General features: G+C 63.8%; 105 protein-coding genes, 3 pseudogenes and 1 riboswitch (1 of these 109 running past the window's edge). Of the genes and pseudogenes, 47 read left to right on the top strand and 61 right to left on the bottom strand.

Annotation, left to right across the window (positions count from 1 at the left end):
- Together fdhD and N5J71_RS06365 are read right to left on the bottom strand one after the other, a co-directional pair.
- A protein-coding gene (fdhD, locus tag N5J71_RS06370) for a formate dehydrogenase accessory sulfurtransferase FdhD (RefSeq protein ID WP_279916545.1) crosses the window boundary here: on the bottom strand, positions 1-580 show its 5' portion. It extends 236 nt beyond the left edge of the window; only the first 580 of its 816 coding nucleotides appear in the window; its start codon is at positions 578-580; its stop codon lies off the left edge, out of view.
- A gap of 97 nt (positions 581-677) precedes the next feature.
- Positions 678-1,565: a LysR family transcriptional regulator gene (locus N5J71_RS06365; protein WP_074855182.1), complete on the bottom strand. Its 888-nt coding sequence runs from the start codon at positions 1,563-1,565 to the stop codon at positions 678-680.
- Positions 1,566-1,684: 119 nt separating this feature from the next.
- Here N5J71_RS06365 and lysM point away from each other — a divergent pair, with 119 nt between their 5' ends.
- On the top strand, positions 1,685-2,122 hold the full coding sequence (lysM, locus tag N5J71_RS06360; protein ID WP_003458766.1) for a peptidoglycan-binding protein LysM: 438 nt from the start codon (positions 1,685-1,687) through the stop codon (positions 2,120-2,122).
- 75 nt (positions 2,123-2,197) lie between these two features.
- Here lysM and yrfG read toward each other — a convergent pair whose 3' ends face one another.
- Positions 2,198-2,878: a GMP/IMP nucleotidase gene (gene yrfG, locus N5J71_RS06355; protein WP_279916544.1), complete on the bottom strand. Its 681-nt coding sequence runs from the start codon at positions 2,876-2,878 to the stop codon at positions 2,198-2,200.
- 109 nt (positions 2,879-2,987) lie between these two features.
- Here yrfG and nudE point away from each other — a divergent pair, with 109 nt between their 5' ends.
- Positions 2,988-3,554 (top strand): ADP compounds hydrolase NudE, encoded by a 567-nt coding sequence (nudE, locus tag N5J71_RS06350; RefSeq protein ID WP_279916543.1) that lies wholly within the window; start codon positions 2,988-2,990, stop codon positions 3,552-3,554.
- Complete coding sequence (gene cysQ, locus N5J71_RS06345) at positions 3,551-4,369, top strand: 3'(2'),5'-bisphosphate nucleotidase CysQ (RefSeq protein WP_279916542.1); 819 nt, start codon at positions 3,551-3,553, stop codon at positions 4,367-4,369. Before nudE ends, cysQ begins: the two co-directional genes overlap by 4 nt.
- 52 nt (positions 4,370-4,421) lie before the next feature.
- On the opposite strand, the gene N5J71_RS06340 is transcribed toward cysQ, so the two are convergent.
- The 8 genes from N5J71_RS06340 to gshB all read right to left on the bottom strand — a co-directional run bounded on the left by N5J71_RS06340 (position 4,422) and on the right by gshB (position 12,564).
- Positions 4,422-6,329 (bottom strand): beta-ketoacyl synthase, encoded by a 1,908-nt coding sequence (locus N5J71_RS06340; protein WP_279916541.1) that lies wholly within the window; start codon positions 6,327-6,329, stop codon positions 4,422-4,424.
- Between the two features lie 255 nt (positions 6,330-6,584).
- Positions 6,585-7,856 (bottom strand): dihydroorotase, encoded by a 1,272-nt coding sequence (locus tag N5J71_RS06335; protein WP_003458775.1) that lies wholly within the window; start codon positions 7,854-7,856, stop codon positions 6,585-6,587.
- On the bottom strand, positions 7,856-8,863 hold the full coding sequence (locus N5J71_RS06330) for an aspartate carbamoyltransferase catalytic subunit (protein WP_003458776.1): 1,008 nt from the start codon (positions 8,861-8,863) through the stop codon (positions 7,856-7,858). The genes N5J71_RS06335 and N5J71_RS06330 overlap by 1 nt, the downstream gene beginning before the upstream one ends.
- Positions 8,864-8,874: 11 nt before the next feature.
- A complete protein-coding gene (gene pyrR, locus N5J71_RS06325; protein ID WP_011920652.1) occupies positions 8,875-9,378 on the bottom strand; it encodes a bifunctional pyr operon transcriptional regulator/uracil phosphoribosyltransferase PyrR in 504 nt (167 codons plus the stop codon).
- Positions 9,379-9,524: 146 nt separating this feature from the next.
- On the bottom strand, positions 9,525-9,962 hold the full coding sequence (gene ruvX / locus N5J71_RS06320) for a Holliday junction resolvase RuvX (RefSeq protein ID WP_279533206.1): 438 nt from the start codon (positions 9,960-9,962) through the stop codon (positions 9,525-9,527).
- The gene (locus N5J71_RS06315) at positions 9,959-10,528 is read right to left on the bottom strand and encodes a YqgE/AlgH family protein (RefSeq protein ID WP_279916540.1); all 570 of its coding nucleotides are present in this window, start codon (positions 10,526-10,528) and stop codon (positions 9,959-9,961) included. Before N5J71_RS06315 ends, ruvX begins: the two co-directional genes overlap by 4 nt.
- A 94-nt stretch (positions 10,529-10,622) precedes the next feature.
- Positions 10,623-11,519, bottom strand: coding sequence for an energy transducer TonB (locus tag N5J71_RS06310; RefSeq protein ID WP_084340973.1), 897 nt, complete (start codon positions 11,517-11,519; stop codon positions 10,623-10,625).
- An 88-nt stretch (positions 11,520-11,607) separates the two neighbouring features.
- The gene (gene gshB / locus N5J71_RS06305) at positions 11,608-12,564 is read right to left on the bottom strand and encodes a glutathione synthase (protein WP_206408120.1); all 957 of its coding nucleotides are present in this window, start codon (positions 12,562-12,564) and stop codon (positions 11,608-11,610) included.
- 242 nt (positions 12,565-12,806) lie between these two features.
- Here gshB and pilG point away from each other — a divergent pair, with 242 nt between their 5' ends.
- The 8 genes from pilG to N5J71_RS06265 all read left to right on the top strand — a co-directional run bounded on the left by pilG (position 12,807) and on the right by N5J71_RS06265 (position 26,023).
- On the top strand, positions 12,807-13,214 hold the full coding sequence (gene pilG, locus N5J71_RS06300; protein WP_003458788.1) for a twitching motility response regulator PilG: 408 nt from the start codon (positions 12,807-12,809) through the stop codon (positions 13,212-13,214).
- Between the two features lie 46 nt (positions 13,215-13,260).
- Positions 13,261-13,626 (top strand): twitching motility response regulator PilH, encoded by a 366-nt coding sequence (gene pilH, locus N5J71_RS06295; protein ID WP_003458790.1) that lies wholly within the window; start codon positions 13,261-13,263, stop codon positions 13,624-13,626.
- A gap of 45 nt (positions 13,627-13,671) precedes the next feature.
- Positions 13,672-14,205 (top strand): chemotaxis protein CheW, encoded by a 534-nt coding sequence (locus N5J71_RS06290; protein WP_011920657.1) that lies wholly within the window; start codon positions 13,672-13,674, stop codon positions 14,203-14,205.
- 84 nt (positions 14,206-14,289) lie between these two features.
- Positions 14,290-16,326, top strand: a complete 2,037-nt coding sequence (locus N5J71_RS06285; protein ID WP_003458793.1) for a methyl-accepting chemotaxis protein — start codon at positions 14,290-14,292, stop codon at positions 16,324-16,326.
- 60 nt (positions 16,327-16,386) lie between these two features.
- Positions 16,387-17,247: a protein-glutamate O-methyltransferase gene (locus N5J71_RS06280; RefSeq protein WP_206408124.1), complete on the top strand. Its 861-nt coding sequence runs from the start codon at positions 16,387-16,389 to the stop codon at positions 17,245-17,247.
- 25 nt (positions 17,248-17,272) lie between these two features.
- Complete coding sequence (locus N5J71_RS06275; protein WP_279916539.1) at positions 17,273-24,526, top strand: Hpt domain-containing protein; 7,254 nt, start codon at positions 17,273-17,275, stop codon at positions 24,524-24,526.
- On the top strand, positions 24,523-25,542 hold the full coding sequence (locus N5J71_RS06270) for a chemotaxis protein CheB (RefSeq protein ID WP_024306533.1): 1,020 nt from the start codon (positions 24,523-24,525) through the stop codon (positions 25,540-25,542). Before N5J71_RS06275 ends, N5J71_RS06270 begins: the two co-directional genes overlap by 4 nt.
- Before the next feature lie 10 nt (positions 25,543-25,552).
- Positions 25,553-26,023 carry a chemotaxis protein CheW gene (locus N5J71_RS06265; protein ID WP_024306534.1) on the top strand — a complete coding sequence of 157 codons (471 nt, stop codon included), beginning with the start codon at positions 25,553-25,555 and terminating at the stop codon, positions 26,021-26,023.
- A gap of 78 nt (positions 26,024-26,101) precedes the next feature.
- Here the strand turns inward: N5J71_RS06265 and N5J71_RS06260 are convergent, their stop codons facing one another.
- From N5J71_RS06260 to N5J71_RS06250, 3 genes are all read right to left on the bottom strand, one after another.
- Positions 26,102-27,583 (bottom strand): alanine/glycine:cation symporter family protein, encoded by a 1,482-nt coding sequence (locus N5J71_RS06260; RefSeq protein ID WP_024306535.1) that lies wholly within the window; start codon positions 27,581-27,583, stop codon positions 26,102-26,104.
- A 211-nt stretch (positions 27,584-27,794) separates the two neighbouring features.
- Positions 27,795-28,514, bottom strand: a complete 720-nt coding sequence (locus N5J71_RS06255; protein ID WP_279916538.1) for a 16S rRNA (uracil(1498)-N(3))-methyltransferase — start codon at positions 28,512-28,514, stop codon at positions 27,795-27,797.
- 79 nt (positions 28,515-28,593) lie between these two features.
- On the bottom strand, positions 28,594-30,000 hold the full coding sequence (locus N5J71_RS06250; RefSeq protein ID WP_279916537.1) for an adenosylmethionine--8-amino-7-oxononanoate transaminase: 1,407 nt from the start codon (positions 29,998-30,000) through the stop codon (positions 28,594-28,596).
- Positions 30,001-30,257: 257 nt separating this feature from the next.
- On the opposite strand from N5J71_RS06250, the gene N5J71_RS06245 reads away from it, so the two are divergent.
- Together N5J71_RS06245 and N5J71_RS06240 are read left to right on the top strand one after the other, a co-directional pair.
- The gene (locus tag N5J71_RS06245; protein ID WP_279916536.1) at positions 30,258-30,803 is read left to right on the top strand and encodes a cytochrome b; all 546 of its coding nucleotides are present in this window, start codon (positions 30,258-30,260) and stop codon (positions 30,801-30,803) included.
- Positions 30,804-30,862: 59 nt separating this feature from the next.
- Positions 30,863-31,438: a YceI family protein gene (locus N5J71_RS06240; protein WP_279916535.1), complete on the top strand. Its 576-nt coding sequence runs from the start codon at positions 30,863-30,865 to the stop codon at positions 31,436-31,438.
- Positions 31,439-31,540: 102 nt separating this feature from the next.
- Here N5J71_RS06240 and rhlE2 read toward each other — a convergent pair whose 3' ends face one another.
- The 5 genes from rhlE2 to ahcY all read right to left on the bottom strand — a co-directional run bounded on the left by rhlE2 (position 31,541) and on the right by ahcY (position 38,249).
- Positions 31,541-33,460, bottom strand: a complete 1,920-nt coding sequence (gene rhlE2 / locus N5J71_RS06235) for an RNA helicase RhlE2 (protein ID WP_279916534.1) — start codon at positions 33,458-33,460, stop codon at positions 31,541-31,543.
- A gap of 187 nt (positions 33,461-33,647) precedes the next feature.
- A complete protein-coding gene (locus N5J71_RS06230; protein WP_279916533.1) occupies positions 33,648-34,406 on the bottom strand; it encodes a substrate-binding periplasmic protein in 759 nt (252 codons plus the stop codon).
- Positions 34,407-34,458: 52 nt separating this feature from the next.
- Complete coding sequence (gene ppnN / locus N5J71_RS06225; protein WP_279916532.1) at positions 34,459-35,832, bottom strand: nucleotide 5'-monophosphate nucleosidase PpnN; 1,374 nt, start codon at positions 35,830-35,832, stop codon at positions 34,459-34,461.
- 83 nt (positions 35,833-35,915) lie between these two features.
- The gene (gene metF / locus N5J71_RS06220; protein ID WP_039964265.1) at positions 35,916-36,761 is read right to left on the bottom strand and encodes a methylenetetrahydrofolate reductase [NAD(P)H]; all 846 of its coding nucleotides are present in this window, start codon (positions 36,759-36,761) and stop codon (positions 35,916-35,918) included.
- A 99-nt stretch (positions 36,762-36,860) separates the two neighbouring features.
- Entirely contained in the window at positions 36,861-38,249 is a 1,389-nt protein-coding gene (ahcY, locus tag N5J71_RS06215) for an adenosylhomocysteinase (RefSeq protein ID WP_084340981.1), read from the bottom strand.
- A 23-nt stretch (positions 38,250-38,272) separates the two neighbouring features.
- Positions 38,273-38,354, bottom strand: a riboswitch (S-adenosyl-L-homocysteine riboswitch).
- A gap of 183 nt (positions 38,355-38,537) precedes the next feature.
- On the opposite strand from ahcY, the gene N5J71_RS06210 reads away from it, so the two are divergent.
- From N5J71_RS06210 to N5J71_RS06200, 3 genes are all read left to right on the top strand, one after another.
- Entirely contained in the window at positions 38,538-38,927 is a 390-nt protein-coding gene (locus tag N5J71_RS06210) for an acyl-CoA thioesterase (protein WP_099522878.1), read from the top strand.
- Positions 38,928-39,052: 125 nt separating this feature from the next.
- Positions 39,053-39,442, top strand: coding sequence for an MAPEG family protein (locus N5J71_RS06205; protein ID WP_279916531.1), 390 nt, complete (start codon positions 39,053-39,055; stop codon positions 39,440-39,442).
- A 111-nt stretch (positions 39,443-39,553) separates the two neighbouring features.
- A complete protein-coding gene (locus N5J71_RS06200) occupies positions 39,554-40,003 on the top strand; it encodes a c-type cytochrome (RefSeq protein WP_003458838.1) in 450 nt (149 codons plus the stop codon).
- On the opposite strand, the gene N5J71_RS06195 is transcribed toward N5J71_RS06200, so the two are convergent.
- The 6 genes and pseudogenes from N5J71_RS06195 to N5J71_RS06170 form a co-directional block, all read right to left on the bottom strand.
- Entirely contained in the window at positions 39,997-40,392 is a 396-nt protein-coding gene (locus N5J71_RS06195; protein WP_003458839.1) for a DUF1090 domain-containing protein, read from the bottom strand. The genes N5J71_RS06200 and N5J71_RS06195 overlap by 7 nt on opposite strands.
- Positions 40,393-40,476: 84 nt before the next feature.
- Positions 40,477-42,168, bottom strand: coding sequence for an NAD-dependent DNA ligase LigB (ligB, locus tag N5J71_RS06190; RefSeq protein WP_279916530.1), 1,692 nt, complete (start codon positions 42,166-42,168; stop codon positions 40,477-40,479).
- Positions 42,169-42,372: 204 nt separating this feature from the next.
- A pseudogene (locus tag N5J71_RS06185) lies at positions 42,373-43,794 on the bottom strand (IS1182 family transposase).
- Between the two features lie 111 nt (positions 43,795-43,905).
- Positions 43,906-45,096 (bottom strand): methionine adenosyltransferase, encoded by a 1,191-nt coding sequence (gene metK, locus N5J71_RS06180; RefSeq protein WP_279916529.1) that lies wholly within the window; start codon positions 45,094-45,096, stop codon positions 43,906-43,908.
- Positions 45,097-46,098, bottom strand: a complete 1,002-nt coding sequence (locus N5J71_RS06175; RefSeq protein WP_074855204.1) for an ArsR/SmtB family transcription factor — start codon at positions 46,096-46,098, stop codon at positions 45,097-45,099. It abuts the gene before it with no gap.
- A 73-nt stretch (positions 46,099-46,171) separates the two neighbouring features.
- The gene (locus N5J71_RS06170) at positions 46,172-47,053 is read right to left on the bottom strand and encodes a LysR family transcriptional regulator (RefSeq protein ID WP_084341281.1); all 882 of its coding nucleotides are present in this window, start codon (positions 47,051-47,053) and stop codon (positions 46,172-46,174) included.
- 110 nt (positions 47,054-47,163) lie between these two features.
- On the opposite strand from N5J71_RS06170, the gene N5J71_RS06165 reads away from it, so the two are divergent.
- From N5J71_RS06165 to N5J71_RS06120, 10 genes are all read left to right on the top strand, one after another.
- Positions 47,164-48,318 carry a TDT family transporter gene (locus N5J71_RS06165; protein ID WP_279916528.1) on the top strand — a complete coding sequence of 385 codons (1,155 nt, stop codon included), beginning with the start codon at positions 47,164-47,166 and terminating at the stop codon, positions 48,316-48,318.
- Between the two features lie 108 nt (positions 48,319-48,426).
- Positions 48,427-50,427 (top strand): transketolase, encoded by a 2,001-nt coding sequence (tkt, locus tag N5J71_RS06160; protein WP_279916527.1) that lies wholly within the window; start codon positions 48,427-48,429, stop codon positions 50,425-50,427.
- 102 nt (positions 50,428-50,529) lie between these two features.
- Entirely contained in the window at positions 50,530-51,648 is a 1,119-nt protein-coding gene (epd, locus tag N5J71_RS06155; RefSeq protein WP_278618874.1) for an erythrose-4-phosphate dehydrogenase, read from the top strand.
- Between the two features lie 86 nt (positions 51,649-51,734).
- Positions 51,735-52,895, top strand: coding sequence for a phosphoglycerate kinase (locus tag N5J71_RS06150; protein ID WP_084341277.1), 1,161 nt, complete (start codon positions 51,735-51,737; stop codon positions 52,893-52,895).
- A 104-nt stretch (positions 52,896-52,999) separates the two neighbouring features.
- On the top strand, positions 53,000-53,185 hold the full coding sequence (locus tag N5J71_RS06145; protein ID WP_084341276.1) for a hypothetical protein: 186 nt from the start codon (positions 53,000-53,002) through the stop codon (positions 53,183-53,185).
- Positions 53,186-53,197: 12 nt separating this feature from the next.
- Entirely contained in the window at positions 53,198-53,524 is a 327-nt protein-coding gene (locus N5J71_RS06140) for an MliC family protein (protein ID WP_074855211.1), read from the top strand.
- Positions 53,525-53,647: 123 nt separating this feature from the next.
- Positions 53,648-54,712: a class II fructose-bisphosphate aldolase gene (fba, locus tag N5J71_RS06135; RefSeq protein ID WP_084341275.1), complete on the top strand. Its 1,065-nt coding sequence runs from the start codon at positions 53,648-53,650 to the stop codon at positions 54,710-54,712.
- A gap of 169 nt (positions 54,713-54,881) precedes the next feature.
- On the top strand, positions 54,882-55,358 hold the full coding sequence (locus N5J71_RS06130) for a hypothetical protein (protein WP_074855213.1): 477 nt from the start codon (positions 54,882-54,884) through the stop codon (positions 55,356-55,358).
- Between the two features lie 13 nt (positions 55,359-55,371).
- A complete protein-coding gene (locus N5J71_RS06125; protein WP_279916526.1) occupies positions 55,372-56,472 on the top strand; it encodes a PQQ-dependent sugar dehydrogenase in 1,101 nt (366 codons plus the stop codon).
- 48 nt (positions 56,473-56,520) lie between these two features.
- Complete coding sequence (locus N5J71_RS06120) at positions 56,521-57,012, top strand: YgjP-like metallopeptidase domain-containing protein (RefSeq protein WP_424960560.1); 492 nt, start codon at positions 56,521-56,523, stop codon at positions 57,010-57,012.
- Between the two features lie 25 nt (positions 57,013-57,037).
- Here N5J71_RS06120 and N5J71_RS06115 read toward each other — a convergent pair whose 3' ends face one another.
- From N5J71_RS06115 to yccS, 4 genes are all read right to left on the bottom strand, one after another.
- Entirely contained in the window at positions 57,038-57,271 is a 234-nt protein-coding gene (locus N5J71_RS06115) for a DUF2789 domain-containing protein (RefSeq protein WP_003458871.1), read from the bottom strand.
- 65 nt (positions 57,272-57,336) lie between these two features.
- On the bottom strand, positions 57,337-57,819 hold the full coding sequence (locus N5J71_RS06110) for a GreA/GreB family elongation factor (protein ID WP_279916524.1): 483 nt from the start codon (positions 57,817-57,819) through the stop codon (positions 57,337-57,339).
- A gap of 200 nt (positions 57,820-58,019) precedes the next feature.
- Positions 58,020-59,825, bottom strand: coding sequence for a diguanylate cyclase (locus N5J71_RS06105; RefSeq protein WP_279916523.1), 1,806 nt, complete (start codon positions 59,823-59,825; stop codon positions 58,020-58,022).
- Positions 59,826-59,882: 57 nt separating this feature from the next.
- The gene (gene yccS / locus N5J71_RS06100; RefSeq protein WP_279916522.1) at positions 59,883-62,054 is read right to left on the bottom strand and encodes a YccS family putative transporter; all 2,172 of its coding nucleotides are present in this window, start codon (positions 62,052-62,054) and stop codon (positions 59,883-59,885) included.
- A gap of 261 nt (positions 62,055-62,315) precedes the next feature.
- Here yccS and N5J71_RS06095 point away from each other — a divergent pair, with 261 nt between their 5' ends.
- The 6 genes and pseudogenes from N5J71_RS06095 (at position 62,316) to N5J71_RS06070 (ending at position 66,801) form a co-directional block, all read left to right on the top strand.
- Positions 62,316-63,551 (top strand): NfeD family protein, encoded by a 1,236-nt coding sequence (locus N5J71_RS06095; RefSeq protein WP_257597345.1) that lies wholly within the window; start codon positions 62,316-62,318, stop codon positions 63,549-63,551.
- Between the two features lie 85 nt (positions 63,552-63,636).
- The gene (locus N5J71_RS06090; protein ID WP_003458880.1) at positions 63,637-63,918 is read left to right on the top strand and encodes a glutathione S-transferase N-terminal domain-containing protein; all 282 of its coding nucleotides are present in this window, start codon (positions 63,637-63,639) and stop codon (positions 63,916-63,918) included.
- Entirely contained in the window at positions 63,833-64,225 is a 393-nt protein-coding gene (locus tag N5J71_RS06085) for a glutathione S-transferase family protein (protein WP_003458882.1), read from the top strand. Before N5J71_RS06090 ends, N5J71_RS06085 begins: the two co-directional genes overlap by 86 nt.
- Positions 64,222-64,905 carry a glutathione S-transferase N-terminal domain-containing protein gene (locus tag N5J71_RS06080; protein WP_003458883.1) on the top strand — a complete coding sequence of 228 codons (684 nt, stop codon included), beginning with the start codon at positions 64,222-64,224 and terminating at the stop codon, positions 64,903-64,905. Before N5J71_RS06085 ends, N5J71_RS06080 begins: the two co-directional genes overlap by 4 nt.
- A gap of 92 nt (positions 64,906-64,997) precedes the next feature.
- Positions 64,998-66,121 (top strand): annotated as a pseudogene (gene ald, locus N5J71_RS06075) (alanine dehydrogenase).
- Between the two features lie 44 nt (positions 66,122-66,165).
- Positions 66,166-66,801, top strand: a complete 636-nt coding sequence (locus N5J71_RS06070; RefSeq protein ID WP_003458886.1) for a dioxygenase family protein — start codon at positions 66,166-66,168, stop codon at positions 66,799-66,801.
- Between the two features lie 8 nt (positions 66,802-66,809).
- Here N5J71_RS06070 and N5J71_RS22495 read toward each other — a convergent pair whose 3' ends face one another.
- From N5J71_RS22495 to N5J71_RS06060, 3 genes are all read right to left on the bottom strand, one after another.
- Positions 66,810-66,989 (bottom strand): anion permease, encoded by a 180-nt coding sequence (locus N5J71_RS22495; RefSeq protein WP_039964269.1) that lies wholly within the window; start codon positions 66,987-66,989, stop codon positions 66,810-66,812.
- A gap of 41 nt (positions 66,990-67,030) precedes the next feature.
- Positions 67,031-67,189, bottom strand: a complete 159-nt coding sequence (locus N5J71_RS22490; protein WP_371254501.1) for a hypothetical protein — start codon at positions 67,187-67,189, stop codon at positions 67,031-67,033.
- A 137-nt stretch (positions 67,190-67,326) separates the two neighbouring features.
- On the bottom strand, positions 67,327-68,511 hold the full coding sequence (locus tag N5J71_RS06060; RefSeq protein ID WP_003458894.1) for a BaiN/RdsA family NAD(P)/FAD-dependent oxidoreductase: 1,185 nt from the start codon (positions 68,509-68,511) through the stop codon (positions 67,327-67,329).
- 204 nt (positions 68,512-68,715) lie between these two features.
- On the opposite strand from N5J71_RS06060, the gene N5J71_RS06055 reads away from it, so the two are divergent.
- Positions 68,716-69,447: a substrate-binding periplasmic protein gene (locus N5J71_RS06055; RefSeq protein ID WP_279916521.1), complete on the top strand. Its 732-nt coding sequence runs from the start codon at positions 68,716-68,718 to the stop codon at positions 69,445-69,447.
- Here the strand turns inward: N5J71_RS06055 and N5J71_RS06050 are convergent, their stop codons facing one another.
- The 11 genes from N5J71_RS06050 to N5J71_RS06000 form a co-directional block, all read right to left on the bottom strand.
- On the bottom strand, positions 69,448-70,683 hold the full coding sequence (locus tag N5J71_RS06050; protein ID WP_084341272.1) for a GGDEF domain-containing response regulator: 1,236 nt from the start codon (positions 70,681-70,683) through the stop codon (positions 69,448-69,450).
- Positions 70,684-70,782: 99 nt separating this feature from the next.
- The gene (gene dbpA, locus N5J71_RS06045) at positions 70,783-72,159 is read right to left on the bottom strand and encodes an ATP-dependent RNA helicase DbpA (RefSeq protein ID WP_279916520.1); all 1,377 of its coding nucleotides are present in this window, start codon (positions 72,157-72,159) and stop codon (positions 70,783-70,785) included.
- Positions 72,160-72,207: 48 nt separating this feature from the next.
- Entirely contained in the window at positions 72,208-73,632 is a 1,425-nt protein-coding gene (mdtD, locus tag N5J71_RS06040; protein WP_279916519.1) for a multidrug transporter subunit MdtD, read from the bottom strand.
- Positions 73,633-73,818: 186 nt separating this feature from the next.
- Positions 73,819-75,516 carry a choline dehydrogenase gene (betA, locus tag N5J71_RS06035; protein WP_084341269.1) on the bottom strand — a complete coding sequence of 566 codons (1,698 nt, stop codon included), beginning with the start codon at positions 75,514-75,516 and terminating at the stop codon, positions 73,819-73,821.
- A gap of 160 nt (positions 75,517-75,676) precedes the next feature.
- Positions 75,677-77,149: a betaine-aldehyde dehydrogenase gene (betB, locus tag N5J71_RS06030; protein WP_279916518.1), complete on the bottom strand. Its 1,473-nt coding sequence runs from the start codon at positions 77,147-77,149 to the stop codon at positions 75,677-75,679.
- A 191-nt stretch (positions 77,150-77,340) separates the two neighbouring features.
- Positions 77,341-77,931 (bottom strand): transcriptional regulator BetI, encoded by a 591-nt coding sequence (gene betI, locus N5J71_RS06025; RefSeq protein ID WP_003458901.1) that lies wholly within the window; start codon positions 77,929-77,931, stop codon positions 77,341-77,343.
- 319 nt (positions 77,932-78,250) lie between these two features.
- A complete protein-coding gene (locus N5J71_RS06020) occupies positions 78,251-79,102 on the bottom strand; it encodes a glycine betaine ABC transporter substrate-binding protein (protein ID WP_084341266.1) in 852 nt (283 codons plus the stop codon).
- A 208-nt stretch (positions 79,103-79,310) separates the two neighbouring features.
- Entirely contained in the window at positions 79,311-80,255 is a 945-nt protein-coding gene (locus N5J71_RS06015) for a choline ABC transporter substrate-binding protein (protein ID WP_257597313.1), read from the bottom strand.
- A gap of 29 nt (positions 80,256-80,284) precedes the next feature.
- Positions 80,285-81,163, bottom strand: coding sequence for an ABC transporter permease (locus N5J71_RS06010; protein ID WP_003458908.1), 879 nt, complete (start codon positions 81,161-81,163; stop codon positions 80,285-80,287).
- Positions 81,156-82,361 (bottom strand): quaternary amine ABC transporter ATP-binding protein, encoded by a 1,206-nt coding sequence (locus N5J71_RS06005; protein ID WP_279916517.1) that lies wholly within the window; start codon positions 82,359-82,361, stop codon positions 81,156-81,158. Before N5J71_RS06005 ends, N5J71_RS06010 begins: the two co-directional genes overlap by 8 nt.
- Positions 82,362-83,335: 974 nt before the next feature.
- Positions 83,336-83,662: a glycine betaine ABC transporter substrate-binding protein gene (locus tag N5J71_RS06000; RefSeq protein ID WP_255311597.1), complete on the bottom strand. Its 327-nt coding sequence runs from the start codon at positions 83,660-83,662 to the stop codon at positions 83,336-83,338.
- Positions 83,663-84,225: 563 nt separating this feature from the next.
- Between N5J71_RS06000 and gbdR the strand changes: the two genes are divergently transcribed.
- A complete protein-coding gene (gbdR, locus tag N5J71_RS05995; protein WP_003458915.1) occupies positions 84,226-85,320 on the top strand; it encodes a choline metabolism transcriptional regulator GbdR in 1,095 nt (364 codons plus the stop codon).
- Positions 85,321-85,584: 264 nt separating this feature from the next.
- Here gbdR and N5J71_RS05990 read toward each other — a convergent pair whose 3' ends face one another.
- The 8 genes from N5J71_RS05990 to N5J71_RS05955 all read right to left on the bottom strand — a co-directional run bounded on the left by N5J71_RS05990 (position 85,585) and on the right by N5J71_RS05955 (position 94,637).
- Positions 85,585-85,836: a hypothetical protein gene (locus tag N5J71_RS05990; protein WP_003458918.1), complete on the bottom strand. Its 252-nt coding sequence runs from the start codon at positions 85,834-85,836 to the stop codon at positions 85,585-85,587.
- Positions 85,837-85,891: 55 nt separating this feature from the next.
- Entirely contained in the window at positions 85,892-86,665 is a 774-nt protein-coding gene (gene etfB, locus N5J71_RS05985; protein ID WP_279916516.1) for an electron transfer flavoprotein subunit beta, read from the bottom strand.
- Positions 86,666-86,727: 62 nt separating this feature from the next.
- Entirely contained in the window at positions 86,728-87,957 is a 1,230-nt protein-coding gene (etfA, locus tag N5J71_RS05980) for an electron transfer flavoprotein subunit alpha (protein WP_279916515.1), read from the bottom strand.
- 160 nt (positions 87,958-88,117) lie between these two features.
- Entirely contained in the window at positions 88,118-90,079 is a 1,962-nt protein-coding gene (gene dgcB / locus N5J71_RS05975) for a dimethylglycine demethylation protein DgcB (RefSeq protein ID WP_279916514.1), read from the bottom strand.
- Positions 90,080-90,244: 165 nt separating this feature from the next.
- The gene (dgcA, locus tag N5J71_RS05970; protein WP_279916513.1) at positions 90,245-92,305 is read right to left on the bottom strand and encodes a dimethylglycine demethylation protein DgcA; all 2,061 of its coding nucleotides are present in this window, start codon (positions 92,303-92,305) and stop codon (positions 90,245-90,247) included.
- Positions 92,306-92,410: 105 nt separating this feature from the next.
- Entirely contained in the window at positions 92,411-92,941 is a 531-nt protein-coding gene (locus N5J71_RS05965; protein ID WP_128578937.1) for a DUF5943 domain-containing protein, read from the bottom strand.
- 168 nt (positions 92,942-93,109) lie between these two features.
- Complete coding sequence (locus tag N5J71_RS05960; protein ID WP_003458935.1) at positions 93,110-94,087, bottom strand: dipeptidase; 978 nt, start codon at positions 94,085-94,087, stop codon at positions 93,110-93,112.
- A gap of 154 nt (positions 94,088-94,241) precedes the next feature.
- On the bottom strand, positions 94,242-94,637 hold the full coding sequence (locus N5J71_RS05955) for a YkgJ family cysteine cluster protein (protein ID WP_021487773.1): 396 nt from the start codon (positions 94,635-94,637) through the stop codon (positions 94,242-94,244).
- Between the two features lie 261 nt (positions 94,638-94,898).
- Between N5J71_RS05955 and N5J71_RS05950 the strand changes: the two genes are divergently transcribed.
- The 8 genes and pseudogenes from N5J71_RS05950 to N5J71_RS05915 all read left to right on the top strand — a co-directional run bounded on the left by N5J71_RS05950 (position 94,899) and on the right by N5J71_RS05915 (position 103,385).
- On the top strand, positions 94,899-98,498 hold the full coding sequence (locus N5J71_RS05950; RefSeq protein ID WP_279916512.1) for a DUF2339 domain-containing protein: 3,600 nt from the start codon (positions 94,899-94,901) through the stop codon (positions 98,496-98,498).
- The gene (locus N5J71_RS05945) at positions 98,495-99,838 is read left to right on the top strand and encodes a DUF3999 domain-containing protein (protein ID WP_279916510.1); all 1,344 of its coding nucleotides are present in this window, start codon (positions 98,495-98,497) and stop codon (positions 99,836-99,838) included. The genes N5J71_RS05950 and N5J71_RS05945 overlap by 4 nt, the downstream gene beginning before the upstream one ends.
- Positions 99,839-100,118: 280 nt before the next feature.
- The gene (locus N5J71_RS05940; RefSeq protein WP_170962164.1) at positions 100,119-100,265 is read left to right on the top strand and encodes a hypothetical protein; all 147 of its coding nucleotides are present in this window, start codon (positions 100,119-100,121) and stop codon (positions 100,263-100,265) included.
- Positions 100,211-100,867: pseudogene (locus N5J71_RS05935) on the top strand (GGDEF domain-containing protein); the annotation flags it as partial. The gene N5J71_RS05940 and the pseudogene N5J71_RS05935, both read left to right, overlap by 55 nt.
- A gap of 35 nt (positions 100,868-100,902) precedes the next feature.
- The gene (locus N5J71_RS05930; RefSeq protein ID WP_074855237.1) at positions 100,903-101,910 is read left to right on the top strand and encodes a class 1 fructose-bisphosphatase; all 1,008 of its coding nucleotides are present in this window, start codon (positions 100,903-100,905) and stop codon (positions 101,908-101,910) included.
- A complete protein-coding gene (locus tag N5J71_RS05925; protein ID WP_279916509.1) occupies positions 101,910-102,509 on the top strand; it encodes a DUF924 family protein in 600 nt (199 codons plus the stop codon). The genes N5J71_RS05930 and N5J71_RS05925 overlap by 1 nt, the downstream gene beginning before the upstream one ends.
- 69 nt (positions 102,510-102,578) lie before the next feature.
- Positions 102,579-102,830 (top strand): outer membrane protein assembly factor BamE domain-containing protein, encoded by a 252-nt coding sequence (bamE, locus tag N5J71_RS05920; RefSeq protein ID WP_024306606.1) that lies wholly within the window; start codon positions 102,579-102,581, stop codon positions 102,828-102,830.
- A 12-nt stretch (positions 102,831-102,842) separates the two neighbouring features.
- The gene (locus tag N5J71_RS05915; RefSeq protein WP_279916507.1) at positions 102,843-103,385 is read left to right on the top strand and encodes a lipocalin family protein; all 543 of its coding nucleotides are present in this window, start codon (positions 102,843-102,845) and stop codon (positions 103,383-103,385) included.
- Positions 103,386-103,538: 153 nt separating this feature from the next.
- On the opposite strand, the gene N5J71_RS05910 is transcribed toward N5J71_RS05915, so the two are convergent.
- Positions 103,539-103,976, bottom strand: coding sequence for a hypothetical protein (locus N5J71_RS05910; RefSeq protein WP_003458963.1), 438 nt, complete (start codon positions 103,974-103,976; stop codon positions 103,539-103,541).
- A 79-nt stretch (positions 103,977-104,055) separates the two neighbouring features.
- Between N5J71_RS05910 and pip the strand changes: the two genes are divergently transcribed.
- Both pip and dtd read left to right on the top strand, forming a co-directional pair.
- Entirely contained in the window at positions 104,056-105,027 is a 972-nt protein-coding gene (gene pip, locus N5J71_RS05905) for a prolyl aminopeptidase (protein WP_074855239.1), read from the top strand.
- Positions 105,024-105,461, top strand: coding sequence for a D-aminoacyl-tRNA deacylase (gene dtd, locus N5J71_RS05900; RefSeq protein ID WP_074855240.1), 438 nt, complete (start codon positions 105,024-105,026; stop codon positions 105,459-105,461). The genes pip and dtd overlap by 4 nt, the downstream gene beginning before the upstream one ends.
- Before the next feature lie 92 nt (positions 105,462-105,553).
- On the opposite strand, the gene N5J71_RS05895 is transcribed toward dtd, so the two are convergent.
- The 9 genes from N5J71_RS05895 to ubiE form a co-directional block, all read right to left on the bottom strand.
- Entirely contained in the window at positions 105,554-106,264 is a 711-nt protein-coding gene (locus N5J71_RS05895) for a 16S rRNA (uracil(1498)-N(3))-methyltransferase (protein WP_084342175.1), read from the bottom strand.
- Positions 106,261-107,055 carry a twin-arginine translocase subunit TatC gene (gene tatC, locus N5J71_RS05890; RefSeq protein WP_279916506.1) on the bottom strand — a complete coding sequence of 265 codons (795 nt, stop codon included), beginning with the start codon at positions 107,053-107,055 and terminating at the stop codon, positions 106,261-106,263. Before tatC ends, N5J71_RS05895 begins: the two co-directional genes overlap by 4 nt.
- A complete protein-coding gene (gene tatB / locus N5J71_RS05885; RefSeq protein ID WP_003458969.1) occupies positions 107,052-107,396 on the bottom strand; it encodes a Sec-independent protein translocase protein TatB in 345 nt (114 codons plus the stop codon). The genes tatC and tatB overlap by 4 nt, the downstream gene beginning before the upstream one ends.
- Before the next feature lie 3 nt (positions 107,397-107,399).
- Positions 107,400-107,633 carry a twin-arginine translocase TatA/TatE family subunit gene (tatA, locus tag N5J71_RS05880; protein ID WP_003458970.1) on the bottom strand — a complete coding sequence of 78 codons (234 nt, stop codon included), beginning with the start codon at positions 107,631-107,633 and terminating at the stop codon, positions 107,400-107,402.
- 23 nt (positions 107,634-107,656) lie between these two features.
- Positions 107,657-107,992, bottom strand: a complete 336-nt coding sequence (locus tag N5J71_RS05875; RefSeq protein WP_074855244.1) for a phosphoribosyl-ATP diphosphatase — start codon at positions 107,990-107,992, stop codon at positions 107,657-107,659.
- Complete coding sequence (gene hisI, locus N5J71_RS05870; RefSeq protein ID WP_084342171.1) at positions 107,985-108,383, bottom strand: phosphoribosyl-AMP cyclohydrolase; 399 nt, start codon at positions 108,381-108,383, stop codon at positions 107,985-107,987. The genes N5J71_RS05875 and hisI overlap by 8 nt, the downstream gene beginning before the upstream one ends.
- Before the next feature lie 73 nt (positions 108,384-108,456).
- The gene (gene ubiB / locus N5J71_RS05865) at positions 108,457-110,043 is read right to left on the bottom strand and encodes a ubiquinone biosynthesis regulatory protein kinase UbiB (protein ID WP_279916505.1); all 1,587 of its coding nucleotides are present in this window, start codon (positions 110,041-110,043) and stop codon (positions 108,457-108,459) included.
- Complete coding sequence (locus N5J71_RS05860; protein WP_084342167.1) at positions 110,040-110,657, bottom strand: ubiquinone biosynthesis accessory factor UbiJ; 618 nt, start codon at positions 110,655-110,657, stop codon at positions 110,040-110,042. Before N5J71_RS05860 ends, ubiB begins: the two co-directional genes overlap by 4 nt.
- The gene (ubiE, locus tag N5J71_RS05855; RefSeq protein WP_279916504.1) at positions 110,657-111,427 is read right to left on the bottom strand and encodes a bifunctional demethylmenaquinone methyltransferase/2-methoxy-6-polyprenyl-1,4-benzoquinol methylase UbiE; all 771 of its coding nucleotides are present in this window, start codon (positions 111,425-111,427) and stop codon (positions 110,657-110,659) included. The genes N5J71_RS05860 and ubiE overlap by 1 nt, the downstream gene beginning before the upstream one ends.
- 147 nt (positions 111,428-111,574) lie before the next feature.
- Between ubiE and N5J71_RS05850 the strand changes: the two genes are divergently transcribed.
- The 3 genes from N5J71_RS05850 (at position 111,575) to N5J71_RS05840 (ending at position 113,261) form a co-directional block, all read left to right on the top strand.
- A complete protein-coding gene (locus N5J71_RS05850; protein WP_017678522.1) occupies positions 111,575-111,850 on the top strand; it encodes a polyhydroxyalkanoic acid system family protein in 276 nt (91 codons plus the stop codon).
- Between the two features lie 171 nt (positions 111,851-112,021).
- Positions 112,022-112,468: a phasin family protein gene (locus N5J71_RS05845; protein WP_084342165.1), complete on the top strand. Its 447-nt coding sequence runs from the start codon at positions 112,022-112,024 to the stop codon at positions 112,466-112,468.
- 10 nt (positions 112,469-112,478) lie between these two features.
- Positions 112,479-113,261: a phasin family protein gene (locus N5J71_RS05840; protein WP_084342163.1), complete on the top strand. Its 783-nt coding sequence runs from the start codon at positions 112,479-112,481 to the stop codon at positions 113,259-113,261.
- Positions 113,262-113,300: the final 39 nt, after the last annotated feature.

Here is a 113,300-nt window from a genome sequence, read left to right as displayed (position 1 = left end):
TGGCGCCGATCAGCTTGTCCAGGGCGTTATGGCGACCGATGTCTTCACGGCACAGACGAATCTCACCGCTGGCATCGATGAACAGGGCGGCATGCAGCGCGCCGCTGTGGCGTGCCAGTTGTTGTTGCTCACCGATGCGCTCGCGCAGTCCGGTGAGATGTTCAAGTGGCGGTAATGCTGCGCCGGGTAGGGCGGTCAGGGTCGGTAGCGCCTGTTCCAGTGCATCCACACCGCACAGGCCACAACCACTGGTGCCAGCCATTTGCCGGCGTTGCTGCTTGAGCGCCCAGAAGGCACGGCTGCTGACCTGCAAGCGGGCTTCGCGGCTGTCACCGAGGCCGCGCAACTGGATGTCATAGATGTCGTCGATTGACTTGATCAGGTCGTTGCCAAAACTGAAGCCGACGGCAAAATCTTCCAGGTGATGGGGCGAAACCATCATCACCGCCTGGTTCAGGTCGTTGTAGCTGATCGCCAGGGCACATTCTTCGGCCAGTGCAGCGTGCTGCGCGCGACCGTCACCGAGTTCGGCGTAGGTATAGGCACTGGCAATGTGCGGCTGGGCGGCTGGCTTGGCCATCGAGGCGCGCTCTGTGACAGATTGACACAGCTAAGCCTAGGCCCATGGGCGGGGAGCGTCTAATCGTTGGCTTTGATGTGTTGATCGAGCAAATCTATCAAGCGTTCGCCAGCCACTCTCGTGCCTCTTCGAAACAGGCTTGCGCGAGCGGTGAGGCAGGGGCGCCGCGGCGCATGATCAGGCCCTGAGGTGCCAGGGTATGAGCGTCCTCGATGGGTAGCAGGCGCAGATGACCGTCGGTCGGTGCACCGTCGGCCGGTAATGGCATGACGCTGCAGCACAGCCCGGCGCTGACCGCTTGAGTCAGGTGGTGCACGGCATCGGCCTCCAGGCGTACCTGCGGGCTCAGGCCGCGAGCACGGAAGCTGTGATCGATGGACAGGCGAAAGTGCATGCCGGTGGAGAGCAGGCCCAGGGGCAGGTTGGCCAACTGTTCCCAGCGCAGGCTGCTGCTGACGAAGTGGAAATGCCGCTGATCATAGAGCAGGCCCATGCGTGCTTCGGCCAGCTCCAGGCTGGCGAAATGCTCGCGGTCGAGTCGGTCGAGATAGGACAGACCAAGGTCGAGCTGATTACGTACCAGCCCCTCCAGAATCTGATCGCTGCTCAGCGCATGCAGCTGAAAGCGCAGCCCCGGGTGACGCTCGGCGAACAGGCTGATCAGGCGCATCGGGTCGAAACTGGCCAGCGGCACCACGCCCAGGCGCAGGGTGCCCACCAGGTGCCCACGACAGGCTGCAGCTTCGGCGAGCAGGCCATCCTGTGCGGCCAGCACACTGCGTGCCCAGGCCAGGATACGCTCACCTTCGGCGCTGAAGCCCTCGAAACGCTGGCCGCGACGGACCAGCTCCAGACCCAGCTCGTCTTCCAGTTGGCGCAAGCGCATGGACAGCGTCGGCTGGGTCACGTGGCAGCGCGCAGCGGCCTGACCGAAGTGGCGGGTCTCGTCGAGGGCGACGAGGAATTTCAGCTGCTTTATATCCATGGGGGCTCCTGGTTTGCCCGGATTCTAATGCGCGAACGCTAATCAGGGGTGTTTCCTGAACTAGACTTTGGTCTCCGGGCGCTTTGCCCGGTCATTCGCAAGGAACGAGAGGAATTGCCATGAGTCTGTTTGCCTTTGTCAAAGACGCCGGGGTCAAACTCTGGGAGTCACTGGTGGGTCAGGAGGCGCAGGCCGCCGAATCGCTCAAGGAGCATGTTGCCAAGGTTGGCCTGGGCAACCCCAACATCGAGGTCAGCGTCGAGGGCGACAAGGTCATCGCTCGCGGCGAAGTGGCCAGCCAGGAAGAGAAGGAAAAGATTCTCCTGGCGCTGGGCAACGTGGCCGGTGTCGGTGAGGTCGATGATCAGATCAGCGTGACCATGCCCGCGCCCGAAGCGCGCTTCGTCACGGTCAAGAAGGGCGACACGCTGAGTGCGATTGCCAAGGCCGAGTACGGCAATGCCAACGCCTACATGAAGATATTCGAGGCCAACAAGCCGATGCTCAGTCACCCGGACAAGATTTATCCGGGGCAGGTATTGCGGATTCCTGACTAAACCCGCGCTCAGGTGCGGCGGGGGCTTGGCCTTGGCGGCGATCGGCATCATTCACGATCGCCGGCAAGCCGGCTCCTACAGTGAGGGCGTCGCAGGCAGTCCGTGCACCAACTCCCGGTAGTCCCCCACTGCGGCGAACTCCTCGGTATCTTTAGGCCCGGCCTGGCTGTCTGGTTGGCGCACGGCGAGCAGATGGGCGACGCCAAAGCGTCCGGCGCTACGCAGGATCGGCAGGCTGTCGTCGATGAACAGGGCCCTCGCAGGGTCGAAGTCGACATCCTGGCGCAGGGCGAACCAGAACTGCTGATCCTCCTTGGGGAAACCGTAGTCGTGGGAGCTGATCAGGCGTTCGAACCAGGGTGCCAGCTCGACGCGTTCCAGTTTCAGTGACAGTGAGTCGCGGTGCGCGTTGGTGATCAGCACCACGCGCTTGCCAGCTTCGCGCAGGGCGCGCAGAAACAGTTCTGCATCGGTGCGCAGGGCGATCAGGTGCGCGACCTCGCGCTTGAGCTCACGGATCGACAGCCGCAGCTCGCGGCTCCAGAAGTCGGTGCAGTACCAGTTCAGCGTACCGGCATGCTGGCGAAACAGCGGCAGCAGCTCGGCCTCGGCCAGCGCCAGGCTGACGCCATGGTGCTCGGCGTAGCGCTGCGGCAGGTGGGTGAGCCAGAAGTGGTTGTCGAAGTGCAGGTCGAGCAACGTGCCGTCCATGTCCAGCAGGACGGTGTCGATCTGGTGCCAGGGCAGTGCGGGCATGCGTGGGTCTCGGTTGTGGCGATGGTTTCGCCTTGATGCAATCTCGCTCAGGGATAATGCGAAAAGCCGCTGTATGATAACCCGCTCGGTCCCGCCAAGGAGTTGCCTCATGCGCCAAAAACCCACGGTCCTCGCCCGCGAAATCGTCGCCAGCAGCCGCCTGTTTCGTGTCGAGCAAGTGCAGTTGCGCTTCTCCAATGGCGCTGAGCGCACCTATGAGCGTCTGGTGGGCAAGGGCGTCGGCTACGGCGCGGTGATGGTGGTGGCGATGCTCGATGCCGAGCACGCGGTGTTGATCGAGGAATACTGCGGCGGCACCGATGACTACCAGCTGTCGCTGCCCAAGGGCCTGATCGAGCCGGGTGAGGATGTGCTGGTTGCCGCCAACCGCGAGCTCAAGGAAGAGTCCGGTTTCGGCGCGCACGAGTTGGAGTACATCACCGAGCTGAGCCTGTCGCCCGGTTACATGAGCCAGAAGATTCAGGTGGTGCTGGCGCGCAACCTGTACGAGGAGCGCCTGCCAGGTGATGAGCCCGAGCCGATGCGGGTCGACCGCATCAGCCTGCGCGAGCTATCCAGCCTGGCCCAGCACGAACAGTTCAGCGAAGGCCGCGCACTGGCGGCGCTGTACCTGGTGCGCGACCTGCTGACTCAGCGCGGGGAGTACCGTCCATGAGCCATCCCTACATCCCCAAGGTAATCGACCTGGTTCGTGCCGCCGGCGCGGCGACCCTGCCGTACTGGCGCAGCGATGTGGCGGTGACGGAGAAGGCCGATGCCTCGCCGGTGACCGCCGCCGACCTGGCCGCGCACCATATCCTGCTCGATGGCCTGCAGGCGCTGGCGCCGGAGGTGCCGGTGCTGTCGGAGGAGGCCGCCGACATTCCGCTGGCTGAGCGCGCCGCCTGGACGCGTTGGTGGCTGGTCGATCCGCTCGATGGCACCAAGGAATTCATCGCCGGCTCCGAAGAGTTCACGGTCAATGTCGCGTTGATCGAACAGGGACGAGTGGTCTTCGGTGTGGTGGGTATTCCCGCCAATGGCCGCTGCTATTACGGCGGCGCTGGTCTGGGCGCCTGGTGTAGCGACGTGCCGGGCAAGGAGTATTCGATCAGCGTGCGCCTGGCGCCTGCGCAGGGTTTCACCCTGGTAGCCAGCAAACGTCACTCCAGCGCCGCGCAGGAAACTCTGCTGGTGGGGCTTTCCGCGCGTTTCGGCGAGCCGGCGCTGGCCAATATCGGCAGTTCGCTGAAGTTCTGTCTGCTGGCCGAAGGCAATGCCGACTGCTACCCGCGTCTGGCGCCTACCTCGCAGTGGGACACCGCCGCGGCACAGGGCGTGCTGGAAGGGGCGGGTGGCGAAGTGCTGAATCTGGCCGGCGAAGTGCTGACCTACGAGGCGCGCGAATCCTTTCTCAACCCCTCGTTTCTGGCCTTGCCGGCCGCCGCCGAGTGGCGTGGCGAGCTGATCGAGCTGGCGCGGACGTTGTAGGGCGGGTGCAACCCGCCACATCGGCCATGGCGGGTTGCACCCGCCCTACGGCTCAATCGAGCATATCGCTGTAACGAGCGTCCTTCCTGAACACCAGCGGCTGGTCGAAGCCCGGCACCTTCACTTCTTCGGTGGTGATGGAGATCGCCTGGTCGTCGATCATGTCGTTGCCGAAGTTGTAGATGATGTCCAGCTTGCCCTGCAGGGCAAGCTGGTCGTACGCGGCAGCGGCGGCACGGGTGCTCTCGCGGCGCGCCAGGTAGGCGTCGAAGGCGGCCTGGCCATGACGCTTGCGCAGCATGCGCTCGGCTACGTGTGGGGCCAGCACCAGGGCGCTGGCGTTGTTGCCGCCGAAGCCCTTGGAGTTGATGAAGGCCACGTCCAGCGCCTGCTCACCCACCTTACGGTCTTCGATGGACAGGCTCAGGTGATCCTGATGCACGTCGCCGGCGACTGCGTCGATGGTCTTCAGGCCCGGCACGATGCCGTACTTGAAGGCACCGAGGGCAGCGATCACCTGGTCGCCGCTGGCAGTGGCCAGGGAGTGGCCGACGAAGGCCTTCACTGCGGTGATCGGCCATTGTTCGATACCGAAGGCAGCCGCGACGCGGTCGAGAATCTCCGACTCGGTAACGCGGTTGGCCGGGGTGCTGGAGCCATGGGCGTGAACGAAGCTGCGGCTACGCACGGCGTCCAGGCCGAGCAGTTGCACAGCGCTGGCCACGGCCTTGGCCACGGTCAGGTAGTTGCCCGGGCCGGGGGCGGAAATGGATTTCTTGAAACCATCGGCGTTGATGAACACGTCCGGCACCGCGCCATGGATGTCGGCACCCAGCTCCAGGGCCAGTTCGTCGTCCATCAGCACCAAGAATTGGCAGGCTTCGGCCAGGGTGAAGCCGCAGTTGTCGCCGAACGGGCGGCTGGCGCGGCGGAAATCCACGTCGCTCTTGCCCTCGATCTGGCGCAGGCCTTCTTCGGTGGCCAGCGCGCCCATGGCGCCGTAACCCTCGATGCACTCCTGGTTGATCGGCGCCTCGCTGCTGCCGACGATCACCACACGCGCCTTGCCGCTGGCGATCTGCTCGATGCCCTTCTGCAGGTTGTAGAGGAAGGTGGCGCAGGCACCGGTGATGCTGCCGGTGGTGCCGACGCTGCCGAGCACGTAGGCGTTGATGAAGTCCGCCGGCATGGTATTGAGGCCCAGGGCCAGCTGCTTGGCGGTGACGCGGCCGCCTTTCAGGCGCGACTGCATCATGCCGCCGAAGCCGTTCTCGTCGAGCTGGCTCATGATGCAGCTGGCAAACACGGCGATCTCGTCCGGGGCGACATGCTGGACGATGCGCTGCCAGTCGATGCCCACCGAGCGCAGCGCGTCAGTGACGCCGACCACGGTCATGGCCAGGCCGCGCGGATGGAAACGCGCGTTGTACAGCTCGCTCGGCTCGAACCCGGTGGGCAACTGGCCGGCGGACTTCACCGCCAGTGGGCGGTAGCTGTCGACCTTGAATTCGCAGCTGTCGTGCAGGGTGACGCGCACTTCATTGCCGTCGAGCTCTTCTACGGACCAGTTGGCCGGCAGTGGCTCGGGCAGTTGCTTGCGCTGGGTGATGAAGCTCAGGTTGGCACCATTGGCGGGAGCGACGTCGATGCTCTTCTGCCAGTGGGCGGCGTCCGGGTCGAGATGCTGTTTCTCGATGCGGCGCACCAGGGTGCCGGCCAGAATCTGCTTGCCGTAGCGGCTTTCGATCTCGGCGAGGCTCAGTGCTTGGCCGTCCTGATCCTGATACTTGCCATCGACCACGCGTACCAGCTTCATCATCTGCGCCAGCCCGGCCAGGGTTTCCTGGCGCGCCTGGGGTTCCAGCGACTCCTGCACGGTACGGCGAAAACCATGGTGGAAGGAGCTGCGCCCGGCTGCGTTGTAACCCCCAAAACCCACGATCACAGGTAAGCGCGACATAACTCAAAAGCTCCTGAACAAGGCCAGCGCGACGCCAGGCCGGCGCCTTGGGCGCGGGCGGGGTCATAGGGCGGTGGCATTTGGAAAATTTCGGCTGCCTAACCTGACGTGGATCATGACCGTCGAGTCACTCATTCGTCCAATGTCGTGGCAAGTGCGGCGCGTGTCGCGGATGGGATGGGACTTTGCAAGGGCCGAGGGTGCGCCTGGCGCACCCTCGAACAGCGAGCCCGCCAGGCGGTGGGCTCGAAGGGCTCAGCTCTGGTAGCTGATATGTCCATCCACCAGCGTGTAGCGCACCGCGCCGGGCAGGCAATGGCCGATGAACGGGCAGTTGCTGCCCTTGGAGTACCACTGCTCGCCAGCGACGGTGGAGGCCTGCGCATCGAACAGCACGATATCGGCAGCGCCACCAACGCTCAGCGTGCCGGCCGGCAGGCGCAATGCGGCGGCTGGGCCACTGGTCAAACGTGCCAGCAGCGTCGGCAGATCCAGCAGGCCGTCCTGCACCAGGCTCATGGCCAGCGGCAGCTGCAGTTGCACGCTGCTGATGCCCGGCTCGGTGGCGGCGAAGGGCGCCAGCTTGGCGTCGCGTTCGTGCGGTTGGTGGTGGCTGGCGATGGCCGAGATCACTCCGGCCTTTACCGCTTCGCGCAGACCGTCGCGGTCGGCCCGCGAGCGCAGTGGTGGCTGTACGTGATAGAGACTGGAAAAATCGATCAGCGCCTCATCGGTGAGGATCAGTTGGTACAGCGCCACGTCGGCGGTCACCGGCAGACCACGTGCCTGGGCGGAGGCGATCAGCTCGGCGCCGCGGGCGCTGGTGATCTGGCTGAAGTGCGCGCGCACGCCGCTCTGTTCCACCAGCAGCAGGTCGCGGGCCAGGGCCACGGTCTCGGCGGTTTCCGGGATGCCGGCCAGGCCGAGGAAGCTGGCGGTCGGGCCCTCATGCGCCAGCCCGCCTTCGGCCAGGTCGGCATCCTGCGAATGGAAGATCACCTGCAAGTCGAAGGTGGCCGCATATTCCAGCGCGCGGCGCAGGGTGCGGCTGCTGCGGAAGTTGTCCAGGCCGTTACCGAAGGCGACGCAACCGGCATCGCGCAGGGCAACCAGCTCGGCCAGTTGTTCGCCAGCCAGCCCCTTGCTCAGCGCGCCAATGGGGAAGACCTTGGTGTGTCCGGCTTCGCGGGCGCGGTCGAGAATCAGCTCGGCCACCGCCGAGGTATCCAGCACCGGCTTGGTGATCGGAGGGCAGCACAGGCTGGTGACGCCGCCGGCCGCAGCCGCCAGGGTTTCCGTGGCGATGCTGCCCTTGCGGCTATAGCCTGGCTCGCGCAGGGCCACGGACAGGTCGACAAGGCCGGGGGCAGCGATCAGTCCTTGGGCGTCGAGCGTCTTGTCGGCGACGAAGCCAGCAGGCGCCTGGCCGATGGCGGCCAGCTTGGTGCCGTCGATATAGAGGTCAGTGACCTGATCCAGGCCGCTGGCCGGGTCGATCACGCGAGCGCCGAGGATTGCGGTACGCATCAGTTGGCCTCCTCGGCGTTGAGTTGACGTTGGGCGTTCTGCCCGCTCATGGCCATCGACAGCACGGCCATGCGGATGGCGATGCCGTAGGTGACCTGGTTGAGGATCACCGACTGCGGGCCGTCAGCCACTGCCGACTCGATCTCCACGCCGCGGTTGATCGGGCCTGGGTGCATCACCAGGGCATCCGGCTTGGCCAGTTTCAGGCGCTGCTCGGTGAGGCCGAACAGGCGATAGAACTCGCCCTCGCTGGGCAGCAGGCCGCCCTGCATGCGCTCGCGCTGCAGGCGCAGCATGATCACCACGTCGACGTCCTTGAGGCCTTCATTGGCATCACTGAATACGCGCACACCGTAGCTTTCCTCCAGGCCGACGGGCAGCAGGGTCTTCGGCGCAATGACGCGGATATCCGGGCAGCCCAGGGTCTTCAGCGCCAACATGTTCGAGCGTGCCACCCGCGAGTGCAGGATGTCGCCGACGATGGCCACCGACAGGTTCTCGAAGTCGCCCTTGTGGCGGCGGATGGTGAGCATGTCGAGCATGCCCTGGGTCGGGTGCGCGTGACGACCGTCGCCGCCGTTGATGATCGCCAGGTTCGGGCACACGTGCTCGGCGATGAAGTGCGCGGCGCCGGAGTCGGCATGTCGCACGACGAAGATGTCGGCGGCCATGGCTTCGAGGTTGCGCAGGGTGTCGAACAGTGTCTCGCCCTTGCTGGTGGAGCTGGTGGAGACGTTGAGGCTGATGACGTCGGCCGACAGGCGCTGGGCGGCCAGCTCGAAGGTGGTGCGGGTGCGCGTGGAGTTCTCGAAGAACACGTTGCACACGGTCTTGCCGCGCAGCAGCGGGACTTTCTTCACGGCCCGCGCGCCGACTTCGAGGAAGGAGTCGGCGGTGTCGAGGATTTCGGTCAACAGCTCGCGGGGCAGGCCGTCGAGTGAGAGGAAGTGGCGCAACTGACCTTGGTCATTCAGTTGCAGCGGGCGCTTGGCGGCGAGTGGCGTCATCGCAGGGAGTCTCAGTTGGCGAGCGTCTGGAGTTCGAGGGTCAGCGGCGTGGGGCCGGACAATTTTACCCGCTCGCTGGCGGCCAGCGACAGGGTGGCGCCGACCACGTCGGGGCGGATCGGCAACTCGCGGGCGTTCAAGTCGAGCAGGCTGACCAGGGTCACGCTGGCTGGGCGGCCGTAATCGAACAGTTCGTTCAGCGCGGCGCGGATGGTGCGCCCGCTCATCAGTACGTCGTCGATCAGTACCAGGTGCTGGCCTTCGATTTCGAATGGCAGCTCGGATGGTTGCACCTGTGGATGCAGGCCGTTCTGGGTGAAATCGTCACGGTAGAACGACACATCAAGGATGCCCAGTGCGTCGTTACGCCCTAGTGCTTGCAGCAAGGCCTGGGCGACCCAGACGCCGCCGGTGCGGATGCCGATGAAGCGCGGCTCGCTGATCTGGCGCTGGTTGAGGTGCTGGGTCAGGGCGCTGGCCATGGCTGGCAGCAGGTCGTTGGGGTTGGGTAGCATGGCGAAACTCCAAATATGAACAGCTTCTGAGAGCGTAAGCGAGGCCGCCGAGGCAAGGCAAAAACAGGCGAGGAAGCGCAGTTTACGAGTTGTAAATGAGCATTCCGAGCCTGTTTTTAACGCAGCATCGGCAACGCAGGTAGCTCTCAGACCGTGCAGTTTTCCTCTAGCCAGCCTTGTAGCAACAAGGCTGCGGCAATGGCATCGACCGGGCGCTCGCGATAGCCGCCACTCTGGCCTTCGCGCAGGCGCTGGCCCTTGGCCTCGAAGGTGGTCAGGCGTTCGTCGTGGGTGTAGGCCGGCAGGTTGAAGCGGCCGTTGAGGCGGCGGGCGAATTTCTCGGCGCGGGCGCTCATCTCGCTGGGCGTGCCGTCCATGTTCAGCGGCAGGCCGACCACCACGGCGTCCGGCTGCCATTCCTTGATCAGCGCTTCGACGCGGTTCCAGTCCGGCACGCCGTTCTGCGCCTTGAGCACGCACAGTTCACGGGCCTGGCCGGTGATCACCTGGCCGACGGCGACGCCGATCTGCTTGGTGCCGTAGTCGAAGCCCAGTAACAGGCGCAGTGGCTTGTCGCTCATCAGGCGTGCCCGACCTGTGAGGTCAGCAGGCTGAGGTCGACGCCCAGGCGCGCGGCTGCGGCGTTAAGACGCTGGTCGAACGGCAGGTCGAAGAGAATGCTGCTGTCGGCGGGGCAGGTCAGCCAGGCGTTGTCGGCCAGTTCCGCTTCCAGTTGCCCGGCATCCCAGCCGGCGTAACCGAGCGTGATCAGGTACTTGTCCGGGCCCCTACCATCGGCGATGGCGAACAGCACGTCCTGTGAGGTGGACAAGCCCAGTTCACCAAGATCCAAAGTGGCCTGGAACTGCTGGCCGGCCGGGTGCAGGACGAAGCCGCGGTCGGTCTGCACCGGGCCGCCGGCGAAGATAGGCAGGCTGTGGCACAACGCTGCGGGCTCTGCCTCGGGGCGCAATTGCTCGAGTACGTCGGCCAGGCTGAGGCCATTGGGCTTGTTGATCACCAGACCCATTGCGCCTTGTGCGTTGTGCTCGACCAGGTAGGTGACGGTCTGTGCGAAGTTCGGATCGTCCATGTGCGGCATGGCGATCAGAAAGTGATGCTTGAGCGAGGTGGGGGCTGAGTTCTTCATGACGGCTAGTTTCGGCTTTAAGGCGCCGGGCTTCAAGCTGTAGGGCAATGCAGGACGCCCGCGGCTTCGTATGCAGACCGTTTCGATCGACGCTCTAGTTGCTCGACAGTCGATCGCCGCGCTCGAAGCGCCAGGTGCGGATGATCTCCAGGCGGTCGATATCAGCCAGGTCGCCGGTGAAGGGCGCATAGGGCGCGGCCAGGCGCACGATGCGCTGCGCGGCCTGGTCGAGCATGGCCTGGCCGGACGATTCCAGCACCTGGACCTCGTACAGCGAGCCGTCACGGTTGATCGACACCAGCAGGCGCAGGCTGCCATAGATGCGCTGACGACGAGCATCGTCGGGATAATTCAGGTTGCCGATGCGCTCGACCTTCTTGCGCCATTCGTCCTTGTACCAGGCGCCCTTGTCGCGCATGGTCGAGGCAGCATTGAGGCGGTGGATCTTCGGGCGTTTGGCATAGGCCTGCACCTCCTGCGCCAGTTCCGCTTCCAGGCTGGCGATCTCGGCGGACAACTGAGCAGAGTCGAACACTGGCGCAGGCTGGGTTTGAGGCACCTGCTTGGTTTCTTCGCGTTTGACCGGGGTTTTCTGCTGCTGCGGTGCGCGTGTGGCGACTGCAGCCTTGGGGACTTCCTGTCTGGTGGCAGGCTGCTGCGGGGTGGCGGGCGGGGTGACCTTGCGCACCTCGCTGTCCTGGAAGGGCGCCTGCTCGGTGGTTTTGGGGGCTGCGGCATGTTCCAGCGTACCGCTGCCTTGCTGGTTGTCCTGTGCCAGGAAGTCCGCCTCCTTGGGCTTCTCTTCGCTCTTGAAGGTGGACAGGGTGATTTCCAGCGTCTTGCTTATCTCTGGCGGCGACTCCAGGGTGAAGCCGACGCCAAGAATCAGCGCCACATGCAGCGCTGCGGCGAGAAAGAGGGTGAACCCCAGGCGATCCGCCGGACGGACGGTGGCGGAGGGCACAGTGGTTGGGGTGGCTGCTGCGTTCATCGCGTATCGGGTCTGCTTTCGAATGTCGCGCAGTCTGCCGGGTAGCAGTAGGCGCCTGCAAGTTGCAGGCGCCAGGCTGCCACCTGCGTCAAGCTTTTAGCCCGCGCTTGTTGGCAATGCAGTCCATCAGGCGTTCGCCGATACGGGTATCGAAGGCGGCGTCGATCTCGCGGATGCAGGTCGGACTGGTGACGTTGATTTCCGTCAGATGGTCGCCGATTACGTCGAGCCCGACGAAGATCAGGCCTTTTTCGCGCAGGGTGGGGCCAACTGCCGCAGCGATCTCGCGGTCGCGTTCGGTCAGTGGGCGGGCCTCGCCGCGTCCGCCGGCAGCCAGGTTGCCGCGAGTCTCGCCGGCGGCCGGGATGCGCGCCAGGCAGTAGGGTGCCGGTTCGCCGTCTATCATCAGGATGCGCTTGTCACCGTCCTTGATCGCCGGCAGGTAGGCCTGAACCATGATCTGTTGGCGACCATGCAGGGTCAGTGCTTCCAGAATCACGGAAAGATTCGGGTCGCCTTCACGGTGACGAAAGATTTGCGAACCACCCATGCCATCAAGGGGTTTGAGAATGATGTCACGGTGCTCATCGGCAAACTGGCGCACAATGTCGGGGCGCCGAGTGACCAGAGTAGGTGGTGTGTACCGAGGGAACTGGGTGGCGAAGAATTTTTCGTTGCAGTCACGCAGGCTCTGCGGCCGGTTCACGACCAGGACACCATCGCGCTCCGCCTGCTCGAGCAGGTAGGTGGAGTAGACGAATTCGTTATCGAAAGGTGGATCCTTGCGCATCAGGATCACGTCCAGTTCGGCCAGCGGCGTGTCCTGTTCGGCATCCAGGGCAAACCAGCGTTGCGGGTCGTTGAATACCTCCAGCGGGCGCATGCGGGCACGGGCCTGACCACGAACCTGGTAGAGATCCTGCTGCTCCATATAGAACAGCGACCAGCCGCGTGCTTGAGCGGCCAGTAACATGGCCAGCGAGCTGTCCTTCTTGAAGGAAATGTTGGCAATCGGATCCATGACGATCCCGAGACGAAGGCTCATGGGGGGAAATCTCCGCGAGATAAGAGGGTTGAGGCCTGGTTGGCTATGCCTTGTGAGGCTGTCAGGGTGGCGTTGGCGATGGCCTTGGTCAAGGGCTGGCGCAGCCCCGGCAGGCTTATAGATTGCATCTGGAGAGTGTGCTACAAAGGCCCGGCGACTGGGCCAAAGCCCATCGGCAACAGGGCCTCAGGCATACTGATAACGTGAATATAACGACTCACCGAGGCGATGGTAGGGCGAAAATGGAACAGCATTCCGAGGGTTTGAAAGTGATGGTGATCGACGATTCGAAAACGATTCGTCGCACCGCTGAAACTCTGCTGAAAAAAGTGGGCTGTGATGTCATCACTGCGGTCGATGGCTTCGATGCCCTGGCCAAGATTGCCGACACTCACCCCAGCATCATCTTTGTCGACATCATGATGCCGCGTCTCGATGGGTATCAGACCTGTGCCCTGATCAAGAACAACAGTGCCTTCAAATCCACCCCGGTGATCATGCTGTCCTCCAAGGACGGCCTGTTCGACAAGGCCAAGGGACGTATCGTCGGCTCCGATCAATACCTGACCAAGCCCTTCAGCAAGGAAGAGCTGCTCGGTGCGATCAAGGCCCATGTGCCGGACTTCACCCCGGTGGAACAAGCCTCCTGACGTTTCGGCCTGATCGCCGTACGCCACTTCTGTATTGGGAAACACCATGGCTCGAATTCTGATTGTTGATGACTCCCCGACCGAGATGTACAAGCTGACCGCCATGCTGGAAAAACATGGGCATCAGGTACTCAAGGCGGAAAACGGCGCTGACGGCGTGGCTCTGGCCCGCCAGGAAAAGCCCGACGCGGTGCTGATGGACATCGTCATGCCCGGCCTCAACGGCTTTCAGGCGACGCGTCAGCTGACCAAGGACGCCGAGACCAGCCACATTCCGGTGATCATCGTCACCACCAAGGATCAGGAAACCGACAAGGTCTGGGGTAAGCGCCAAGGCGCCAAGGACTACCTGACCAAGCCGATCGACGAAGATACCTTGCTGAAGACCCTCAATGCGGTACTGGCCGGCTGATGCCGTGCTGTCCGTGTACTAAATAAAAAGAAGGCCAAGGCTGGCATGTCTGCGCAGACTCCTTTCCAGATTCTCCTTGAGATTGACCAGCGTTGCCGTGCCCTGGCGGCTGGCCTGCCGTCGCAGCAGGCGGCGGTGCAGACCTGGAGCGGCATCGGCTTTCGTATGGGGGAGCGCCTGTTCGTTGCACCCATGGGGGAGGTGGGTGAGGTTTTGCACGAGCCGCGCTATACCTTGTTGCCAGGCGTGAAGAGTTGGGTCAAAGGGGTGGCCAACGTGCGTGGCCGCCTGTTGCCGATCATGGATCTGTGCGGCTTCTTCGGTAATGAACTGTCGCCGCTGCGCAAGCTGCGGCGGGTGCTGGTGGTCGACCACCAGGAAATCTTCGCCGGCCTGACGGTCGACGAAGTCTTCGGTATGCAGCATTTCCCCGTGGATGCCTACTCAGAACAACTGCCGCCTCTCGAGGCGAGCATTGCGCCGTTCATCCACGGTGTCTTCCAGCGAGAACAGCCCTGGTTGGTATTCAGCCCCTACGCGCTGGCTGCCGATCCGGGTTTTCTCGATGTGGCTTATTAAAAATTTATCGGTTGGGTCGGTTCTGCCGGCCTTTTGGCGTTACATGGGAACCGTAGTGCGGTCGGTCCAGGCGGGGGCCAGATAATGAAAAAACTAAATACAGGCAATTTGTTGGCGGGGGCACGCAGCAGTACGCTGATCGCAGCGCTGTTCGTCGTGCTTATCGTTTCCATCGTGCTGTTGTTCGCGAACTTCGCCTACATCAACACCCAGTCCAACTACGATACCGAGTACATCAGCCACTCCGGTGAGCTGCGCGTACTGTCCCAGCGGATCGCCAACAACGCCACTGAGGCTGCGGCGGGCAAGGCAGAGGCATTCGGCCTGCTGCGTGCTGCGCGTAACGACTTCCAGCGGCGCTGGAGTTACCTGACCGACGGTGATGCCAATACCGGCCTGCCTCCGGCACCTTCTTCGGTGCAAGCGCAGATGGCTGCGGTGCAGCAGGACTGGGACAGCCTGCGGCAGAACACCGACGCCATTATTGCCAGTGAGCAGACCGTACTGTCGCTGCACCAGGTAGCCGCCACCCTGGCGGAAACCATTCCGCAATTGCAGGTCGAGTACGAGGAAGTGGTCGACATCCTGCTGGAAAGCGGTGCGCCGGCTGCCCAGGTCTCTGTGGCCCAGCGTCAGTCGCTGCTGGCCGAGCGTATTCTCGGCTCGGTGAACAAGGTGCTGGCCGGTGACGAAGATTCGGTACAGGCCGCCGACATGTTCGGTCGTGATGCCAGCCTGTTCGGTCGCGTACTGGCCGCCATGCTCGAAGGCAACGCGGCGATGGAAATCAGCCAGGTGACCGACGAGGAGGCCCTCGAGCGTCTGGCCGAGATTTCCGAGCTGTTCGAATTCGTATCCGGTTCGGTGGACGAGATTCTCGAGACCTCGCCGGAACTGTTCCAGGTTCGTGAGTCGGCCAACTCCATCTTCACCGTGTCGCAGACCTTGCTGGATAAAGCCTCCGAGCTGGCTGCCGGCTTCGAAGACCTGGCTGACGGCCGTGCCATCAACACCCTGTTCGGCTACGTGCTGGGTGGTCTGGCGCTGGGTTCGATCATCCTCATCGGTCTGGTGATGGTGCGTGAGACCAACCGTCGTCTGGCCGAGACCGCCGAGAAGAACGAACGTAACCAGGCGGCGATTCTGCGTCTGCTCGATGAAATCGCCGACCTCGCCGACGGTGACCTGACCGTGGCCGCGACGGTAACCGAAGACTTCACCGGTGCCATCGCCGACTCCATCAACTACTCCATCGACCAGCTGCGCGACCTGGTAGCCACCATCAACCTGACCGCCGTTCAGGTAGCCGGTGCGGCCCAGGAAACCCAGGCCACGGCGATGCACCTGGCGGAAGCGTCCGAGCACCAGGCGCAGGAAATTGCCGGTGCCTCCGCGGCGATCAACGAAATGGCCGTGTCGATTGACCAGGTATCGGCGAACGCCTCGGAATCCTCCGCGGTAGCGGAACGTTCCGTAGCCATCGCCAACAAGGGCAACGAAGTCGTACACAACACCATCACCGGCATGGATAACATCCGTGAGCAGATCCAGGACACCTCGAAGCGAATCAAGCGCCTCGGTGAATCGTCCCAGGAGATCGGTGACATCGTTAGCCTGATTAACGACATTGCCGACCAGACCAACATCCTTGCACTGAACGCCGCGATCCAGGCGTCGATGGCCGGTGATGCCGGTCGCGGCTTCGCCGTGGTAGCGGACGAGGTACAACGCCTCGCAGAACGTTCCTCGGCGGCGACCAAGCAGATCGAGGCGCTGGTAAAAACCATTCAGACCGACACCAACGAAGCCGTTATCTCCATGGAGCAGACGACTTCCGAAGTGGTGCGCGGTGCCCGCCTGGCGCAGGACGCCGGGGTGGCCCTGGAAGAGATCGAGAAGGTATCGAAAACCCTCGCGGCCCTCATCCAGAACATTTCCAACGCCGCCCGCCAGCAGGCTTCGTCTGCGGGCCACATTTCCAACACCATGAACGTGATCCAGGAGATCACCTCGCAGACGTCCTCGGGTACCACCGCCACCGCCAAGAGCATTGGTAACCTGGCCAAGATGGCCAGTGAGATGCGCAAGTCGGTATCCGGTTTCACCCTGCCAGACGCCTGATAAAGGAGTGCGGAGGCTGGCTGCAGCCTCCGCTACACAGCCATGACCCAGGGCGAAGGTATGCAGTCAGCGGGCGTGTGGGCATTGCGCCCGGTGGCCGATATGTCGCAAGCCGATTTTCACGACTGGCAGACGCTGCTCGAGGCGCGTATCGGTGTGGTGATCAGCGAGCAGCGGCGCGCCTTTCTGCAGACCAACCTGAGTGCGCGCATGCGCGAACTGGGCGTCACGGATTACGCCAGCTACTACCGTCAGGTCACCGACGGGCCGCGTGGCGCGGTGGAGTGGTCGACCCTGCTGGATCGTCTGACCGTGCAGGAAACCCGCTTTTTCCGCCATTCACCGTCGTTCGAGGTGCTCTCGCAGTACCTGCAGGAGCGTCTGGCGGCAGGCCTGGGCAAGCCCTGGGAGTTCTGGAGCGTCGGTTGCTCCAGTGGTGAAGAGCCCTATTCGCTGGCGATTATGGCGGCTGAGGCGCTACAGGGCAGCGAGTTGCCCGAGCATTTTGCGGTAACCGGCACCGATATCAGCCAGGGCGCACTGAGCAAGGCACGCGAGGCCTGTTACTCGGCGCGGCGCCTGGAGCAAGTGAGTGACGAGCTGCGCGAGCGCTACTTTCTCGCGCAGGCCGATGGGCGTTTCAAGGTAGTACCGAGCCTGGCTGCACGTGTGTGCTGTGCCCGGCTCAATGTGCTGGAACTGGCCAATGCGCCGATGTCCGGCATGGATGTGATTTTCTGTCAGAACTTGCTGATCTATTTCCGCCGCTGGCGTCGCCGCGACATCCTCAATCGCCTGGCCGAGAGCCTGGCGCCGGGTGGCCTGCTGGTCGTGGGTGTGGGCGAAGTAGCCGGTTGGCAGCACCCGCAACTGGTGCCGGTGGCCGACGAGCGAGTTCTGGCGTTTACCCGCAAGGGATAAGGCCAAGTTTATGAGTGGAGTGGCTATGGGTGATCGGCATGATTATGTCGCCCTGGAGTGGGTCAAAGGCGAGATCGGGGAAACCCTGAAGCAGGCGCGTCAGGCTCTGGAGGCGTTCGTCGAGAACCCGCAGGACCCCACGCGCATGCGCTTCTGCCTGACCTATGTGCACCAGGTTCACGGCACCTTGCAGATGGTCGAGTTCTACGGCGCGGCGTTGCTCGCCGAGGAAATGGAACAGCTGTCGAAGGCGCTGATGGAAGGTCGCGTGGCCAATCAGGGCGAAGCCCTGGAAGTGCTGATGCAGGCCATCCTGCAGTTGCCGGTGTACCTCGACCGCATCCAGACCGCCCGCCGCGACCTGCCCATGGTCGTGCTGCCGCTGCTCAACGACCTGCGCGCCGCCCGTGGCGAAAAGCTACTGTCGGAAACCAGCCTGTTCTCGCCAGACATGTCCGCGCGCCTGCCCGCGCTGCCGGAAGGCAGCATGGCGCGCCTGCGTACTGCCGAATTGCCGGTGCTGCTGCGCAGGCTGCGGCAGATGCTGCAGATGGCCCTGGTCGGCGTGATCCGCAATCAGGACCTGCCCACTAACCTGGGCTACATGGCGCGGGTCTTCGCGCGCCTGGAAACCCTGTGCCAGGACGCTCCGCTGGGCGGTCTGTGGCAGATCGCATCCGGTATGGCCGAAGGCCTGGCCAATGGCAGCGTGGTCAACGGTACCTCGGTGCGCACCCTGCTGCGCCAGGTCGATAAGGAACTCAAGCGCCTGGTCGAACAGGGCGCCGATGGCATCAACCAGCCCGCCCCGGATGAACTGACCAAGAATCTGCTGTTTTACGTGGCCAAGGCACCGGCGCAGTCGCCGCGCATCCGTGCGCTGAAAGAGCAGTATCGCCTCGACGAGGCGCTGCCTGACAACGAGGTGGTGGATGAAGAACGTGCTCGCCTGGCTGGGCCAGACCGTGACGCCATGCGTTCGGTGGTCGCCGCGCTGTGCGAGGAACTGGTGCGGGTCAAGGACAGCCTCGATCTGTTCGTGCGCAGTGATCGCAGCCAGGTCAGCGAACTGGATGCCCTGCTGGCGCCGCTCAAGCAGATCGCCGATACCCTCGCAGTGCTTGGTTTCGGCCAGCCGCGCAAGGTCATTCTCGACCAGATTGACGTGATTCACGGCCTGTCCCTCGGCCAGCGCGAGCCTAACGATGCCGTGCTGATGGACGTCGCCGGTGCGTTGCTCTACGTCGAGGCGACCCTGGCCGGCATGGTCGGGCCGAGCGACGACAGCAGGAACGAACAGAGTCACCTGCCCACCACCGATGTGGCGCAGATCCATCAGTTGGTGATCAAAGAGGCGCGCAACGGTCTGGAACAGGCCAAGGACGCGATCATCGAGTTCATCGCCTCGCAGTGGAACCACGAGCACCTGGCCCGTGTGCCCGAACTGCTGACCCAGGTCCGTGGTGGCCTGGCGATGATCCCGCTGCAACGCGCTGCCGACCTGCTCAATGCCTGCAATCGCTACATTCAGGAACAGCTGCTGGCGCGCAAGGCCGTGCCCAACTGGCAGAGCCTGGACACCCTGGCCGATGCCATCACCAGCGTCGAGTACTACCTCGAGCGGCTGTCCGAGGACCATGGCACGCAGGGCGATCTGATTCTCGACGTTGCCGAGGAAAGCCTGGAAACCCTGGGTTACCCGCTCAAGGAAAAACCGTCGATCCTCGACCGTGTCGAGCCGCAGGAAGAAACCCTGGCACCGCTGGCTGACCCGCTGCAGGAAATCGAGCTGCTGGGCGCCGAAGACGAACAACTCGAAGAGCCCCTGGCCGAGACCGAGGCGCTGACCTTCGATGTAGTCGAGCCGTCCAGCGATGAGGTTGCGGATCTGCAACTGCTGGACGCTGAGCCTGAGCAGTCGGACGCCCGTGAGACTGCCGACAGCTTTACCTTCGAGCTGGACGAGCTTGAAGAGCTACCCGCCCTGCAGGACGAAGAAACCGTTGCCGCACCGCTGCTTGACGCCGAGCCGGAGCTTGAGCTCGAAGAGCTGAACCTGGATCAACTGGCCGAGCCGGCGCAGTGGGATGAGCTGGAACTGGCCGATCTGGAACTACCGGAAGTCGAGCTACCCAGCGCACCGCAGGTGCAGGAACTGCCGGATGAACCGGCGGCGGAGAAGCCGCTGTCGATGGCCGATGTCATGGCCGCTCCGGTACAGGCGATCAACCCACCTGCTGCCGACGTGCCGCCGAGCCTGCTGCCGCCGCCTGCCGACGAAGAGCCGGTGGACGAAGAGCTGCTGGAAGTCTTTATCGAAGAAGTCGGCGAAGTGCTGGAAACCATCGGCGAATACCTGCCGCAGTGGCAGGCCGATACCGATAACAAGGACGCGCTGATCGAAGTGCGTCGGGCCTTCCACACGCTCAAGGGCAGCGGCCGCATGGTTCGCGCGCTGATCATCGGCGAGCTGGGCTGGTCCATCGAAAACCTGCTCAACCGCGTGCTGGACCGCAGCATCGAACCGAGTGCAGCGGTGCAGCAGGTGGTACTCGATGTCGTGGCCCTGATGCCGGCGCTGGTCGACGAGTTTGCCGCCAAGGCTCAGCGTCAGCGTGACGATGTCGATCTGCTGGCGGCCACCGCGCATGCTTTGGCCAAGGGGCTGACGCCCCCAAAATCTGACGCCCCGGCCACCCAGCAGGTAGCCGAGCCCGTGGGCGTTGACGACGCTACCGAGGTCGTCGAGCAGGTCGAGTCGGTCACCGACCAACCGCTCGATAGCGAATCTCTCAATGGTGAGCCCCTTGACCCACAGTTGCTGGAAATCTTCCGCAACGAGGCGGAAACCCATCTGGATACCCTGGTGGGCTTTCTCGCCGATTGCGCCCAGGAGCTGCCGCAGCCGGTCACCGACGACCTGCAGCGTGCCCTGCACACCCTCAAGGGCAGTGCCTATATGGCCGGCATCCTGCCGGTGGCAGAAATCGCGGCGCCGCTGGAGAAGCTGGTCAAGGAGTTCAAGACCAACCTGATTCAGGTGGATCTGGCGGCCGCCGAGCTGTTGAGCAGCGCCGAGGGCGTGTTCCGTATCGGGCTCGACAATCTCGAGACTCAGCCTCTGGCACCTATTCCCGGCGCCGAGGCATTCCTTGCCCGTGTCCAGGCGCTGCATCAGGAGCGTCTGGCCAACGCCGAAGACGAGCGCATGGCACAGAGCGGTGAAAGCCGCGATCCGCAGATGATCAGCATCTTCCTCGCCGAGGGCATGGACATCCTGCTCGATGCCGAGGACCTGCTGCGAAAATGGCGCGAGCATCCGTCCGAGCGCCAGGAGCTGTCTGCGCTGCTGGAAGAGCTGACCACGCTCGGTCGTGGCGCGGAAATGGCCGAGCTGCCGCAGATCGACGAGCTCTGCGAGGCCCTGCTGGATCTATATGGTGCCGTCGAGGAAGGCAGCCTGGCCGTCAGCGAACGCTTCTTCGACGAAGCGGAAAAGGCTCACGAAGCGCTGATCGGCATGATGGATCAGGTCGCTGCGGCCTTGCAGGTCAGCCCGCAACCCGAGCGCGTACAGGCGCTGCGTGAGCTTCTCAGCGAGGCCATCGATCCGCATACCCTGGCCTTGCTGGCGCCTGGCGTCGAGGGGCTGGAAATCATCGAGCTGGAGCAGGCTACTGCCGAACTGGCGCAAGCTGAGGCCGAGCCGGTCCAGTGGCAAGAGACGCCCGCCGAACCGGCAATCGTCGAGGACGCTGGCCTGGAACTGCAGGCCGAGGCCGAACTGGGCTTCAGCCCTGTCGACGCCGACCTCGATGAGGAAATGATCGAGATCTTCCTCGAAGAGGCTGTGGATATTCTCGATAGCGCCGGTCAGGCGCTGGAGCGCTGGCTCAGTGAGCCGGACAACACCATGCCGTTGTCCTCGCTGCAGCGCGACCTGCACACCCTCAAGGGTGGTGCGCGGATGGCCGCGATTCGCCCGATTGGCGATCTTGGCCACGAACTGGAGTCGCTCTACGAGGGTTTGGTCGACCGCCGTTACAACTATTCACCAGCGCTGGGCAGCCTGTTGCAGCAAAGCCATGATCGCCTGGCGCAGATGCTTGATCAGTTGCAGGCCCGCCAGCCGCTGGTCTCTGGTGACGACCTGATTCAGGCAATTCGTCAGTTCCGCCGGGGTGACATGCCGCAGAGTCTGTCGGCCGCCGTGGCTCAGGTTGAACCGGCGCTGGACGACGAGCTCGTCGAGTCGATCAAAACGCTGGAGCCCGATAGCTTCGAGCTGCCGCCTCTGGCACTGGTCGAAGACGAAATCGTGCTCGACGAGGCGCCACAGGCAGAGCCTGAGGCAGGGGTGCCGCTGATCGACGAAGTCGAGCTGGTGTTGCCCGAAGACGAACTGCCGCCGCTGGCCGAGGCTATCGTCGAGTCAGAGCCAGAGCCACAAGGCACGCTGGCTAACTGGCATGAAGAGCGCGATCCCGAACTGGTGGAAATCTTCCTCGAGGAAGGTTTCGACATCATCGACAGTGCCGGTGCTGCTCTGCAGCGCTGGATGGACGACGTCGACAACAGTCTGGAGCTGGAAGCCCTGCAGCGTGATCTGCACACCCTCAAGGGCGGTGCGCGCATGGCCGAGATTCGTGAAATCGGCGACCTGGCCCATGAGCTGGAATTCCTTTACGAGGGGCTCGGTGGCGGTCGCCTGCGAGCCAGTCAGGAGTTGTTTACCCTGCTGCAGGCCTGCCACGACCGTTTGGCCGAGATGCTCGAAGCCGTGCGTGGTCAGCGCGCGGTGCCGCAGGGCCATGCCCTGATCGAGACGATCAAGCGCTTTCGTGCCAACCCTGACGAGCAGTTGAGCATGCCGTCGGCAGTCCACCTCAGGGCGGTGGTCGAGAGCGATGAAGCCGAAGAGGCTGACAGCGACATCCTTGATATCTTCCTGGAAGAAGGCGATGACCTGCTCGAAACGATGGAGGCGGCGATCGGGCGTTGGGAAGAACAACGTGATGATGTCAGCGCCATCGACGAGATGCTGCGCACGCTGCACACCCTCAAGGGCTGCGCACGCCTGGCCGGACAGAAGCGCCTTGGCGATCTCAGCCACGACCTGGAGCAGCATCTCAGCGAGGCGCTGCAGCAGGGGGCACCCTGGCCGGAAAGTCTGCTGCTCAATGTGCAGTCCGGTTTCGAAGGGCTGCAGAATGAGCTCGACGTGCTGCGCCAGCGCCTTAGCGCCAGCCTCGGCGATGAGCCAGTGGTTACCGAACCAGCGGCGGCGCCTGCGAGCAATTTGCTCAATCCGATCATTGCTGCCAGTGACGTGCCGAGCCAGTTGCAGGCACCGAAGGTACTGCCGTTCGTGCAGCGTGCGCAGGAGGCCGCTCAGGAGGCTGCCGCCCGCCGTGCGCCGCAGGAGTTGGTCAAGGTACCGGCAGAGTTGCTCGAAGGTCTGGTCAACCTGGCGGGTGAAACCTCGATCTTCCGTGGCCGTGTCGAACAGCAGGTCAGCGATGTCAGCTTCACCCTGAGCGAGATGGAAGCGACCATTGACCGCGTTCGCGATCAGTTGCGCCGTCTCGATACCGAAACCCAGGCGCAGATTCTCAGCCGCTATCAGGCCGAGGCCGAGCGCGCCGGTTACGAAGACTTCGATCCGCTGGAAATGGACCGCCATTCGCAACTGCAGCAGCTGTCGCGCGCGCTGTTCGAATCGGCTTCCGACTTGCTCGATCTGAAGGAAACCCTGGCGGCGAAGAACCGCGACGCCGAGACCCTGCTGTTGCAACAGGCTCGGGTCAACACCGAGCTGCAGGAAGGTCTGATGCGCACCCGCATGGTGCCATTCGATCGCCTGGTGCCACGTCTGCGCCGTATCGTGCGTCAGGTGGCCGGTGAGCTGGGCAAGCAGGTCGAATTCATCGTCGGCAACGCCGAAGGGGAAATGGACCGCACCGTACTCGAACGCATCGTCGCGCCGCTGGAGCACATGCTGCGCAACGCCGTCGACCATGGCATCGAGATGACAGAGGCGCGCCGCGCTGCCGGCAAGTCGGACACCGGCACCATTCGCCTCAATCTGGGCCGTGAGGGTGGCGACATCGTTCTCACCCTGGAAGATGACGGTGGTGGTATCCGTCTGGAGGCCGTGCGCCGCAAGGCCATCGAACGTGGTCTGATGGATGCCGACAGCGACCTGAGCGATCACGAGGTGTTGCAGTTCATCCTCGAGGCCGGTTTCTCCACCGCCGAGAAAGTCACGCAGATTTCCGGGCGCGGCGTCGGCATGGACGTGGTGCATTCGGAGGTCAAGCAGCTCGGTGGCTCGATGAGCATCGACTCGACGGTCGGCCAGGGCACCCGCTTCACCATTCGCCTGCCGTTCACCGTGTCGGTCAACCGCGCACTGATGGTGTACTCCGGCGAAGACCTCTACGCCATCCCATTGAACACGATCGAAGGTATCGTGCGCGTCTCGCCCTATGAGCTGGAGGCCTACTATGCCCCCGATGCGCCGCGCTTCGAATATGCCGGGCAGGCTTACGAGCTGAAGTACCTGGGCGACCTGCTGAACAATGGCCAGCAACCCAAGCTGGTGGGGCAGAGTCTGCCGCTGCCGGTGATTCTGGTGCGCTCCAGCGAGCACGCCGTGGCGGTGCAGGTGGACAGCCTGGCCGGCTCGCGCGAGATCGTGGTGAAGAGCCTTGGTCCGCAGTTCGCCGGGGTGCACGGTATTTCCGGGGCGACCATCCTTGGTGACGGTCGCGTGGTGGTGATTCTCGACCTGCTGGCAACCATTCGTGTGCTGCATGCGCACCTGCAGAGCCAGCTGATGCCGCGTCTGGCTTCGCGTCAGGCTGCCGTCAACGAGGACGTGGAGATCGACCGTCCGACCCTGGTCATGGTGGTGGACGATTCGGTCACCGTGCGTAAGGTCACCAGCCGTCTGCTCGAACGTAACGGCATGAACGTGGTTACCGCCAAGGACGGGGTGGACGCCATCGCCCAGCTGCAGGAACACAAGCCCGATATCATGCTGCTGGACATCGAGATGCCGCGCATGGACGGCTTCGAGGTAGCCACGCTGGTGCGTCACGACGAGCGCCTGAAGGACCTGCCGATCATCATGATCACCTCGCGTACCGGCGAGAAGCACCGCGATCGAGCCATGGCCATCGGCGTCAACCAGTACCTCGGCAAGCCCTATCAGGAGTCCTTGCTGCTCGACACCATTGCACAGTTGGTGGATAGCCACCGGGTCAAACGGACATGACAGACAAATCCTCCGCGCGTATCGCTGTAATCGCCGACACCTCGCTGCAGCGCCATGTGCTGCAGCAGGCATTGGCCGGTGGCGGCTATCAGGTGGTGCTCAACAGCGATCCGGCGCGACTCGACGAGGAAGCGCTGGCGGCCTGCGACACCGACCTGTGGCTGGTGGACCTGGCGCAGTCGGAAGATTCGCCGTTGGTCGACAGCCTGCTGGAGCGCGCCAGCGCCCCGGTGCTGTTCGGCGAGGGCCATGCACCCGAACGTCACTCGGAAAACTACCCGCGTTGGGAGCGCAGTCTGTTCGGCAAACTCAAGCGCCTGGTCGGCGACCCGACCCAGGCGGTCGGGCCGAGCCTGCAGGCATTGCTCGACGAGGCGCAGCGTCCAGCGCGTCTGGAACTGCCGCAAGCACTGGCCAATACCCCGCTGAAAGCGGGCGAACCGGCACGCCAGGTCTGGCTGCTGGCGGCCTCGCTGGGTGGCCCGGCGGCGGTCAAGGCCTTCCTCGATGCGCTGCCGGGTGGTCTGCCCATCGGCTTCATCTATGCGCAACACATCGATGCCAGTTTCGAGGCGGCACTGCCGCAGGCGGTCGGTCGCCACAGCCAGTGGCATGTCAACACGGCGCGCCATGGCGACCCGGTGCGTTGCGGCGAGGTGGTGGTGGTACCGATCAGCAATGAACTGGGTTTTGCCGAAGACGGCGCGATGCAGATCGCCGAGCGCGCCTGGCCGGAGCCCTACAGCCCTTCCATCGATCAGATGATGCTCAACCTGGCGCAGCAGTTCGGTGCCCAGTGTGGCGTCATCGTGTTCAGCGGCATGGGTAGCGACGGCAGTGCCGCCGCTGCTTACGTCAAACGCCAGGGCGGGGTGATCTGGACCCAGCGCGCCGAAAGCTGCGCCAGCCCGAGCATGCCGGACAGCCTGCGCGAGGGCGGCTACAGCAGCTTCAGCGCCGACCCGCGCGAGCTGGCCGTGGCCCTAGTCAATCACCTCGCCGAACATTGCAGTTGAGGACGTTTCAATGAGCCAAGCCGTCGCCACCCAGAACAGCGCTGCCGGTCTCACCGGCCTGCTGGTACCCCTGGCCGACCGCACCTTGCTGCTGCCCAACGTGGCGGTGGCCGAGCTGATTCCCTATCGCGCCCCGCAGGTCAGCGAAGGCATGCCCGAGTGGTTTCTCGGCCAGATCGCCTGGCGTGATCTGCGCTTGCCGCTGCTGTCCTTCGAGGCTGCCAGCGGTGGTCAGGCGCAGGTCGCCAGCGGCGCACGCGTGGCGGTGATCAACGCCCTCGGTGGCCGGCCCAAGGTCAAGTTCATCGCCCTGCTGGTGCAGGGTATTCCACGCTCGCTGAAGGTTGGCAGCGACCTGCCGGCGGCCGATGTCGAACTGGCGCCGCTGGAGCTGGGCGCAGCGCGCGTTGGTGAAGATGTGGTGCGTATTCCGGATCTGGCGGCGCTGGAGCAACTGCTCGCCGATGCCGGCCTGATCTGACGTAATCCTGCGCTCAGGCGAGCGCCCATGAAAAAGCCCCGGCATTGCCGGGGCTTTTTCGTTACTGCGGTGAGCTGATCAGCGCTGCGGTTGCTGCGCTTCGGCCTTCTCGGCAGACAGGTTGTCTTCGGAGGTATGGCCGCTCCAGTAGTCGGCATTGGTGATGCCGAGCTTCTCTGGATGGAAGACCGGATCCTTGCCTTCGTCCTGCTGCTGCTCGTAGTCCTTCAGGCACTTGTAGGCGACCTTGTGCATGAGCAGGATGGCGATGATGTTCAGCCAGGCCATCAGGCCCACGCCGAGGTCACCCAGATCCCAGGCGAAGGTAGCGGTGTGCACGGTGCCGTAGACGGTAGCCGCGATGATGCCGAACTTCAGCAGCAGGGTGAGGATGGGGCGCTTCACCTTGCGGTTGATGTAGGCAATGTTGGTCTCGGCGATGTAGTAGTACGCCAGGATGGTGGTGAAGGCGAAGAAGAACAGGGCGATGGCGACGAAGGCATTGCCGAAGCCGGGCATCATGTTCTCCATCGCGGTCTGCACGTAGCCCGGACCGGCGGCGACGCCAGCGATACCGGTGAACATCGCGCTGCCATCAGGTGCCTGCACGTTGTACTGGCCGGTGATCAGCAGCATGAAGGCAGTGGCGGAGCAGACGAACAGGGTGTCGATGTAAACCGAGAAGCCCTGGACCAGGCCCTGCTTGGCCGGGTGGCTGACGGCAGCGGCGGACGACGCGTGCGGACCAGTACCCTGGCCGGCTTCGTTGGAGTACACGCCACGCTTGACGCCCCACTGGATGGCCATGCCGACGATGGCGCCGAAACCGGCCTCGAGGCCGAAGGCGCTCTTGACGATCAGCATCACCACTTCCGGCAGCTTGCCGATGTTCAGCAGGATGATCACCAGCGCCACCAGGATGTAGCCCAGCGCCATGAAGGGTACGACCACCTGGGTGAAGTGGGCGATACGCTTGACGCCACCGAAGATGATCAGACCGATCAGCACGGCCAGTACCGCGGCGGTGACGTTCGGGTCGATGCCGAAGGCGGTGTTGACGCTGGAGGCGATGGAGTTGGCCTGTACGCCCGGCAGCAGCAAGCCGCAGGCGAACACGGTGACCACGGCGAACAGCCAGGCGTACCACTTCAGACCCAGGCCCTTCTCGATGTAGAAGGCCGGGCCGCCGCGGTATTCACCGTTGAGCTTTTCCTTGTACACCTGACCGAGGGTGGATTCGACGAATGCCGAGCTGGCGCCGAGGAAGGCCACCATCCACATCCAGAACACGGCACCCGGACCACCAAAGGTGATCGCGGTGGCCACACCGGCGATGTTGCCGGTACCGACGCGACCGGCGAGGGTCATGGTCAGGGCCTGGAAGGAGGTGATGCCATGTTCATCGGTCTTGCCGGTGAACATCAGGCGAATCATTTCTTTGAAGTGGCGAACCTGGAGGAAGCGGCCGCGCAGGGAGAAGTAGAGACCAACGCCGAGACATAGATAGATCAGCGCCGGGCTCCAGACCAGACCGTTTAGGGTCGAGACCAGTTCGTTCATGCAATGCTCCTGGGCATGCGGCCGCCTTTTGGGCGGTGCCGAGGCCCGTTGTTTGTTATTGGAAGAGAACGACGCTGCGGGGCGCCGGCCTCGGCCGCGCGCAGGTTGCTGGTGAGCGGGTCGCGCGTGCGGCGCGCAGAGCATGACAAAGACTGCCGGTCTTGCAATCTCTTGAGGTCACAATTTGTTACGTCAAGGCGACATTTTGCGCTTACAGATCGCCCCACAACTGCTGGGCGACACTCAGGGCGACCACCGGGGCGGTTTCCGTGCGCAAAACGCGTGGTCCGAGGCGGGCGGCGTGGAAGCCGGCGCCCTTGGCCTGGTCGACTTCGGCGTCGCTCAGGCCGCCTTCCGGGCCGATCAAAAAAGCCAGGGTACGTGGTGGAGTATGGCCAACCCAGGGCTCGGCGATCGGGTGCAGCACCAGCTTCAGATCGGCGTCGATCTGTTGCAGCCAGGCGTCCAGCTCCAGCGGCGCATGGATCACCGGCAGCACCGAACGGCCGCACTGCTCGCAGGCGCTGATCGCCACCTGGCGCCAGTGGGCCATGCGCTTGTCGGCACGCTCGTCCTTCAGCCGCACCTCGCAGCGCGCGGAGACGATCGGGGTGATTTCGCTGGCGCCGAGCTCGGTGGCCTTCTGAATCGCCCAGTCCATGCGCTCGCCGCGCGACAGACCTTGGCCCAGATGGATGCGCAGCGGTGATTCGCTCAGCCCGGCGAAGGATTCGCGCAGCTCGACGCGCACGCTCTTCTTGCCGACCTCGATCAGTTCGCCGAGGTACTCCTGGCCGCTGCCGTCGAACAGCTGCACGGCGTCGCCCGCCGCATGGCGCAGCACGCGGCCGATGTAGTGGGCCTGGGCCTCGGGCAGTTCATGCTGGCCGAGAGAGAGCGGGGCGTCGATAAAGAAACGGGATAGGCGCATAGGTCTTCAGGCTACAGGCGGCAGGCTTTAGGCGCGCAGTCTACCGCCTGCAGCGTGCGGCCTGAAGCCTGTGGCCGCTTCAGCCCGGATCGCGATGGTCCGGGTAGTGGCTGTTATCTACCGCCACGCTGACCGACTCTCGGGTGGCGATATTGATGCCTTCGCTGGCCACCTCGGCGAGGAAATCGATCTCCTCTGGAGTGATCACGTAAGGCGGCAGGAAGTACACCACGCTGCCCAGCGGTCGCAGCAGCGCACCGCGTTCCAGTGCGTGCTGGTACACACGCAGGCCGCGCCGCTCCTGCCAGGGGTAGGCGGTCTTGCTCGCCTTGTCGGCGACCATCTCGATGGCCAGGGCCATGCCGGTCTGGCGCACTTCGGCGACATGCGGGTGATCGGCCAAGTGCGCAGTGGCGCTGGCCATACGTGCCGCCAGGGCCTTGTTGCGTTCGATCACATCGTCATCGCGGAAGATGTCCAGCGTCGCCAGGGCGGCGGCGCAGGCCAGCGGATTGCCGGTGTAGGTGTGCGAGTGGAGGAAGGCGCGCAGGGTGGCGTAGTCATCGTAGAACGCGCCATAAACGTCATCGGTGGTCAGCACCGCCGCCATCGGCAGGTAGCCACCGGTCAGTGCCTTGGACAGCACGAGGAAGTCCGGGGTGATACCGGCCTGCTCGCAGGCGAACATCGTGCCGGTGCGGCCGAAGCCAACGGCGATCTCGTCGTGGATCAGGTGCACGCCGTAGCGGTCGCAGGCCTCGCGCAGCAGCTTGAGGTAGATCGGGTGGTACATGCGCATGCCGCCCGCACCCTGGATCAGCGGCTCGACGATCACCGCGGCCACTTCATGGTGATGCTCGGCCAGGGTGCGCTCCATATGAGCGAACATGACGCGCGAGTGTTCTTCCCAGCTCACCCCCTCGGGACGCAGGTAGCAGTCCGGGCTGGGCACCTTGATGGTGTCGAGTAGCAGCGCCTTGTAGGTATCGGTGAACAGCGCCACGTCGCCCACCGACATCGCCGCTACGGTTTCGCCGTGATAACTGTTGGTGAGGGTGACGAAGCGCTTCTTGCCGGCCTGACCGTTGTTGAGCCAGTAGTGGAAGCTCATCTTCAGTGCCACCTCGATGCCCGAGGAGCCGTTGTCGGCGTAGAACACCTTGTTCAGTCCGGGCGGAGTGATCTGCACCAGGCGCTCGGACAGTTCGATGACCGGCTGATGGGTGAAGCCGGCGAGCATGACGTGCTCGAGGCTCTCCAGTTGTTCGCGGATGCGCGCGTTGATGCGCGGGTTGGCGTGGCCGAAGACGTTCACCCACCAGGAGCTGACCGCGTCCAGGTAGCGCTTGCCGTCGAAGTCTTCCAGCCACACGCCGGAGGCTTTGCGGATCGCCACCAGGGGCAGGCGCTCATGATCCTTCATCTGGGTGCAGGGGTGCCACAACACGTCGAGATCGCGTTGCATCCAGTGGTCGTTCAGGCTCATGCGAAATCTCCCAGGGTTCGGCGGCACAGCCTACCAGAAGCCACCAGTGAGGCGTGCTCGCTGCCGCTGGTCTGGTGCCATGCACCGTCCGTTCTGCTGCCGATGAACTCTGCAACGAGCGCGTTGAACTAAACTGGTCAGCGCAAGGAAGTCGAAATGAAACATCGCATTTCTCGATATTTCATAGCGAAATTTTCCGCTTTAAATCGATATATTTGCCGTTAGTCTTGCTCGGAATCTGGATTAGGAAAGCCCCCATGCAATGGCGCAACACCTCTGCTCGTTATGGTCTGGTCAGCGTGCTGCTGCACTGGCTGGTCGCACTGGCCGTATTCGGCCTGTTTGGCCTTGGCTTCTGGATGGTGGGGCTCAGCTATTACGATCCGTGGCGGCAGAGCGCACCGGATCTGCACAAGAGCATTGGCATCCTGCTGTTTGCCGTCATGCTGCTGCGGGTGCTGTGGCGTTTGCTCAATCCGGCGCCGGCTGCGCTGGCCAGCCACGGCCAGTTCACCCGCCTGGCGTCCAGGTTGGGGCATGGCGTGCTCTATCTCGGCCTGTTCGGCGTGATGATCTCCGGCTATCTGATCTCGACCGCCGATGGCCGTGGCATCGACGTATTCGGGCTGTTCAGTGTGCCGGCAACCCTGACCGGTATCCCGCAGCAGGAAGACATCGCCGGCGCCATCCACGAATACCTGGCCTGGGGACTGGTGATCTTCGCCGTCTTGCATGGCCTGGCCGCACTCAAACACCATTTCATCGACCGCGATAGCACCCTGCTGCGGATGTTCGGGCGCTGACGCATTTCATAACCGGGCCAAGGCCCATCTAGATCGACAACCTCGCAAGGAGAACACCCATGTTGAAGAATGCCCTCGCTGCACTGGTTCTGGGTTCCGCGCTGATCGGCGGCCAGGCCATGGCGGCCGACTACGCCATCGACAAGCAAGGCCAGCATGCCTTCGTCAACTTCAAGATCAGCCACCTGGGTTACAGCTGGCTGTACGGCACCTTCAAGGACTTCGACGGCACGTTCAGCTTCGATGCCGCCAACCCCGAGGCGAGCAAGGTCAACGTGACCCTGAAGACCGCCAGCGTCGACACCAACCACGCCGAGCGTGACAAGCACATCCGCAGTGCCGACTTCCTCAACGTCAGCAAGCACGACACCGCGACCTTCGAGTCCACTTCGGTCAAATCCACTGGCGAAGGCACCGCTGACGTCACCGGTAACCTGACTCTCAATGGCGTGACCAAGCCGGTGGTGATCGCGGCCAAGTTCATCGGCGAAGGCAAGGACCCATGGGGCGGCTACCGTGCCGGCTTCGAAGGCACTACCACCCTGAAGCTGAAAGACTTCGACATTTCCATGGATCTCGGCCCGGCTTCGGAAAGTGTCGAGCTGATCATCTCGATCGAAGGCATCCGCAAGTAAGGAGAGCGGCCGCTAGCGGCCACCGGATGTGCCCGCATGTTCAGCCTGCGGCAATAACGAAAACGCCACCCCATGGGGTGGCGTTTTCGTTGGCGCGGCAGCTTACTCTTCGCGGTTACGCGTCAGCAGTGCCGGCTTCTCGCCACGCGGGCGGGTGCTGTTGCTCAGCTCGTCAAGTTGCTCGGCGCTGGGGAAGCGATCCAGGCGCGAGCCCTTGTGCATGATGATCGGCTGCTTTTCGCGCGGGTTGCGCACGGCTGCTTCGGTGCGGGGCAGCTCGTCGCGGTCCAGCGAGGTAATGCGACCATCATGCGCCGGTCGGCCACGGCCACCGCCAGTGCGGCCCTGGCCACCCTGGCGACGATTCTTGCCTGGCGTGGCCGGGGTGCCGGCGGCATTGCTGCGCGGCTGCCGGTTGCTGCTCTTGGCTTTCTGGCTCTGACCCTGAGCGGCGCCATTGTCCGCAGCGGCAGCGCCTGGGCGGCGACCACGGCCTTGCGGCTTGTTCTGTACCGGCACATAGTCGGCACGGTTGCCGAAATTGTCGATCTCGTCGTCGAGGAACTCTTCCGGATCACGATCCGGAGGCAAGGGTGGAATGGCCGGGGCGGCGCCACGGCTCTGGTTGCGCGGTTGCTGACCACGGCGATTCTGACCCTGACCCTGACCCTGACCCTGACCCTGACCCTGACCCTGACCCTGCTGCTGCGGCTTGGCTTTCTGCTCCTTGCCGCTGTCCTTGCCCTTGTCTCGACGACCACCGTTGTTGCGCTCGCGCTGGGGCTTGTCGGCGCCTTCGGCTTTGGCCTTTTTCGGCCCGGCATTGCGCGGCTGACGTGGTTCGCGCACTTCCGGACGTTCCGCTTCCACGGTGCTGGCATCGAATCCCAGCAGATCGCCATCGGGGATCTTCTGCTTGGTCATGCGCTCGATGCTCTTGAGCAGCTTCTCTTCGTCCGGCGCCACCAGCGAGATGGCTTCGCCGCTACGGCCGGCACGACCGGTGCGGCCGATACGGTGAACGTAGTCTTCCTCGACGTTGGGTAGCTCGAAGTTGACCACGTGCGGCAGTTGGTCGATATCCAGGCCGCGGGCGGCGATATCGGTGGCCACCAGGATGCGCACCTTGTTCGCCTTGAAGTCGGCCAGCGCCTTGGTGCGGGCGTTCTGGCTTTTGTTACCGTGAATCGCGGCAGCCGGCAGGCCGTGTTTCTCGAGGTATTCGGCGAGGCGGTTGGCGCCGTGCTTGGTGCGGGTGAATACCAGCACCTGTTCCCAGGCGCCCTGGGTGATCAGGTGAGCGAGCAGGGCGCGCTTGTGGCTGGCGGCCAGGCGGAAGACGCGTTGTTCGATACGCTCGACCGTAGTGTTCGGCGGCGTCACCTCGATGCGCTCGGGGTTGTGCAGCAACTTGCCGGCGAGGTCGGTGATGTCCTTGGAGAAGGTGGCCGAGAACAGCAGGTTCTGGCGTTTGGCTGGCAGCTTGGCCAGCACCTTCTTGACGTCGTGGATGAAGCCCATGTCGAGCATGCGGTCGGCTTCATCGAGCACGAGAATTTCCACATGCGACAGGTCGATGGCTTTCTGGTTGGCCAGGTCGAGAAGGCGTCCGGGGCAGGCGACGAGCACATCGACGCCCTTGGCCAGCGCCTGAACCTGCGGGTTCATGCCAACGCCGCCGAAGATGCAGGCGCTGACGAATTTCAGGTCACGGGCATACAGCTTGAAGCTGTCATGCACCTGGGCGGCCAGCTCGCGGGTCGGTGTCAGCACCAGTACGCGCGGTTGTTTCGGGCCGTGGCGCTGTTCGCGATCCGGGTGACCGTCCGGGAACAGGCGCTCGAGAATGGGCAGGGCGAAACCGCCCGTCTTACCAGTACCCGTCTGAGCCGCCACCATCAGATCGCGACCTTGCAACACGGCGGGAATGGCCCGCTGTTGCACCGGAGTGGGCTGGGTGTAGCCGGCGGACTCGACCGCACGGACTAGAGCCTCGGAGAGACCGAGGGAGGCAAAGGACATGAGCAATCCTGTACTAAGTGAGGGCGTGGCCCTGGGGGTGTAGAGCCTGGCTTGAATCACACGTGGGGGGCGTGATCCCGTCCGGTACTGCTGGCTTTAGAGCACCAGCATCCGGGCGCAAGCCTGGCGGGAAGCCTCGAGTATAACAGAGCTGAGGCCTTGCGCAGCTACCAGCCTGTCGGTTGGTTCACGGCCTGAGTCGATCGGGGTTGGCGTAGCGCCGCTGCAGCTGGGCATAGGCTGGTTCGCGCTTGAAGCGGCGCAGTTCGTCAGCGAAGTCCCTGGCCAGGCTAGCCAGGGCAGGGTCGTGACGCAGCGCGAGGTATAGACGGTCGTGGCCGACCGCCTTGCGGTTGTAGTCGACCTGCTGTTGCAAGCCCATCTGGGTGGTCAGGTAGAGGCCGGCGCGACGGTCATTGATGACCAGGTCGACGCGGTGGCGGATCAGCTTGCCCAGATTGGCCTCGTGAGTCGGAGCCACTTCGCGACTGAACAAGGGCGAATTGCGGAAGGTTTCGTCGTTGTACCAGTAGCCTGGCGAGATGCCGATCACCAGGTCGCGCAGGTCTTCCAGGCTGTCATAGGGGTAGGGGCGGTTACGTGCGTAGAACAGTACCAGTTCGACGTCGCTCAGCGGCTCTTCGACGAAGAGCATGCTCGCTTCGCGCTCGGGCAGGTGGAAAATATCCAGTATGCCGTCTGCATTGCCTTGTTCCAGCTCCAGCAGGCAGCGCTTCCACGGCAGGAACTGCAGGTCCAGCTTTACCCCAAGGCGCTGCAGTACCTCGCGGGTGAGCTCGTAGTCGAGACCAGCGGCCTGGCCGTCTTCCTCGTAGACGTAGGGTGCCCAGGCATCTGTGACCAGGCGCAGCGTTTCGCCGCGGGCGGCGAAGGCGCAACAGCACAGTAAAAGCGTGGCGATAATCTGGCGCTGGAATAATGGCATGGTGCCAGGTTAGCGATTTTGCGGGTGCCGTGAAAGTGCGTCTTGCGCAGCTTCAGTCGACTATCCGATAGCAGGGCTCATAGGCACTGCCGCCCGGCAGCTTCATGCGGTGCTGCTCGACGAAGGCCTGCAGCAGGCGATCCAGCGGGCGCATGATGGTGGTTTCACCGCGAATCTCGTAGGGGCCGTGCTCCTCGATCAGGCGGATGCCGTTCTCCTTGACGTTGCCGGCGACGATGCCGGAAAAGGCCCGACGCAGGTTGGCGGCCAACTGATGCAATGGCTGCTCGCGGGTGAGGTTGAGGCCGGCCATGGCTTCATGGGTCGGCTCGAACGGGTGCTGGAAGCTCTCGTCGATCTTCAGCAGCCAGTTGAAGTGGAAGGCGTCGTTGCGCTCGCGGCGGAACTGGCGCACGGCCTTGATGCCGGCGGCCATCTCGCGGGCAACTTTGGCCGGGGCGTTGACGATCATGCGGTAGCGCTGCTGGGCGGCCTCACCGAGGGTCGCTCCGATGAAATCATGCAACTGCTGCAGATACGGTTCGGCGCTCTTCGGGCCGGTAAGGATGACCGGGAAGGGCAGGTCCTGGTTGTCCGGGTGGATGAGGATACCCAGCAGGTAGAGGAACTCCTCGGCAGTGCCGGCGCCGCCGGGGAAGATGATGATGCCGTGGCCGACGCGGACGAAGGCTTCCAGGCGCTTCTCGATGTCCGGCAGGATCACCAGCTCGTTGACGATCGGATTCGGCGCTTCGGCAGCGATGATGCCGGGTTCGGTCAGGCCCAGGTAGCGGCCCTTGAGGTTGCGCTGCTTGGCGTGGCTGATGGTGGCACCCTTCATCGGCCCCTTCATCACGCCCGGGCCGCAGCCGGTGCAGATGTCCAGGCCGCGCAGGCCGAGCTCGTGGCCGACCTTCTTGGTGTACTTGTATTCCTCGGTGCTGATCGAGTGGCCGCCCCAGCACACCACTATCTTCGGCTCCACGCCACTGCGCAGGGTCTGGGCGTTGCGCAGCAGGTGGAAAACGTAATCGGTGATGCCTTCGGAGCTGTCCAGGTCAATGCGCTTGTTCTCCAGCTCGCTCTGCGTGTAGACGATGTCGCGCAGGGCGCTGAACAGCATCTCGTGGGTGCTGGTGATCATCTCGCCATCGACGAAGGCGTCGGCCGGCGCGTTGATCAGCTCCAGGCGGATGCCGCGATCCTGCTGGTGAATCTTCACTTCGAAGTCCGGGTAGGCCTCGAGGATGGTCTTGGCGTTGTCGCTGTGCGAGCCGGTGTTGAGGATCGCCAATGCGCACTGGCGGAACAGGTGATAAACGCTACCGGAGCCGGTTTCGCGCAGTTGCTGCACTTCGCGCTGCGAGAGGGTTTCCAGGCTGCCCTTGGGGCTGACTGAGGCGTTGATCTTGGTGCGTTTGAGCATGAGGGGCGATCCTTCTGCGGCAAGGCGGGAGGGCGAAGCGAGCAGGCTGCCCCAGGGTGGGCAGCCTGTGAGTAAGCGGTCTGCTAACGCGACAGCTTGAGATTGTTCCAGATGGCCAGGCTGGGACCGGCCAGGTTCATGCTGTAGAAGTGCAGGCCGGGCGCGCCGTCTTGCAGCAGGCGCTCGCACATCTCGGTGATGACCTGTTCGCCGAAGGCGCGAATGCTGTCGGCGTCGTCGCCGTAGGCTTCCAGTTGCTTGCGTACCCAGCGTGGGATTTCCGCACCGCAGGCGTCGGAGAAGCGCGCCAGCTTGCTGTAGTTGGTGATCGGCATGATGCCCGGCACCACCGGAATGTCCACGCCCAGTTTCTGCACGCGCTCGACGAAGTAGAAGTAGCTGTCGGCGTTGAAGAAGTATTGGGTGATGGCGCTGTCTGCGCCGGCCTTGGCCTTGCGCACGAAGTTGGCGATGTCGTCCTCGAAGTTGCGCGCTTGCGGATGCATCTCCGGGTAGGCGGCGATTTCGATATGGAAGTGGTCACCGGTTTCAGTGCGAATGAACTCGACCAGTTCATTGGCGTAGCGCAGCTCGCCGCTGGCCATGCCCATGCCGGATGGCAGGTCACCACGCAGGGCAACGATGCGCTTGATGCCGGCATTCTTGTACAGGTTCAGCAGCTCGCGCAGTTCGGCCTTGCTGTCACCGACGCAGGACAGGTGCGGGGCGGTGGGCACCTTGATCTCGCCATCGAGCTGCAGCACGGTGTTGAGGGTGCGGTCGCGGGTCGAACCGCCGGCGCCGTAAGTGCAGGAGAAGAAATCGGGGTTGTAGGTCGCCAGCTGGCGCGCCACATCCATCAGTTTTTCATGCCCGGCTTCGGTCTTGGTGGGGAAGAACTCGAAGCTGTAGCGGCGTTCTTGGCTCATAGGGTTTCTAGCCTTGGAGACGTAGGGTGGATGGCGTTTTTCCATCCACCTTGCGGGAAGTCGGCGGTGGATAAGCCAGGGGCTTACCCACCCTACGCATTAGTAGCGGTAAGCGTCCGGCTTGAACGGGCCTTCCACGGTCACGCCGATGTACTCGGCCTGCTGCTTGGTCAACTGGGTGACCACGCCGCCGAAGCCCTTGACCATTTCCAGCGCCACTTCTTCGTCGAGCTTCTTCGGCAGCACTTCGACGGTCAGGCGCTCGGCCTTCTTCTCGGCGGAGAGGTCGGCGAACTTCTGCTCGAACAGGAAGATCTGCGCCAGCACCTGGTTGGCGAACGAGCCGTCCATGATCCGGCTCGGGTGGCCAGTGGCGTTGCCCAGGTTCACCAGACGGCCTTCGGCCAGCAGGATCAGGTAGTCGTCGTTAGTCGGATCGAAGCTGCCGGCACCGGTGCGGTGGATCTTGTGCACCTGCGGCTTGACCTCTTCCCACGCCCAGTTCTTGCGCATAAAGGCGGTGTCGATCTCGTTGTCGAAGTGGCCGATGTTGCACACCACGGCGCGCTTCTTCAGGGCCTTGAGCATACCGGCGTCGCAGACGTTGACGTTGCCGGTGGTGGTGACGATCAGGTCGATCTTGCCCAGCAGAGCAGCGTCGACGCTGGCCTCGGTGCCGTCGTTGATGCCGTTCTTGTACGGCGAAACCAGCTCGAAGCCGTCCATGCAGGCCTGCATGGCGCAGATCGGGTCGATCTCGGAAACCTTGACGATCATGCCTTCCTGACGCAGCGACTGCGCCGAGCCCTTGCCCACGTCACCGTAGCCGATGACCAGCGCCTGCTTGCCCGATAGCAGGTGGTCGGTGCCGCGCTTGATCGCGTCGTTGAGGCTGTGGCGGCAGCCGTACTTGTTGTCGTTCTTGCTCTTGGTGACCGCGTCGTTGACGTTGATCGCCGGGACTTTCAGGGTGCCGGCCTTGAGCATGTCGAGCAGACGGTGCACGCCGGTGGTGGTCTCTTCGGTGATGCCGTGGATGCGCTCGAGCATCTGCGGGTATTTCTTGTGCAGGATCTCGGTCAGGTCACCGCCGTCGTCGAGCACCATGTTGGCATCCCACGGCTTGCCGTCCTTGAGGATGGTTTGCTCGATGCACCACTCGTACTCTTCTTCGGTCTCGCCCTTCCAGGCGAACACCGGGATACCGGCAGCGGCGATGGCGGCAGCGGCCTGATCCTGGGTGGAGAAGATGTTGCAGGAGGACCAGCGTACTTCGGCGCCCAGGGCGGTGAGCGTCTCGATCAGTACGCCGGTCTGGATGGTCATGTGGATGCAGCCGAGGATTTTCGCGCCTTTCAGCGGTTGGCTGGCGGCGTACTTGCGGCGCAGGCCCATCAGTGCCGGCATCTCGGACTCGGCGATGATCAGCTCTTTGCGGCCCCAATCGGCCAGGGAAATGTCGGCGACTTTGAAATCATTGAAAGACATGCAATAGCACTCCATTCGTTGTCTGCGAATGGGCGCCGTTGATGCGTATGGTTAACGCCCCATCCGAGCCTGACAGGTTGCCCTGCTGCAGCGCCCCTCGGACAGGTGGCGGGCACAACCGGAGCGGTGCCGGTTGCGTGAAACCGGCAAATTATAGCCGTGTGCGCGGCGCAGCCCAAGGCTTTCCGTCGCATTTGCCTGGCTATGATCGTCATAGCCAGCGATGCAACGACAAGCGCAGCGCTGCGGGTGCATTATGGGCGCCCAATCTGGTACGGAGGACACTGCATGAATTTCCATACTCGCAAGTGGATCAAGCCCGAGGATCTCAACCCCAACGGCACTCTGTTCGGCGGCAGCCTGCTGAAATGGATCGATGAAGAAGCAGCGATCTACGCCATTGTCCAGCTCGACAATCAGCGCGTGGTGACCAAATTCATTTCCGAGATCAACTTCGTCAGTTCGGCGCGGCAGAGCGACATCATCGAGCTGGGCATCACTGCTACCGAGTTTGGCCGCACCTCCATCACCCTGCGCTGCGAAGTGCGCAACAAGGTGACCCGCAAGAGCATCCTGACCATCGACAAGCTGGTGTTCGTCAATCTGGGCGAGGACGGTCAGCCGCAGCCGCATGGCAAGAGCGCGATCACCTACGCCAGAGATCGCTTCACGGACTGAGCGCCGCTGGCGCGGATGGCTGCGGGCTTGGCCAAAGTACCGGCATCATTGGCGGGTGCGGCCATGGACGATAACTGGGCGCTCGCTCAGGCTTGGCTTCCCGACCTTTCGAGTGAAGCCACACCATGACCCTCGCCTACTGGTGCGTACTGATCGCCATCTTTCTGCCCTACCTGGGCACCGCCACCGCCAAGTTCCTTGGCCCCGGCTACGGACCGCGCGCCAATCAGGATCCGCGCGCGTTCCTGAGTACCCTGGAGGGCTGGCGCAAGCGCGCCAACAACGCCCAGCTCAATGGCTTCGAGGTGACTCCGGCGTTCGCCGCCGCAGTGATCATCGCGCACCAGGCCGGTGGCGCCGAGCAAGCGCTGCTCGACCAGTTGGCCATGGCGTTCATCGTCAGCCGTGTGCTGTATTTCATCTGCTACCTGGCCGACTGGGGCCCTGTTCGCTCGCTGGTGTGGTTCGCCGGGATGGGGCTGATCGCGGCGTTGTTCGTGGTGTCCGCTAGCTGAACACTGGCTGACTGCCGGGCAGGAAAGGCATCCGTTGTGACAAGAGGTCGCTTGGCCCGGCCGGGGTGAGCCGCGATACTGTCGGCCCCTTGTCGCCTGGAAGTCGTGTCGATGACCTTGAAGAAACTCCTGCTGCTCACCTGCATCTGCCTGACCCTGGCTGCTTGTGGTGGGGTCGACCCCAACTCGCCGTTGGGCAAGCGCCAAGCCGCGTTCAAGGAGATGCTCAAGGTCAGCGAAGACCTCGGTGGGATGTTGCGCAATCGTATTCCCTACGACGAAGCCGCATTCATCAGCGGCGCAGCCAAGCTCGAGCGTCTGTCGCACGAGCCCTGGCAGCACTTTCCACAGGTACGTGACGACGAGCGCAGCAAGGCCAATCCCGAGGTCTGGCAGCGCCAGGAGCAATTCCAGAAGATGGCGCGTGGTCTGGAGCAGGCCACCGCCGCACTGGTGCAGGTGACGACCGCGCCGCCGCTACGCCGCTCCGAGCTGGAGCCGGCAGTGCAGGCCATCGAGGACAGTTGCGAGGCCTGCCACAAGGCGTTTCGCGCTTACTGATCGGCGCGCGCTTCGGCCTCGGCCTGCTCCAGTTCGGCGCGCGCCTCGGCCAACTTGGCCTGACGCTTGGCGATCTTTTCCTGATCGCCCTTGCCCATGGCTTCGCGCAGATCCATCTCACGCTCTTGCACTTCCTCACGGGCCTCCTTGACGCTGGCCAGGCGATCACTGTGCAGGGTGGCGTCGTCGCAATTCATTTCCACATTGCCCAGCGCCCTTTGCAATCCATCCAGTTGCTGCGTGTTGCCGTTCTTGCGCGCGGCCTCGATCTTTTCTTCGATGACCTGGCGCTTGGCCGCACAGCCACCGTCGCCGTCTGCAGCGAGGATGGGCGTGGCATTGAGATTGGCGGCCAGCAACAGGCCGAGCAAGGCGGTTTGACGAATCATGGTCTGTCCTCGTGTAGGTCTACTTCGAAGTGACCCTGGTTGCCGCGCGAGGTTCGACTCGAGTGAGTCATCTGCTGACCCGGGTCAACCGCGCGGTGAATTTTCCTGCGGCAGGAAACCGACGGTGCCGGCCTCCTGCAGTTGCGCGCCCAGGCGCTGAACCTCGGGGTGGCTGAAGAACGCCAACAGACGCTCAGCGCTCTTTTGGCTCACGCCGGGTTGCTTCATCCAGTCGGCGTGGCTGCGACCCAGTAGCGTGGCCCAGTCATCCTCCACGCCTAGCTGGATGCCAGGTGGTGCGCCGAGGGCCTGCAGCCATTGCTGCAGTGAGCGCCGCTGGGCCTGGGCGAAGGCCTGCTGCAACTGCGAGGCGCGCCGTTGGCCGATACCTGGCAGTTGCTGCAGGTGTTCGCTGTCGAATTCCAGCCAATCGAGCAGGCCATGCAGTTTCTGCCCCGCCAATAACGTGCTCCAGGTGCCTGGTCCTACGCCGGGCAGGTTCAGCCCCTGTTTGCCGGCGAGCCAGTTCAGGCGTGCCTGGAACTGTTGCTGGCACTCGTCGCTGAGTCGCCAGCAACTCATGGCGTGGTATCGATTAGGGTCAGGTGCCTGCACCGCTGCGCGCTCCTGGCTGCGCCAGATCACCTGGTCGAGTCGCGGAATGGTCAGGCCAGCCAGGCGTATCGCCACCTGATCGCCGGGGCGTATGTCCAGCTTCTCCCAGGTTTGCAGCGAGCCGAGAGCGACCCGGCTGATACGCCGCTCGTCAAGGTCGACCGGCTGCAAGCGCAGGATGGGCGTGATACGTCCGGTGCGGCCGATATTGAAATCCACCGCCTGCACCACTGCCAGAGCCTGGCTGGCGGGGTATTTCCAGGCAATCGCCCAGTGTGGCGCTTCGGCCTGCCAGCGCTCTCCTGGGGGTCGTATGCCTTGGCGTATGACCACACCGTCGCTGGCGAACGATAGCGGCGCATTAAGCCAGTGCTGGCGCCAGCCGCGGGCATCCGCCGTGCTATTGAGTGGCTGGGTGTAATGCAGGCTGTCGCTGAAGCCTAGATTTTGCAGGGCTTTCAGGCGCTCGGGCATGTTCTCAGGGCCGTTCGGCCAGTCCCAGACGAACAGGCCAATGGCGTTGGTTTCCTGCTCATCGAGTGACTGTCGCGCCATCAAGCCTGCCACCTTGCCGCGTGCTCCGGCGCCACCGTCGCGGCTCTGAACATGGTCGTCCAGGCGCCAGTAAAGCTCGCCTTGCAGCACGGCATCTAATGGCTGTTTCAGGTGCTTGGGAATGGCTGGTAGCTGTCTGGCGCGCGCTGTCCAGTCCTGTCCATGGCGTCCATCGCCGCGGCTGATGGCTTGTTTCAGGATGCCGCCCTGGTAGACCAGAGTAACTGCGACACCATCGACCTTGGGCTGAATCCACAGGCTGTCGCGGCTGGCGACCCATTCGGCTACCGCCGCATCGTTCAGCTTGCGCAGGCCGGTTTGTGCCACGGGGTGAGCGAGCTTGCCCGTACTGCCGGCCAACGGTTCCGGCAGGTCAACGAGCGCGTTCGGGAAGCACTGATGCCAGGATTGCAGGCGCTCACGGGCTTGATCGTAAAGTTCATCGGCGATCAGCGAGCGACCATGATTGTGGTAGGCATCATCCCACTCGGCGATCTGCTGGCTAAGGACAGAGAGTTCGCTCTTGGCGCGGTTGGCCGGCCAGTCGGGGCAGGGGGCTGCCTGTGCGGTCAATGGAAAAAGGAGCAGCGCGATCCAGCGTGTCATGGCAAGCGTCCGTGCTTGGGATTGAATTCTCAGCCTAGACGATTTCGCGACGCCTGTCGGGTGAAGGGTGCTTTCACCTACTCCAGCATAGAAAAAGCCCTGCGCAGGCAGAGCGTGTGAAAACGCACTGACGCCAGAAAAATCCAACGCCCCGACTGGTTTGGGGCGTTGGTGTTTTTGATGCTTGGAAATGGAAAGCGGGATTTACCCCAACAGTTCGATCAACCGACGGGCACCCATCACATTGATGGCACGCTTCAGGTTGTAGGCGTTGACTGCCAGGGCCATTTCCGTCCGAGCGCCCTGCAGTTGTCGGAGCAGGAAGCGACCATTACCCAAAATCCATTGCTTCAGGTTGCCAAAGGGATGTTCGACGATGGAGCGGCGCCTGACCATCATCTCTGGATGCACCTGCATCCGCTGATGCATGCGCTCGAATGCGGCCTCATGGACATGCCGAGTCACGTGTCGACGTTTAGCCTTGGTGCAGCGTGATTTCAATGGACAAGCCGTGCAGTCGCCGCGTAAAGCATAAATGCGCTGTAGGCCGTTTACCTGCTTGAGCGGTAACCATTGGCCTGCAGGGCATTGGTACTGGTCGTTTTCTACGTCGTAGCTGAAGGCGCTGCGATCGAATAGCGGCGTGTCGTCGCCCTTGTTATTTATGCCCCGATTCTCCGGCACATAGGCCGTAATCCCAGCATCATCACACGCTTGAAACTGCTCACCATTGGAGTAGCCCGCATCGGCTGTAACCGTCAGCTCTTCCTGCGCCAGGATCGCCTGGGCAGCCTTGGCCATAGGCTCCAGTTGTTGGTTATCGCTGCCGTCCTGAGTGACAGCATGATGCACGATCAGCCCATGCTCGCCATCCACCGCGTTTTGCACGTTATAAGCCACGCGAGCCCCCTGGTGGGTACGCATCATGCGCGCCTCGCTCTCACCCATGACGAACTGCTCCAGCCCCTGTACCTCCATCAACGCCTGGGCTGTCAGGTTATCGGCATGTTGGCTCTCCAGCTGCTGCAGCGCAGCCTTGACCGCACTGCGATCAACCACTTCAGCGGCCTCACTGCGGTCAGCCTCGTCCAGTTAGGCCAGATAACGGCTTATCTGCGCCTCCAGCTTGGCTTGTTGGCGCTTGAGCTTCGTCAGGCTCAGATGCTTGCGTTGCGACGCTACCGCCTGAAACTTGCTGCCATCGATGGCCACGAGTTGCCCGCTGATCAGCCCCACCTGGCGACAGAACTGGACGAATGTGCGGCAGGTCGCCTGAAAAGCAGCGCTGTTGTCCTTGCGAAAATCAGCAATGGTCTTGAAATCCGGTGCCAATCGGCCCAGCAGCCACATCACCTCGACATTGCGTTGGCACTCGGCTTCCAGGCGCCGGGAGGAGCGGATGCGCTGGAAGTAACCGTACTGATAAAGCTTGAGTAGATCCGCTGGATCATAGCCAGGACGTCCAGTCTTGAGTGGTTCGGCCTTGCTGAAACCCAGAGCCTGCAAATCCAGGCGGGCGACATAGGCCTCGATCACCCGTACCAGGTGATCCTCCGGCACCAGCTCCTCCAATGTGGGAGGAAACAGGCTGCTTTGCTGACGACCTTCGCCCTGGATGTAGCCCATAAACGACAATGCCCCCATCGAATGATGGAGGCATTGTCTTCAGCTTGCTCTCAGACTGCTAGGTTTTCACACAGTCTGGCAGGGCAGGGCTTCTCTTGTCGTCGCTGAGCCTTACAGGCCTGCGGCGGCGCGCAGGTCGGCAGCCTTGTCGGTGCGTTCCCAGGTGAAGGTGGTGAAGCTGTCTTCGCCGACGGTCTTGGACTGCGGCGTGCGGCCGAAGTGGCCGTAGGCAGCGGTGTCCTGGTACATCGGGTGCAGCAGGTCGAGCATCTTGGTGATGGCGTAGGGGCGCAGGTCGAACACGTCACGCACCAGTTTGATGATCTTGTCTTCGGCGATCTTGTGGGTGCCGAAGGTATTGATCGAGATGGAGGTCGGCTGGGCCACGCCGATAGCGTAGGACACCTGGATCTCGCAGCGCTCGGCCAGGCCGGCGGCGACGATGTTCTTGGCCACGTAGCGGCCGGCGTAGGCGGCGCTGCGGTCGACCTTGGATGGGTCCTTGCCGGAGAACGCGCCGCCGCCGTGACGGGCCATGCCGCCGTAGGAGTCGACGATGATCTTGCGCCCGGTCAGGCCGCAGTCGCCCACCGGGCCGCCGATGATGAACTGGCCGGTCGGGTTGATGTGGAACTGGGTGTCCTTGTGCAGCAGTTCGGCCGGCAGCACGTGCTTGACGATCAGCTCCATCACGCCGTCGCGCAGGTCGTCGTATTTCACTTCCGGGTTGTGCTGGGTGGACAGCACGACCGCGTCGATGGCCGCGACCTTGCCGTTCTCGTAGCGGCAGGTGACCTGGGACTTGGCATCCGGGCGCAGCCACGGCAGCAGACCAGACTTGCGCGCTTCGGCCTGACGCTCGACCAGGCGGTGCGAGAAGCAGATCGGTGCCGGCATCAGCACGTCGGTTTCGTTGCTGGCGTAGCCGAACATCAGGCCCTGGTCGCCAGCGCCCTGATCTTCCGGCTTGGCGCGGTCGACGCCCTGGTTGATGTCCGGGGACTGCTTGCCAATGATGTTGAGCACGCCGCAGGTGGCGCCGTCGAAGCCGACGTCGCTGCTGGTGTAGCCGATATCGCAGATCACGTCGCGGACGATCTGCTCCAGGTCGACCCAGGCGCTGGTGGTCACTTCGCCGGCGACGATGGCCACACCGGTCTTGACCAGGGTTTCCACGGCCACGCGGGCGTGCTTGTCCTGGGTGATGATGGCGTCGAGCACCGCATCGGAGATCTGGTCGGCGATCTTGTCCGGATGCCCTTCGGACACGGACTCGGAGGTAAACAGGGAATACTCGCTCATCTATCGGTTCCTTTCTTGCCGGAGGCTGAAGGCGCTGTGCGCATCGGGTTTGGCAAAGTGCCGTAATTGAATCTGAAAGCCGTTTTTCAGGCCTATGTAGAGGCTTTCGCCGGGCGTCAGGCCGGCGGCCGTCGCCCAGCGCGCCAGGTCTTCCTGTTCGAAGCCGAGCCATAGATCGCCGCAGGCTTCGCGTGCCCAGCTCTGGTCGTGGCTGCACAGCTCGCTGAGCAGCAGGCTGCCGCCGGGTGCGACCAGGGCGGCCAGTTTGCGAAAGGCCTCGGCCGGCGTGGCGAAGTGGTGCAGTACCATGTTCAGTACCACGCAGTCGGCAGGCTGCTCTTCATCCTGTAGCGCATCGGCCAGTTTCAGCTCGACGTTGTCCAGGCCCTCGGCGGCGCAGCGCTGGCGCGCCAGTTCGAGCATCGCCGGGCTGTTGTCCAGCGCCGTGACCTGGGCGAAACGACGCGCCAGCTCGGGCAGGAAGGCACCATCGCCAGGCCCGATTTCCAGCGCCGTGGCGTCCGGCGCGAAATGCAGGGCGTCGAGCAGCGCCAGCAGGCTGTCGCGGTACTGCGGCAAACCGGCGATCAGATCCTGCTGGGCCTGGAAGCTGGTGGCCATGCGCGCGAAGAAGTCGCGGCTGATGGTGGCGCGTTGCTGGTGCACGGCGGCGATGCGCGCCTGCACCTCGCCCGCCAGCGGCAGTGCGTCGATCTCTTCCAGCAGCGCCGCATGCAGGCGGCCGCCCGGTAGCGCACGGCGGTAGAAGATCGCGTTGCCTTCGCGGCGGGTGGCCACCAGGCCGGCCTGGGCCAGGACCTTGAGGTGATGGCTCATGCCCGACTGGCCGATGGCGAAGATCTGCGCCAGTTCCAGCACGCCGAACGAATCGTTGCTCAGAGTGCGCAGCACGTTCAGGCGCAGCGGATCGCCGCCGGCCTTGCACAGGGCGGCGAGCTCGTCGCAGGGGTCGAAATCCAACTGGGGTGCGCGCAGGGTCATGGGGGCGCAGTCTAGTCGGTCATTTTTCATACAGCAATACCAATATCAAAAAGTTTTGATATTGGTATTGAGGCTAGCCTGGCGCCTGGCTCAGTTGCAGAAAAGCGGCGGGGGCCGGGCTCAGGCTGGTGCCGAGTCGCCATAGCACATGCAGTTCACGCTCGATCTGCAGGTCCTGCACCGCCAAGCGCTGCAGTTCGCCGCTGGCCAGTTCACGTTCGACCACCCGCTGCGACAGCCAGGCGATGCCTTGGCCGTCGGCGAGCAGGCGCTTGAGCGCTTCGGTGCTGCCGATGGCCATGCCGGCCTGTGGCTCCAGTTCGTGGTCGCGATAGGCCTGCTCGATACTGGCGCGAGCGCCGGATCCGGGTTCGCGCATATACAGCGGGTACGCCTGCAGGTCGCGAGCCTCAAGGCGCTCGGCCCTGGCCAGCGGGTGCAGCGGCGATGCCACCGGAAGCAGGGCGTCGCGCGCCAGCAGGTGATGTGCGTAGTCGGCCTGGACGAACGGGCCTTCGACGAAGCCCAGGCTGATGCGGCCCTCGTCCAGTTGCCGGGTCACGACGTCGGTGTTGCTGACTTCCAGGCTGACGAATATCTGTGGATGCAGGGCGCGAAAACGGGTGAGCAGGGGCGGCAGCAGGTAGGCGCCGAGCGTGGCGCTGGCGCCCAGATGCAGCTCGCCCTGCTCCAGTTGGGCGAAGTCACGCAGGTCGCGTTCGGCGGCGCGCTCCAGGGCGAAGATGCGCCGCGCATAGTCGTGCAGACGCAGACCTCCTTCGGTCAGTTGCACGCCGCGTGGCTGGCGATCGAACAGGCGCAGGTCGAGGCTGGCTTCGAGGTCGCGAATCTCCCGCGTTACGGCAGGCTGGCTGATGTGCAGGCGCTCGGCGCCGGCGCTGATGCTGCCAGCGTCTGCCACGGCCAGAAAGACCTTGAGATGGTGCAGGTTCATGGTTGATGCATAAATGAAAGGTATGTATCGAATGCTGAATATGTATTTTTCATATGGCAAGCCAATTCTTACCCTTGCGCCATCACTCATGTCACGGGACCACCCGACTCATGCCGCGCCCCTTCAGCCGTTTACCCGAGCCCCTGGCTTTCATTCGCCATTTCACTCCCAACTGGTTCGCTGTGACCATGGGCACCGGTGTGCTGGCGTTGGTGATCGCTCATCTGCCCTGGCCTTTGCCGGGATTGTCGATGCTTGCCGAGGGGCTGTGGTTTGTCGCAGTCGGTCTGTTCGCGCTGTTCAGCCTGCTATTTCTGCTGCGCCTGGCGCTGTTTCGCGAAACCATCTGGCCGATGTTGCTGCATCCGGTGCAGTCGATGTTCCTCGGCGCCATTCCCATGGGCCTGGCGGTGCTGATCAAGGGCTTGCTGCTGTTCGGCGTGCCGCGCTGGGGCGAGGGGATTTACGCGCTGGCCCATGCGCTGTGGTGGCTGGATGCAGCGCTGGCGCTGCTTGGCGCGTTGCTGGTGCCCTATCTGATGTTCACCCGCCAGCACCATGCACTGGAAAAACTCACCGCGGTGTGGCTGCTACCTATCGTTGCACCGGAGGTCGCCGCCAGCACGGCAGGCGCGCTGGCGCCGCATCTGGCGGCCGAGGCGGCGCAACAGTTATTGGTGGCCGGCTTCGTGCTCTGGGGATTGTCGCTGTCGCTGGCGTTTTCGCTGATCACGCTGGTGCTGCTGCGCCTGGCCCTGCACAAACTGCCGGATACCGATTTTGCCGCCACCAGCTGGCTACCACTGGGGCCGCTGGCCACCGGTTGCCTGGGGTTGCTGAGCATGGGGCAGGCGGCGCCGCTGGCCTTTGCCGGTACGCCGCTGGTGGGCGCCGCCGAGCTGGCGCGGGATCTCGGTCTGATCGGCGGCCTGGCGCTGTGGGGCGCGGGCTTGTGGTGGCTGGTGATCGCCACGCTGTTCACCCGTCACTACATCCGCGACAACATGCCGTTCAACCTCGGCTGGTGGGGGTTCATCTTTCCGCTGGGGGTGTTCGCCCTGGCCACCTTCGAGCTGCAGGCGGTGACCGGGCTGAGCTTCTTCGCCTTCATCGGTCTGCTGCTGGCGGTGCAACTGGCGGCGGTCTGGACGTTGGTGTTCAGCCGTACGCTCGCCGGCGTCTGGCATGGTGAGTTGTTTCAGGCGCCGTGTCTGGGTGGGCCGGGCAGCCCGGCGGTGAGCGTTCTGAGCGAGCAGGCGGGCTGATTTGCTCTCTACGACCATCTGTCATTGCCCCATGGGGGCTGGCTGGGCGAAAATAGGCGTCGTTTTCGCCCCCTTCATTCAGAAGCAGCCCCGTAGGAGATTTCAGCGATGCCCAGCCGTCGTGAGCGAGCCAATGCCATTCGTGCCCTGAGCATGGATGCCGTGCAGAAAGCCAACAGCGGCCACCCCGGTGCCCCCATGGGCATGGCGGACATCGCCGAAGTGCTGTGGCGCGACTACCTCAAGCACAACCCGCAGAACCCGAACTTCGCCGACCGTGACCGCTTCGTGCTGTCCAACGGCCATGGTTCGATGCTGATCTATTCGCTGCTGCACCTGACCGGCTACGACCTGTCCATCGACGACCTGAAGAACTTCCGTCAGCTGCACAGCAAGACCCCGGGCCACCCGGAATACGGCTACACCCCAGGTGTCGAGACCACCACCGGCCCGCTCGGCCAGGGCATCGCCAACGCCGTCGGTTTCGCCATCGCCGAGAAGGTGCTGGGCGCGCAGTTCAACCGCGAAGGCCACACCATCGTCGACCACAACACCTATGTGTTCCTCGGTGACGGCTGCATGATGGAAGGCATCAGCCATGAAGTCTGCTCGCTGGCCGGCACCCTTGGCCTGGGCAAGCTGATCGCCTTCTACGACGACAACGGCATCTCCATCGACGGCGAGGTCGAGGGCTGGTTCACCGACGACACGCCCAAGCGCTTCGAAGCCTACGGCTGGCAGGTGATTCGCAATGTCGACGGCCACGACGCCGAAGAGATCAAGATGGCCATCGACACCGCGCGCAAGAGCGTGGACCAGCCGACCCTGATCTGCTGCAAGACCACCATCGGTTTTGGTTCGCCGAACAAGCAGGGCAAGGAAGAGTGCCACGGTGCGCCGCTGGGCAACGACGAGATCGCCCTGACCCGTGCTGCCCTGGGCTGGAACCATGGCCCGTTCGAAATCCCCGCCGAGATCTACGCCGAGTGGGACGCCAAGGAAGCCGGCGCTGCCGCCGAAGCCGCCTGGAACGAAAAGTTCGCCGCTTACGCCGCTGCCCATCCCGAGCTGGCTGCCGAGTTCAAGCGCCGTATTGCCGGTGAGCTGCCGGCCGATTTCGCCGAGAAGGCCGCTGCCTATATCAAGGACGTCGCCGAGAAGGGCGAGACCATCGCCAGCCGTAAGGCCAGCCAGAACGCGCTGAATGCCTTCGGTCCGCTGCTGCCGGAGTTCCTTGGCGGTTCGGCCGACCTGGCCGGCTCCAACCTGACCCTGTGGAAGGGCTGCAAGGGCGTATCCGCTGAAGACGCGTCCGGCAACTACATGTTCTACGGCGTGCGCGAGTTCGGCATGAGCGCGATCATGAACGGCATCGCCCTGCACGGCGGCTTCGTGCCGTACGGCGCGACCTTCCTGATCTTCATGGAATACGCGCGCAACGCCGTGCGCATGTCCGCGCTGATGAAGCAGCGTGTGCTGTACGTGTTCACCCACGACTCCATCGGCCTCGGCGAAGACGGCCCGACCCACCAGCCGATCGAGCAACTGGCCAGCCTGCGTGGCACGCCGAACCTCGACACCTGGCGCCCGGCCGATGCCGTGGAGTCCGCCGTGGCCTGGAAATACGCCATCGAGCGCGCCGACGGCCCGAGTGCCCTGGTATTCAGCCGCCAGAACCTGCCGCACCAGCCACGTGATGCCCAGCAGCTTAGTGATATTGAACGTGGCGGTTACGTGCTCAAGGACAGCGCTGGCGAGCCGGAGCTGATCCTGATCGCCACCGGTTCGGAAGTCGGTCTGGCCGTGGCCGCGTACGACAAACTGACCGCCGCCGGGCGCAAGGTGCGCGTGGTGTCGATGCCGTCCACCAGCGTGTTCGACCAGCAGGACGCGGCCTACAAGCAGGACGTGCTGCCGCTGCAGGTCGGTGCGCGCATCGCCATCGAGGCCTCGCACGCCGACTACTGGTACAAGTACGTCGGCCTGGAAGGTCGCATCATCGGCATGACCAGCTTCGGCGAGTCGGCCCCGGCTCCGGCCCTGTTCGAGCACTTCGGCTTCACCGTCGACAACATCGTCGCCACTGCCGAAGAACTGCTGGACGCCTGACCCTTCCGTAGGAGCGAGCTCTGCTCGCGAAGCTGTTTGCCTCGCGCAGGGTTCGCGAGCAGAGCTCGCTCCTACCGGGTTCCTTTTGCCTTGCGAGCGCCTATGTCACGACAACGCCCCTATCGTGTCGCCCTCAACGGTTATGGCCGCATCGGCCGTTGCGTGCTGCGCGCGCTGCACGAGCGTGGCAATTCAGCGAGCCTGGAAATCGTCGCGCTGAACGACCTGGCCGATCAGGCCAGCATCGAATACCTGACCCGCTTCGACTCCACCCACGGGCGCTTTCCCGGCGAGGTGAAGGTCGATGGCGACTGCCTGCATATAAACGGCGATTGCGTGAAGGTGCTGCGCCAGAGCGAGCCTGAGGCCATTGACTGGGCAGCGCTGGACATCGATCTGCTGCTCGAGTGCTCCGGGCAGTACGTCACCCGTGCCGAGGCGCAACGCTTCATCGAAGCCGGTGCGCCGCGCGTGCTGCTGTCGCAGCCGATGGCCAGCGAGGCGGATATCGATGCCACCGTGGTCTACGGCGTCAACCAGGCCTGTCTGTCAGGTGCCGAGCGCCTGGTGTCGAATGCCTCCTGCACCACCAACTGCGGCGTGCCACTGTTGAAACTGCTCGATGAGGTGGTGGGTCTGGAGTACGTCTCCATTACCACCATCCACTCGGCAATGAATGACCAGCCAGTGATCGATGCCTATCACCACGAAGACCTGCGCCGCACGCGCTCGGCCTTCCAGTCGGTGATCCCGGTGTCCACCGGCCTGGCGCGCGGTATCGAGCGCCTGCTGCCGGAGCTGGCCGGGCGTATTCAGGCCAAGGCCATCCGGGTGCCGACGGTCAACGTCTCGTGCCTGGACATCACCCTGCAGACGGCGCGCGATACTTCGGCAGAAGAGATCAACCGCGTGCTGCGTCAGGCGGCGGAGAGTGGCCCGCTCAGGGGGCTGCTGGCCTACACCGAATTGCCGCACGCCAGCTGCGACTTCAACCACGACCCGCACTCGGCCATCGTCGACGGCAGCCAGACCCGCGTGTCCGGCCCGCGCCTGGTCAACCTGCTGGCCTGGTTCGACAACGAGTGGGGGTTTGCCAACCGCATGCTCGATGTCGCCGAACATTTTCTCCTACAAGCCAATCAAGCCAATCCACAAGTGAGCGAGCTAGAGCGAGACAAGGCAAAAACAGGCGAAGAAGCGCAGTTTACGAGGTGTAAATGAGCATTCTGAGCCTGTTTTTAACGCAGTATCGCCGACGCGCAGCCGCTTGTGGTTTGGCGTAACCAGCCCCCGTGAAGGACTGATTTATGACCGTTCTGAAGATGACCGACCTCGACCTCGCTGGTAAGCGCGTGTTGATCCGCGAAGACCTCAACGTCCCGGTGAAGGACGGTGTGGTCAAGAGCGACGCGCGTATCCTCGCCTCCTTGCCGACCATCAAGCTGGCGCTGGAGAAGGGCGCTGCCGTGCTGGTCTGCTCGCACCTGGGTCGCCCGGAAGAGGGCATCTACAGCGAGGAAGACAGCCTGGCGCCGGTCGCCGCCTACCTGAGCAAGGCGCTCGGTCGTGACGTGCCGCTGGTCAAGGACTACCTTGGCGGTGTCGAGGTCAAGCCTGGCGAGCTGGTGCTGCTGGAGAACGTCCGTTTCAACAAGGGCGAAAAGAAGAACACCGACGAACTGGCCCAGCAGTACGCTGCCCTGTGCGACGTGTTCGTGATGGACGCCTTCGGAACCGCTCACCGCGCCCAGGGCTCGACCCATGGCGTGGCCAAGTTCGCCAAGGTCGCCTGCGCCGGCCCGCTGCTGGCTGCCGAGCTGGATGCCCTGGGCAAGGCGCTGGACAAGCCGGCCCGGCCGATGCTGGCCATCGTCGCCGGCTCCAAGGTGTCGACCAAGCTCGACGTGCTTAATTCCCTGGCCGATATCTGCGACTCGCTGATCGTCGGCGGCGGCATCGCCAACACCTTTCTCGCCGCTGCCGGCCTGCCGGTGGGCAAGTCGCTGTACGAGGCCGATCTGGTCGACACCGCCAAGGCCATCGCGGCCAAGGTCAGCGTACCGCTGCCGGTTGACGTGGTGGTGGCCAAGGCCTTCGCCGAAGACGCCGAAGCCACCGTCAAGGCGGTCAAGGACGTGGCTGAAGACGACATGATCCTCGACATCGGCCCGCAGACTGCGGCGATGTTCGCCGAGATGCTCAAGGCTTCGCAGACCATCCTGTGGAACGGCCCGGTCGGCGTGTTCGAATTCGACCAGTTCGGCAACGGCACCAAGGCCCTGGCCCTGGCCATCGCTGAAAGCCCGGCGTTCTCCATCGCCGGCGGCGGCGATACCCTGGCGGCCATCGACAAGTACGGCGTGGCGGACAAGATTTCCTACATTTCCACCGGTGGTGGCGCCTTCCTCGAGTTTGTCGAAGGCAAGGTGCTGCCAGCGGTTGAGGTGCTGGAGCAGCGCGCACAGTGATCGCCAGCTAGGGTGAAGGGAGTCACCCTACGCCGCGGCCGATAAAACCCTGACGTTAACGGGTGGTCTGTAGAAAACCGGATCATCGTACAAGGAATCATGTCATGGACAAGTTAGCCGCTTTGGGCGTGGTTGGTATGTTGCTGGCCGGTTGTGCCGGCGCAGGAAGGGAGGCGGCCTGCGAGGTATTCAGCCCGGCACAGATCGAAACCCCGACCACTCAGGATGATCAGCGTGTCGAGCAAAGCAGTGGTCAACCCACTGGCGCGGCACCGGAACAGCGTTGCTGACGAGGAGAAGCAATGAGCGGAATCAGACTGGCGGGGCTTGCTGTCGCCGCCACGCTGCTGGCGGCCTGCAGCAGTCAGCCGGCGGCGCCGGAGCAATGGAATCGCTGGGTATGCGACAGCCAGACCGAAGTGCTGTGGCGCTTCGCCAACGGCAGCGTCGACCAGGTGGATGTGCGCCTGGGTGGTGACGACATCGTCTATCGTCTGACTCAGGAGCCAGCTGCATCCGGCGCGCTGTACAGCGATGGGCGTCTGTCCTTCCACACCAAGGGTGAGGAAGGTCTGGTCTACTGGACCGCAACAGATGACCTGATCGGCCGTGGCTGCAAGGCTCCGTAACATCCTCGGCGACGCCGAGATGAGAGCTGCGGGCATGCCCCAGCTTCACGAAACTTGAACAACGCCTGCCCCTGCGGCAGGCTTGCACGATTAACGACCTCCAAACCGGGAGACAGAAACACCATGGCACTTATCAGCATGCGCCAGATGCTCGACCACGCCGCCGAATTCGGCTACGGCGTGCCGGCCTTCAACGTCAACAACCTCGAGCAGATGCGCGCCATCATGGAAGCCGCCGACAAGACCGATTCGCCGGTCATCGTCCAGGCCTCCGCTGGTGCCCGCAAGTACGCCGGTGCGCCGTTCTTGCGCCACCTGATCCTGGCTGCCATCGAAGAATTCCCGCACATTCCGGTGTGCATGCACCAGGACCACGGCACCAGCCCTGACGTGTGCCAGCGCTCCATCCAGCTGGGCTTTTCCTCGGTGATGATGGACGGCTCGCTGAAAGAAGACGGCAAGACCCCGGCCGATTACGACTACAACGTCCGCGTAACCCAGCAGACCGTAGCCTTCGCCCACGCCTGCGGCGTGTCCGTGGAAGGCGAGCTGGGTTGCCTGGGCAGCCTGGAAACCGGCATGGCCGGTGAAGAAGACGGCGTCGGCGCCGAAGGCGTGCTCGATCACAGCCAACTGCTGACCGACCCGGAAGAAGCGGCGGCCTTCGTCAAGGCTACCCAGGTCGACGCCCTGGCCATCGCCATCGGCACCAGCCACGGCGCCTACAAGTTCACCAAGCCGCCAACCGGCGACGTGCTCTCCATCGAGCGCATCAAGGAAATCCACAAGCGCATCCCCAACACCCACCTGGTGATGCACGGTTCCTCCTCCGTTCCGCAGGAATGGCTGAAGGTGATCAACGAATTCGGCGGTGACATCAAGGAAACCTACGGTGTGCCGGTCGAGGAAATCGTCGAAGGCATCAAGCACGGCGTGCGCAAGGTCAATATCGACACCGACCTGCGTCTGGCTTCCACCGGTGCGATCCGCCGCATGATGGCCGAGCACCCGAGCGAGTTCGACCCGCGCAAGTTCTTCGCCAAGACCATCGTCGCCATGCGCGACATCTGCATCGCCCGCTACGAAGCCTTCGGCACCGCTGGCAATGCCTCCAAGATCAAGCCGATCTCCCTGGAGGGCATGTACCAGCGCTATGCCAGCGGCGAGCTGAACGCCAAGGTCAACTGAGTCTGATGCGTGACCAGGAGCCCCGCCATGTGCGGGGCTTCTGCTTTTTATGGACGGGGCTCGGCGTGAGCAACGCGGCGAGAGGTAAAACCCTGTAAAACTCCCGCAGCGTGAGGGCAGGCGGGGTGCGCCATAATTCGTGGACTGTCGTTCCGGGAAACTGCCACCCATGTCCAGCAAGCCACGTCTGTTGCTCGCTTTTCTCCTCGCCGTGTTGCTGGCCTCGCTGCTTGCCTCGATCTTCCAGACCCAGACCAATCTGGCTGCCCTGCAGGCCATCGGTGCACCGGTGCCGCTGAGTGTGCGCCTTGGCACCACCGCACTCGACCTGCTCGGGTTTACCCCGACGTTCATCCTGCTCAGCGCCCTGGGCTTTGTCTTTGCCTTACCGCTGGCCGCCTGGCTGGCGCGCCGCATGCCGGCGCTACGGTGGCTAATTTTCGTGCTGGCGGGCGCGGCAGCGATCTGGACGGCGCTGGCGCTGGCCAATGTGCTGGCACCGATGCCGACGCTGATCGCCGCCGACCGCAGCCCGTTCGGCACGCTCGGGCTGATGGCCTGCGGCAGCGTCGGTGCGCTGCTGTTCGGCCTGCTCGGTCGGCGGGTGCGCTACCGGGCGCAGCCAACTTCTTCCGATTCTCTGTGACAAGGCGTTGCCCATGTTGAGAAGTACCCGCGCGCTGATGCTTTGCGGCCTGTTCGTCAGTACGCCGCTGCTGGCCCTGGATTACCGCATCGAAACCTTCAGCGAAGGGCTGGAGAATCCCTGGGCCGTGGCCTTCCTGCCGGACGGACGCATGCTGGTCACCGAGCGTGTCGGGCGCCTGCGCATGATCGAAGCCGACGGCAGTGTCGATCCCAAGCCGGTGGCGGGCCTGCCCGAGGTCTTCATCGCTGCCCAGGCCGGACTGATGGAAGTGGCGCTGGACCCGGACTACAGCGACAACCGCTGGCTTTACCTGACTTACGCGCACGGCTCGCTGGAGGCCAACAACACGCGTCTGGCGCGTGCCCGCCTGGTGGATGACGAACTGCACGACTTCGAAGTGCTGTTCACCGCCCAACCGCTCAAGGCCGGCGCCGCGCATTACGGTGGGCGCATCGCCTTTCTCGCCGACAAGACCCTGGTGCTGACCCTGGGCGACGGTTTCGACTGGCGTGAAGAGGCGCAGAACCCGGCCAACCACCTGGGCAAGATCGTGCGTCTGAACCGTGACGGTAGCGTACCGCAGGACAACCCGCTGCTCGGCCAGGACGGCGCGGCGGCGGAAATCTACAGCCTCGGCCACCGCAACGTGCAGGGCATCTTCTTCGATGTCGAGCACAATCGCCTGTACAGCCACGAGCACGGCCCACGCGGGGGTGATGAACTCAACCTGATCGAGGCCGGCAAAAACTATGGCTGGCCGCTGGCGACCTTCGGTATCGACTACACCGGTGCGCGCGTCAGCCCCTACACCGAGCTGCCGGGGCTGACCGCGCCACTGCTGCACTGGACACCCTCGGTAGCACCGTCGAGCCTGACCCTGTATCGCGGCGAGTTGTTCCCCGAGTGGCAGGACGACCTGTTCGCGGCCACCCTGGCCGAGCGCAGCGTACGCCGCATCCGTGTGCGCGACGGCATGCTGGCCGGTGAGGAAATCCTCTTCGAAGAGTTGGGCGAGCGGATTCGCGATGTGCGCAGTGGGCCGGATGGTGCGCTCTATCTGCTCACCGATAACCCAGAGGGGCGTCTGCTGCGTGTGGTGCCCAGCGAGTAATGCCGCATCCGTTACACTGACGGTCCAGATGAATGTGGGATCGTAGCGTTGAAGTATCTACAGGGTTATCCGGTCGCCTTGCAGCAGCAGGTTCGTCAGCTGATCGCCGATGATCGGCTCGGTGACTACCTGGCACAGCGCTATCCGGGCCGGCATGAAGTGCAGAGCGACAAGGCGCTGTATGGCTACGTGATGGCGCTCAAGCAGGAACACCTGAAGAACGCGCCGGCTATCGACAAGGTGCTCTACGACAATCGCCTCGACCTCACCCACCGCGCGCTGGGCCTGCATACGGCGGTCTCGCGGGTGCAGGGCGGCAAGCTCAAGGCGAAGAAGGAAATTCGCGTTGCCTCGCTGTTTCGCGACGCCGCGCCGGCTTTCTTGCAGATGATCGTGGTGCACGAACTGGCACACCTGAAAGAGAGCGAGCACAACAAGGCCTTCTACAAGCTGTGCGACCACATGTTGCCGGGCTATGCGCAGATCGAATTCGACCTGCGCATGTACCTGACCTGGCGCGAGATGACGGCGGACAACTGAGCAGTCGATGCGCTGACCTGTGAGCTCAGCCGTGCAGGCGCAGGTTGAGCTGATCGACTACTTCTGCCCAGTCGGCGTCTTCGAGAATTTCTTCGCGCAGCAGCGCGGCCTGCGCCGGCGTCCAGAACGGAGCCTCGGACAGTTTGCAGGCATCTGGCAGTGGTGAATGGGTGCTGATGAAGGCGTTGATGCTGGCGGCATCGTCAGGCAGGCCGAGTTGCTTGAACAGGGCTGGCAGGCTGTGGACTGGATTTTCCATGGTATTGGCTCTCGCTAGGCGTGGTGTTCATCGCTAATTACCAACCCTAGCCCAGATAGTTCCGCTTACGTGGCTACCAGCACCTCGAAAATTTGCTGGCGACTCCCTACTGGCAGGCTTATCTCGTCGCCGGGCTTCTTGCCGAGCAGCAATTTCCCGAGCGGTGCGGTATTGCCGAGCACCTGGATGGTCTGGTCGGCCAGTTGCAGTTTCATGCTGGCGCCTGGAGGACCAAGGAACAGCCATTGTTCGTGGCCATCCTCGGCCGCAAGCTGCACCAGCGCGCCGAGCTCGATACCCTGCTCGATATCGAAGGGGCGCGGGCGCAATTGACGCCAGGTGATCAGGGTCTGGCGCAGTTCTTCGACGCGGCGCGCCTGACCGCTGGCCAGGTAGGCGGCCTCCAGGCCCAGGGTGTCGTACTTGTTCTCGGCGACGTTCTCTTCGTGGGTGGCCGCTTCGTGGGCACTGAGGGCGGCGAGGCTGGCCTGTTCGAGGTCGCTCTGCAGATGGCTGAGTACGTCTTGCAGCAGCAGATTCTTGTCCATGGTGTGCTATCGGGTTCGAGTTGATGAAGAGATGACGGCCTGACGCCGATCAGGCAGGGCTTGCAAGGTGGCCTTGTGTAGGAGCCCCGCCCTGGGGCGAAGCTCGCAAGTGCGTGTTGCCCTGATTCGCGGCGGGGCGCCGCTCCTACGCATTGGCTGCGTTGATACTTAACTGGCTGGCACTAGGCTGCGGCCCCTGTTCAAAGGTATTGGGTGGCCAGTTGCACGCGGTTGCGACCTTCGGCCTTGGCCCGGTACATGGCGGCATCAGCCAGGCGAATCAGCATGGTGGCATTGTCGGCGCCGCGGCTAAGGGCGATGCCGATGCTGGCGCCGACGCGAACGGCACGATCTTCCAGGTACATCGGCGTGTCCAGACCTTCCAGCAGACGTTTGGCCAGGTCGTGCGCATCTTCGGCCGATTGCACGCTCTCGCAGATCACCACGAACTCGTCACCGCCGAGGCGCGCAGGCAGATCGGTATCGCGCACGTATTGCCGCAGGCGCTGCGCCACTTCGGCCAGTACCAGATCGCCGTAGCCATGGCCGTGCTGGTCGTTGATCGGCTTGAAACCGTCCAGGTCGATCAGCATCACGGCAAGCAGTTCGTTGCGGCGTTGGCTGCGCGCCAGTGCCTGCTCCAGGTGTTGCTGCAGGGCGGTGCGGTTGGCCAGGCCAGTCAGTGGGTCCTGCAGGGCCAGCTCACTGAGGCGCTGATTGGCCTGTTCCAGGGCCTGGGTGCGTTCGGTGACGCGCTTGGCGAGGATCTGCTCGTTGAGCTGCAGCGCGGCTTCGCGTTGGCGCTTGAGCTCGATGAGGCGCGCCGCCAGGGCGAAGGACAGCAGGATCATCTCCAGCCCCGAGCCGATCTGCATGGCGTACAGGGTAAGGAAGTTCGACGGAATCAGGGCGAAGTTGCGTAGCGCCAGCAGCACCGCGCCGGTCAGCAGCATCAGCCAGGCCAGGGCGAACAGGCGAGCGCCGGGCACCCGGTAGCCAATGCAGACGAAGCTGGTCAGCAGCAGCGTCAGAGTGGCGATCAGGCCGGTCAGCGACATCAGCTGCAGCGCGCGCTGCAATGGCAGCAGCACACTGGCCAAGACGGCCGCACCGATGGCGATGGACAGCATCAGCAGGCCCTTGTCCCAGCGTGGCAGCCACTGGCGGGTGTCGAGAAAGCTGCGCGCAAACACCACCGACAGCAGCGCCGCCGTCGTCAGGCTGACCGGCAGCATGCGGTTGCTCCAGGGCGCGGCTTCGGACCACAGATACTGCGCACCAAGACCATTGAGCGACAGCACGCTGAGGGCGAAGGCGAACATGAACAGCACGTAATTGAGGAAAGGCCGCTCGCGCAGGGCGAGAAACAGCAGCAGGTTGTACAGCCCCAGGGCGATCAGCACGCCGAAGTAGATGGCATGCACCAGGTAGCCGTTCTGGCTGTGCTGCTCGAAATCGCGCGAAGACATCAGCGCACCGCTGAGGGTCATGCTGCCGCGCGAGTCGACGCGCAGGTACAGCGTTCGCTGCTCGCCGGGCTGCAGAACGATCTCGAATACCGGGTTGCGATGGCCGACGCTGCGCTGCGCGTAGGGCACGGTGTCGCCGCTGCGCGACTCGCGCACGCCATCGGCGCCGATGTCATACAGACGCACCTCGTCCAGCGAGGCGTAATTCAGTTCCAGGCGCCAGACGCGTGTTTGCTGGGCATCCGATTGCAGCGCCAGGCGCAGCCAGATCACCCCCGGCACATAGCCGAAGCTGAGGTCACGGCGGTTCAACGAGGGCTGGAAAGGGGCATCGGCAGCGCGAACGTCGTCCAGGCTCAGGGCGCTCTGGGGATCGGCGAGAAAGTCGACCAGGCCGTAGAGATCCTGTGCTGCGCTGCTGTCACCCAGACGTGTGCTGGCGAGGGTAATCTGGCTGGCCAAAAGCAGACTGCACACCAGCAGCAGACCCGGCAACGAGACCAGGTAGGCGAGGGTGGTGTGTCGGTTGGCTGGCATGGGCAAGGCCTGGGAGCTAGGCGTCGTCAGATAGTGGCAGAAAGCCCCATGAGCCTGCTAGTGGCGATCCTTCTGCAGATGCGCGGCCAAGGTGCGCAGTGGCGCCAACTGGCGGCAGATCAGCGCCAGTTGCGTCTGCACCAGACGTTGGCGTTCGTCGACGTCGTCGGCAATCTGCTCCAGGCTTTGCGCCAGTGCCTGTTCTTCATCGCTGTGGATGGCCAGCGGCTGCTCGCCGCGCAGGCCGGTGGCGATTTCATCGAGGCTGCTCGCCAGCGCTTCGGCCTGTTCCAGCAATTGTGCCTGGGCCGCCTGCGGCAACTGCTCGCCACGATGGGCGCCGAGCCCGGAGAGATAGCTGAGCAGGGTGTGCGACAGCACCAGAAAGCGAAAGCCGAGGTCGGCGTCCTTACGGAAGTGGCCAGGCTCCATCAGCATGTTGCCGAGGGTGGTGGACAGTGCCGCGTCGGCGTTGTGCGCGTTGCGTCGGGCCAGGCGGTAGCCGAGGTCGTCACGCTTGCCGTGTGCGTACTGGGCGATGATCTGCCGCAGGTAGGCGCTGTTGCAGCTCAGTGTGTTCGCTAGCATGCGCCCCAGGCGTCGACCCTGCCAGTCCGGCAGGATCAGGAACACCGCCAGCCCGGCCAGCATGCCGCCGAGCAGGGTGTCGACCAGGCGCGGCAGGAACAGGCCGTAGCCATCGCCGATCTGGTTGAAGCAGAACAGCACCAGCAGGGTGATAGCCGCCGTGGCCAGGGTGTAGCGCGTGCTGCGTGTGGCGAAGAAGGCGACGCCAGCGACCACGGCGAACAGGGCCTGGATGCGTGGGTCGGGAAACAGTTCGATCAATGCCCAGCCCAACCCCAAGCCGATCAGGGTACCGACGATGCGCTGCACCAGTTTGAGACGCGTGGCGCCGTAGTTCGGCTGACAGACGAACAGGGTGGTCAGCAGAATCCAGTAGCCCTGGGTCGGATGAATCAGGTGTAGCAGGCCGTAACCGGCGGCCAGAGCTATGGACAGGCGCAGCGCGTGGCGAAACAGCAGCGAGGTGGGGGTCAGTTGCTGGCCGATGCGCTCGATCACCTCGCGCAACGAATGCGGCTCGCGGTCCAGCAGGCTGCTGTCCTGCTCATCGGCCAGAGCGTCGGGGTTGCTGGCGTTGCCGAGCAGCAGGTCGAGGCTGGCGAGGTTGCCGGCCAATGCACCGAGCGAGCGCAGTAGTCGGCGCCAGGCCGGGTTGCTCTGCAGGTGCAGGTGATCGAGCGAGGCATGCAGATCTTCCAGGGCCTGGCTGCACAGCTCGCGGTATTCGAAGGGCTGGCGCAACTCGATGGCGCTGCCCAGGCGCTGGCAAGCCTCGCCGTGCAGGCGCAGCAGGCGCTGGCAGCGAAACAGCACATCGCTGTGGAAAAAGGCTTCGGCCAGCTCGTTGTAGGGGTAGTGCGACGAGCTGGCGCGCTCGTGAATGTCCTGGGCAAGGAAGTACAGCTTCAGGTAGCGATTGACCTTCGGCGCCGGTCGACCGCCACCGACCCGGTGCAGAATGATCTCCTTGGCCGCGTTGAGTGCGGAGACCACGCGTCCATTCTGCTGGGCCAGCTCCAGGCGACGTTGTTCCACATCCAGCTGGCGCACGGGTTCGAACAGTGCCGCCTTGAGCTTGAGATACTTGCCCAGTTCGCGAAACAGCCGGGCCAGGGCGAGCTGTACCGGCTGATGGGCGAACAGCGCGTGCCAGATCACCGAGAGCAGGCCGTACCAGGCGGCGCCGGCTACCAGCAGCAGCGGTTCCAGCCACAGGCCGGCGACGCCGCCGCGCTGCTCGACGCCGATCATGCTGTACACCGCGAGAATCAGAGTGCCGGAACCCAGGGTGGCGAAGCGCTCACCGAGTGCGCCGAGCATGGTCAGACAAAAGGCGGAAAAGGCCAGGGCGATGACGAACAACCAGGGATAGGGAAAGAGAAATTCCACCGCATAGGCTGCTGCGCTGAAGCAGGCCAGGGTGACCAGCACCGCGCCGAGGCGGCCTTGCCAGCTGTCGTCGGTCTCGGTCAGGGCGCTGGCGATGATGCCGAGAAACAGCGGGATCAGCCCATGCATCCAGCCCTGCCACCAGCACAGCGCCAGGGCTCCGGCCAGGGCGATGAATACCCGCAGACTGGCGCTGAACTTGTCCAGCGCCCAGAGGTGGCGCAGTGATTGACGGAGGCGAAGGCGGGGCATAGGGAGTCTGGTCGGAAAAGATCTGAGCAGCCTACCGGAACTGGCCAGCCACTGGGTATCTGTCTGCCGGCAATCTGTTTGGCCTGGCGCCTTTCGCAATTTCGTCGTCCGTCTCGCGGATAAATCTGCTCCTGCAGCGAGCAGTACATCCCCTGTAGCACATCCGCCAGCCCTGTCGGGGACCCGCTGGAGCATGGACTATGCTCAATAAAGGCCCTCCGCCACCTGTCCGGTATCACCGGGGCCTGGGAGTCGAACGTGTTGCCTGGCTGGTTGCGTCTATGTCTGTGTGCTCTGATCCTCTGCGGTTCGGTGGGGGCGAGTGCGGTGCCGGGCGCGGTGGTGCGCTTGCAGGTGGATGGGGTGATCGGCCCGGCCAGTGCCGACTACCTGGTGCGCGGTCTGGCCAAGGCGGTGGACGAGGGCGCGCAACTGGTACTGATCGAGATCGACACGCCCGGCGGCCTGGATAGCTCCATGCGCGCGATCATCAAGGCGATCCTTGCCAGCCCGATCCCGGTGGCCAGTTACGTCGCCCCAGGCGGTGCGCGGGCGGCCAGCGCCGGCACCTACATCCTCTACGCCAGCCATGTCGCTGCCATGGCGCCGTGGACCAACCTCGCCGCCGCCACGCCGGTGGCCATCGGCATGCCGGGCTCGCCGAGCAAACCAGAGGGGGCTGACAAGGGCGAGACGGACAAGCCTGCGCAAGGCGAAAGGGGCTCGGCCGATGTCATGACCGCCAAGCAGGTCAATGACGCAGCCGCCTACATTCGCGGTCTGGCGAATATGCGCGGGCGCAATGCCGAGTGGGCTGAACAGGCAGTGCGCGAGGCGGTCAGCCTATCCGCCGAAGAGGCGCTGGCGCAGAAGGTGATCGACTATCTGGCGACGGACCTGAGCGACCTGCTGCGCCAGCTGGACGGCAAGACCCTGCAAGCTGCAGGCGTCGAAGTCACCCTGGCCACCGCCGGTGCGCCGCTGATCAGCCATGCGCCGGACTGGCGCACTCGCCTGCTGGCGGTGATCACCAACCCCAGCGTGGCGCTGATCCTGATGATGATCGGTGTCTACGGCCTGTTCTTCGAGTTTTCCAACCCGGGCAGCGGCATCGGCGGCGTGCTCGGTGGCATCAGTCTGATCCTCGCCCTCTACGCCCTGCAGTTGCTGCCGGTGAACTACGCCGGGGTGGCGCTGATCCTGCTCGGCATCGACGTGCCGGGCTTCGGCATCCCGCTGGCGCTGATCGTTACCCTGGCGCTGACTAGCGCCGGGCTGATCCTGGCCATCCTCGGCATGGCGTTGAAGGCCAGGCGGCGCCAGCAGGTGGCCGGCGACAGCGGCCTGGTCGGCAGCCTGGTGGCGGTCGCCGCGGTGCAGGCCGAGGATCCTTGTCAGAACCGGCGCTGGTGCCGGTTCTGCAGCGAGCCACGGCGGGTATCTGCCAGGTCTTCGAACAGGCGCTCGAACGCGCCGTGGTCAGCGTTACAGTGGTGATGACCAACCTGGACTGCGCCTGAGCAATCCGGCGCTGGTTTTTGTTCGCTTGATTCTGGACTGATCGGTTTTTAATGGAGGTGATATGCGGGAGTTGTTCGAGCTGTGTGGCGCCGATCCTGAGCGGGTGTTTTCGCCCTACTGCTGGCGCGTACGTCTGGCGCTGGCGCACAAGGGGCTGGACTGGCAGAGCCGGCCGACACGTTTCACTGACAAGGATTTGATCGCTCTTTCCGGACAGAAGCTGGTACCGGTGCTGATCGACGAAGGTGAAACGGTGCATGACAGCCTGGCGATCTTCGCCCACCTCGATCAGCGTTATCCACAACGTCCCTTGCTCGGCCGACCGCGAGTATTTCCGCAGTAGCCGGGAGAAGGCGCTGGGCATGAGCCTGGAGGCATTCGCCGATCCACAGGACGGTGAGCGGTTGTTCCGTGAAGGCGTGGCACCGCTGGAAATGTGGCTGCGTGATCAGCCCTTCCTCGAGGGCCAGGCCCCTGGCGGCTGCGACTACCTGCTGGCTGGCATGTTGTTCTGGGCCTGGTGCCTGGGCGCGCAACCCTGGGCCGAGGATTCTGCGCTGGGCGTCTGGTTCACGCGTATCCTGCAGACGTATGAAACGACTCACGGCCTGGTCAAGCGGGCCGCGATCCACCTGGAGGAAAACCCATGATCGACCTGTACTACTGGACCACACCGAACGGCCACAAGGTCAGCATCTTTCTCGAGGAAGCCGGGCTGGACTACCGCATCGTCCCCGTGCATATCGGCAAGGGCGAGCAGTTCGCACCCGAGTTTCTCAAGATCGCACCGAACAACCGCATTCCGGCCATCGTCGATCATGCCCCGGCCGATGGCGGTGAGCCCATCGCCCTGTTCGAGTCCGGGGCGATTCTCGAGTACCTGGCCGACAAGAGCGGGCAATTCCTGCCGCGCGAGACACGCGCGCGTTTCACCGTGTTGCAGTGGCTGTACTGGCAGGTGGGCGGCGTTGGCCCGATGGCAGGGCAGAACCATCACTTCGTGCGCTACGCGCCGGAGCCGATTCCGTATGCCATCGACCGCTACGTGAAGGAAACCGCGCGCCTCTACGGCGTGCTGGACCGCCAGCTGGCCGGGCGCGACTACGTGGCGGGCGATTATTCCATCGCCGACATGGCCATCTATCCCTGGGCCAAGCTGTGGAAGATGCAGCAACAGAAACTGGAGGACTTCCCCAACATGGCTGCCTGGCTCGAACGCATTGATGCACGCCCCGCGGTGCAGCGTGCCTACGCGCTGGTAGAACAGGTGAACGCCGATCCGCAGGCCTTGCTCACCGCAGAGGCGCGGCGCCTGCTGTTCGGGCAGTGACGGACGGACGAAATTTATCGTGGAATTTCCTGTGAGCTGGCTCATGCTTTCCTAGACTTCAGACTGTTGGCTCGCAATGGTTGGAGATGGTTATGCGAATCGGCATACCCAAGGAAATCAAGAACCACGAGTACCGAGTCGGCCCACGCCACAGTCGGTGGCCGAGCTGACGGCGCTCGGTCATGAGGTGTGGGTCGAAACCCATGCCGGTGCGGCCATCGGTTTTGCCGACGAGGATTACCTGGAGGCCGGCGCGCAGATCGCCAAGAGTTCGTCCGAGGTGTTCCAGCAGGGGCAGTTGATCGCCAAGGTCAAGGAGCCCCTGGCGGTGGAGCGCGCCAGGTTGCGAGCCCACCACACGCTGTTTACCTGCCTGCACCTGGCGCCGGATCGGGCGCAGACCGAAGAGCTGATGGTCAGCGGCGCCACCTGTATCGCCTACGAGACGGTGACCGATGCGCAGGGCCGCCTGCCTTTGTTGGCGCCGATGTCGGAAGTGGCCGGACGCATGTCGATCCAGGCCGGTGCCGGCTGTCTGGAAAAGGCCCGCGGCGGGCGTGGCGTATTGCTGGGTGGCGTACCAGGCGTGGCGCCGGGCAAGGTGGTGATTCTCGGCGGCGGTGTGGTCGGCAGTCATGCCCTGGCCATGGCGGTCGGCCTCGGTGCCGATGTCACGGTGTTGGACAAGAGCGTCGATGTGTTGCGCCGGCTCGATGCCCTGTACGGCAATCGCATCACCACGCTCTACTCCACTCGCGCGGCGGTGCGCGAGCAGGTGTTGGCGGCCGATCTGGTGATTGGCGGGGTGCTGATTCCCGGTGCGGCCGCGCCCAAGCTGATCACTGCGGACATGGTGCGGCAGATGAAGGCCGGCGCAGTGTTGGTGGATGTCGCCATCGACCAGGGCGGATGCGCCGAGACTTCCCGCGCCACTACCCATGCCGAGCCCACTTATGTGGTCGATGATGTGGTGCACTATTGCGTGGCCAACATGCCCGGCGCGGTGGCGCGTACCTCGACCCTGGCGCTGAACAACGCGACCCTGCCGTTCGTCGTGGCGCTCGCCCAGAAGGGCACACACCGCGCCTTGCAGGATGATGCGCATCTGCTGAACGGGCTCAACGTGGCCAGGGGTGTGATCACCTGCGGCAGCGTGGCCGAGGCCCACGGCTTGCCCTTTCAATCGGCCGCCGGAGTGCTGGAACATCTGTCATAGCGTATCGCGGGGCCGCCTGGACCACGCTACGGAGGAAAAAGACCATGTCCAGCCGTCGTCATCTCCTCTTCGCCGCTGGCGGCGCGTTGCTGGTCAGCCCGGCACTGGCGCTGGCCGAGCGGTTGCTGACGCCGCGCCAGACGCTGGGCCCCTTCTACCCCGACCAACTGCTGCTGGACCGTGACAACGACCTGGTGCGGGTCGACGGTCAGGCCGCAGAGGCGCGCGGGATTCGCGTGCAACTGCACGGTTCGATCCTCGATGCGGGCGGCCGGCCACTGGCTGGGGCGCTGGTGGAAATCTGGCAAGTGGATGCCAACGGTATCTATTTGCACAGTCGCGGCGGTGACCGCCAGAGGCTCGACCCCGGGTTCCAGGGGTATGGCCGTTTCACCACGGCGGCCGATGGGCGCTACCGTTTTCGCACCATTCGCCCGGTGCCCTATCCCGGCCGTACCCCGCATATCCATCTGGCGGTGACCCTGCCCGGCATACCGCGTTTCGCCACGCAGTGTTATGTCCACGGCGAGCTGCTCAATCAGCGCGATGGCCTGCTCAACGCCATCCGCGACCCACGCTTGCGCGAACTGCTGGTCGTGCCCTTCGTACCGGTGAGCGGGCAGAGCGACGAGCAGATCGCCCGCTTCGATGTGGTGCTCGGCATCACCCCGAGCTTCTGAATGGCGGATTACAACGGCCAGATCCACAGCAGCATGGGCACACTGATCAGCGCTACGAGGATTTCCAGTGGCAGGCCCAGGCGCCAGTAGTCGCCAAAGCGGAAACCGCCAGGGCTGAGGATCAGGGTGTTGTTCTGGTGGCCAATGGGCGTGAGGAACGAGCAGGAGGCGCCGATGGCCACGGCCATCAACAGCGAGTCCGGGCTGACGCCGAGCTGGCTGGCGGCGCTTAGCGCGATGGGGCATACACCGCCGCCGTCGCCGCGTTGTTCATGACGTCCGCCAGGGTCATGGTCACCACCAGCAACAGGGTGATGATGGCGTTGCCCTGTGCCAGATTCTCCATCGGCAGGCGTGCCAGCAGATCGGCTGCGCCCGTGGCGGACATCGTACCGGCCACCGGCATCAATAGTCACGCAGCGGCGTCGTGCCTGTGATTGCAGCTTTGCATCTGCTGTCAAGGCAGAGTCTGCGCCGCGTCGACAGTTCCCGCTGCACCGTTAAATGGGGCGCAATATTTAAGCCTCAGACGTATTGCGCGGCGGCGTAGCCCGACGCCCAGGCCCACTGGAAGTTAAAGCCGCCCAGGTGGCCGGTGACGTCGAGCACTTCGCCGATGAAATACAACCCCGGTACCTTGAGCGACTCCAGGGTCTTGGATGACACCTCGTCGGTATTCACCCCGCCCAGGGTCACTTCCGCCGTGCGGTAGCCTTCGGTGCCAGCCGGCACCAATTGCCAGTCGGACAGGCGCTCGGCAATCGTCTTGAGCTCGCCGGGCGTGTACTGCTTGAGCGGCTTGTTGCTGAACCAGCTGTCGACCAGCAGGGTCGCCATCTTCTTGGTGAACAGCTCGGCCAGCAGGGTTTTCAGCTCACTGTTGCCACGTTCGCGCTGCTGGGTGGCCAGCCATTCGGGCAGGTCGATATGTGGCAGCAGGTCGATATGTACGGTATCGCCCGGCTGCCAGTAGGACGAGATCTGCAGGATCGCCGGGCCGGACAGGCCGCGGTGGGTGAAGAGGATGTTCTCGACGAAACTCTGGCCATTGCAGCTCACCCGGCAGTCCTCCACCGAGGTTCCGGAAAGCTCCGTGCACAGCGTCTTGAGCTGCGGCTCGGTGATGGTGAAAGGCACCAGCCCGGCGCGGGTCGGCAGCAATTCGTGACCGAATTGCCTGGCTACCTGATAGCCGAAGCCGGTGGCGCCGAGGGTCGGGATCGACAGCCCGCCAGTGGCGATCACCAGCGACTGGCAGGCCACTTCGCCGAGGTCGCTTTGCAGCAGGAAGCCGCCTGCGGTTTTTTCGATGCTGTGTACTGCCGTGTCCAGGCGAATCTGTGCCCCGGCCTCGGCACATTCGGCCAGCAGCAATTCGAGGATGTCGCTGGACTTGTTATCGCAGAACAGCTGGCCAAGCTTCTTCTCGTGGTAGGGCACGCCGTGCTTGGCCACCAGGCCGATGAAGTCCCACTGGGTGAAGCGCGCCAGGGCGGACTTGCAGAAGTGCGGGTTGCCGGAAAGGAAGTTGCTCGGCTCGCAGTACAGGTTGGTGAAGTTGCAGCGCCCACCACCGGACATGAGGATCTTCTTGCCGGCCTTGTTGGCATGGTCGAGCACCAGCACGCGGCGGCCACGGGCTGCGGCGGTGGCTGCGCACATCAGGCCGGCGGCGCCTGCGCCGATGATCAGTACGTCGGTTTGCAACACGAAATGTCCTCAGGTGAATCGCTGACGCAGCGAGCGCTGCGCGAAAACCGCTGAAGTTTACCCGAACGCTCTGGGCCGACGCTTCTGTCGCCGTGCGGCAGGCAAGCGTATAACGCCCGCCTGACTGTCTCAGATATGAGACAGTGACGAGCGGCGTTGTGCCTGCTATCACTAGAATTGATCATTTCGGATGGACCGCCACCAATGCCCGCAGTGCGTGCCTGGCTATTGCTCTTGCTGCTGTCGCCGGCACTGGCCTCGGCCGAGCTGTTGCGCCTGGTGGCCGACCCCTGGCCGCCGTTCAATGATCAACGGTTGCCCGGCAAAGGTCTGGCCAGTGATCTGGTGGAGCAGGCGCTCGCCCGTGCCGGCTACACCACCAGCTACGTGGAGGCGCCCTGGGAGCGCGCGGTGCTGGGGCTCAAGCGTGGCGATTACGATGTACTGATCAACGCCTGGTACAGCGCCGATCGCAGCGAGTATGGCTATTTCTCCCAGCCCTATCTGGTCAACCGTATCCGCTTCATGCGGCGCAAAGGGAGCGACATTCAGTTCGAGACCCTGGCCGATCTCTACCCGCACAACATCGCGGTGGTTAGGGGCTATGCCTATTCCAGGGAATTCGATAGCGATCCGCAGTTGCTCAAGGTTGGTGTCGGCAGTTTCGAAATCGCCGCGCGGATGCTGCATGCCGGGCGCGTGCAGCTGGCGCTGGAAGATGAGCTGGTCGCGCGCCACCTGCTCGCTAACAAGCTGAGTGCCATCCGCGATGAACTGGAGTTCCTGCCGCTGCCCTTGAGCGAGAACGGCCTGCATATCCTGGTGCGGCGAAGTCTGGCCCAGCATCGCGACATTGCCAGGCGTTTCGATGCGGCGATTCAGGCCATGAGCGACGACGGCAGCTATGCCGCGACGCTGCAGCGCCACAGCCCCTGATCAGGCCAGTACGGTGCGGGCACGACCCTGTTGCTTGGCCCGGTACAGGCGAATGTCGGCTTCATGCAGCAGGCTTTCCAGGTCCTCGGGTTCACCCTGATAGAGGCCCGCGCTGAACGATAGCGCGGGCGCGCCGACGGCGTAATGCAGGCCGGCGCACTGTCGGCGCAGTTTATCCAGTGCCTGAGCCACATGATCCGCGCCATGCAGGGTCAGCAGGGCAAATTCCTCACCGCCCAGGCGGCCCAGCAGCATGTCGGGGCAGGCATTGCTTATGGCCCGGGCGAACACCACCAGAGCGCTGTCGCCGCTGGCGTGACCGAAGCCATCGTTGATCTGCTTGAAGTGGTCGAGATCGAGCATCGCCACGCTGACCTGGCGATTTTCCCGTTGCGCCTTCTGCAGTATCTGCATGCCTTGTTCGTAGAAGGCGCGGCGGTTGTTCAGGCCGGTCAGGGCATCGAACTGCGCGGCCTTCTTCAGTGCGCGCAACAGGTCGCGTCGCTCCAGGGTCGACATTACCCGGCAGTTTAGCTCTTCAGGGCAGAAGGGTTTGCGCAGGAAGTCGTCGGCGCCGTGCTTGATGAACTGCGCACTGAGCGAGCCCTTGGGGTCGGCGGACACGCCGATGATGATCAGGTCATGGAGGCGCAGTTTCTGGCGCAGCAGCTTGACCAGCTCGAAACCGCTGACGCCGGGCATGGCATGGTCGAGCACCAGCAGGTCGATATCTGGATGCTCATTGAGCAGGCGCAGGGTCTCCTTGCTGTCGCTGGCCTCGATGATCTGATAGTGGTGTGGCTCGAGGATGTGGCGAATGTAGTGACGCTGCGCCGCAGAGTCGTCGGCGATGAGAATCTTGATATGGCTGTTGTGGTCGAGCCGGTGCAGCAGGCGGAAGGCGTACTCGTAGGAATGCTGGCTTTCCTTGAGTACGTAGTCGACCACGCCTTTCATCAGCAAATCGTCACGGCGCTGTTCGTTGTAGCTGCCACTGAGCACGATGCACGGCAGGTGGTAGCGCATCACCAGATCGACGCTTTCGCCGTCCGGTGCGTCCGGCAGGTGCAGGTCGACGATGGCCGCGAAGAACAGCGCCGCAGAGGTCTCCAGCATGACTTCCGCTTCTGCCAGTGAGGCACAGAAGATCGGTTCCAGATCGGTTTCCTGGCGGAACAGATGCTCGAGGATCTTCAGTACCAGTGGGCTGTCTTCAATGACCAGAATATTGCGCATGGGTAACTCCGGCCCAGGCCTTTTGATGCTTTATATCAGCCTAAGAGCCTGTTCGCGATCTTGCGAGCCAGAGCGAGCACGGTCGATCTGAGTCGGCTCTCACAATAACCGCACACGCAGCGTTCTGCCCTTGATTTTGCCTTCGCTCAGGCGTTTCAGGGCCTGGCGCGCCACATCGCGTTGCACGGCAACCAGGGCCTGGTAATCGAACAGGGCGATCTTGCCGACCTGATCGCCCGGGATGCCGGCATCGCCGGTCAGGGCGCCGAGGATGTCGCCGGGGCGTAGCTTGTCCTTGCGTCCGGCGCCGATGCACAGGGTGTGCATCGGCGGCAGCAGCGGCTCACCCGTCGCCTTGGCTGCAGGCAGCGGGTACCAGGCCAGTTCCTTGCCTTGCAGGGTTTCGATGGCCTGGGCACGACCGGCTTCGGCCGGGGCCACCAGGCTCAGTGCCAGGCCTTTCTCGCCAGCGCGACCACTACGGCCGATACGGTGGATATGCACCTCGGCATCACGCGACAGCTCAACGTTGATTACCATTTCCAGCCCGGCGATATCCAGGCCGCGCGCGGCCACGTCGGTGGCCACCAGCACGCTGAGGCTGCGATTGGCGAACAGGGCGAGAATTTGATCGCGATCACGCTGTTCCAGATCGCCATGCAGCGCGGCGGCGGAAATCTTCTCGGCTTCCAGTTGCGCGGCCAGTTCGTCGCACTGTTGGCGCGTGGCGCAGAAGGCCACCGTCGGTTGCTTGCGGAAATGCCGCAGCAGGGTGCTGACCGCCTCCATACGTTGGCTCGGCGCTATTTCGTAGAAGCGCTGCTCGATCTGCCCGTCGTCGTGCTGCGCCTCCACTTCGACCCGCTCCGGGCTACGCAAGAAACGTGCGGCAAGCTGCTCGATGGCGGGCGGATAGGTGGCGGAGAACAGCAGAGTCTGACGGCGTGCCGGGGTCTGCTCGATGATTTCGGCGATGCTGTCGATAAAACCCATGTCGAGCATGCGGTCGGCTTCGTCGAGTACCAGGGTATTGAGCCCATCGACTTTCAGCGTACCTTTGCGCAGGTGCTCCTGCACCCGTCCCGGCGTGCCGACGATCACGTGCGCACCATGCTCGAGCGAGCCGATCTGCGGGCCGAAGGGCACGCCGCCGCACAGGGTAAGCACCTTGATGTTGTCGGCAGCACGGGCCAGGCGGCGGAGTTCCTTGGCCACCTGATCGGCCAGTTCGCGCGTCGGGCACAGCACCATGGCCTGGCAGCCGAAGTAGCGCGGGTTGAGCGGGTGCAGCAGGCCGATGCCGAAGGCAGCGGTCTTGCCGCTGCCGGTCTTGGCCTGGGCGATCAGATCGCGGCCCTTGAGCATCAGCGGCAGGCTGGCGGCTTGGATCGGCGTCATCTCGGCATAGCCGATGGCGGCGAGATTGGCCTGCATGGCGGCGGAAAGGGGCAGGCTGGCGAAAGCAGTAGCGGTCACGGCAAGACTCGGGGGTGAAGAAACAGGCCGGCAGTGTAGCAGGCCCGCTCATTCGTCCGCTGAAACCTCGATATTGCGCCCGCTACGGCCATCTTTCGTGTCCAGTTGCAGGAAGATCGCCGCTGCCAGCATCGACAGCAGGCCAACGCACAGATAGGTCGCCTGGAACGCCTCCAGCACATGGCCGTTGTCGCCCAGCTCGCGGCTGAAACCGCTGAGCAGGGCCGCCGCCGATGCAACGCCAAGGCCCATCGCCAGTTGCACCACCACCGACAGCAGGCTGTTACCGCTGCTGGCGTCGCGGTTGTCCAGGTCGATCAGGGTCACGGTATTCATTGCGGTGAACTGCAGTGAGTTGCAGGCGCCGATCAGGATCAGCTGGATGATCAATTGCAAGGTCGAGGTTTGTGCGTCGACCAGGGCCAGGCTGGCGATCAGGGCGCCGAGCAGCAGGGTGTTGCTGGTGAGGATGTTGCGGTAGCCGAGGCGCTCGATCAGCGGCCTGGCCAGGGGCTTGGCTGCCATCGCCGCCAGTGCCAGCGGAATCAGGCTCATGCCGGCCTGGGCCGGCGAATAGCCCATCGCCAGTTGCAGCAGCAGCGGCGTGAGGAAAGGTAGCGCGCCGCTGCCGAGGCGCGCGAACAGGTTGCCGATGATGCCCACGGCGAAACTGCGGGTGTGGAACAGCTTGGGTGCGAACAATGGCTGCTCGATGCGCCCGGCGCGCAGCCAGTAGGCGGCCAGGCAGGCCATGCCGCCGAGCAACAGCAGCACCACGCGCATGGTTGGCAGGTGCAGTTCGCCGAGCCCCTCCAGGGCTACGGTGATCAGCAGCATGGCGGCGCCGAACAGCAGAAAGCCGACGCTATCGAAGCGGCTGCGCTCAGGGCCGCGCAGATCCGGCATATGGCGCCATACAGCCCAGCAGCCGAGTAGTCCCACCGGCAGGTTGATCAGGAAAATCCAGTGCCAGCTGGCCACCTCCACCAGCCAGCCGCCCAGGCTCGGGCCGATCAGCGGGCCGAGCAAGCCGGGCAGGGTGATGAAGCTCATGATCCGCACCAGTTCCGAACGCGGATAGGCGCGCAGCACCACCAGGCGCCCGACCGGCATCATCAGTGCGCCGCCCAGGCCCTGGATGACCCGTGCGCCGATCAGCATGCTGAGCGACTCCGACAGTGCGCAGAGCAGTGAACCGAGGCTGAACAGGGCGATGGCGCCGAAGAAGATACGTCGCGTACCGAAACGGTCGGCGACCCAGCCCGACGCCGGGATCAGCAGGGCCACGGTGAGCATGTAGGCGATTACCACCGACTGCATGCGCAGTGGATCTTCGTTCAGATCGCCCGCCATGGCTGGCAGCGCCGTATTGAGGATGGTGCCGTCCAGCGTCTGCATGAAGAAGGCGATGGCCACTATCCATGGCAGCAGGCGGGCGGTGCGTGGGTCGAGTTGGTTGAGCGTGGGTTGCATGAGGCGTCCGGCAGTCAGTGGCGGCTGTCACCGCTCCGCCATTATTGCGCAAGTGCTCCCGTTCGACGGCACTGGCGCGAATAAATTCGCTCCGGCCTGCAAGCGGTATTCAGCCGGCTCGGTATGGCTCGGGGCTCCGACGATAGGCGCGGATTGATCCGCGACGGGGCGCGCAGCCCTTCGAACTCAGGCTACCGAGACTTCTCGCTGCGGTTGCCCGCGTACCGGGCGCTCGCCGGCGACGAAGTAGGGCGCGGTGCTGCGCGGCAATGGCTGGCGCCCGCGAATCCGATCCGCGATCTTCTCGGCGATCATGATGGTGGTGGCGTTGAGGTTGCCGGTGATGATCTCCGGCATGATCGACGCATCCACTACGCGCAAGCCCTGCAGGCCGTGCACGCGGCCCTGACCATCGACCACCGCCATGTCGTCCTCACCCATCTTGCACGAGCAGGAGGGGTGGAAAGCCGTTTCCGCATGCTCGCGAATGAAGGCATCCAGCTCGGCGTCGCTCTGTACATGCGCGCCAGGGCTGATTTCACGCCCACGGTAAGGGTCGAGTGCCGGCTGCGCCATGATCTCGCGGGTGATGCGGATGGCGTCGCGAAATTCCTGCCAGTCCTGCTCATGGCTCATGTAGTTGAACAGGATACTCGGGTGCTGGCGCGGGTCCTTGGACTTGAGCTGGATGCGCCCGCGGCTGGGCGAGCGCATCGAGCCGACGTGGGCCTGGAAACCATGCTCGTTCACGGCGTTGCTGCCGTTGTAGTTGATCGCCACCGGGAGGAAATGGAACTGGATGTTGGGCCAGGCGAACTCCGGGCGCGTGCGGATGAAACCGCCGGCCTCGAACTGGTTGCTGGCGCCGATGCCGTTGCCGGCGAACAGCCATTGCGCGCCGATGCCCGGCTGATTGAGCAGCTTGAGCGCCGGGTACAGCGACACCGGCTGGGTGCAGGCGTACTGCAGGTACATCTCCAGGTGATCCTGCAGGTTCTGGCCGACGCCAGGCAGTTCATGCACCAGCGCGATGTCCAGCTCGCGCAGTAGCGCGGCAGGGCCGACGCCGGAGCGCTGGAGGATCTGCGGTGAGGCGATGGCGCCGGCGCACAGCAGTACCTCGCGACGGGCGCGGGCTTCAGTGGCGTTGTTAGAGTTGCCGATCAGGTAGCTCACGCCGCTGGCGCGCTTGCCGTCGAACAGGATGCGGTCGGTGGTGGCGTGGGTGACGATGGTCAGGTTCGGCCGCTCGCGGGCTTGGTCCAGATAGCCGCGCGCGGTGCTGGCGCGGCGGCCTTGCGGGGTCACGGTGCGGTCCATCGGGCCGAAGCCTTCCTGCTGATAGCCGTTGAGGTCATCGGTACGCGGGTAACCTGCCTGTACGCCGGCGTCGACCATGGCGTGGAATAGCGGGTTGTTGCCGGCCTTGGGCGTGGTCACGCTGACCGGGCCGTCACCGCCGTGGTAATCGTTGGGGCCGATGTCGCGGCTTTCCGCCTTGCGGAAGTACGGCAGGCAGTCGAGATAGGTCCAGTCTTCCAGACCGGGCCGCTTGGCCCAGTGGTCGAAGTCCAGGGCGTTGCCGCGGATGTAGCACATGCCGTTGATCAGCGATGAGCCGCCCAGGCCCTTGCCGCGTCCGCATTCCATGCGGCGGTTGTTCATATGCGGCTCTGGGTCGGTCTCGTAGGCCCAGTTGTAGCGCCGGCCCTGCAGCGGGAAGGCCAGGGCGGCGGGCATTTGGGTACGAAAGTCGAAGCGGTAGTCGGGGCCGCCGGCTTCCAGCAGCAGTACGCTGACGTCTGCGTCTTCGGTCAGCCGGGTGGCCAGGACGTTACCGGCCGAACCGGCGCCGATGATGATGTAGTCGAATTCCTGGGTCATGGCTACTCCTGTTGCCCGGCTGCGATCCGGGAAAACGCGGTGACTGGTCCCGGATTGCATCCGGCTACGGGGCGGCGACTTTTTTGTAGGAGCGGATTTATCCGCGATGCTTTTCGCGGCTGAAGCGGTGCGCCGCCCGGCCGCTCCGACAACACTGGATTCAGAACACCGAGACGTAATCGCCCATTTCCAGCTGCACCGACTTGATGCGGGTGTAGTGGCCGAGGGTGACCAGGCCGTTCTCGCGGCCGACACCGGACTGCTTGTAGCCGCCCACCGGCATCTCGGCTGGCGACTCGCCCCAGGTGTTGATCCAGCAGATACCGGCTTCCAGCTTGTGGATCACCCGGTGCGCGCGGTTCAGATCACGGGTCACCACGCCGGCAGCCAGGCCGTAGTCGGTGTCGTTGGCGCGGCGGATCACTTCCTCTTCGCTGTCGTAGATGAGGATGCTCATCACCGGGCCGAAGATTTCCTCGCGCACGATGGTCATGTCGTCCCGGCAGTCGGTGAATACGGTCGGCGCGACGTAGGCGCCCTTGGCATAGTCGCCATCACTGACGCGCGCGCCGCCGATCAGCAGGCGTGCACCCTCGCTGCGGCCCTTCTCGATGTAGCCGAGCACGCTTTCCATGTGCGCGTAGCTCACCAGCGGGCCGAAATTGGTGGCATCGCTGAGCGGATCGCCGAGGCGGATGCGCTTGACGCGCTCCAGCACCTTGCTCTCGAAACGCGCCTGCAGCATGCGTGGCACGAACACGCGGGTGCCGTTGGTGCACACCTGGCCGGAGCTGTAGAAGTTGGCCATCACCGCGATGTCGGCGGCGCGGTCCAGGTCGGCGTCCTCGAAGACGATCAGCGGCGACTTGCCGCCCAGTTCCATGGTCACTTCCTTGAGGCTGGAGCTGGAGGCGCTGGCCATGACCTTCTTACCGGTGATGGTGCCGCCGGTGAAGGACACCTTCTCGATACCCGGATGCTCGGTCAGCCACTGGCCGACTTCGCGACCGCTGCCGGTGAGCACGTTGAATACGCCTGCTGGCAGGCCGGCCTCGGTGTAGATCTCGGCCAGTTTCAGTGCGGTGAGCGAGGTCACTTCGCTGGGTTTGAAGATCATCGCGTTGCCGGCGGCCAGGGCCGGGGCGGATTTCCACAGGGCGATCTGGATCGGGTAATTCCAGGCGCCGATGCCGGCAACCACGCCCAGGGGTTCGCGACGGGTATAGACGAAGGAGGTCTCGCGCAGCGGGATTTGCTCGCCCTCGATGGCCGGGATCAGGCCGGCGTAGTACTCCAGCACGTCAGCGCCGGTGACGATATCGACGTAGCGGGTTTCCGACAGTGGCTTGCCGGTGTCGAGGGTTTCCAGCACGGCCAGTTCATCGTTGCGCGCACGCAGGATGTCGACGGCCTTGCGCAGGATGCGCGAGCGCTGCATGGCGGTCATCGCCGCCCACACCTTTTGCCCCTCGGCGGCGCTGGCCACCGCGCGGTCCACGTCTGCCTGGCTGGCGCATTGCACCTTGGCCAGCACCTCGCCGGTGGCCGGGTTGATGCTGTCGAAGGTTTCTCCACTGCTGGCGGCGACGTACTGGCCACTGATGTAGAGCTGCTGTTCGGCGAAACGTGGCATGGGCTGTCCTCTGTCTTCGATCTGCTTAGAGAACAGCCTATTTTATTTAAATTGAACGATCAATCAACAAAAACGACAGGGCGCTGCCAATCACGACATGGCCAGGCGGTTATTGCGTAGAGCCGTTAACGGGTAGGGTGGGCTTTAGCCCACCAAGGTCATGCGCGTGAGGCCTTGCCGTCGGCAACCCTCTAACGAGCCTTGGCCAATTGCAGGTCGAGGTAGTCGTAGGCGATGCGGCGTGCCTGTGCGGTGTCGAAGGCCTTGCCGGACAGCGCCCCGCGTAGCCACAGGCCGTCGATCAGCGAGGCCAGCCCGCGGGCGGCCTGGCGTGCCTGGTCTTGCGGCAGCGCGCGGTGGAACTGGCCGCACAGGTTGGAATAGAGGCGGTGGTCATTGACCCGTTGCAGCCGGCGCAGGGCTGGCTGGTGCATGCTGCTGGCCCAGAACGCCAGCCAGGTTTTCATCGCCGGGCCGCTGACCTGGCTGTCGTCGAAGTTGCCGTCGATCATTGCGCGCAGGTGGGCGCGCGGGCTGTCATCGCTCAGCGCCTGGCGTCGTTCGGCCACGGCATCGCGCAGTGCCTGCATCAGGTGGCGCATGGTGGCTTCGAGCAGGCCGTTCTTGTCCTTGAAGTAGTGACTGATGATGCCGTTGGAAACCCCGGCCAGACGGGCGATGTAGGCGATGCTGGCATCGGCCATGCCGACCTGGTCGACGGCTTCCAGGGTGGCGGCGATCAGTTGCGAACGACGAATGGGCTGCATGCCGACCTTGGGCATGGGGCTCTCCATGAGGGACAGGAGGGCGCAGTCTAGGCGGATTTTGATTGATCGATCAATTACAGGGCGAGGCAAGCAGAAACGACAAAGCGGGCCGAAGCCTAATAGCAGTCAGTTAAGGCTGTACGCGTTTGGCTCCCCGCTCCCGTTTACGGGGGGAGGGGCTGGGGGAGAGGGCCGAAATACCGCGAAACGGCCATTTACCCCTCTCCCTAACCCTCTCCCCAGAGGGGCGAGGGGACGACTGATCGTAGCCAGTCGGGCGCTTAACTGACCGGCATTAGGCCGCAGCCCGCTTTGTGCTGTTACGCGGCGAAGCTTATTTCAACCACTCGGCGACGCGCTCCGGGTTGGCGGCGATCCAGTCCTTGGCAGCCTGGTCCGGCTTGGCGCCTTCGCGAATGGCCAGCATCACCGAGCCGACTTCTTCGCCGCTCCAGGAAATCTTGCTGAGGAAGGCGGCAGCGTCGGCGGCTTTTTCTTTCAGTGCCGGGTTGGCCACGGTGTCGACACGCTCGTCGTCGCCGAAGACTTTCTTCGGATCTTCGAGGAAGCGCAGTTTCCACTTGGCGAACATCCAGTGCGGAATCCAGCCGGTGACTACGATCGGCTTCTGCGCCTTCTCGGCGCGGGTCAGGGCGGTGGCCATGGCCGGGCCCGAGCTCGGCATCAGCTTGATGCTGGTCAGGTTGTATTCCTTGATGGCGTCTTCGGTGCGGCGCATCACGCCGGCACCGGCGTCGATGCCGGTGATCTTGCCGTCGAAGTCCTTGGCGTATTTCTCCAGATCCTCGATGGTCTTGGCTTCGACGTAGTCCGGCACGATCAGGCCGATCTTGGCGCCGGAGTAGTTGGTACCGAGGATTTCCACCTTGTCCTTGAGCTTCTCGAAGTACTCGCCATGAGTGGCCGGCAGCCAGGCGGAGAGGGTGGCATCGAGGTCGCCACGGGCCACGCCCTGCCACATGATGGCGGGTTCGACCGGCTTCAGTTCGACCGTGTAGCCGAGTTTGCTTTGCAGGATCTCACCGGCGACGTGGGTGACGGCGACGCTGTCGTCCCAGCCGTTGACGTAGCCGATCTTCAAGGTGGGCTTGTTGGCGGCCAGGGCGCTGCCCATGCCGATGGCCAGGGCGGCAGCGCCGAGGCAGAGATGCTGGATTATGCGCATGTTTGTTGTGCTCCATCAGTGAGTGGCAGTTGCAAGATCGTTGACTGGCTCGTTCTCATTGCGGGCCTTGCGAATCCGTGTTGCGCAGCAGATTGCCGGTTCGCGGGCAAAGCCTCCCCATCACGGCCAGAAAGCAGCCGCTAGTGGTTTACGAGGAGGTTTCCGGGCTCGAACCCTGAGGTTCGAGCCCGAATCGGGTCGCGGCCTGTTACAGCCCGACGTGTTTCTTCACGGCGGCAACGCCGTCCTGACCGTCAAAGGTGGTCACGCCGCTCAGCCACTGGTCGAGGATCGCCGGGTTGGCCTTGATCCACTCCTTGGCGACGTTCTGCGGGTTTTCCTTTTCCAGGACCTTTTCCATCAGTTGGCTTTCGATATCGACGGTGAACTGCAGGTTGTTCAGCAGCTTGCCGACGTTCTCGCAGCGCGCCTCGTAATCCGGCGGCACAACGGTGTAAACCTTGGCCGCGCCGTAGTCGGGACCGAATACGTCATCACCGCCGGAGAGGTAGGTGATGTCGTGCTGGGTATTCATCGGGTGCGGCGCCCAGCCGAGGAAGACCACGGGTTCTTTCTTCCTGATCGCGCGCGATACCTGCACCAGCATGCCGGCTTCGCTGGACTCGACCATGCGGAAGTCGCCGAGGTCGAACTGGTTGTTCTTGATCATGCCGTCGATCAGCAGATTGCCGTCGTTACCCGGCTCGATGCCATAGATCTTGCCGCCCAGCTGATCCTTGAACTTGGCGATGTCCTGGAAGCTCTTCAGGCCGGCTTCGGCCGCGTAGGTCGGCACGGCCAGGGTGTACTTGGCACCCTCGAGGTTGGCCTTGGGCAGTACCTTGACGCCATCGTCCTTGAGGAATGGCTCGATCACCGAGTCCATCGACGGTGCCCAATAGCCGAGGAACACATCGACCTGGCCGCTCTTCACGCCGGTGAAGGCGATGGGGACCGAGGCCATGATCTTGCGCGGCTGATAGCCCAGACCTTCGACCAGGGTCATGGCCACACCCGTGGTGGCGGCGATGTCGGCCCAGCCAATCTCGGCGAAACGCACCTGCTTGCAGCTCGCCGGCTCCGCGGCCATGGCGCCTTGCGTCAGTGCGCAGGACAGCAGGCCGATGGCGGCAGTGGTTTTGATCATTTTCATCTGCGGTTCTCTGTGAAGTGAAAAAATGTTCACTGGCGCTGCAGCTTGCCGCTGAACCAGGCAAAGATGCCGCCGCGGGCGGTCTGCTTGGTGCCGAAGCTTTCAGTGATGCGGTCGAGAATGATCGCCAGCAGCACCACGGCCATGCCGCTTTCGAAGCCTAGCCCGATGTCCAGACGCTGGATACTCGCCAGTACATCGTTACCCAGGCCACCAGCGCCGACCATTGAGGCGATGATCACCATCGACAGGGCCATCATGATGGTCTGGTTGACCCCGGCCATGATCGACGGCATGGCGTTGGGCAGTTGTACCTTGAACAGCAGCTGGCGGCTGGTGCAGCCGAAGGACTGGCCGGCCTCGACGATTTCCTTGTTCACCTGGCGAATGCCCAGGCTGGTCAAGCGCACCGCCGGCGGCATGGCGAAGATCACCGTGGCGATGATCCCGGGCACCCGGCCGAGGCCGAAGAGCATGGCCGCCGGAATCAGGTAGACGAACGCCGGCATGGTCTGCATGAAGTCGAGGATCGGCCGGATGATGGTCGCCACGCGCTCGCTCTTGGCGGCCCAGATGCCCAGCGGGATACCCAGCAGCAGGCTGATCAACGTCGAGGAGAAGGTCAGGCCGAGGGTGACCACGGTCTGTTCCCAGAACCCGGTCATGACGATCAGGATGAAAGCCACCGCGGTGAACACCGCGAAGCGTGCGCCGATGCGCCATAGGCCGAGGGCGACAAAGATGGCGATCAGCAGCCAGGCCGGTGGCAGCATGAGCAAGGCTTCGATGCCTTCGGAGAATCCGCTGACCAGTTTGCCGATGCTGTCGAATGCACCGCTGTAGTTGTCCAGCAGGTGCTGGACGACGTCGTTGACCCAGCTACCCAGGTCGAGTTTCTTGTCACTCATGGGATTCCCCCTGTAGTCGGGTCAGCAGACGGCCCTTGCTGATGGCGCCGCAGTAATGGCCGTCGGCGTCCACCACAGGGATCGGACCTTCGTTGTCCACCAGGCGGGTGATCACATCTTCCAGCGGCATGTCTTCGGGTACCGGCACGACCTGCTTGAGCGCATCCGCTTCGAGTGGTCGGGGTTCGTCGCCGTCGACCATCAGGGCGATCTTCTCCAGGCTGATGGAACCCTGGAAGTTGTTCTGTTCGTCGACGATGAAGGCGTAGTGCTTGTCCAGCGCCTGCAGCTCCTTGCAGATCTTCGCCGCGTCCGGCGCGCTGCCGTTGTAGACGTAGGTCGGCACGCTGTCGGCCTTGAGCTGGCCGGCGGTGAGGTAACGGCTGGTGTCGACGGTGTCGAAGAAGTTGCGCACGTACTCGTTGGCTGGCTTTTCGATCAGTTCCTGCGGGGTGCCGACCTGGATCAGCTTGCCGCCTTCCATGATGCCGATGCGGGTACCGATGCGCATGGCCTCTTCGATATCGTGGGAGACGAAGATGATGGTGCGGCGATGGGTCTTCTGCAGCTCCAGCAATACGTCCTGCATTTCGCGGCGCTTGAGCGGGTCGAGGGCGGAGAAGGCCTCGTCCATGATGATCATCGACGGGTTGACCGTCAGCGCACGGGCCAGGCCGACGCGTTGCTGCATGCCGCCGGAGAGTTCGTGCGGGTACTTGTGGGCGAAGGTGTCCAGGCCGACCTGCTTGAGCACTTCCATGGCGCGCTTCTCGCGCTCCTTGCGGCCGGTGCCGGCCACTTCCAGGCCGAATGCGGCGTTATCCAGCACGCTGCGCGAAGGCATCAGGGCGAAGGACTGGAAGACCATGCTCATGTCGCGCCGGCGCAGGTCGATCAGTTGCGATTGCGGCAGCTTGGCCACGTTCTGGCCATCGATGTAGACGTCACCGGCGCTGGGTTCGACCAGGCGGTTGATCAGGCGGATCAGGGTGGATTTGCCGGAGCCGGACAGGCCCATGAGGACGAAGATCTCGCCCTCTTCGACACTGAACGACACATCGCTGACGCCGATCACGGCGCCTTTCTCGGCCAGAATCCTCTCCTTGCTCCAGCCTTCCTTGAGCAGGTCGATGGCTTCTTGTGGGTTGGGGCCGAAAACCTTGTACAGGTGTTCGACCACGATCTTTCCAGACTGCATGGGACGTTTCCCCTTCAATCGGCATCCAGTTCGCGTTGGCACGGCTGGGTACGCATCGTAGAAGCGTAGATTAGCTGTGTCAGGCCTCTGATACCTGTGTGGGTGTTTGCTGAGTTTCGAGGTTGGCGAACGTTTCGCGGCGGGCGTCTAGTGTGGCACTCAGGCACGCTGCAGCGCACGCGGCTGGTGGCAAAAATTGCCCGCTGCGTCGTTGCAATCTGTTGATGAGTGACCACTGTCTTGCCCTGCTGCAAACCGCTTTCCAAACCCTCTGGCAGTGTTTCGAAGCCCATTCCCTTGGGGATTCATGCGTCGTCCTGGCGCATGCGTACATCCGAAATTTCTTGTTGGGCTGGCGCCCTATCGATGGGGCCCAGCGCTTGTATGTTCTTCGGTCCGGGGCGGTGAGCCCCAGTCTGCCGTTCCCCTCGGGAAGCGGCAGCGACGTTATCGGTTGACTCAACGATATAGTCTTGGGGTCTGCGCAATTATCGGTTTGCGACCCTGACGTATTGGGCGACGACATGGTCCGTCACACCCCGTGTTTTTCAATGTTCTCGCCGTTTTCCGGGCTCCTGAAAGCACTGTGTGATGCCGTTTCGAATAGCGCTCGATATGAGTATCGAGAAGCGCTTTCGATAGCGTGCTTTAAAAACCTTAACAGACTTTTTCGTCCCTTGGCCAAGGCTGAAAGCCGCGCCGGTGCTGGTTTTCAGCCTTTCAAGCGAGGCGCAGGCGGCGTAGCGCGGGGGCTGTGGCGATGTTGAAAAAAATTTACAGACAGAGGTGGAGGCGTGCCGAAAAGCGCTGAAAAATCCAAAGGCGGCGCAATGTGACCGGTCGGTCATAGCTGGCCAGGCTTGCGAGCCTGGCCGTGATTCTCGACACGACAAGGGAAAACCCTTTCGAGCCATGTGGCGGTCTCTGCTTTCTGCCATTTTTATTGATTTTTCTCGGCTATTTCGTCGAATTTATCAGGCATTTTTTGCTTGCGATACGTCGAATACCTTGCTGATGGGACCGCCTTGATAGCGAGTCACACCTTCCAGCCAGGACGCAACCATCTGCGGGTTGTCTTCGATCCACTGCTTGGCCACGCGGCGGCGATTGGTATTGCCTTCCAGCACGGCGCTCATCAAATGGTTTTCTGCGCTGATGGTGAAGGTCATATTGCGGAAAAGCCGAGCCAGGTTGGGACACTGCTCGCTCAACCCGCCGCGCGCCACTGTGTCGACCTGTGCCGCACCGTAATCGGGGCCGAAATGATCGTCACCACCGGCATGTCGAGAAAAGACCCCGATACGGACGGTTCACCGCAGCGTGATTGGATATGCATGAGTTGGTTGGAGAGCATGGCGCGCTGGCGAAAGTTGGATCATCGCGAACCTGTTGCGGATTCGTCAGGAGTTTCTTCCCCATGTGCTCCTGGCGGCTGGCACACCAGCGAGCGGTGACCTTTGCTGGTGCAGCGATTCTGGCAAAGCCGCCGCTTCGCGAGCTTTTGGTGCGACGCTTGCGGACATCGATTTCCTCAGGTGTGACCGAGTGATCGCTGTTGTTACCGTTCGTCCGTTACTGACAGCCAGAGACGCCGTAGCAGGCCGCTCAGTCTGTGCTACCGAAATGCTCAAAGCCTTGCGCAAAGGAGCTTTGAGAGCGTTTCGCAAACCCTGAAAACAGGGGCAAGGAGTCTGTCTGGCACGCCATGCATTGACGGTTCAGTTTTTATTGAACGCTTGATCAATTTAGGCATGACCTTTGCCTAGAGATGCATAGCCGCCCGGTTTTCAAACCTGGCCAGGATAAAACAGAGGCCCACTTCTAATTGGGCTCACACCGTGCTTAGCGTGAGAGGGTTCCATCCATGTCGCAGTTCAGCCAAGGGGCGCAACCCCAGAATCGTGCCGCCCAGTCCATCGGCTTCCTGCTCCTGGACAACTTCACCCTGATTTCCCTGGCTTCGGCGGTAGAGCCCCTGCGCATGGCCAACCAGCTTTCCGGCAAGGAGCTGTTTCGCTGGCATACCCTGACTCATGATGGCCTGCCGGTCTGCGCCAGTGATGGCTTGCAGATCACCCCGGACGCCGCCATGCAAAGTGCTCCGGCGTTGGATGCGGTGATCGTCTGTGGTGGCGTGGATATTCAACACAGCGTCAAGCGTGAACATGTCAGCTGGCTGCAGTTGCAGGCGCGCCAGGGCCGCCTGCTCGGTGCGGTGTGCACCGGCAGTTGGGCGCTGGCCAAGGCCGGGCTGCTCGACGGCTACGATTGCAGCGTGCATTGGGAGTGCCTGGCCTCGATGCAGGAAGCCTTCCCGCGTGCGGCCATCACCACTCGCCTGTTTTCCATCGACCGCAATCGCCACACTTCCTCTGGCGGCACCGCGCCGATGGACATGATGCTGCACCTGATCGGCCAGCAGCATGGCCGCGAACTGGCGGCCGGTATTTCCGAAATGTTCATCTACGAACGTATCCGTAACGAGCAGGATCACCAGCGTGTGCCGCTCAAGCACATGCTTGGCAGCAACCAGCCCAAGCTGCAGGAAATCGTCGCGCTGATGGAGGCCAACCTTGAGGAGCCGATCGACCTCGACGAACTGGCCTGCTTCGTCGACATCTCCCGTCGTCAACTCGAGCGCCTGTTCCAGAAGTACCTGCACTGCTCGCCGTCGCGCTACTACCTCAAGCTGCGCCTGATCCGCGCACGCCAGCTGCTCAAGCAGACCAGCATGTCGATCATCGAGGTGGCCTCGGTCTGCGGTTTCGTCTCCACCCCGCATTTCTCCAAGTGCTACCGCGAGTACTTCGGCATTCCGCCGCGCGACGAGCGTGCTGGTCAGCAGGGCAACAACCTGGTGATGTTGCTGCCGATCCCCGAGCATCAGGTCAATTCCAGCGCGGTGCTGGCGCTCAACCGTGCCCAGGGCGAGTCGACCTTCGCCAGCGTACGCATCTGAATCGAGCGGCAATGAAAACGGGGCGCCAGTGGCGCCCCGTGTGTTTTGAGTAGGGTCGTTTTTGGTGGGCTAAAGCCCACCCTACGTCTGAAGCGGATCGCCGCCCGGCTCGCCCTACGCGGTGCGTTGTAGTCAGGGTGTAGGGTGGGCTTTAGCCCACCAATTTATGCACGAACCACTCTGGCATGGCGTTGAGGCCCGAGTTGGTGAGGTCGGCCTTTAGGGTGCTGCGATGCCCTGCAGAGTAGACCGAAGACGTGTATATCAAGCCGGCTTCGGCACCAGCGCCGGCAGCAGATGGCGGCTGATGGCTTCGCGCACGTTGGGCAGCAGGGTGGCGCTGCCGCCGAGCAGTTCCTCCACCAAGTGGCGCAAGGCCACGGCGCGCTCGGCACTGAGGCCGCTGACGGCCAGCTCGCAGGCCTGCTCGGGCGTGACGCCTGGTGGAATGCTTAGGCCCAGCGCGATCAGGCGTTCACGGAAGTCTTCCTGGTCGATCAGATCGGCATGCATCATGGTCGTGGCTCCTTGTGGCGAGGCAGGCGCTGCGCAGTTGGTCTTCAACCCTCGGTCAGCGCAGAACCCCTTCTTCGATCAATAGTTTGAAGATAGCCTCTGCACCTTCCTGTGGCGAGACATCCTTGAGCACCTGGCCGCCGCCACCACTGGCTTTGGCCGTCGCCGCCTTCATCCGTTCCGCGCCGGTCTTGGCCTTGATCACCTTCAGGCGTTTCGGCCGCGGCTTGGCCGGCTGCAGACTGGCTTGTGCCAGCAGCGGATCGTCTATCACGGTGACTTCGTGGACGTCGATCTGACCACGGCGTGCCGGGCCAAAGGCACTCTGGCGGGCGACCGGAGCGGCGTTGTCGACGCTGGCCACGCAGGGCAAGCGTACTCTGAGGCGGCGCCGCTGTCCGCGTGGCAAGGCTTGCAGCACCTGGGCCACGCCATTCTCGACCTTCTCCACTTCGGCGAGGCCGACCACCATCGGCCAGCCCAGACGCTCGGCCAGCAGGAACGGCAGCATGCCGGAGCCTTCGCCGGTTTCCGCCTGGCTGCCGGTGAGTACTAGCTGCGTGCGGCTGCCTTGCAGGTAGTCGACCAGCAGCGGCAGGGCGTCGGCGCCTTCGGGTTGCTCCAGCACATCGAGCTGTTCCAGGCCCATACCCAGGTAGCCGCGCAGGGCTTCGGCCTGCGGGTCGCCGGCGTGCAGCAGTTGCAGGTTCTGGCCAGCCAGGCGCAGGCCCAGCTCCACCGCGCGGGCGTCCTGCTCGGCGCGGCGTGGGCGGGCCGAGGTCGGGTGGGCGCCGACCGAGACCAGAGCGACGATATTCAGATCAGTCATGGTGTCCCCGTAGCCCGGATGCAATCCGGGAAAGCTGATGGTGACCCCGGATTGCATCCGGGTTACGCCGCATCACGTTTTCCTTCCTGGCGCCAGGCAGCAACGTGTTCGATCAGTGCGGCAAGGATCGCCGCCGAGTCGCCGATCACCGAAAGGTCGGCGCGTTTGATCATGTCGCAGCCGGGATCCATGTTCAACGCCACCACCTTGTCGCAGGCGCCGATGCCCTGCAGGTGCTGGATGGCGCCAGAAATACCGACGGCCAGGTAGACGCGGGCGGTGACCCAGGTACCGGTGGCACCGACCTGGCGGTTGCGCGGCATAAAGCCATCGTCGACCGCGACGCGCGAGGCGCCTTCGGTTGCTCCAAGGGCGACGGCAGTCTGATGGAACAGGTCCCAGTCCCTCACGCCGTTGCCGCCGGAGAGGATGAACTCGGCTTCGGCCATGGGAATCTGCGCCGGATCCACAGCCACCGGACCGAGATCCTCGAAACGCGGCAGGCTGTGGGCGACTTTCGCATCCAGGTCCATTGGCCGTGCTTCGTGACGGGTTTCGCTGACCGGTTCGGCGCATTCGGCTGCAGCCAGAATCAAGCGAGGCAGGGCGCGCTGGATATCCTGCTGGCCGCTGCCGGCACGGCCGATGGCCTGTTCGCCGGCAACCTGCCAGACGCGCGTTGCAGGGCGCTCGCCGAGCTTGGCGGCCAGGCGACGGCCCAGTTCACCGCCACCGGTGCGGCTGTCTGGCAGCAGCCAGTGGCGTGGCGCCAGTTGGCTCTCCACGGCGCTCAGCGCCAGTACGCGGGCTTCCGGGGCATAGCCATCGAAGGTGTCACCACCGATGCGCAGCAAGCGGTCGACGCCGGCCGTGTCGAAGGCGCTTTCCTTGTCCTCGCCGAATACCACGGCAACCACGGCGCCACTGTCGCCGGCCAGCTTGCGGGCCAGGCCGAGCAAATCCTTGTCATGGCTGGACAGGCGGCCGCCGACCATGTCCGGCACCACGCAGATGTGGAAGGCCGGTTGCTCGATGACATGCAGCGGCAGTTGCAGCTCGACGCTGGCGCTGCTGCGTTTGCCGGCAGTGCCTTGCTGGGCACCGCTGCGGTCGATGCGCTTGAGCCCGGCCGGGCCGATGAAACCGGCAGCGATGGCGTGCGGGTTCTTGCGGATGATGCCGTTGGGGCCCATCCAGCTGGTTTCGGCCTTCTGCATCGACGCATGCAATGGGTGCAGGCGATTGCGGGCGATCCACTCGGCGCGTGGGTCGCGGCGGATGATGTCGCTCATGCTGCGATCTCCTGGTCAGGCACGAACGGTTCCCTCGCCCCCTTGGGGGAGAGGGTTAGGGAGAGGGGGAAGCTGGCGACGTCGGCGTGGCCGGACATACCCTCTCCCCCGACCCCTCTCCCGCAAGCGGGGGAGGGGAGACAAGCGGTTTGCGGCTTCATCACTGCACCTCCGCCGCTTCGCGCTTGGTGGTCGGGCGCTTGGCCGGTACCTCGGTGGCTTCGATCAGCACTTCTGCCACCAGCTCGGCGATGTCCTTGATTTCCGGACGCGGCGCGACCACGCCTTCGAGCATCGCCGTGCATTGTGGGCAGCCGACGGCCACCAGCTCGGCGCCGGTTGACTGGATGTCGACCATGCGCATGTCGGGGATACGTTGCTTGCCGGGGATGTCGGTGATCGGGGCGCCGCCACCGCCGCCGCAGCAGCGCGAGCGGAAGCCCGAACGTTCCATCTCCTTGACCTCGATGCCGATGGCCTTGAGCACGGCGCGGGGCGCTTCGTACTCGCCGTTGTAGCGACCGAGGTAGCAGGGGTCGTGATAGGTGACGCTGGCGGCCTTGCTCTGGCCGAGATTCAGCGAGCCCTTGCGCACCAGCTCTTCGATAAAGGTGCTGTGGTGCAGCACCTGATAGTTGCCGCCGAGTGCGCCGTACTCGTTCTTCAGCACGTGGAAGCTGTGCGGGTCGCAGCTGACGATGCGCTTGAAGCGGTACTTGGCCAGGGTGGCGATGTTGCGCTTGGCCAGGTTCTGGAAAGTCGCTTCGTCACCCAGGCGGCGCGCCACGTCGCCGCTGTCCCGCTCTTCCAGGCCGAGCACGGCGAAGTCGACGTCGGCAGCCTTGAGGATCTTCACAAAAGCCCTCAGCGTTCTCTGATTGCGCATATCGAAGGCGCCGTCGCCGACCCAGAACAGTACGTCGGTTTCTTGCTTGTCGGCGAGCAGCGGCAGGTTCAGGTCGGCCGCCCAGTTCAGGCGACCGCCAGGGTTGAAACCGCCGGGGTTGTCGGTGGCGATCAGGTTGTCCAGCACCTCGGCGCCCTTGTTGGGGGTTGCACCCTTCTCAAGCGTGAGGTGACGGCGCATGTCGACGATGGCGTCGACGTGCTCGATCATCATCGGGCATTCCTCGACGCAGGCGCGGCAGGTGGTGCATGACCACAGCGTCTCGGCATCCACCAGGGCTTTGCCTTGCAGCGACACGATCGGCTGATGCGGGCCACCGCTGTGTTCGCCCAGCGGCTTGCCGGGGTAGGGGCTGCCAGCGAACTTGGCGTCATTGCCACCGGCCAGGCCGATGACCATGTCCTGGATCAGCTTCTTCGGGTTCAGCGGCTGGCCGGCGGCGAAGGCCGGGCACATGGCCTCGCACTTGCCGCACTGCACGCAGGCGTCGAAGCCGAGCAGCTGGTTCCAGGTGAAGTCGGTGGGCTTTTCCACGCCTAGCGGCGCTTTCGGGTTGTCGAGGTCGAGGGCTTTCAGGCCGGTGGAGCGACCGCCACCGAAGCGCTCGGCACGGCGGTGCCAGGCCAGGTGCAGGGCGCCAGCGAAGGCGTGCTTCATCGGCCCGCCCCAGGTCATGCCGAAGAACAGCTCGGACACACCCCAAGCCACGCCAACGGCGAGGATCGCCGCCAGCACCCAGCCGCCGAAGTCGGCGGGCAGGATGCCGGCCACCGGCAGCGTGGCGATGAAGAAGCTCGCTGCGAACATCAGCAGGCTTTTCGGCAGGCGCATCCACGGGCCTTTCGACAGGCGCGAGGGCGGATTCAGGCGGCGCTTGGCGACGAACAGGGCGCCGACGAACATCAGCACCGTGGCCGCCAGCAGGGCGAAGCCAAGGATACGGTTGTGCAGGGCGAAACCGTGCACAACGATGGCCAGCACTGCCGCCAGCACGAAGCCACCGGCGGTGGCCACGTGGGTCTTGGACATGTACTTGTCGCGCTCGACCACGTGGTGCAGATCCACCAGGTAGCGACGCGGCATCTTCAGCAGGCCGCCGATCCAGTCGACCTTGGCTGGTCGGCCACGACGCCACATGAAGAAACGCTTGGCCGCCCCGATGACCGCGAGGGCCAGGGCGGCGAAGAGCAGGAGGGGGAGGATGGTGTTCAACATTTCGTGGTCTCCTTCGCGGGACCGGAAAACAACACGGTTCAGTCCCCTCGCCCCTGCGGGGAGAGGGTTAGGGAGAGGGGGAGCAGGGACCGAAAGTCACCGCCCAACGGACCCTCTCCCCCCGCCCTCTCCCGCAAGCGGGAGAGGGGGCCGTTCGCGTCGTGGCTAAAAATCCTTGCACAGCCGCAAGGCGTCATAGATCGCCGCGTGGGTGTTGCGCTGGGCCACGCAGTCGCCGATGCGGAACAGCAGGTAACCATCGCCCGGCTCGCTCAGACACGGCTGCGGCTTGATCGCGAACAGTGCGTCGACGTCGATCTGACCTTTGTTGCGCGAGCCCTGCTTGAGTGCGTAGTACAGCGATTCGTCCGGACGCACGCCGTTCTCCACCACCACCTGGTCGACCACGCGCTCTTCCTTGGCACCGGTGTATTCGTTCTCCAGCACGGCGACCAGCTTGTCGCCTTCGCGGTAGACCTTCTCCAGCATCAGGTCGCCGGTCATGATCACTTCTTTCGGATACAGGCTGCGGTAGTAGGTCGGGAAGCTGGTCCCGCCAATGGCCACGCCCGGCTTGATGTCGTCAGTGACGATCTCCACCTGAGCGCCCTTGTCGGCCAGGTAGTCGGCCACGGACATGCCGGTGAACTCGCAGATGGTGTCGTACACCAGCACGTTCTTGCCCGGTGCAATCTTGCCCGAGAGCACGTCCCAGCTGCTCACCACCAGACCTTCTGCAGCGCCCCAGTGGTCGTTCTGCTCGAGGAAGGGATGGCCGCCGTTGGCCAGGACGACGATGTCCGGACGCAGGTCGAGGATGCTCGCCTCGTCGGCGCCAGTGCCCAGGCGCAGGTCGATGCCCAGACGCGCCAGCTCCAGCTGGTACCAGCGGGTGATACCGGCGATCTGGTCACGCTGCGGTGCGCGGGCGGCGATGGTGATCTGCCCGCCAAGCTGGTCCTGCTTCTCGAACAGGGTCACGTCGTGGCCGCGCTCGGCGGCAACGCGTGCAGCTTCCATACCGGCCGGGCCACCGCCGACGATCACCACCTTGCGCTTGGCACCGGTGGTCTTCTCGATGATGTGTGGCACGCCCATGTATTCACGGGAGGTGGCAGCGTTCTGGATGCACAGTACGTCCAGGCCTTGGTACTGGCGGTCGATGCAGTAGTTGGCACCGACGCACTGCTTGATCTGGTCGATCTGACCCATCTTGATCTTGGCGATCAGGTGCGGGTCGGCGATGTGCGCGCGGGTCATGCCGACCATGTCCACGTAGCCGCCTTCGAGGATGCGCGTGGCCTGGTTCGGGTCCTTGATGTTCTGTGCGTGCAGCACCGGCACCTTGACCACTTCCTTGATCCCGGCTGCCAGGTGCAGGAAGGGCTCCGGCGGGAAGCTCATGTTCGGAATGACGTTGGCGAGGGTGTTGTGGGTGTCGCAGCCCGAGCCGACGACGCCGATGAAGTCGAGCATGCCGGTGGCGTCGTAGTAGGCGGCGATCTGCTTCATGTCTTCATGGGACAGGCCGTCCGGGTGGAACTCGTCGCCGCAGATGCGCATGCCCACGCAGAAGTCGTCGCCGACTTCCTTGCGTACGGCCTTGAGCACTTCCAGGCCGAACTTCATGCGACCCTCGAAGGTGCCGCCCCATTCGTCGGTACGCTTGTTCACGCGCGGCGACCAGAACTGGTCGATCAGGTGTTGGTGCACGGCGGACAGCTCGACGCCATCCAGACCGCCTTCCTTGGCACGGCGTGCGGCCTGCGCGTAGTTGCCGATCACCCGCCAGATCTCCTCGACCTCGATGGTCTTGCAGGTGGCGCGGTGCACAGGTTCGCGGATGCCGGACGGCGACATCAGGGTCGGCCAGTGGAAACCGTCCCAGCGCGAGCGACGACCCATGTGGGTAATCTGGATCATGATCTTGGCGCCGTGCTTGTGCATGGCGTCGGCCAGATTCTGGAAGTGCGGAATGATGCGGTCGGTGGACAGGTTGACCGAGCTCCACCACTGCTGCGGGCTGTCGATGGCCACCACCGAGGAGCCGCCGCAGATGGCCAGGCCGATACCGCCCTTGGCCTTCTCTTCGTAGTACTTGACGTAGCGCTCGGTGGTCATGCCGCCGTCGGTGGCGTAAACCTCGGCGTGCGCGGTGCTGAGCACACGGTTGCGGATGGTCAGCTTGCCGATCTGGATCGGCTGGAACATTGCTTCGAAGGCCATTACGGCATCCTCACGGTAAGCGCTCTAGCGGTTCCGCTGGAGGTGCTGGCGTCGCGGCTAAAACGGATCGCCGCCCGGCCCTCCCACGGGTTTCTTATGGGTGGTTCAGAGTGGCCGGGTGACGAACAGGCCGTCGTCGTGGCCGTCCTCGGCGCCGCTGTATTCCTGCACGGTGACGGTGCGGATCGGGCTGCCCTTGGCGGCCAGAATCTGGTCGATGGCGCCGGAGAACCAGCCGGTGAACATGTAGTCGACCTTGCGGTTCACCTTGCCGTACACGTAGACGAAGGCCGAATGCTTGAGCTTGACCTCGGCGTGACCGCTTTCCAGGTCGAGCTTCTGCGTTTCGAACAGCCCCCAGCCGCGCTGCGACAGGCGCTTCATGTAGTGCTCGAACACCGCGGCGCCCTCGAGGCCGTGGCACTCGGCTTCCTTCTCGCACCAGTGCCAGGCGGACTTGTAGCCGGCCTTGTAGAGGATCTCGGCGTACTTCTCGGCGCCGAGCACTTCCTCGATGCCCATGTGGTTGTTGACGAAGAAATGGCGCGGCACATACAGCATCGGCAGGGCGTCGGTGGTCCAGACGCCGGTTTCGTCGTCGACTTCGATGGGCATTTCGGGGGCGTGGGTGGTCATGTGTTCTAGCTCCAGAATTCGTTGGTTTTTGCCCTCTCCCCAACCCTCTCCCGCAAGCGGGAGAGGGGGCTGTCCGTGCATGCACAGCTTCAAGTGCATGCCGGCCGCTTTGCTCCCCTCTCCCATTTATGGGAGAGGGGTCGGGGGAGAGGGCGTGGTTGGAAAGGCTTACTCGCCCCAGACGTCTTTCAGTACCCTTACCCAGTTCTCGCCCATGACCTTGCGTACCACGCGCTCGGGCATGCCGCGCTTGAGCAGGGTCTCGGTGAGGTTGGGGAACTCGCCGACGGTGCGGATGCCCAGCGGGTTGACGATCTTGCCGAAGTTGGTCAGGCGCCGGGCGTAGCCCTTGTCGTGGGTCAGGTACTCGAAGAAGTCCTGGCCGTGGCCCTGGGTGAAGTCGGTGCCGATGCCGATGGCGTCTTCGCCGACCAGGTTCATCACGTATTCGATGGCCTCGGCGTAGTCATCGATGGTCGAGTCGATGCCCTTGGCCAGGAACGGCGCGAACATGGTCACGCCAACGAAGCCGCCGTGGTCGGCGATGAACTTCAGCTCTTCATCGGACTTGTTGCGCGGGTGTTCTTTCAGGCCGGACGGCAGGCAGTGGGAATAGCACACCGGCTTCTTCGATTCGAGGATGACTTCCTCGCTGGTCTTGGAGCCGACGTGGGACAGGTCGCACATGATGCCAACGCGGTTCATCTCGGCGACGATCTCGCGGCCGAAGCCGGAAAGCCCGCCGTCGCGCTCGTAGCAGCCGGTGCCGACCAGGTTCTGGGTGTTGTAGCACATCTGCACGATGCCCACGCCGAGCTGCTTGAACACTTCGACGTAGCCGATCTGATCCTCGAACGCGTGGGCATTCTGGAAGCCGTAGAGAATGCCGGTCTTGCCTTGTTCCTTGGCCTTGCGGATGTCGGTGGTGGTGCGCACCGGGATGACCAGGTCGCTGTTCTCGCGGATCAGGTTATTGCTGGCGACGATGTTGTTCACCGTGGCCTGGAACCCTTCCCACACCGACACGGTGCAGTTGGCCGCGGTCAGGCCGCCCTTGCGCATGTCTTCGAACAGTTCGCGGTTCCACTTGGCGATGATCAGACCGTCGATGACGATGCTGTCGGCGTGCAATTCGGCTGGGCTCATCAGGCTTGTCCCCTAAACAGATGCGCCGAGTCGGTTGTCGGCGCTTTGGGGAGAGCTTATCCCTGGGGGGCAGGGCGACCCGGTGCAAAAACGACTGGGGGTTTGCCGAAAGCGTCAAATGGAGGTCGTGAACGGATACGTCACGAGCCGGGGGTCATTTCGGTTTGTACGCGCAATACCCCGGTCGTGGACCGACCTTGGGGTGATGACGACAGGTGTCCGGGCGCTTGTCGTAGACGGTGCACAGCCGCGTCTTGCGATCGAGGAACAGGCAGTCGTTATTGGACATGCGGATCAGGGTGAAGATGCCGGACTTCTGGTTGAAGCGCTCGACGATGCCGTCCTTCTGCAGGCGCTTGGCGATGTTCTTCGGTGGCTCGCTGCGCTCGAACTCGTCCACCAGCTCCAGGCGGATCAGATCGTTCAGGCGCACCTCAACCGGCATGGTGCAGCAGGTGGACATGCAGCTATGGCACATGTCTGCCGTGTATTTGGCCCAGGTTTCCAGGCGGTCGATTTCTGCAGCGGCTATCAGGCGGGGCTTTATCATGATGCTCGGGTAGGCCTGTCTTGTGTGGCGGACTGTTCGCTGCGCTCCCAAGTCCGCCATACGGTCACGGGGCGGCGATGATAGCGGGCGCGCCGCATTTGTGAAGCACCGGCTGGCGGCTGATCGCTTTGCGTTGTGCCTGTGAACGGCTTGGCAGTCGTCTCTCTGGGGGTGGGTCGGCGCGGCTCCTATACTGTGGCTCGTCTCGGGCGGCCAGCAGGAACGTGAGGCGACTTCTTTCTCAGGATTGGGACATAACGCATGCAATGGATTTTCATGCTGGTCGGTTTGGTGCTCGGCGTGGGCGTCAGCGAATCGGTCACGGGTGCGCTTCTTGGCGGTCTGATCGGCCTCAGCCTGGGCCAGGCGCTGCGTCTGCAAGGGCTGGAGACGCGTAATGCGCAACTGGCTGCGCAGCTCAAGGACTTCGCCGAGCGCTTCGAACGCGGAACTCGTGCCATCCACGAGCGCCTGGTCAAGGTCGAGCAGGGCGAGCGAAGCGAACCTGAGTCGGTTCCCGCGTCTGCTGACCCTGTCGCCAGTTCCGCGCCCGAGGCCCAGCCCGAGCCGGTCGTTGCTGAAGAGCCCGAGCTGGACTGGACACTTGATCCGCTGCCTGAGATCGAAACATCGCAGCCTGTCGCAGAACCTGCGTCACTGGCTGCTCAGGTTGCTTACCAGCCGCAATCGGCAGCGCAACAAAGCCCCTGGCGCGAGCAAGCGCCACGAGAACCGAACCTGATCGAGCGTGGCATCGCCGCGGCCAAGGCTTGGCTGTTCGGCGGCAACACCGTGCTGCGAGTCGGCGTGGTACTGCTGTTTCTCGGCCTGGCCTTCCTCCTGCGCTACGCCACCGAAGGTGTCGAGGTACCGGTAGAGTTGCGTTACATGGGTGTTGCGGCCAGCGCCCTGGCGTTGCTTGGCCTGGGCTGGTGGTTGCGCCGACGCAATCGCAACTACGCCCTGGTGCTGCAAGGCACCGGCATCGCCGTGCTGTACCTGACGGTGTTCGCCGCCATGCGCCTGCATCCATTGCTCGACCCCGGCATGGCCCTCGGCCTGCTGGTGGCAGTGACGCTGTTCTCGGCAATTCTCGCCGTGCAGCAGAATGCCCTCGGCCTGGCCGCTGCAGCGGCGCTGGGTGGCTTCGCCGCGCCGATTCTCACGTCCACCGGCAGCGGCAATCATGTTGCGCTGTTCTCCTATTTCGCTCTGCTCAACGCCGGCATCTTTGCCATCGCCTGGTTCAAGGCTTGGCGTCTGCTCAACCTGATCGGCTTCGTCGGCACCTTCGGTATCGGTTTCGCCTGGGGCCTGCGTTCCTACACGCCCGACCTGTTGTGGAGCACCGAACCGTTCCTGCTGCTGTTCTTCCTGATGTACGTGGCCATCGGTTTGCTGTTCGCCCGCTGCACCCTGCGTGACGCGGCGGATGCGCCCGAGGCACGTGATGAATTGCTGCGCTGGTCGCTACGGCGTGGCGATTACGTCGATGCCACCACGCTGTTTGGTCCGCCGCTGGTGGGGTTCGGCCTGCAGGTGGCGCTGGTGCGGCATATCGAGTTCGCCGCTGCCTTCAGCGCGCTCGGCATGGGGCTGTTCTATTTACTGTTGGCGCGCGTGCTCAAGGCGCGTGCCGGCGAACGCGCGTTGCTGCTGGTGGAAACCTGCCTGGCGCTCGGCGTGGTATTCGCCAGCCTGGCCATACCGCTTGGCCTGGATGCGCGCTGGACGGCGGCCGCCTGGGCCGTGGAAGGCGCCGGCATCTTCTGGTTGGGGCTGCGGCAGGGGCGACCGCTGGCGCGTGCCTTCGCCCTGTTGCTGCAGGTGGGCGCGGCGCTGGCCTTCGTCAGTGGGCTGGATTTCGGCTACGACAGCCTGCTCGACGGCTCGCCGCTGGGTGCGCTTATGCTCGGTGCGGCGCTGCTGTTCAGCTATTGGCAGTCGCGCTCGATGCCTGGCGCGGCCAACGCCTGGGAACTCCGACTGCTGCCCTGGTTGGGCCTGGCCGGGCTGGCGTTTCTCTACCTGATCGCACCGCTGCTGTTCGAGGCCCCCGGTACCGCCATCGCCTGGGCGCTGGCCGGCCTGGCGACGCTGTTCGTCGGCCTGCGCATCGCCGCGCCGAGCTTCGTCTACAGCGCATTCACCGTGCAGTTGCTCGGCGGGCTGCTGTTCCTCGGGCAGATGGCGCTGGATTCGCTGGTTGGCCGCAGCGGCTTGAGCGCTGGTTGGTTTGGCTTGCTGGCGGCGTCGATGGTCGGTCTGGGGCTGATCGCCGGCATGCTGCTGGCCGCGCGTGATCCGCAGATTCGAGAGAATCGCCGCCTACTCGGCGCCCTGTCGCTGGTGATGCTGGTGGGCCTGGTATTTATCAACCTGGCGGTGCTGTTCGTCCTGCCCTGGGTGGCGGCTGCCGCTGTGTGGGGCGGCACGGGCCTGCTGATTCTGTGGCTGGCGCTGTATCTGCAGCAGCGCGCGGCGTTCCTGTTCAGCTTGGCGCTGCAGGTCTTCGCTGGCCTGGCCTTCCTTGCCGCTGGGCCGTTGCTGCTGTCGGGTATCAGTGGCGAGGGCTTGTCGCCGCTGGCGCACACCGGCTTCTGGACGCCCGCTGTGCTCGGCCTGGCCGCGCAGATTGGCGCCTGGCGCCTGCAGGGGCTGGCGCGTAGCGGCCGTAATACGGGCATCGATGGCCTCAGTCTGCAGCGCCTGGGCCAGCTGTTGCTGGCCTGGGGGGCGGCCTGGTGGGCCCTGGCTTTGGCCAGTGAGGTGCTGCGCTTCGTGAGCGACGACATGCAGGCCAGCATGTTGCTGGTACTGGCTGCGCTGTCGGCGCTGCTCTGGATGCTGCTGGCGTTACGCACCCGCTGGCGCGAGTTGGCGGTGCTATGCAGCCTGCTGGCACCGGTGGCAGGCCTGATTCTGGCCTATGCCTGGCATCCGCTGTATCACCCAGCGGCGAACTATGGCTGGCTGGGTTGGATCGCTGTGCTCGCCGCGCATCTGTTGATGCTGAGGCGTTTGAGCGCGCTGCTACCGAACACCGCCGCCAGCGTCGCTCATGTACTCGGTTGCTGGTTGTTGCTTGGCGTGCTGGCGTTGGAGCTGCGTTATCTGCTGCTGAGTCTGTCCGAGCACTACAACGCCTGGCGCTGGTTGGGCTGGGCGTTGATACCTACTGCCTATCTGTGGGCCATGGCCCAGTCGCGTCGCCTGCCCTGGCCGGTGGCCAGTTTCGACCGTGAGTACCGGCTTTGGGCGGCGGCGCTGCTGGCAGCATTGATGCTCGCCTGGTTCTGGCTGGCCAATGCCAATAGCGCCGGTGATAGCGATCCGCTGCCTTATCTGCCGCTGTTCAATCCACTGGAGTTGGGTTTGCTGCTGTGTCTGGGCGCGCTGTTTGTCTGGGCACGTGATGCGCTGCCGCGTTTCGGCCTGGCACCGGTGCGAGTGCTGCCGGTGGTGCAGGGCGTCGCAGGTGTTTCGCTGTTTGCCCTGCTGACGGTGACGGTGATGCGTACCGCGCACCACTGGGGTGGTGTGCCCTGGCAGACGTCAGCGTTGTTCGATTCGATGCTGGTGCAGGCCGGGCTGTCCATCGTCTGGACCCTGATCGCCCTGGCGCTGATGCTCTTTGGGCATCTACGCGTACGCCGCGAGCTGTGGCTGTTAGGTGCTGCGCTGATCGCCCTGGTGGTAGCCAAGTTGTTCTTCGTCGAGCTGGGCAACCGTGGTGGCCTGGAGCGCATCGTCTCGTTCATCGGGGTCGGTGTGCTGTTGCTGGTGGTGGGCTATTTCGCCCCGCTGCCGCCGCGCAAGGCCGAAGAGTCGGCTGCTAACGAACAGGAGTCTGCCGTATGAGCTTCATCCGTTGGGGCCTGCTCCTGAGTTTGTCGTTGAGTGCGCTCAGTCAGGCCAGTGAGAAACCTCAGGACTATCGATATGGCGCAGCGCTGCAACTCGCTGGTGAGGGACCCTGGTATCGCCTGGAGCTGCCCTTCGCTGCTCACCTCGCCGCCGGCCATGGCGACTTGCGCGATCTGCGCGTATTCGACAGCAACGGCCAGATGCAGGCCTACGCGTTGATTCCGGGGCGTAGCGAGACCGTGCAGCAGGAACAGGAGCATGGCGTACGCTGGTTTCCGTTGCGAAGCCGCGCCGATGCTCAGGAAATACCCGCGCTGCGCGTCGAGCGCAGCACCACGGGCACGCTGATCGAACTTCGCGGCGATGCACCGGCCAAAAGCGAGCAGCAACTGCGCGGCTGGTTGCTCGATGCCAGCGCCATCGATGCGCCGCTGGTGCGTCTGAATCTGGACTGGAGCGGGGCAGAGGAAGGATTTCAGCGTTTCAGCATCGAGGCCAGTGACGATCTGCAGCACTGGCGTAGTTGGGGAGACGGGCAGGTGGCGCGTCTGAGCTTCGCCGATGAGCGTATCGAGCAGCGTCAGGTCGAACTGCCTGGGCAGCGTGCCCGTTATCTGCGTCTGCTGTGGCGCAATCCTGCCCAGGCCCCGCAACTGCAGGCCGTTACCCTGCGCAGTCAACGGCAGGCTCATCAGGCTGCGCCGCTGGTATGGTCCGAGCCCATGTCGGCGCAGACCAGCGCTGAGGGGCTGTACCAGTGGCAGTTACCGCTGGCCCTGCCTCTGGAACGGCTGCGTATCGCGCTGGAGCAGAGCAATACCCTGGCGCCACTGCGTATCGAGGCGCGTAGCAGCGATCAGGGCACCTGGCGTCCGCTGGTCAGCGGGGTGCTCTATCGCTTGCCCGAATCCGGGCGCGAAGTTGTCAACGATGCATTGGCCCTGCCCGGTTGGCCGCTGCAACAACTGCGTGTGCAGGTGGATGCCCGGGGCGGCGGCTTGGGTGTGGATACGCCACGCTTGCAGGTCGCGCTGCGTGCCACGCAACTGGTGTTTCTCGCCCGTGGCGAGCCGCCTTATCGGCTGGCGTTGGGTAGCTCGAGCGCGCAGTCGGCAGCCTTGCCACTGCACACCCTGATCCCCGGTTATCAGGCGGAGCGACTTGTCAGTCTTGGCCGTGCCGAGTTGACCGAGGCGTTTGCCTCTGCGCTCGAGCCACAAGCCGGCTCCGGCCAGGACTGGCAGCGCTGGGGACTCTGGGTTGTACTGTTAGTGGGCGTTGTGTTGCTGGCCGCGATGGCCGCCAGTGTGCTGCGCCGCCCGCCGGACGTCTGAGAGGTATGGACCAATAAAGCCCAGCTGCGGCAGGGCTTTTGCCGTATCTAGGCACCCCGCGCCACTCCAGCATTGAAGGTCAGGAAGGCCCTTGTGTATTTCGATTCGCGTCATCGTCCAGTCGTCTTGTGTCGCGTGTGTACGTGATTCAAGTGCTGCCTCGCCGGGAATACGGCGGCGTCGCTGATGCAGGCCTGCATGGCTTCGGGCTGGAGTTTCTCGGCACCGGTAATGGTGACGCTGCTGGTGTGTCTGGGGGGGGATCCTGCTGGCGCACTGGGTGACCCGCCAGCGCGACTTTCCCGGACGTGAGAGTTTCATCCTGCTGCATCTGGCCAGCCTCTGCTGGATGGTTACTGCAGCGCTGGAAATGACCTTCCTCAGCGCCACCTCAGTGAACTCAAGCTGGCTGAAGCACTGGCGCTGAGCGAGGAGCGCCTGCGCACCATCTCCAGCCTGCATGAACAACTGCGCGAACAGGCCCTGTGTGATCCGCTGACCGGGTTGTACAACCGTCGTTATCTGGATGAGTTCTTCGAGCGCGAGCTGGCCAGGGCATAGCGCGAGAACCTGCCACTGGCGCTGGCCCTGATCGATCTTGATCACTTCAAGCGCCTCAACGACGAATGCGGCCACCTGGTCGGCGACGACGTGCTCAAGGCCGTCGCGCAGCACCTGCTGGACAACCTGCGCAGCACCGATGCGGTGTTTCGTATCGGCGGCGAAGAGTTTCTGCTGATATTGCCGGGCGCCGATCCGCGCGAGGCCAGCGAGCGCCTGCAGAGCATCTGCGCGCAACTGGCGACTCGCGATGTCGCCACCCGTGGCGGCGACCAGCGTGTGACCCTGTCTGCCGGCCTGGCCCATTGGCCTGAGCAGGGGCAGGCACTCGACGAGCTGCTGCAGGCTGCCGACGCCGCGCTGTACCAGGCCAAACGCGACGGGCGCAATCGTGTTTGCGGGCTGCTGGCAGACGCCGATCTCAGCCATCCATCCCGGCAGGCAGCATTGCGCGGCGACTCGGGTTAAACTGCGCGCGATTTTTCCCCTTTCCGGAGCCGTCCATGTCCCGCGTCACCCTGAGCCGCTACCTGATCGAGCAGACTCGCAGCCACAACACCCCGGCCGACCTGCGTTTCCTTATCGAAGTCGTGGCGCGGGCCTGCAAGGCGATCAGCCATCAGGTGTCCAAGGGCGCCCTCGGCGGCGTGCTGGGCAGCCTGGACAGCGAAAACGTGCAGGGCGAAGTGCAGAAGAAGCTCGACGTGATCTCCAACGAAATCCTCCTCGAAGCCAACGAGTGGGGCGGCCACCTGGCCGGCATGGCCTCCGAGGAAATGGACAACGCCTACCAGATCCCCGGCAAGTACCCCAAAGGTGCCTACCTGCTGGTGTTCGACCCGCTGGACGGCTCCAGCAATATCGACGTCAACGTCTCGGTCGGCACCATCTTCTCGGTGCTGCGCTGCCCCGAGCGCAACGGTGAAACCGGCGACCTGGGCGAGGACGCCTTCCTCCAGCCGGGCACCCAGCAGGTCGCTGCCGGCTACGCCATCTACGGCCCGCAGACCATGCTGATGCTGACCCTGGGCGATGGCGTGAAGGGCTTCACCCTGGATCGTGAACTCGGCAGCTTCGTGCTCACCCACGACAACATCAAGGTGCCAGAGTCGACCAAGGAATTCGCCATCAACATGTCCAACCAGCGCCACTGGGAAGCCCCGGTGCAGCGTTACGTCTCCGAGCTGCTGGCCGGTGAAACCGGGCCGCTGGGGCGTAACTACAACATGCGCTGGATCGCCTCGATGGTGGCCGACGTGCACCGTATTCTCACTCGCGGTGGTGTGTTCATGTACCCGCGTGATGCCCGTGAGCCGGACAAACCGGGCAAGCTGCGCCTGATGTACGAGGCCAACCCGATGTCGATGATCATCGAGCAGGCTGGTGGCGCTGCGACCGACGGTAACCAGCGCATTCTCGATATCCAGCCCACTTCCCTGCACCAGCGCGTGCCGGTATTCCTCGGCTCCAAGGAAGAAGTGCTGCGTATCACCGCCTACCACCGCAACTGATGAGTACCTGGCAACCGCTGCTCGACTGGTGGTTCGGTGCCGAAGGCAGCGCTACCGAAGTCGCCGCAGCGCGCCAGGGGTTGTGGTTCGGCAAGCGCGACAGCCAGGACCGTGAGGCAGAGGCGCGGTTCGGCGCCCTGGTCGAGCGGGCGCTGGCTGGCGATCTCAAGGATTGGCTGGATGACCCGCAGGCTTGGCTGGCACAGCTGATCCTGCTCGATCAGCTGCCGCGCATGATCTTTCGCGATACGCCGCGGGCCTTTGCCGGCGACAGCCGGGCTCGCCCATTGCTGCAGGAAGGGCTTGAGCGTGGCTGGGATCGTAGGCTGACGCCGATCCAGCGGGTGTTTGCCTATCTGATCTTCGAGCACGCCGAAGATCTGCCCTTGCAGGACCGCGCGGTCGAGCTGTTTGCTGATCTGCTGAACGAAGCCGCTGTCGATGAGCGGCCATTGTTCGCCGATTTCCTCGATTTTGCCGAGCGTCATCAGCGGGTGATTGTCCGTTTCGGTCGCTTTCCTCATCGCAATGCGATTCTCGGTCGCGCCTCCACTGACGAAGAGCAAGCCTTCCTGCGGGAACCCGGCTCGCGTTTCTGAACTCCAAGCGGGCAAGTCGTCGCCGGCTATGCCAAGCTTGCTGGCACCTTCCCATCAGGAGCTTCATCCATGTCGATGCGTATCGTCGCGTTGCTCGCCTGTTGCCTGCTCGCTGCCTGCAGCAAGGTCAATCAGGAAAACTACTCCAAGCTCAAGGCCGGTATGAGCAAGCAGGAAGTGGAAAGCCTGCTCGGCGCGCCCGGTGAGTGTGCCGGCGCACTGGGAATGACCAGTTGCACTTGGGGCGACGACAAGGCCTATATCAGTGTCCAGTACGCCGGGGACAAGGTCATGCTGTTCTCCGGCAAGGGACTCAAGTAAACAGGAGCTTCCATGCGTTCGATCCTAATCGCCAGCGCCATTCTCGCCCTGGTCGGCTGCGCCAATTCCGGTACCGGCAGCATCCCCAAACCGCCACCGCAGACCATGCAGGTCGATCTGCAGCGTTACCAGGGCACCTGGTACGAGCTGGCGCGCCTGCCGATGTTCTTCCAGCGCAACTGCGTGCAGTCCGAAGCGCATTACGGTCTGCGTGACGATGGCCGCATCGACGTGACCAACCGCTGCCGTGACAAGGACGGTGAGTGGATCGAGGCCAAGGGCGTCGCCGAGTCTCAGGTCGAGGGGCGCACCGACAAGCTGTGGGTACGCTTCGATAACTGGGCCAGCAAGCTGCTGCCGATCAAGGGCGACTATTGGGTGATCTACCACGACGAGGACTATCGCGTGGCGCTGGTCGGTCACCCGGAGCACAAGTACCTGTGGCTGCTCGCGCGCACCCCTGAGGTGGATCAGGAAACCCGCGATAAATTGCTCAGCGTCGCGCGTGAGCAGGGTTACGTCACCTCGGACCTGATCTGGCGTCAGACCGATTGATACACCCATAGCTGGCTTGCCTCGGCTACGTAACGGGGTGCGTTAGGCCCGCTCCCCTGTAGGAGCGAGCTTGCTCGCGATCAGATCGGCTGGCGAACATCGAGGGATCGCCGGCAAGCCGGCTCCTACGTAGGCGGGGGCCGGGCTACGCTTTCACTCCCAGTCCAGGCGCGCCAGCTTCCATTCGCTGCCGTCGAGCCACCATTCCAGCTTCACCGAATAGTGCCGCGCGCTGTCGGGGATCAACCCCTCGGCGCCACTCAGGCCTACCTGAGCTTCGGTATAGCCCTTGCTGCTGATCGCAGCATCGATCCAGCTGTTCTTGCCCAGTGCGATGACCTTGATGTTCTTGTGGCGCAGGAACAGCAGGGTCATGGTGCGCTTGGCCCATTCACGGTCCAGCTCCTGGCGGGCGAGGAAGTCGCCATGCAACTGCTCCAGCACTGCAGCGGTGCTCTTGGCCTCGATGTTGTCCTGCAACTGCTGAACGGCCGCCTCCAGCGCCGCCTGCGGGACGTCCTTGCCGCCGCAGCCGCCCAGCAGCAGGGCGAAAAACAGCGCCAGGGGCCAGGCCAGAAAGCGTATCGACATGCTGAAACTCCTTTTTCATGGTTATGATGCCGGGCAGAGTGGAACACGGCAGTTGTAGCCCAGCCAACAGGAGCCAACCATGCAGACTTTGTACCCGGAGATTAAACCCTACGCTCGCCATGAACTGGCGGTCGAGCAACCGCACGTGCTGTACATCGACGAGAGCGGCTCTGCGGATGGGTTGCCGGTGTTGTTCATCCATGGCGGCCCCGGCGCCGGCTGCGATTCTGCCAGCCGCCGTTACTTCGATCCCGCCCTGTACCGCATCGTCACCTTCGACCAGCGCGGCTGTGGTCGTTCGACGCCGCACGCGAGTCTGGAGAACAACACCACCCAGGCGCTGATCGCCGATATCGAGCGTATTCGCGAGCATCTGGGCATCGACAAGTTCGTGCTGTTCGGTGGCTCCTGGGGCTCGACCCTGGCGTTGGCCTATGCACAGGCGCATCCGCAGTGCGTGCATGGACTGATCCTGCGCGGCATCTTCCTGTGTCGGCCGCAGGAGTTCAGCTGGTTCTATCAGGAAGGCGCCAGCCGCCTGTTCCCCGATTACTGGGAGGATTACGTGGCGCCCATCCCGGTCGAGGAGCGCGGCGACCTGATGCAGGCCTTCTACAAGCGCCTGACGGGTACCGACCAGATCGCCCAGATGCATGCGGCCAAGGCCTGGTCGACCTGGGAGGGGCGCACTGCCACCCTGCGTCCGAACACTCAGGTGGTCGAGCGCTTCAGCGAGGCGCATCGGGCGCTGTCCATCGCCCGTATCGAGTGCCACTACTTCGTCAACGACGCCTTCCTCGAGCCTAACCAGCTGCTCCGTGACATGCCGAAGATCGCGCATCTGCCGGGCATCATTGTGCATGGCCGATACGACGTTATCTGCCCGTTGGACAATGCCTGGGCGTTGCATCAGGCCTGGCCCAACAGCGAGCTGCAGATCATCCGTGACGCCGGCCACTCGGCGGCCGAGCCGGGTATCACCGATGCGCTGATCCGCGCTGCCGAACAGATGGCCCGGCGCCTGCTCGACCTGCCGCCGGAGGATGCATGAAGCTGCTGATCCAGCGCGTCAGCGGTGCACGGGTGGAGGTCGCAGGTGAGGTGGTTGGCAGCATCGATCAGGGCCTGCTGGCGCTGGTCGGCATCGAGCCGCAGGACGATCAGGCCAGCCTGGCCCGCGCCCTGCACAAGTTGCTGAACTATCGGGTGTTTAGCGATGACGCTGGCAAGATGAATCGCTCGCTGACGGATGTGCAGGGTGGTCTGCTGCTGGTTTCGCAATTCACCCTGGCCGCCGATACCAGGAGCGGCATGCGCCCGAGCTTTTCCAGTGCTGCCTCACCGGTTCAGGGCGCTGCACTGTTCGACGGTCTGGTCGAACTGGCCAGAGCCCAGCATCCGCAGGTCGCCACCGGCCGTTTTGGCGCGGATATGCAGGTGCATCTGGTCAACGATGGGCCGGTGACCTTCCTGCTCGAGGTATAGCGGTAGCTTGTGGGAGCGAGCTCTGCTCGCGAATGCTGGCGACTCGAACGCTTCGCGAGCAGAGCTCGCTCCTACAGGTTGATCGTTCGTGTTTAGAACAATCTGGCCAGCAATGCCGGCACCGCCGTCTCCACCCGCAAGATGCGTTCGCCCAACTGCACAGGTTGCAGGCCTGCGGCTTGGCGCAGCAGATCGACTTCGTAGGGAATCCAGCCACCTTCCGGGCCGATGGCCAGGGTCACGGCCTCCTGCACTGCACGCGGGCAGGTCGGGTAATCACCGGGGTGGCCGGTCAGGCCAAGTGTGCCGGCTGCCAGGGCTGGTAGGCGATCCTCGACGAAGGGCTTGAAGCGTTTCTCGATGCTCACTTCGGGCAGCACCGTGTCGCGCGCCTGTTCCAGACCGAGGATCAGCTGTTCGCGAATGGCCTCGGCCTCGAGAAACGGTGTCTGCCAGAAACTCTTCTCCACCCGGTAGCTGTTGACCAATACCAGGCGCGCCACGCCCATGGCGCTGACCGTCTGCAGCACGCGCTTGAGCATCTTCGGGCGGGGCAGGGCGAGGATCAGGGTCAGCGGTAGCTTGGCCGGTGGCGGCTGGTCGAGACTGACATGCAGTTCGGCATGCTCGGCATCCAGGGCGATCAGTCGACCTTCGCCCATCAGCCCGCCAAGATGACCGACGCGCAGGCGATCACCGGTCTCGGCGCGATGCACGTCATGTAGATGTTTCAGGCGCCTGCCACTGAGGCGTACCCGCTCGCCACCGACGAAGTCGGCGTCCTCCAGCAGCAGCAGGTTCACGGCAGCGGTGTGGGTGGCTGGCCTTCGGGCTTGGCTTCTTCTTCGGCGTGTTCCTGGTCGCGCTTGCGCTTGACCAGCGCGCCAGCCAGTACACCGGCTTCGAACAGTAGCCACATCGGCACGGCCAACAGGGTCTGCGAGAACACGTCCGGCGGCGTCAGCACCATACCGACCACGAAGCAGCCGACAATGACGTAGGGGCGGCTCTTGCGCAGAGTCGCTACGTCGACCAGACCTATCCAGATAACCAGGAAGGTAGCGATAGGGATCTCGAAGGCTACGCCAAAGGCGAAGAACAGCGTCAGGACGAAATCCAGGTACTGGCCGATGTCGGTCATCATCGCCACGCCTTCCGGGGTCACGCTGGCGAAGAAGCCGAACATGATCGGGAACACCACGAAGTAGGCGAAGGCCATGCCGGCATAGAACAGGAAAATACTGGAGACCAGCAGTGGCACCGCGATACGCCGTTCGTGGGTGTACAGCCCTGGCGCGATGAAGCCCCAGATCTGGTGCAGGATCACCGGCATGCCGAGAAACAACGCACACATCAGGGTCAGCTTGAATGGCGTCAGAAACGGCGAGGCGACCCCTGTGGCGATCATCGTCGCGCCTTCTGGCAGATAGGCGCGTAACGGCGCAGCGACCAGGGCGTAGATATCCTGAGCGAAGTAGAACAGGCCGGCGAAGATCAGCAGGATGATCACTACACAGCGCAACAGACGAGTACGCAGCTCGGCCAGATGCGAGACCAGAGGCATTTCCTGGTCGGCTTGTGGATTATTGCTCATGGCTGGGGATTCTTGTCCTGAACGCTCGGGGCCGTGTCGGCAGTCGGTTTGGCGCTGTTCTCCGCTGGCGGATTGTCGCTTTTGCCGGTGCCGAGAATGTCCTGCTTCATCGCCTGCATTTCCCGCTCGAGTTCGAGAATCCGCTCGTTATGCAACTGACGGCGAATCTCGTCGGCGCCGATCTCGCGCTCCACCTCGGCCTTGATCGAGTTGAAGCTGCGCTTTATCCGGCCGATCCACAGGCTGGCCGTACGCACGGCGCCTGGCAGGCGCTCGGGGCCGAGCACCACCAGGGCCACCAGACCGACCAGCAGCAGCTCGGTAAAACCGATGTCGAACATGGCTTAGTCTTTCTTCGCTGGCTCTTCGACCTTGCGTGCCTGGGCGTCGATGGTCTGGCCCTTGGGCTCTTCCACGGCTGGCTTTTCAGCTTCGCCGCTATCCATCGATTTGCGGAAACCCTTGATCGCATCGCCCAGATCCGAGCCAAGGCCTTTCAGGCGCTTGGTGCCGAACAGCATGACCACGATGAGCAGGATGATCAGGAGTTGCCAGATGCTTATACCGCCGAAACCCATGGTATGTACTCCGTTGTGAAGGTTTATTCGGATTGCGGTCGCGCGGCTTTTTCCGCGTGGCCGGAGAGGCCGAAACGACGATCCAGTTCGTCCAGCACGGCCTGCGGATGCTGGCCGAGAGCGGCAAGCATGACCAGGCTGTGGAACCACAGATCGGCAGTTTCGTAGATCAGGTCCTGACAGTCACCGCTGACGGCGGCGTCCTTGGCGGCGAGGATGGTTTCCACCGATTCCTCGCCGACCTTTTCCAGAATCTTGTTCAGGCCCTTGTGATACAGGCTGGCGACGTAGGAGCTGTCGGGTGCCGCACCCTTACGCGCTTCCAGTACGTCGGCCAGGCGGCTCAGGGTGTCACTCATGGCTATGTCCTGCATAGATGGCGTGCGGATCTTTCAGCACGGCGTCGACGGTTTTCCAGCTGCCATTCTCGTATACGCGGTAGAAGCAGCTCTCACGTCCTGTATGGCAGGCGATGCCGCCCAGTTGCTCGACCATCAGTACGATGACGTCGGCGTCGCAGTCCAGGCGCAACTCGTGCAGCTTCTGCACATGACCGGATTCCTCGCCCTTGCGCCACAGCTTGCCGCGCGAGCGCGACCAGTAGATGGCGCGCTGTTCGTTGACGGTAAGGGTTAGGGATTCGCGGTTCATCCAGGCCATCATCAGGATGCGGCCGGTCTGGTGATCCTGGGCGATGGCCGGCACCAGGCCGTCTTCGTTCCAGTGGATTTCGTCGAGCCAATCGTTCATCGCTATTCCGTATCTGTTGCGCCGGGCCTCGGCCCGTGAATTCCTCAAGTGTGCCAGTGCCGCAGCCAACTGGCTATCGGCGCAGCACCAGATAGAGCCCGCCGCCAACCATCAGCCAGGCTGGCCAGGTGGCCAGCAGTGGTGCCAGGCCTTGCATGGTGCCGGCGCCGATCAGTGCGGCGCCGAGCAGGCGTAGTGGCCATCGGTCGCTGCTGGGGTGCTGCTCTTCCCGTTGCTGCGAGCGCTGCAGGCGCTCCAGGGTGTCGCGGGCGATCTGCGACAGGTGCGGCACCTGCTCGGCCTGTTGCTGCAGATTGCGCAGCAGGTGTAACGGGCTGATGCGTTCGCGCATCCAGCGCTCGAGGAAGGGCTGGGCGGTGCTCCACAGATCCAGATCCGGATACAGCTGGCGGCCAAGGCCTTCGATGTTGAGCAGGGTCTTTTGCAGCAAGACGAGTTGCGGCTGCACTTCCATATTGAAGCGTCGGGCGGTCTGGAACAGACGCAGTAGCAGCTGGCCGAAGGAAATATCTTTCAGCGGGCGCTCGAAGATCGGCTCGCACACGGTGCGAATCGCCGCCTCGAACTCGTTGACCTTGGTGTCGGCCGGTACCCAGCCCGAGTCGATGTGCAGCTGCGCGACCTTGCGGTAGTCGCGCTTGAAGAAGGCGAGCAGGTTGCGCGCCAGGTAGTCCTGGTCTTCGTCGGTAAGGCTGCCGACAATGCCACAGTCGATGGCGATGTACTGCGGGCTCCAGGGCGTACGGGTGCTGACGAAGATGTTGCCGGGGTGCATGTCGGCATGGAAGAAACTGTCGCGAAAGACCTGGGTGAAGAAAATCTCCACGCCACGTTCAGCCAGGAGTTTCATGTCGGTGCGCTGGTCGGCCAGGGTGGCCAGGTCGGTGACCGGGATGCCGTAGATACGCTCCATCACCAGCACTTGAGGGCGGCACAGATCCCAGTACACCTGGGGCACGTAGAGCAGCGGCGAGCCTTCGAAATTGCGCCGCAGCTGGCTGGCGTTGGCAGCTTCGCGCAGCAGGTCGAGTTCGTCAAAGATGGTCTTCTCGTAGTCGCTGACCACTTCCACCGGGCGCAGACGGCGGGCGTCGGCAGAGGCTTTCTCGGCGATACGGGCGATCAGGAACAGCCAGGCCAGATCCTGGCGGATCACCGGCTTGAGGCCAGGCCTCACCACCTTGACCACCACTTCCTCGCCGCTCTTGAGCTGCGCGGCATGTACCTGGGCGACAGAGGCGGAAGCCAGCGGTTGGCTGTCGAAGCGGGCGAACAGCTCGCTCACCGGGGCGCCGAGCTGGCGCTCGATCAGGGCGATGGCCTGAGCTTCGGGGAAGGGCGGCACCTGATCTTGCAGGCGCGCCAGTTCATCGGCGATGTCCGGCGGTAGCAGGTCGCGGCGGGTAGACAGCAGTTGACCGAACTTGATGAAGATCGGCCCCAGATCCTCCAATGCCAGGCGCAGGCGTGTGCCACGCGAAAGGTCGAGCGGCTTGCGCGGCAGCCAGCGCCACGGCAGCAGCCAGGACAGCGCCCGCAGCCAGAAAGGCAGCGGCAGTGCGAGGAGCAGATCGTCCAGTTGGTAGCGAATGACCACGCGCTGGATGCGCAACAGACGGCGAACGGCAAGCAGCTTCATGCGTCGGGCTTATGGGCAGAGGTGAGGCGCTCGATGCGTGCTTCCAGGCGGTCGAGGGCGAGTTTGAGTTGATCCAGCTCGGCGAAACGCGCATTGGCTTCGCGCTGGCCCACCAGGGTGCGTGATTCTTCGGCCAGGTAGTCGGCCAGATTCTGCTTGAGGCTGGTGGCGCCGTGGCTGGCGAGATTGACCCGGCTGCGCAGGTGACCGGCGAGCAGGGTAGTGGCCACCGGGCCGAGCCAGCGCGAGATTTCGTATTCCCAGTCCAGCTCCAGATCCTGCAGGATGCCGGCCAGTTGCAGCAGCACCGCGCTGTCGCCATCGAGCGATACCTCGGGGCGGTGCAGGATGGCGGTTTTCTCGCGGCTCAGGGCCAGGCGAACCAGGCTGGCGGCAGGTGCGGTCAGGGTGCAGTCGGCGGGTGCATGCCACTGTGCGGCGAGTTGCAAACCATCACCACCGGGCAGAATGAACAGCTCCAGTGTCGGGCTCTGGCACTGCACGGCGATGACCTTGCCACTCAGTGCCTGCAAGCGCGGCAAGGCCGTGCCATCGAGGCTGAGAACCCGGTTGAGGCCCGCCTCGACGCCCGCCAGCAAGCCCGTGATGAGCATTAAGGCTTGATGCCGCGGTGCAGGGCGACGATGCCGCCGGTCATGTTGTGGTAGGTGACGCGCTCGAAGCCGGCGTCGACCATCATCGCCTTGAGGGTTTCCTGATCCGGGTGCATGCGGATCGACTCGGCCAGGTAGCGGTAGCTTTCCGAATCGTTGGTGATCAGCTTGCCGGCCAGCGGCATGAAGCTGAACGAGTAGGTGTCGTAGACCTTGGCCAGCAGTGGGTTGCCGGGTTTGGAGAACTCCAGCACCAGCAGGCGACCACCGGGCTTGAGCACGCGCAGCATGGAGCGCAGAGCGTCTTCCTTGTGGGTGACGTTGCGCAGGCCGAAGGCGATGGTCACCACGTCGAAGTGGTTGTCGGGAAACGGCAGCTTCTCGGCATCGGCCTGGACGAACTGCACGTTGCCGGCTACGCCCTTGTCCAGCAGGCGGTCACGACCGACCTTGAGCATCGAGTCGTTGATGTCGGCCAGCACCACTTCACCGGTCGGGCCGACGATGCTGGCGAACTTGCGGGTCAGGTCACCGGTGCCGCCAGCGATGTCCAGCACGCGGTTGCCGGTGCGCACGCCGGACAGTTCGATGGTGAAGCGCTTCCACAGGCGATGCAGGCCACCGGACAGCACGTCGTTCATCAGATCGTACTTGGCCGCCACCGAGTGGAAGACTTCGGCCACTTTCTCCGCCTTCTGGCTTTCCGGCACATCCTGGAAACCGAAGTGGGTGGTGGGTTCCTGCTCCTGGGCCTTGCGTGGATCGCTCATGTCGCTCTCACCGGGTAGAAAACCGCACCATTCTAAAGGCGCCTGGCGCCTTTGTCTTGCCTGGGTGCCCGCTCGCCCGATGGGCTGGTAGAGTGATGTGACCTCATGCCGCAGCCGTGCGGCACGCCGCCAGTTCAAGGAGTTGCCATGTCCCGTATTCGTGTCGAACGATCCCATTCCCTCGGTCGCGAGGCCGCCCGCGAGAAGGCCGAACGCCTGGCCGAGCGCCTGGCCAGCGAGTACGACGTGCGCTATCGCTGGAACGGCGACACCCTGGAGTTCAAGCGCAGCGGTGCCGACGGCAGCATCGCGGTGGGTGAAGACACTGTGCGTGTGGAGCTCAAGCTCGGGCTGTTGCTGTCGCCCATGGGCGGCATGATCCAGCGCGAGATCGAGCAGGTGCTGGACAAATCGCTGGCCTGAGAGCAGCGGCAAGCCAGTAGGGTGCGCTGTGCCCGCTGCCACTGGGTCGCATTGAACATGCATGCTGTCGCCTGCTCCTAGTATGCGATTTCTAATTTTTCTCCTTAGGGTGTACCCAAGCCTGCATTCCGTGGGCGTTTCCGCTAACTGTCAAAGCGCGTGAGGTGCACCATGTCGAAAGTTGCCGTGAAGAAAAAAGTAGAAGCCGTGGTCGAAGACAAAGCCGGTCTGTTCGACGACATGAAGGGCTATGCCCGCAAGATCTACCTCGCTGGCCTGGGCGCTTACGCCAAGGCGGGTGTCGAGGGGGCCGAATACTTCAAGGAGCTGGTTAAGGCCGGTGAAGGCGTCGAAAGCAAAGGCAAGAAGCTGGTCGACGAGCAGGTAGAAGCCGCCAACAGCCAGATCGAATCGGTCAAGCAGTCGGTCGATAGCAATGTCACCAGTGTTAAAGGCAAGGTCGAAGTTCAGCTCGACAAGATCGAGAAGGCTTTCGATACCCGTGTGGCTGCCGCGCTGAACCGCATCGGTATTCCGTCCAAGCAGGATGTGGAAGCACTCTCTGCTAAGCTGGATGAGCTGAGCGCGTTGCTCGAGCATGTCGCGCGTACCAAATAAGGAGATCAGGATGGCTGTTAAGAAGAAAACCGAGAAACAGACCAGCTCCTGGATCGGCGAGGTCGAGAAATACTCGCGTCAGATCTGGTTGGCAGGCTTGGGCGCTTATTCCAAGGTCAGCAAGGACGGCACCAAGCTGTTCGACACGCTGGTCAAGGACGGCGAGAAGGCTGAAAAGCAGGCCAAGAGCGAAGTCGACAAACAGGTTGGCGCGGTGAAAGCCGGCGTTGGTTCCAAGGTCGGCTCCGCCAAGTCCAAGGTCGATGAGGTCAAGGACAAGGCAATTGGCAAGTGGAGCGAGCTGGAAGAGGCGTTCGACAAGCGTCTGAACAATGCCATCTCGCGTCTGGGCGTACCCAGCCGCAACGAGGTCAAGGCATTGAATGACAAGGTCGACAGCCTGACCAAGCAGCTGGAGAAAATCACTGGCGTATCGGCCAAGTCGGTCGCCAAGCCTGCTGCCAAAGCTGCGCCCAAACCTGCCGCGAAGGCTGCCGCCAAGCCTGCTGCGAAGCCGGCCGCCAAGGCCGCTGCCAAACCGGCTGCCGCGAAACCTACAGCCGCCAAGCCGGCAGCTAAACCTGCGGCGAAACCGGCAGCCAAGGCCGCAGCGAAACCCGCTGCCAAGCCTGCAGCTAAGCCTGCTACAGCGAAGAAGCCGGCTGCGAAGAAACCGGCAGCACCCAAGGCAGTTGCGCCGAAACCGGCTGCACCGGCTCCGGCCGCCGCTGCAACGCCGGCCGCTGCACCGGCTCCGGCTGCCACCCCGGCAACTCCAGCCACCCCGTCCTGAGTTTCTCGGGACTGAAAACGCCCGGCCTAGTGCCGGGCG

This window comes from Ectopseudomonas oleovorans (assembly GCF_029845265.1).
In the GTDB taxonomy this organism is placed as follows: Bacteria; Pseudomonadota; Gammaproteobacteria; order Pseudomonadales; family Pseudomonadaceae; genus Aquipseudomonas; species Aquipseudomonas oleovorans.
The sequence above is the reverse complement of the archived record's forward strand: the minus strand, read 5'-3'. Positions and strand labels throughout refer to the sequence as shown.

Coding starts and splice junctions, on each gene's coding strand:
- N5J71_RS06365 (WP_074855182.1), bottom strand. CDS start 1,565: ATGGATATAAAGCAGCTGAAATTCCTCGTCGCCCTCGACGAGACCCGC.
- lysM (WP_003458766.1), top strand. CDS start 1,685: ATGAGTCTGTTTGCCTTTGTCAAAGACGCCGGGGTCAAACTCTGGGAG.
- yrfG (WP_279916544.1), bottom strand. CDS start 2,878: ATGCCCGCACTGCCCTGGCACCAGATCGACACCGTCCTGCTGGACATG.
- nudE (WP_279916543.1), top strand. CDS start 2,988: ATGCGCCAAAAACCCACGGTCCTCGCCCGCGAAATCGTCGCCAGCAGC.
- cysQ (WP_279916542.1), top strand. CDS start 3,551: ATGAGCCATCCCTACATCCCCAAGGTAATCGACCTGGTTCGTGCCGCC.
- N5J71_RS06340 (WP_279916541.1), bottom strand. CDS start 6,329: ATGTCGCGCTTACCTGTGATCGTGGGTTTTGGGGGTTACAACGCAGCC.
- N5J71_RS06335 (WP_003458775.1), bottom strand. CDS start 7,856: ATGCGTACCGCAATCCTCGGCGCTCGCGTGATCGACCCGGCCAGCGGC.
- N5J71_RS06330 (WP_003458776.1), bottom strand. CDS start 8,863: ATGACGCCACTCGCCGCCAAGCGCCCGCTGCAACTGAATGACCAAGGT.
- pyrR (WP_011920652.1), bottom strand. CDS start 9,378: ATGCTACCCAACCCCAACGACCTGCTGCCAGCCATGGCCAGCGCCCTG.
- N5J71_RS06315 (WP_279916540.1), bottom strand. CDS start 10,528: ATGAAGAACTCAGCCCCCACCTCGCTCAAGCATCACTTTCTGATCGCC.
- N5J71_RS06310 (WP_084340973.1), bottom strand. CDS start 11,519: ATGAACGCAGCAGCCACCCCAACCACTGTGCCCTCCGCCACCGTCCGT.
- gshB (WP_206408120.1), bottom strand. CDS start 12,564: ATGAGCCTTCGTCTCGGGATCGTCATGGATCCGATTGCCAACATTTCC.
- pilG (WP_003458788.1), top strand. CDS start 12,807: ATGGAACAGCATTCCGAGGGTTTGAAAGTGATGGTGATCGACGATTCG.
- pilH (WP_003458790.1), top strand. CDS start 13,261: ATGGCTCGAATTCTGATTGTTGATGACTCCCCGACCGAGATGTACAAG.
- N5J71_RS06290 (WP_011920657.1), top strand. CDS start 13,672: ATGTCTGCGCAGACTCCTTTCCAGATTCTCCTTGAGATTGACCAGCGT.
- N5J71_RS06285 (WP_003458793.1), top strand. CDS start 14,290: ATGAAAAAACTAAATACAGGCAATTTGTTGGCGGGGGCACGCAGCAGT.
- N5J71_RS06280 (WP_206408124.1), top strand. CDS start 16,387: ATGCAGTCAGCGGGCGTGTGGGCATTGCGCCCGGTGGCCGATATGTCG.
- N5J71_RS06275 (WP_279916539.1), top strand. CDS start 17,273: ATGGGTGATCGGCATGATTATGTCGCCCTGGAGTGGGTCAAAGGCGAG.
- N5J71_RS06270 (WP_024306533.1), top strand. CDS start 24,523: ATGACAGACAAATCCTCCGCGCGTATCGCTGTAATCGCCGACACCTCG.
- N5J71_RS06265 (WP_024306534.1), top strand. CDS start 25,553: ATGAGCCAAGCCGTCGCCACCCAGAACAGCGCTGCCGGTCTCACCGGC.
- N5J71_RS06260 (WP_024306535.1), bottom strand. CDS start 27,583: ATGAACGAACTGGTCTCGACCCTAAACGGTCTGGTCTGGAGCCCGGCG.
- N5J71_RS06255 (WP_279916538.1), bottom strand. CDS start 28,514: ATGCGCCTATCCCGTTTCTTTATCGACGCCCCGCTCTCTCTCGGCCAG.
- N5J71_RS06250 (WP_279916537.1), bottom strand. CDS start 30,000: ATGAGCCTGAACGACCACTGGATGCAACGCGATCTCGACGTGTTGTGG.
- N5J71_RS06245 (WP_279916536.1), top strand. CDS start 30,258: ATGCAATGGCGCAACACCTCTGCTCGTTATGGTCTGGTCAGCGTGCTG.
- N5J71_RS06240 (WP_279916535.1), top strand. CDS start 30,863: ATGTTGAAGAATGCCCTCGCTGCACTGGTTCTGGGTTCCGCGCTGATC.
- rhlE2 (WP_279916534.1), bottom strand. CDS start 33,460: ATGTCCTTTGCCTCCCTCGGTCTCTCCGAGGCTCTAGTCCGTGCGGTC.
- N5J71_RS06230 (WP_279916533.1), bottom strand. CDS start 34,406: ATGCCATTATTCCAGCGCCAGATTATCGCCACGCTTTTACTGTGCTGT.
- ppnN (WP_279916532.1), bottom strand. CDS start 35,832: ATGCTCAAACGCACCAAGATCAACGCCTCAGTCAGCCCCAAGGGCAGC.
- metF (WP_039964265.1), bottom strand. CDS start 36,761: ATGAGCCAAGAACGCCGCTACAGCTTCGAGTTCTTCCCCACCAAGACC.
- ahcY (WP_084340981.1), bottom strand. CDS start 38,249: ATGTCTTTCAATGATTTCAAAGTCGCCGACATTTCCCTGGCCGATTGG.
- N5J71_RS06210 (WP_099522878.1), top strand. CDS start 38,538: ATGAATTTCCATACTCGCAAGTGGATCAAGCCCGAGGATCTCAACCCC.
- N5J71_RS06205 (WP_279916531.1), top strand. CDS start 39,053: ATGACCCTCGCCTACTGGTGCGTACTGATCGCCATCTTTCTGCCCTAC.
- N5J71_RS06200 (WP_003458838.1), top strand. CDS start 39,554: ATGACCTTGAAGAAACTCCTGCTGCTCACCTGCATCTGCCTGACCCTG.
- N5J71_RS06195 (WP_003458839.1), bottom strand. CDS start 40,392: ATGATTCGTCAAACCGCCTTGCTCGGCCTGTTGCTGGCCGCCAATCTC.
- ligB (WP_279916530.1), bottom strand. CDS start 42,168: ATGACACGCTGGATCGCGCTGCTCCTTTTTCCATTGACCGCACAGGCA.
- metK (WP_279916529.1), bottom strand. CDS start 45,096: ATGAGCGAGTATTCCCTGTTTACCTCCGAGTCCGTGTCCGAAGGGCAT.
- N5J71_RS06175 (WP_074855204.1), bottom strand. CDS start 46,098: ATGACCCTGCGCGCACCCCAGTTGGATTTCGACCCCTGCGACGAGCTC.
- N5J71_RS06170 (WP_084341281.1), bottom strand. CDS start 47,053: ATGAACCTGCACCATCTCAAGGTCTTTCTGGCCGTGGCAGACGCTGGC.
- N5J71_RS06165 (WP_279916528.1), top strand. CDS start 47,164: ATGCCGCGCCCCTTCAGCCGTTTACCCGAGCCCCTGGCTTTCATTCGC.
- tkt (WP_279916527.1), top strand. CDS start 48,427: ATGCCCAGCCGTCGTGAGCGAGCCAATGCCATTCGTGCCCTGAGCATG.
- epd (WP_278618874.1), top strand. CDS start 50,530: ATGTCACGACAACGCCCCTATCGTGTCGCCCTCAACGGTTATGGCCGC.
- N5J71_RS06150 (WP_084341277.1), top strand. CDS start 51,735: ATGACCGTTCTGAAGATGACCGACCTCGACCTCGCTGGTAAGCGCGTG.
- N5J71_RS06145 (WP_084341276.1), top strand. CDS start 53,000: ATGGACAAGTTAGCCGCTTTGGGCGTGGTTGGTATGTTGCTGGCCGGT.
- N5J71_RS06140 (WP_074855211.1), top strand. CDS start 53,198: ATGAGCGGAATCAGACTGGCGGGGCTTGCTGTCGCCGCCACGCTGCTG.
- fba (WP_084341275.1), top strand. CDS start 53,648: ATGGCACTTATCAGCATGCGCCAGATGCTCGACCACGCCGCCGAATTC.
- N5J71_RS06130 (WP_074855213.1), top strand. CDS start 54,882: ATGTCCAGCAAGCCACGTCTGTTGCTCGCTTTTCTCCTCGCCGTGTTG.
- N5J71_RS06125 (WP_279916526.1), top strand. CDS start 55,372: ATGTTGAGAAGTACCCGCGCGCTGATGCTTTGCGGCCTGTTCGTCAGT.
- N5J71_RS06115 (WP_003458871.1), bottom strand. CDS start 57,271: ATGGAAAATCCAGTCCACAGCCTGCCAGCCCTGTTCAAGCAACTCGGC.
- N5J71_RS06110 (WP_279916524.1), bottom strand. CDS start 57,819: ATGGACAAGAATCTGCTGCTGCAAGACGTACTCAGCCATCTGCAGAGC.
- N5J71_RS06105 (WP_279916523.1), bottom strand. CDS start 59,825: ATGCCAGCCAACCGACACACCACCCTCGCCTACCTGGTCTCGTTGCCG.
- yccS (WP_279916522.1), bottom strand. CDS start 62,054: ATGCCCCGCCTTCGCCTCCGTCAATCACTGCGCCACCTCTGGGCGCTG.
- N5J71_RS06090 (WP_003458880.1), top strand. CDS start 63,637: ATGCGGGAGTTGTTCGAGCTGTGTGGCGCCGATCCTGAGCGGGTGTTT.
- N5J71_RS06085 (WP_003458882.1), top strand. CDS start 63,833: ATGACAGCCTGGCGATCTTCGCCCACCTCGATCAGCGTTATCCACAAC.
- N5J71_RS06080 (WP_003458883.1), top strand. CDS start 64,222: ATGATCGACCTGTACTACTGGACCACACCGAACGGCCACAAGGTCAGC.
- N5J71_RS06070 (WP_003458886.1), top strand. CDS start 66,166: ATGTCCAGCCGTCGTCATCTCCTCTTCGCCGCTGGCGGCGCGTTGCTG.
- N5J71_RS22495 (WP_039964269.1), bottom strand. CDS start 66,989: ATGGCCGTGGCCATCGGCGCCTCCTGCTCGTTCCTCACGCCCATTGGC.
- N5J71_RS22490 (WP_371254501.1), bottom strand. CDS start 67,189: ATGTCCGCCACGGGCGCAGCCGATCTGCTGGCACGCCTGCCGATGGAG.
- N5J71_RS06055 (WP_279916521.1), top strand. CDS start 68,716: ATGCCCGCAGTGCGTGCCTGGCTATTGCTCTTGCTGCTGTCGCCGGCA.
- N5J71_RS06050 (WP_084341272.1), bottom strand. CDS start 70,683: ATGCGCAATATTCTGGTCATTGAAGACAGCCCACTGGTACTGAAGATC.
- mdtD (WP_279916519.1), bottom strand. CDS start 73,632: ATGCAACCCACGCTCAACCAACTCGACCCACGCACCGCCCGCCTGCTG.
- betA (WP_084341269.1), bottom strand. CDS start 75,516: ATGACCCAGGAATTCGACTACATCATCATCGGCGCCGGTTCGGCCGGT.
- betB (WP_279916518.1), bottom strand. CDS start 77,149: ATGCCACGTTTCGCCGAACAGCAGCTCTACATCAGTGGCCAGTACGTC.
- betI (WP_003458901.1), bottom strand. CDS start 77,931: ATGCCCAAGGTCGGCATGCAGCCCATTCGTCGTTCGCAACTGATCGCC.
- N5J71_RS06020 (WP_084341266.1), bottom strand. CDS start 79,102: ATGCGCATAATCCAGCATCTCTGCCTCGGCGCTGCCGCCCTGGCCATC.
- N5J71_RS06015 (WP_257597313.1), bottom strand. CDS start 80,255: ATGAAAATGATCAAAACCACTGCCGCCATCGGCCTGCTGTCCTGCGCA.
- N5J71_RS06010 (WP_003458908.1), bottom strand. CDS start 81,163: ATGAGTGACAAGAAACTCGACCTGGGTAGCTGGGTCAACGACGTCGTC.
- N5J71_RS06005 (WP_279916517.1), bottom strand. CDS start 82,361: ATGCAGTCTGGAAAGATCGTGGTCGAACACCTGTACAAGGTTTTCGGC.
- gbdR (WP_003458915.1), top strand. CDS start 84,226: ATGTCGCAGTTCAGCCAAGGGGCGCAACCCCAGAATCGTGCCGCCCAG.
- N5J71_RS05990 (WP_003458918.1), bottom strand. CDS start 85,836: ATGATGCATGCCGATCTGATCGACCAGGAAGACTTCCGTGAACGCCTG.
- etfB (WP_279916516.1), bottom strand. CDS start 86,665: ATGACTGATCTGAATATCGTCGCTCTGGTCTCGGTCGGCGCCCACCCG.
- etfA (WP_279916515.1), bottom strand. CDS start 87,957: ATGAGCGACATCATCCGCCGCGACCCACGCGCCGAGTGGATCGCCCGC.
- dgcB (WP_279916514.1), bottom strand. CDS start 90,079: ATGTTGAACACCATCCTCCCCCTCCTGCTCTTCGCCGCCCTGGCCCTC.
- dgcA (WP_279916513.1), bottom strand. CDS start 92,305: ATGGCCTTCGAAGCAATGTTCCAGCCGATCCAGATCGGCAAGCTGACC.
- N5J71_RS05965 (WP_128578937.1), bottom strand. CDS start 92,941: ATGACCACCCACGCCCCCGAAATGCCCATCGAAGTCGACGACGAAACC.
- N5J71_RS05960 (WP_003458935.1), bottom strand. CDS start 94,087: ATGAGCCCAGCCGAATTGCACGCCGACAGCATCGTCATCGACGGTCTG.
- N5J71_RS05955 (WP_021487773.1), bottom strand. CDS start 94,637: ATGATAAAGCCCCGCCTGATAGCCGCTGCAGAAATCGACCGCCTGGAA.
- N5J71_RS05950 (WP_279916512.1), top strand. CDS start 94,899: ATGCAATGGATTTTCATGCTGGTCGGTTTGGTGCTCGGCGTGGGCGTC.
- N5J71_RS05945 (WP_279916510.1), top strand. CDS start 98,495: ATGAGCTTCATCCGTTGGGGCCTGCTCCTGAGTTTGTCGTTGAGTGCG.
- N5J71_RS05930 (WP_074855237.1), top strand. CDS start 100,903: ATGTCCCGCGTCACCCTGAGCCGCTACCTGATCGAGCAGACTCGCAGC.
- N5J71_RS05925 (WP_279916509.1), top strand. CDS start 101,910: ATGAGTACCTGGCAACCGCTGCTCGACTGGTGGTTCGGTGCCGAAGGC.
- bamE (WP_024306606.1), top strand. CDS start 102,579: ATGTCGATGCGTATCGTCGCGTTGCTCGCCTGTTGCCTGCTCGCTGCC.
- N5J71_RS05915 (WP_279916507.1), top strand. CDS start 102,843: ATGCGTTCGATCCTAATCGCCAGCGCCATTCTCGCCCTGGTCGGCTGC.
- N5J71_RS05910 (WP_003458963.1), bottom strand. CDS start 103,976: ATGTCGATACGCTTTCTGGCCTGGCCCCTGGCGCTGTTTTTCGCCCTG.
- pip (WP_074855239.1), top strand. CDS start 104,056: ATGCAGACTTTGTACCCGGAGATTAAACCCTACGCTCGCCATGAACTG.
- dtd (WP_074855240.1), top strand. CDS start 105,024: ATGAAGCTGCTGATCCAGCGCGTCAGCGGTGCACGGGTGGAGGTCGCA.
- tatC (WP_279916506.1), bottom strand. CDS start 107,055: ATGAGCAATAATCCACAAGCCGACCAGGAAATGCCTCTGGTCTCGCAT.
- tatB (WP_003458969.1), bottom strand. CDS start 107,396: ATGTTCGACATCGGTTTTACCGAGCTGCTGCTGGTCGGTCTGGTGGCC.
- tatA (WP_003458970.1), bottom strand. CDS start 107,633: ATGGGTTTCGGCGGTATAAGCATCTGGCAACTCCTGATCATCCTGCTC.
- N5J71_RS05875 (WP_074855244.1), bottom strand. CDS start 107,992: ATGAGTGACACCCTGAGCCGCCTGGCCGACGTACTGGAAGCGCGTAAG.
- hisI (WP_084342171.1), bottom strand. CDS start 108,383: ATGAACGATTGGCTCGACGAAATCCACTGGAACGAAGACGGCCTGGTG.
- ubiB (WP_279916505.1), bottom strand. CDS start 110,043: ATGAAGCTGCTTGCCGTTCGCCGTCTGTTGCGCATCCAGCGCGTGGTC.
- N5J71_RS05860 (WP_084342167.1), bottom strand. CDS start 110,657: ATGCTCATCACGGGCTTGCTGGCGGGCGTCGAGGCGGGCCTCAACCGG.
- ubiE (WP_279916504.1), bottom strand. CDS start 111,427: ATGAGCGATCCACGCAAGGCCCAGGAGCAGGAACCCACCACCCACTTC.
- N5J71_RS05850 (WP_017678522.1), top strand. CDS start 111,575: ATGTCCCGTATTCGTGTCGAACGATCCCATTCCCTCGGTCGCGAGGCC.
- N5J71_RS05845 (WP_084342165.1), top strand. CDS start 112,022: ATGTCGAAAGTTGCCGTGAAGAAAAAAGTAGAAGCCGTGGTCGAAGAC.
- N5J71_RS05840 (WP_084342163.1), top strand. CDS start 112,479: ATGGCTGTTAAGAAGAAAACCGAGAAACAGACCAGCTCCTGGATCGGC.